The sequence below is a fragment of the Salinispora fenicalii genome (genome assembly GCF_000514815.1).
Lineage (GTDB): Bacteria > Actinomycetota > Actinomycetes > Mycobacteriales > Micromonosporaceae > Micromonospora > Micromonospora fenicalii.
Window position 1 is genome coordinate 53,815 of the sequence record NZ_AZWQ01000010.1, and the last position, 115,343, is coordinate 169,157.

The 115,343-nt window shown below is 69.8% G+C and carries 103 protein-coding genes, 1 tRNA gene and 1 pseudogene (2 of these 105 only partly in view); 64 read left to right on the forward strand and 41 right to left on the reverse strand.

Translation table 11 applies throughout. The features are described 5' to 3' along the window. Positions 1–272, forward strand: partial view of an NADH-quinone oxidoreductase subunit N gene (locus B116_RS0103380; protein WP_026321528.1) — the final stretch only. Its footprint begins 1,129 nt before the window's first position; the window shows 272 of its 1,401 coding nt (coding positions 1,130–1,401); the start codon falls outside the window, past its left edge; it ends in the stop codon at positions 270–272. Positions 273–313: 41 nt separating this feature from the next. Here B116_RS0103380 and B116_RS0103385 read toward each other — a convergent pair whose 3' ends face one another. The 5 genes from B116_RS0103385 to B116_RS0103405 form a co-directional block, all read right to left on the reverse strand. Continuing rightward, positions 314–1,078, reverse strand: a complete 765-nt coding sequence (locus tag B116_RS0103385; RefSeq protein WP_027659210.1) for an enoyl-CoA hydratase-related protein — start codon at positions 1,076–1,078, stop codon at positions 314–316. A 17-nt stretch (positions 1,079–1,095) separates the two neighbouring features. Beyond that, positions 1,096–2,487, reverse strand: coding sequence for a ferredoxin reductase domain-containing protein (locus B116_RS0103390; protein ID WP_027659211.1), 1,392 nt, complete (start codon positions 2,485–2,487; stop codon positions 1,096–1,098). Then, positions 2,484–4,130 carry an amino acid adenylation domain-containing protein gene (locus B116_RS0103395; RefSeq protein WP_027659212.1) on the reverse strand — a complete coding sequence of 549 codons (1,647 nt, stop codon included), beginning with the start codon at positions 4,128–4,130 and terminating at the stop codon, positions 2,484–2,486. Before B116_RS0103395 ends, B116_RS0103390 begins: the two co-directional genes overlap by 4 nt. Before the next feature lie 256 nt (positions 4,131–4,386). Next, positions 4,387–5,040 carry a 4'-phosphopantetheinyl transferase family protein gene (locus B116_RS0103400; RefSeq protein ID WP_018721271.1) on the reverse strand — a complete coding sequence of 218 codons (654 nt, stop codon included), beginning with the start codon at positions 5,038–5,040 and terminating at the stop codon, positions 4,387–4,389. Positions 5,041–5,463: 423 nt separating this feature from the next. Continuing rightward, positions 5,464–7,155 carry a dolichyl-phosphate-mannose--protein mannosyltransferase gene (locus B116_RS0103405; RefSeq protein WP_027659213.1) on the reverse strand — a complete coding sequence of 564 codons (1,692 nt, stop codon included), beginning with the start codon at positions 7,153–7,155 and terminating at the stop codon, positions 5,464–5,466. Positions 7,156–7,240: 85 nt separating this feature from the next. Between B116_RS0103405 and rsmI the strand changes: the two genes are divergently transcribed. From rsmI to B116_RS0103445, 8 genes are all read left to right on the forward strand, one after another. Next, positions 7,241–8,089 (forward strand): 16S rRNA (cytidine(1402)-2'-O)-methyltransferase, encoded by an 849-nt coding sequence (rsmI, locus tag B116_RS0103410; protein ID WP_027659214.1) that lies wholly within the window; start codon positions 7,241–7,243, stop codon positions 8,087–8,089. Between the two features lie 81 nt (positions 8,090–8,170). Next, the gene (gene metG / locus B116_RS0103415) at positions 8,171–9,973 is read left to right on the forward strand and encodes a methionine--tRNA ligase (RefSeq protein ID WP_018721268.1); all 1,803 of its coding nucleotides are present in this window, start codon (positions 8,171–8,173) and stop codon (positions 9,971–9,973) included. A 32-nt stretch (positions 9,974–10,005) separates the two neighbouring features. Continuing rightward, positions 10,006–10,986 carry a TatD family hydrolase gene (locus B116_RS0103420; protein WP_027659215.1) on the forward strand — a complete coding sequence of 327 codons (981 nt, stop codon included), beginning with the start codon at positions 10,006–10,008 and terminating at the stop codon, positions 10,984–10,986. A 78-nt stretch (positions 10,987–11,064) separates the two neighbouring features. After that, positions 11,065–11,937, forward strand: coding sequence for a 16S rRNA (adenine(1518)-N(6)/adenine(1519)-N(6))-dimethyltransferase RsmA (gene rsmA, locus B116_RS0103425; RefSeq protein ID WP_018721266.1), 873 nt, complete (start codon positions 11,065–11,067; stop codon positions 11,935–11,937). A gap of 96 nt (positions 11,938–12,033) precedes the next feature. Further along, positions 12,034–12,981 carry a 4-(cytidine 5'-diphospho)-2-C-methyl-D-erythritol kinase gene (locus B116_RS0103430; RefSeq protein ID WP_027659216.1) on the forward strand — a complete coding sequence of 316 codons (948 nt, stop codon included), beginning with the start codon at positions 12,034–12,036 and terminating at the stop codon, positions 12,979–12,981. A 99-nt stretch (positions 12,982–13,080) separates the two neighbouring features. Next, positions 13,081–14,877, forward strand: coding sequence for an ABC-F family ATP-binding cassette domain-containing protein (locus tag B116_RS0103435; RefSeq protein WP_018721264.1), 1,797 nt, complete (start codon positions 13,081–13,083; stop codon positions 14,875–14,877). Positions 14,878–14,980: 103 nt separating this feature from the next. Then, entirely contained in the window at positions 14,981–15,436 is a 456-nt protein-coding gene (locus tag B116_RS0103440; RefSeq protein WP_018721263.1) for a DUF4383 domain-containing protein, read from the forward strand. A 146-nt stretch (positions 15,437–15,582) separates the two neighbouring features. Beyond that, positions 15,583–16,059, forward strand: coding sequence for a DUF4383 domain-containing protein (locus B116_RS0103445; RefSeq protein WP_027659217.1), 477 nt, complete (start codon positions 15,583–15,585; stop codon positions 16,057–16,059). Between the two features lies 1 nt (position 16,060). Here B116_RS0103445 and B116_RS0103450 read toward each other — a convergent pair whose 3' ends face one another. Then, entirely contained in the window at positions 16,061–16,744 is a 684-nt protein-coding gene (locus B116_RS0103450) for a TetR/AcrR family transcriptional regulator (RefSeq protein ID WP_026321526.1), read from the reverse strand. Positions 16,745–17,093: 349 nt separating this feature from the next. Between B116_RS0103450 and B116_RS0103455 the strand changes: the two genes are divergently transcribed. From B116_RS0103455 to B116_RS0103490, 8 genes are all read left to right on the forward strand, one after another. Then, positions 17,094–17,165, forward strand: a tRNA-Gln gene (locus B116_RS0103455). A gap of 100 nt (positions 17,166–17,265) precedes the next feature. Further along, positions 17,266–18,804: a bifunctional UDP-N-acetylglucosamine diphosphorylase/glucosamine-1-phosphate N-acetyltransferase GlmU gene (gene glmU, locus B116_RS0103460; protein WP_026321525.1), complete on the forward strand. Its 1,539-nt coding sequence runs from the start codon at positions 17,266–17,268 to the stop codon at positions 18,802–18,804. 52 nt (positions 18,805–18,856) lie between these two features. After that, positions 18,857–19,837 carry a ribose-phosphate diphosphokinase gene (locus tag B116_RS0103465; protein ID WP_018721259.1) on the forward strand — a complete coding sequence of 327 codons (981 nt, stop codon included), beginning with the start codon at positions 18,857–18,859 and terminating at the stop codon, positions 19,835–19,837. 317 nt (positions 19,838–20,154) lie between these two features. After that, positions 20,155–20,856, forward strand: coding sequence for a 50S ribosomal protein L25/general stress protein Ctc (locus B116_RS0103470; protein ID WP_018721258.1), 702 nt, complete (start codon positions 20,155–20,157; stop codon positions 20,854–20,856). A 93-nt stretch (positions 20,857–20,949) separates the two neighbouring features. Beyond that, complete coding sequence (pth, locus tag B116_RS0103475; protein ID WP_018721257.1) at positions 20,950–21,540, forward strand: aminoacyl-tRNA hydrolase; 591 nt, start codon at positions 20,950–20,952, stop codon at positions 21,538–21,540. A 63-nt stretch (positions 21,541–21,603) separates the two neighbouring features. After that, positions 21,604–22,425 carry an inositol monophosphatase family protein gene (locus B116_RS0103480; protein WP_027659218.1) on the forward strand — a complete coding sequence of 274 codons (822 nt, stop codon included), beginning with the start codon at positions 21,604–21,606 and terminating at the stop codon, positions 22,423–22,425. A gap of 69 nt (positions 22,426–22,494) precedes the next feature. Next, complete coding sequence (gene cysD / locus B116_RS0103485; protein WP_018721255.1) at positions 22,495–23,406, forward strand: sulfate adenylyltransferase subunit CysD; 912 nt, start codon at positions 22,495–22,497, stop codon at positions 23,404–23,406. After that, entirely contained in the window at positions 23,406–24,713 is a 1,308-nt protein-coding gene (locus tag B116_RS0103490; protein WP_027659219.1) for a sulfate adenylyltransferase subunit 1, read from the forward strand. Before cysD ends, B116_RS0103490 begins: the two co-directional genes overlap by 1 nt. Positions 24,714–24,776: 63 nt before the next feature. Here B116_RS0103490 and galE read toward each other — a convergent pair whose 3' ends face one another. Continuing rightward, positions 24,777–25,760, reverse strand: coding sequence for a UDP-glucose 4-epimerase GalE (galE, locus tag B116_RS0103495; RefSeq protein ID WP_018721253.1), 984 nt, complete (start codon positions 25,758–25,760; stop codon positions 24,777–24,779). Positions 25,761–25,930: 170 nt separating this feature from the next. On the opposite strand from galE, the gene B116_RS24660 reads away from it, so the two are divergent. The 5 genes from B116_RS24660 to B116_RS0103520 all read left to right on the forward strand — a co-directional run bounded on the left by B116_RS24660 (position 25,931) and on the right by B116_RS0103520 (position 30,218). Beyond that, positions 25,931–26,887 (forward strand): hemolysin family protein, encoded by a 957-nt coding sequence (locus B116_RS24660; protein ID WP_050565586.1) that lies wholly within the window; start codon positions 25,931–25,933, stop codon positions 26,885–26,887. Between the two features lie 90 nt (positions 26,888–26,977). Continuing rightward, positions 26,978–28,003: a tryptophan--tRNA ligase gene (gene trpS / locus B116_RS0103505; protein WP_027659220.1), complete on the forward strand. Its 1,026-nt coding sequence runs from the start codon at positions 26,978–26,980 to the stop codon at positions 28,001–28,003. 30 nt (positions 28,004–28,033) lie between these two features. Further along, complete coding sequence (locus tag B116_RS0103510; RefSeq protein WP_018721250.1) at positions 28,034–28,612, forward strand: 2'-5' RNA ligase family protein; 579 nt, start codon at positions 28,034–28,036, stop codon at positions 28,610–28,612. Between the two features lie 162 nt (positions 28,613–28,774). Next, entirely contained in the window at positions 28,775–29,764 is a 990-nt protein-coding gene (locus tag B116_RS0103515) for a YihY/virulence factor BrkB family protein (RefSeq protein WP_027659221.1), read from the forward strand. Between the two features lie 7 nt (positions 29,765–29,771). Continuing rightward, on the forward strand, positions 29,772–30,218 hold the full coding sequence (locus B116_RS0103520; RefSeq protein ID WP_018721248.1) for a hypothetical protein: 447 nt from the start codon (positions 29,772–29,774) through the stop codon (positions 30,216–30,218). A 75-nt stretch (positions 30,219–30,293) separates the two neighbouring features. Here B116_RS0103520 and B116_RS0103525 read toward each other — a convergent pair whose 3' ends face one another. Next, on the reverse strand, positions 30,294–31,925 hold the full coding sequence (locus tag B116_RS0103525; protein WP_027659222.1) for a glycoside hydrolase family 13 protein: 1,632 nt from the start codon (positions 31,923–31,925) through the stop codon (positions 30,294–30,296). Positions 31,926–32,097: 172 nt separating this feature from the next. Then, positions 32,098–33,165: a LacI family DNA-binding transcriptional regulator gene (locus tag B116_RS0103530; protein ID WP_033667267.1), complete on the reverse strand. Its 1,068-nt coding sequence runs from the start codon at positions 33,163–33,165 to the stop codon at positions 32,098–32,100. Positions 33,166–33,510: 345 nt separating this feature from the next. On the opposite strand from B116_RS0103530, the gene B116_RS0103535 reads away from it, so the two are divergent. From B116_RS0103535 to B116_RS0103585, 11 genes are all read left to right on the forward strand, one after another. After that, positions 33,511–34,812, forward strand: a complete 1,302-nt coding sequence (locus tag B116_RS0103535; RefSeq protein WP_018721245.1) for an extracellular solute-binding protein — start codon at positions 33,511–33,513, stop codon at positions 34,810–34,812. Between the two features lie 111 nt (positions 34,813–34,923). Further along, positions 34,924–35,937, forward strand: coding sequence for a carbohydrate ABC transporter permease (locus B116_RS0103540; RefSeq protein ID WP_027659224.1), 1,014 nt, complete (start codon positions 34,924–34,926; stop codon positions 35,935–35,937). Beyond that, positions 35,937–36,869 (forward strand): sugar ABC transporter permease, encoded by a 933-nt coding sequence (locus tag B116_RS0103545; protein ID WP_018721243.1) that lies wholly within the window; start codon positions 35,937–35,939, stop codon positions 36,867–36,869. Before B116_RS0103540 ends, B116_RS0103545 begins: the two co-directional genes overlap by 1 nt. A 60-nt stretch (positions 36,870–36,929) precedes the next feature. Next, the gene (locus B116_RS0103550; protein WP_018721242.1) at positions 36,930–37,271 is read left to right on the forward strand and encodes a hypothetical protein; all 342 of its coding nucleotides are present in this window, start codon (positions 36,930–36,932) and stop codon (positions 37,269–37,271) included. Positions 37,272–37,544: 273 nt separating this feature from the next. Then, positions 37,545–38,606: a BMP family lipoprotein gene (locus tag B116_RS0103555; RefSeq protein ID WP_027659225.1), complete on the forward strand. Its 1,062-nt coding sequence runs from the start codon at positions 37,545–37,547 to the stop codon at positions 38,604–38,606. A 132-nt stretch (positions 38,607–38,738) separates the two neighbouring features. Then, positions 38,739–40,394, forward strand: coding sequence for an ABC transporter ATP-binding protein (locus tag B116_RS0103560; protein ID WP_027659226.1), 1,656 nt, complete (start codon positions 38,739–38,741; stop codon positions 40,392–40,394). After that, positions 40,391–41,704 (forward strand): ABC transporter permease, encoded by a 1,314-nt coding sequence (locus B116_RS0103565; RefSeq protein ID WP_027659227.1) that lies wholly within the window; start codon positions 40,391–40,393, stop codon positions 41,702–41,704. The genes B116_RS0103560 and B116_RS0103565 overlap by 4 nt, the downstream gene beginning before the upstream one ends. A gap of 5 nt (positions 41,705–41,709) precedes the next feature. Further along, a complete protein-coding gene (locus B116_RS0103570) occupies positions 41,710–42,990 on the forward strand; it encodes an ABC transporter permease (protein WP_018721238.1) in 1,281 nt (426 codons plus the stop codon). Beyond that, entirely contained in the window at positions 42,990–43,706 is a 717-nt protein-coding gene (locus B116_RS0103575; RefSeq protein WP_018721237.1) for a cytidine deaminase, read from the forward strand. The genes B116_RS0103570 and B116_RS0103575 overlap by 1 nt, the downstream gene beginning before the upstream one ends. A 91-nt stretch (positions 43,707–43,797) precedes the next feature. Continuing rightward, the gene (locus B116_RS0103580) at positions 43,798–45,078 is read left to right on the forward strand and encodes a thymidine phosphorylase (RefSeq protein WP_027659228.1); all 1,281 of its coding nucleotides are present in this window, start codon (positions 43,798–43,800) and stop codon (positions 45,076–45,078) included. A gap of 118 nt (positions 45,079–45,196) precedes the next feature. Beyond that, positions 45,197–45,850, forward strand: coding sequence for a DUF4272 domain-containing protein (locus B116_RS0103585; protein ID WP_018721235.1), 654 nt, complete (start codon positions 45,197–45,199; stop codon positions 45,848–45,850). On the opposite strand, the gene B116_RS0103590 is transcribed toward B116_RS0103585, so the two are convergent. Then, entirely contained in the window at positions 45,847–46,734 is an 888-nt protein-coding gene (locus tag B116_RS0103590; protein WP_027659229.1) for a putative RNA methyltransferase, read from the reverse strand. The genes B116_RS0103585 and B116_RS0103590 overlap by 4 nt on opposite strands. A 171-nt stretch (positions 46,735–46,905) precedes the next feature. Between B116_RS0103590 and B116_RS0103595 the strand changes: the two genes are divergently transcribed. From B116_RS0103595 to B116_RS0103615, 5 genes are all read left to right on the forward strand, one after another. Next, positions 46,906–48,000, forward strand: coding sequence for an adenosine deaminase (locus B116_RS0103595; RefSeq protein WP_018721232.1), 1,095 nt, complete (start codon positions 46,906–46,908; stop codon positions 47,998–48,000). Between the two features lie 592 nt (positions 48,001–48,592). Next, positions 48,593–52,126, forward strand: a complete 3,534-nt coding sequence (locus tag B116_RS0103600) for a nitrate- and nitrite sensing domain-containing protein (protein WP_027659230.1) — start codon at positions 48,593–48,595, stop codon at positions 52,124–52,126. Next, entirely contained in the window at positions 52,123–52,527 is a 405-nt protein-coding gene (locus tag B116_RS0103605; RefSeq protein ID WP_011904728.1) for a roadblock/LC7 domain-containing protein, read from the forward strand. Before B116_RS0103600 ends, B116_RS0103605 begins: the two co-directional genes overlap by 4 nt. A 95-nt stretch (positions 52,528–52,622) precedes the next feature. Further along, complete coding sequence (locus B116_RS0103610; protein ID WP_026321520.1) at positions 52,623–53,000, forward strand: DUF742 domain-containing protein; 378 nt, start codon at positions 52,623–52,625, stop codon at positions 52,998–53,000. A 1-nt stretch (position 53,001) separates the two neighbouring features. Then, positions 53,002–53,592: a GTP-binding protein gene (locus B116_RS0103615; RefSeq protein ID WP_026321519.1), complete on the forward strand. Its 591-nt coding sequence runs from the start codon at positions 53,002–53,004 to the stop codon at positions 53,590–53,592. A gap of 201 nt (positions 53,593–53,793) precedes the next feature. Here the strand turns inward: B116_RS0103615 and B116_RS0103620 are convergent, their stop codons facing one another. The 9 genes from B116_RS0103620 to deoC all read right to left on the reverse strand — a co-directional run bounded on the left by B116_RS0103620 (position 53,794) and on the right by deoC (position 65,530). Continuing rightward, on the reverse strand, positions 53,794–56,046 hold the full coding sequence (locus B116_RS0103620) for a transposase (protein ID WP_188115987.1): 2,253 nt from the start codon (positions 56,044–56,046) through the stop codon (positions 53,794–53,796). A 66-nt stretch (positions 56,047–56,112) separates the two neighbouring features. Continuing rightward, positions 56,113–57,036, reverse strand: a complete 924-nt coding sequence (locus tag B116_RS0103625) for a hypothetical protein (protein ID WP_018721227.1) — start codon at positions 57,034–57,036, stop codon at positions 56,113–56,115. Positions 57,037–57,209: 173 nt separating this feature from the next. Then, positions 57,210–59,045, reverse strand: coding sequence for a thiol reductant ABC exporter subunit CydC (gene cydC / locus B116_RS0103630; protein WP_027659231.1), 1,836 nt, complete (start codon positions 59,043–59,045; stop codon positions 57,210–57,212). After that, a complete protein-coding gene (cydD, locus tag B116_RS0103635; RefSeq protein WP_027659232.1) occupies positions 59,045–60,718 on the reverse strand; it encodes a thiol reductant ABC exporter subunit CydD in 1,674 nt (557 codons plus the stop codon). Before cydD ends, cydC begins: the two co-directional genes overlap by 1 nt. Before the next feature lie 97 nt (positions 60,719–60,815). After that, the gene (locus B116_RS0103640; protein ID WP_027659233.1) at positions 60,816–61,721 is read right to left on the reverse strand and encodes a M56 family metallopeptidase; all 906 of its coding nucleotides are present in this window, start codon (positions 61,719–61,721) and stop codon (positions 60,816–60,818) included. A 10-nt stretch (positions 61,722–61,731) separates the two neighbouring features. Next, positions 61,732–62,220 (reverse strand): BlaI/MecI/CopY family transcriptional regulator, encoded by a 489-nt coding sequence (locus tag B116_RS0103645; RefSeq protein WP_027659234.1) that lies wholly within the window; start codon positions 62,218–62,220, stop codon positions 61,732–61,734. A gap of 31 nt (positions 62,221–62,251) precedes the next feature. After that, positions 62,252–63,091, reverse strand: a complete 840-nt coding sequence (locus tag B116_RS0103650) for an aldehyde dehydrogenase family protein (RefSeq protein WP_027659235.1) — start codon at positions 63,089–63,091, stop codon at positions 62,252–62,254. Beyond that, a complete protein-coding gene (locus B116_RS0103655; RefSeq protein ID WP_018721221.1) occupies positions 63,084–64,514 on the reverse strand; it encodes an aldehyde dehydrogenase family protein in 1,431 nt (476 codons plus the stop codon). The genes B116_RS0103650 and B116_RS0103655 overlap by 8 nt, the downstream gene beginning before the upstream one ends. A 5-nt stretch (positions 64,515–64,519) precedes the next feature. Then, a complete protein-coding gene (gene deoC, locus B116_RS0103660; RefSeq protein ID WP_018721220.1) occupies positions 64,520–65,530 on the reverse strand; it encodes a deoxyribose-phosphate aldolase in 1,011 nt (336 codons plus the stop codon). Between the two features lie 122 nt (positions 65,531–65,652). Between deoC and upp the strand changes: the two genes are divergently transcribed. Next, positions 65,653–66,285, forward strand: a complete 633-nt coding sequence (gene upp / locus B116_RS0103670) for a uracil phosphoribosyltransferase (RefSeq protein WP_027659236.1) — start codon at positions 65,653–65,655, stop codon at positions 66,283–66,285. Positions 66,286–66,362: 77 nt separating this feature from the next. Here the strand turns inward: upp and B116_RS0103675 are convergent, their stop codons facing one another. After that, a complete protein-coding gene (locus B116_RS0103675) occupies positions 66,363–68,054 on the reverse strand; it encodes a phospho-sugar mutase (protein WP_027659237.1) in 1,692 nt (563 codons plus the stop codon). A 47-nt stretch (positions 68,055–68,101) separates the two neighbouring features. After that, a complete protein-coding gene (locus B116_RS0103680) occupies positions 68,102–70,105 on the reverse strand; it encodes a serine/threonine-protein kinase (protein WP_027659238.1) in 2,004 nt (667 codons plus the stop codon). Positions 70,106–70,309: 204 nt separating this feature from the next. Here B116_RS0103680 and B116_RS0103685 point away from each other — a divergent pair, with 204 nt between their 5' ends. From B116_RS0103685 to B116_RS0103700, 4 genes are all read left to right on the forward strand, one after another. After that, on the forward strand, positions 70,310–71,893 hold the full coding sequence (locus tag B116_RS0103685; RefSeq protein ID WP_018721216.1) for an acyl-CoA mutase large subunit family protein: 1,584 nt from the start codon (positions 70,310–70,312) through the stop codon (positions 71,891–71,893). Between the two features lie 627 nt (positions 71,894–72,520). Further along, positions 72,521–73,780 carry an amidohydrolase gene (locus B116_RS0103690; protein WP_018721215.1) on the forward strand — a complete coding sequence of 420 codons (1,260 nt, stop codon included), beginning with the start codon at positions 72,521–72,523 and terminating at the stop codon, positions 73,778–73,780. 150 nt (positions 73,781–73,930) lie between these two features. Beyond that, positions 73,931–74,560, forward strand: coding sequence for an MBL fold metallo-hydrolase (locus tag B116_RS0103695; RefSeq protein WP_018721214.1), 630 nt, complete (start codon positions 73,931–73,933; stop codon positions 74,558–74,560). A 5-nt stretch (positions 74,561–74,565) separates the two neighbouring features. Then, a complete protein-coding gene (locus B116_RS0103700; RefSeq protein WP_027659239.1) occupies positions 74,566–75,495 on the forward strand; it encodes a hypothetical protein in 930 nt (309 codons plus the stop codon). Positions 75,496–75,585: 90 nt separating this feature from the next. On the opposite strand, the gene B116_RS0103705 is transcribed toward B116_RS0103700, so the two are convergent. Beyond that, positions 75,586–76,041: a gamma-glutamylcyclotransferase gene (locus B116_RS0103705; protein WP_026321517.1), complete on the reverse strand. Its 456-nt coding sequence runs from the start codon at positions 76,039–76,041 to the stop codon at positions 75,586–75,588. 106 nt (positions 76,042–76,147) lie between these two features. Here B116_RS0103705 and B116_RS0103710 point away from each other — a divergent pair, with 106 nt between their 5' ends. The 7 genes from B116_RS0103710 to thrS all read left to right on the forward strand — a co-directional run bounded on the left by B116_RS0103710 (position 76,148) and on the right by thrS (position 83,070). Continuing rightward, the gene (locus B116_RS0103710) at positions 76,148–77,551 is read left to right on the forward strand and encodes an NAD(P)H-quinone dehydrogenase (RefSeq protein WP_018721211.1); all 1,404 of its coding nucleotides are present in this window, start codon (positions 76,148–76,150) and stop codon (positions 77,549–77,551) included. A 400-nt stretch (positions 77,552–77,951) separates the two neighbouring features. Then, positions 77,952–78,563, forward strand: a complete 612-nt coding sequence (locus B116_RS24665; RefSeq protein ID WP_033667271.1) for a hypothetical protein — start codon at positions 77,952–77,954, stop codon at positions 78,561–78,563. A 475-nt stretch (positions 78,564–79,038) separates the two neighbouring features. After that, positions 79,039–79,536, forward strand: coding sequence for a GNAT family N-acetyltransferase (locus B116_RS0103720; protein WP_027659241.1), 498 nt, complete (start codon positions 79,039–79,041; stop codon positions 79,534–79,536). A gap of 262 nt (positions 79,537–79,798) precedes the next feature. Continuing rightward, a complete protein-coding gene (locus B116_RS0103725; protein WP_027659242.1) occupies positions 79,799–81,007 on the forward strand; it encodes a helix-turn-helix domain-containing protein in 1,209 nt (402 codons plus the stop codon). A gap of 147 nt (positions 81,008–81,154) precedes the next feature. Continuing rightward, positions 81,155–81,385 (forward strand): hypothetical protein, encoded by a 231-nt coding sequence (locus B116_RS28085; RefSeq protein WP_027659243.1) that lies wholly within the window; start codon positions 81,155–81,157, stop codon positions 81,383–81,385. Then, positions 81,385–81,615, forward strand: coding sequence for a hypothetical protein (locus tag B116_RS28090; protein ID WP_027659244.1), 231 nt, complete (start codon positions 81,385–81,387; stop codon positions 81,613–81,615). The genes B116_RS28085 and B116_RS28090 overlap by 1 nt, the downstream gene beginning before the upstream one ends. A gap of 237 nt (positions 81,616–81,852) precedes the next feature. Then, positions 81,853–83,070, forward strand: a complete 1,218-nt coding sequence (gene thrS, locus B116_RS0103740) for a threonine--tRNA ligase (protein ID WP_018721208.1) — start codon at positions 81,853–81,855, stop codon at positions 83,068–83,070. Positions 83,071–83,199: 129 nt separating this feature from the next. Here the strand turns inward: thrS and B116_RS0103745 are convergent, their stop codons facing one another. The 3 genes from B116_RS0103745 to B116_RS0103755 all read right to left on the reverse strand — a co-directional run bounded on the left by B116_RS0103745 (position 83,200) and on the right by B116_RS0103755 (position 87,500). Next, complete coding sequence (locus B116_RS0103745; RefSeq protein ID WP_027659245.1) at positions 83,200–85,218, reverse strand: ABC transporter ATP-binding protein; 2,019 nt, start codon at positions 85,216–85,218, stop codon at positions 83,200–83,202. Continuing rightward, on the reverse strand, positions 85,215–86,948 hold the full coding sequence (locus tag B116_RS0103750; protein WP_018721206.1) for an ABC transporter ATP-binding protein: 1,734 nt from the start codon (positions 86,946–86,948) through the stop codon (positions 85,215–85,217). Before B116_RS0103750 ends, B116_RS0103745 begins: the two co-directional genes overlap by 4 nt. Positions 86,949–87,053: 105 nt before the next feature. After that, positions 87,054–87,500 carry a DoxX family protein gene (locus tag B116_RS0103755; RefSeq protein ID WP_027659246.1) on the reverse strand — a complete coding sequence of 149 codons (447 nt, stop codon included), beginning with the start codon at positions 87,498–87,500 and terminating at the stop codon, positions 87,054–87,056. An 82-nt stretch (positions 87,501–87,582) separates the two neighbouring features. Here B116_RS0103755 and B116_RS0103760 point away from each other — a divergent pair, with 82 nt between their 5' ends. After that, the gene (locus B116_RS0103760; RefSeq protein ID WP_027659247.1) at positions 87,583–88,152 is read left to right on the forward strand and encodes a TetR/AcrR family transcriptional regulator; all 570 of its coding nucleotides are present in this window, start codon (positions 87,583–87,585) and stop codon (positions 88,150–88,152) included. On the opposite strand, the gene B116_RS0103765 is transcribed toward B116_RS0103760, so the two are convergent. Continuing rightward, positions 88,121–88,681 carry a MarR family winged helix-turn-helix transcriptional regulator gene (locus B116_RS0103765; RefSeq protein ID WP_027659248.1) on the reverse strand — a complete coding sequence of 187 codons (561 nt, stop codon included), beginning with the start codon at positions 88,679–88,681 and terminating at the stop codon, positions 88,121–88,123. The genes B116_RS0103760 and B116_RS0103765 overlap by 32 nt on opposite strands. A 52-nt stretch (positions 88,682–88,733) precedes the next feature. Between B116_RS0103765 and B116_RS0103770 the strand changes: the two genes are divergently transcribed. Further along, positions 88,734–90,359 (forward strand): DHA2 family efflux MFS transporter permease subunit, encoded by a 1,626-nt coding sequence (locus B116_RS0103770; RefSeq protein ID WP_027659249.1) that lies wholly within the window; start codon positions 88,734–88,736, stop codon positions 90,357–90,359. A gap of 31 nt (positions 90,360–90,390) precedes the next feature. Here the strand turns inward: B116_RS0103770 and B116_RS0103775 are convergent, their stop codons facing one another. The 6 genes from B116_RS0103775 to B116_RS0103800 all read right to left on the reverse strand — a co-directional run bounded on the left by B116_RS0103775 (position 90,391) and on the right by B116_RS0103800 (position 96,608). Continuing rightward, positions 90,391–91,830 (reverse strand): GuaB1 family IMP dehydrogenase-related protein, encoded by a 1,440-nt coding sequence (locus B116_RS0103775; RefSeq protein WP_018721201.1) that lies wholly within the window; start codon positions 91,828–91,830, stop codon positions 90,391–90,393. A 144-nt stretch (positions 91,831–91,974) separates the two neighbouring features. Further along, positions 91,975–93,726 carry an acetyl/propionyl/methylcrotonyl-CoA carboxylase subunit alpha gene (locus tag B116_RS0103780; RefSeq protein ID WP_027659250.1) on the reverse strand — a complete coding sequence of 584 codons (1,752 nt, stop codon included), beginning with the start codon at positions 93,724–93,726 and terminating at the stop codon, positions 91,975–91,977. A gap of 212 nt (positions 93,727–93,938) precedes the next feature. Further along, positions 93,939–94,592: an O-methyltransferase gene (locus tag B116_RS0103785; protein WP_025618035.1), complete on the reverse strand. Its 654-nt coding sequence runs from the start codon at positions 94,590–94,592 to the stop codon at positions 93,939–93,941. Positions 94,593–94,672: 80 nt separating this feature from the next. Then, on the reverse strand, positions 94,673–95,311 hold the full coding sequence (locus B116_RS0103790; RefSeq protein ID WP_050591828.1) for a Maf family protein: 639 nt from the start codon (positions 95,309–95,311) through the stop codon (positions 94,673–94,675). A 97-nt stretch (positions 95,312–95,408) separates the two neighbouring features. Next, entirely contained in the window at positions 95,409–96,179 is a 771-nt protein-coding gene (locus B116_RS25885) for a superantigen-like protein SSL4 (RefSeq protein ID WP_155255714.1), read from the reverse strand. A 216-nt stretch (positions 96,180–96,395) separates the two neighbouring features. Then, complete coding sequence (locus tag B116_RS0103800) at positions 96,396–96,608, reverse strand: acyl-CoA carboxylase subunit epsilon (protein WP_027659252.1); 213 nt, start codon at positions 96,606–96,608, stop codon at positions 96,396–96,398. A gap of 90 nt (positions 96,609–96,698) precedes the next feature. Between B116_RS0103800 and B116_RS0103805 the strand changes: the two genes are divergently transcribed. The 4 genes from B116_RS0103805 to B116_RS0103820 all read left to right on the forward strand — a co-directional run bounded on the left by B116_RS0103805 (position 96,699) and on the right by B116_RS0103820 (position 100,883). Next, positions 96,699–98,552, forward strand: a complete 1,854-nt coding sequence (locus B116_RS0103805; protein WP_027659253.1) for a serine/threonine-protein kinase — start codon at positions 96,699–96,701, stop codon at positions 98,550–98,552. A gap of 75 nt (positions 98,553–98,627) precedes the next feature. Continuing rightward, positions 98,628–99,371, forward strand: coding sequence for a M50 family metallopeptidase (locus B116_RS0103810; RefSeq protein ID WP_027659254.1), 744 nt, complete (start codon positions 98,628–98,630; stop codon positions 99,369–99,371). A 140-nt stretch (positions 99,372–99,511) separates the two neighbouring features. Beyond that, positions 99,512–100,012, forward strand: coding sequence for a sigma-70 family RNA polymerase sigma factor (locus tag B116_RS0103815; RefSeq protein WP_027659255.1), 501 nt, complete (start codon positions 99,512–99,514; stop codon positions 100,010–100,012). Next, the gene (locus tag B116_RS0103820) at positions 100,005–100,883 is read left to right on the forward strand and encodes a hypothetical protein (RefSeq protein WP_027659256.1); all 879 of its coding nucleotides are present in this window, start codon (positions 100,005–100,007) and stop codon (positions 100,881–100,883) included. The genes B116_RS0103815 and B116_RS0103820 overlap by 8 nt, the downstream gene beginning before the upstream one ends. Positions 100,884–100,935: 52 nt before the next feature. Here the strand turns inward: B116_RS0103820 and B116_RS0103825 are convergent, their stop codons facing one another. Beyond that, a complete protein-coding gene (locus B116_RS0103825) occupies positions 100,936–102,519 on the reverse strand; it encodes an acyl-CoA carboxylase subunit beta (protein WP_018721191.1) in 1,584 nt (527 codons plus the stop codon). 85 nt (positions 102,520–102,604) lie between these two features. On the opposite strand from B116_RS0103825, the gene B116_RS0103830 reads away from it, so the two are divergent. After that, positions 102,605–103,480 (forward strand): biotin--[acetyl-CoA-carboxylase] ligase, encoded by an 876-nt coding sequence (locus B116_RS0103830; RefSeq protein ID WP_018721190.1) that lies wholly within the window; start codon positions 102,605–102,607, stop codon positions 103,478–103,480. A 67-nt stretch (positions 103,481–103,547) separates the two neighbouring features. Then, positions 103,548–104,174 carry a PH domain-containing protein gene (locus B116_RS0103835; RefSeq protein ID WP_188115988.1) on the forward strand — a complete coding sequence of 209 codons (627 nt, stop codon included), beginning with the start codon at positions 103,548–103,550 and terminating at the stop codon, positions 104,172–104,174. 48 nt (positions 104,175–104,222) lie between these two features. On the opposite strand, the gene B116_RS0103840 is transcribed toward B116_RS0103835, so the two are convergent. From B116_RS0103840 to B116_RS28900, 3 genes and pseudogenes are all read right to left on the reverse strand, one after another. Continuing rightward, positions 104,223–104,915: a GtrA family protein gene (locus tag B116_RS0103840; RefSeq protein WP_018721188.1), complete on the reverse strand. Its 693-nt coding sequence runs from the start codon at positions 104,913–104,915 to the stop codon at positions 104,223–104,225. A gap of 64 nt (positions 104,916–104,979) precedes the next feature. Then, entirely contained in the window at positions 104,980–105,555 is a 576-nt protein-coding gene (locus B116_RS0103845; protein WP_026321512.1) for a GtrA family protein, read from the reverse strand. Between the two features lie 142 nt (positions 105,556–105,697). Beyond that, positions 105,698–105,782: pseudogene (locus B116_RS28900) on the reverse strand (GtrA family protein); the annotation flags it as partial. 135 nt (positions 105,783–105,917) lie between these two features. On the opposite strand from B116_RS28900, the gene B116_RS0103850 reads away from it, so the two are divergent. The 3 genes from B116_RS0103850 (at position 105,918) to B116_RS0103860 (ending at position 109,814) form a co-directional block, all read left to right on the forward strand. Further along, the gene (locus B116_RS0103850) at positions 105,918–107,759 is read left to right on the forward strand and encodes a phosphoenolpyruvate carboxykinase (GTP) (protein WP_018721186.1); all 1,842 of its coding nucleotides are present in this window, start codon (positions 105,918–105,920) and stop codon (positions 107,757–107,759) included. 89 nt (positions 107,760–107,848) lie between these two features. Beyond that, entirely contained in the window at positions 107,849–109,012 is a 1,164-nt protein-coding gene (locus B116_RS0103855; protein ID WP_027659258.1) for a geranylgeranyl reductase family protein, read from the forward strand. A gap of 31 nt (positions 109,013–109,043) precedes the next feature. Beyond that, complete coding sequence (locus B116_RS0103860; RefSeq protein ID WP_026321511.1) at positions 109,044–109,814, forward strand: isoprenyl transferase; 771 nt, start codon at positions 109,044–109,046, stop codon at positions 109,812–109,814. 109 nt (positions 109,815–109,923) lie between these two features. Here B116_RS0103860 and otsB read toward each other — a convergent pair whose 3' ends face one another. From otsB to B116_RS0103875, 3 genes are all read right to left on the reverse strand, one after another. Next, on the reverse strand, positions 109,924–110,748 hold the full coding sequence (gene otsB, locus B116_RS0103865; protein ID WP_027659259.1) for a trehalose-phosphatase: 825 nt from the start codon (positions 110,746–110,748) through the stop codon (positions 109,924–109,926). A 100-nt stretch (positions 110,749–110,848) separates the two neighbouring features. Beyond that, on the reverse strand, positions 110,849–111,202 hold the full coding sequence (locus B116_RS0103870) for a hypothetical protein (RefSeq protein ID WP_027659260.1): 354 nt from the start codon (positions 111,200–111,202) through the stop codon (positions 110,849–110,851). A 159-nt stretch (positions 111,203–111,361) separates the two neighbouring features. Continuing rightward, on the reverse strand, positions 111,362–111,805 hold the full coding sequence (locus B116_RS0103875) for a helix-turn-helix domain-containing protein (RefSeq protein ID WP_027659261.1): 444 nt from the start codon (positions 111,803–111,805) through the stop codon (positions 111,362–111,364). A gap of 266 nt (positions 111,806–112,071) precedes the next feature. Here B116_RS0103875 and B116_RS0103880 point away from each other — a divergent pair, with 266 nt between their 5' ends. Together B116_RS0103880 and B116_RS0103885 are read left to right on the forward strand one after the other, a co-directional pair. Beyond that, positions 112,072–112,416, forward strand: a complete 345-nt coding sequence (locus tag B116_RS0103880; protein WP_018721180.1) for a hypothetical protein — start codon at positions 112,072–112,074, stop codon at positions 112,414–112,416. Positions 112,417–112,447: 31 nt separating this feature from the next. Further along, positions 112,448–112,852 (forward strand): hypothetical protein, encoded by a 405-nt coding sequence (locus tag B116_RS0103885; protein WP_027659262.1) that lies wholly within the window; start codon positions 112,448–112,450, stop codon positions 112,850–112,852. 28 nt (positions 112,853–112,880) lie between these two features. Here B116_RS0103885 and B116_RS0103890 read toward each other — a convergent pair whose 3' ends face one another. Together B116_RS0103890 and B116_RS0103895 are read right to left on the reverse strand one after the other, a co-directional pair. Next, the gene (locus B116_RS0103890) at positions 112,881–113,729 is read right to left on the reverse strand and encodes an AraC family transcriptional regulator (RefSeq protein WP_027659263.1); all 849 of its coding nucleotides are present in this window, start codon (positions 113,727–113,729) and stop codon (positions 112,881–112,883) included. A gap of 67 nt (positions 113,730–113,796) precedes the next feature. Continuing rightward, a complete protein-coding gene (locus B116_RS0103895; RefSeq protein ID WP_033667274.1) occupies positions 113,797–114,699 on the reverse strand; it encodes an alpha/beta hydrolase in 903 nt (300 codons plus the stop codon). A 514-nt stretch (positions 114,700–115,213) separates the two neighbouring features. Here B116_RS0103895 and B116_RS0103900 point away from each other — a divergent pair. Further along, a protein-coding gene (locus B116_RS0103900; protein ID WP_018721176.1) for an aggregation-promoting factor C-terminal-like domain-containing protein crosses the window boundary here: on the forward strand, positions 115,214–115,343 show its 5' end (the start). It continues 551 nt past the right edge of the window; 130 of the gene's 681 nt are visible here — the first part of the coding sequence; it begins with the start codon at positions 115,214–115,216; its stop codon lies beyond the right edge, outside the window.

Below are 115,343 nucleotides of genomic sequence, written 5' to 3' on the forward strand. Positions count from 1 at the left end.
CCCCGCCGACGGCGGTCTTCGTCGGGAAGCTGACCACCGCGAGCGCCGCCTGGGACGGCGGATACGCGTGGCTGGCGGTCGTCGTCTTCATCAACTCCGCGCTCAGCCTCTTTTACTACCTGCGGTGGCTGGTTTTGCTCTATCAGCCCTGGGCGGTCGCCCCGCCCGACCGTCCAGGGCGATGGAGTGCGACGGTGGCTGTCGTGGCAGCCGTGCTTAGCCTCGTCGTTGGGGTCGCCGCCGGCCTGGTGTGGCGGGCCGCCGGCGGGTAGCGAGCCGGGGCACGAGGTCACCGACGCGGTCCACCGGGCACCTACCGACCGGTGAACTGTGGCGCACGCTTGTCGAGGAAGGCCCGCATCCCCTCCTGTTGGTCCGCGGTGCCGAACAGGGAGTGGAAGCTGCGTCGCTCAAACAGAACCCCCTCCCGCAGGCCGGTCTCCAACGCGCGGTCGATCGCCTCGCAGGCGGCCGTGGTGGCTGCCTTGCCGAATCCAGCCACCGTCCGGGCCACCGCCGCCGCCTCCGTCAGCAGCCGATCGGCCGGAACGACCCGGGAGACCAGGCCGCTGCGCTCGGCCTCCTCGGCATCCATGAGCCGGCCGGTCAGAATCAGGTCCATGGCCTTGGCCTTGCCCACGAGCCGGGTCAGCCGCTGGGTGCCACCGATGCCGGGGATCACCCCGAGTTTGATCTCTGGTTGCCCGAAGCGAGCGGTGTCGGCGGCGACGACGATGTCGCACATCATGGCCAGTTCACAACCGCCGCCGAGGGCGTAGCCCGCGACCGCCGCCACGGTGGGTGTACGAAGTGCGGTGAACGCCTCCCAGCCGGCGAAGAAGTCCTCGACCACCATCTCCGCGGCCGACTTCGCCGCCATCTCCCGGATGTCCGCACCCGCCGCGAAGAACTGGTCGGTGCCGGTGAGGACGAAGCATCCGACGCCCGGGTCGCCGTCCAGGGGCTGCAGTGTGGCCAGCAGCTCGGTCAGCAGTTCGGTGTTGAGCGCGTTGCGGGCGGCGGGCCGGTTCAGTCGTACGGTGACGACCCGGTCGGTCTGCTCCACGATGAGATTCACAGTTTTCTCCTTGTCGCTCAGGAGTCCCAGATGGCGCCGTAGGCGGGGATGCCTCGTTGCTCCAGCCCGTGGACGACCTGCCAGGTCAGCTTCTTGTTGGAGATGCAGATGACGGCCTCGGCGCCGTGTTCGCGGTAGGCGTGGTAGGCCAGGGCCACCATGTCGGGTTTACCGTCGGTGGCGGTGTCCCAGATCGTGGCGCTCGGCCGGGCGGCGAGAATCTCGTCGATCAACGCATCGCCGTAGGTGGTCCGGGGACTACGGACCGCCCAGACCAGGTGCGACGGGACCTCATCCGCCAGCAGGTGGGGCAGCACCGGACCGATCCCGCTGCCGGTGGCGACGTAGACCACCTTGGTGAAAAGAGTCTCGATGTTGGCCACCCCGGCGGTGGTGATGCCCTTGACCCATAGGTGGGACGGGGGGTTGTCAACGAGAGCGCCGGTCCAGTCGCCCGCGCGGGAGATGGTGATGCGGAAGTGTCGATGCCCCGGTGCGGGAACATTGGCGAAGGAGTGCCACTCCAGCAGCGGGCTACGACTGACCGCGGTGGAGGAGCCGGGAAAGGGGACCCGGCGTCGCTCGAGCTGGACCAGCGCGACGTGGGTGGACGGTCGTTCGACGGCGACGGGCACCTTGCGCAGCCGGAGCCACGGCAGGGCGACGCTGAACGTCATCAGGGCGAGGGCCCAGATGCTCGCCTCGGTCAGCAGCGCGGTAGCGAGCGGTCGGGCAGCCGAGTCTGCGGCGATCTGCAGGACCGTCAGCACCCAGAACAGCGTCAGCGCCAACCACCCGCCGAAGCGGTGGACCCGCTCGAACAGGTCGTGGTGCCGGGCGCGTACCGGTGGCAGGGCGGTGCCACAGACGGTGAGGAGCAGCGCAACCAGTAGGTAGGTTACGACCAGGGTCGCGGGCAGGCCCGAGCCGGACCGGATGGCCTCGCCGGTGGCGGTTGCGGTGAAGGCGAGGAACCACAGTGTCCCGGCGAGCGCGCCGCCGACGTGTAGCCCACCGAAGTGGTAGACCTTGCCAAGGGTCCGCCGGATGCGCAGGGGCCAACTCGTGCGGGCCCGGGTGGCCAGCCAGAAGAACAGATTGATGACGTACTGCTGTCGGATGACGATGGCGAGGGTGAAGTTTGCCAAGGTCAGCCCGGCGAGCTGGGAGGTCGGTAGCTCGGCGGTGGACCATCCGCCGGCGCCGATCCCGTACCCGGCAAGGCCGAGATTTACGACGAGCACCACCGCGATCAGTCGGTGGTAGTGCATCAACGCTGGGTGCGTGAAGATGCGCTGCGGTAGCGGAAGACGCGGCGGCAGCTTGACGTTGCGGGCGGAGTGCGCCGCATCCGTAGCAGCTGCGATGGCCAGTGGCGCAGGCGGTGGCTTCAGCGGGGTCGTGGTCATCGCGTCGCCTCTCGCTCGTGGTCGGCGACGAGCCGGCGGAGGGCGGTTTTGTCGATCTTTCCTCGGCTGGTCATGGGAAGTTCCGGCAGGGTGTGCACTGTCTCGGGCACGCAGTAGTACGGCAGCGCCTCGGAGACGGCCATCCGGGCGAGCCCCGGATCCACCTGGGTGGGTGCCACGAATGCGACGAGGGTGCGATCGTCCAGCTTGATGGTCGCCGCTCGGGTGCAGCCCGGTACCGCCTCCAGGATCGCCGACACCGAGTCCAGCTCTACCCGAAAGCCGCGGACCTTCACTTGGTCATCGGTTCGTCCTAAGTGTTCCAACTGGCCGTCGGGGGTCCAACGCCCTAGATCCCGAGTGCGGAACATTCGGCGCCCACCGCCGAGGAACGGGTCGAGGGCGTACCGTTCGGCGGTGAGCTGGGGGTTTCCGAGGTATCCCGCCGAGACGCAGTCACCTCCGGCCCACATCTCGCCGACCGCGCCGATCGGGCAGGGCTGAAGGTCGGGGTCGAGCACGTACACGGTGTTGTTGGGTGTTGGCCGGCCAATGGTGAGTTGTTCGGTAGCCGGGTGGTGTCGGCTCATCGTGTTGACGATTGTGGTTTCGGTCGGCCCGCAGGAGTTGTAGAAGGAGCAGACTGTGGACCAGGTGTCCGCGAGGGAGCGGGGGCAGGGCTCACCCGCGACCGCCACGACCTTGACCCGGTGACACTGGTGTGGGTCGATGCGACTGAGCACCGTGGGGGTCGCGATGATGACGTCCACGCGGGACATCGTCTCGGCGATGTCGCGGCCCCGAATGACGAGCGTGGCACCGTGGCCCAGCGCCCCCAGGATTTCCCAGGCGGCCATGTCAAAGGCGATGTTGAGGATCTGGCCGACCCGCCATCCCGGCTGGATACCGAGATTGCCGGGGGAGGTCAGCAGGATGTTGCAGATGTTGCGGTGGGTCACGACCACCCCGTTGGGCCGGCCGGTGCTGCCAGAGGTGAACAGCACGTAGCAGGGGTCGTCGGGCTGAAGCGGCGTCGTCGGGGTGAAACGACGGACGGTTCGTTCGGCGGGCTCCGTCGCCAGGCCGTCCAGGGCGATCACCACGTGGCCGTCGGGAGTCGGAATACGGTCGACGGTGGCGGCGAGTGTCAGGACTACCCGGGTCTCGGCGGTCTGGACGACATGCTGCAGCTGGGCCGCGGGCACGGAGTCGATGTGCTGCGGTACGTAGGCTGCGCCGGACTTCAAGGCGGCGATCAGGCCGACGACCATGGGGATCGACCTGCGGACGAAGAGCGCGACCCGGTCACCGGGACGGACGCCGGCGGCAGCGAGCCGGGCTGCCAACTGATCGGCTTGCCGGTCCAGCTCACGATAGGTGATGGTCTCGTCCCCGTGTTCGACGGCGACGGCGTCTGGAGTGACGGTGGCCCAGTACTCAAAGGCGTGGTGGATGTGGGAGTACGCGACGGATTCGGTGGGTCCGTAACCGAAGCGTACGAATAGCTCGCGGTCGCGGGGCGACAATGTTGCCAGTGGTTCTGACAGTGGGCTGGGGCGGGGCGGGGCCGGCACGTTCGGATGGCTGGTGGCTCGGGTCGAAGTGGCTGTCTTTCCGGTTGGGGTAGTCGAGGTGCGCTGCATGGGTCCTACTTCCTGGCTCGGGTTCCAGACCGATGGCGACAGCGCAGGTCGCCGTTTCCAGAGAAGCGGACCGACTATGAATCAGTCAGCATCATGCCATTTACGTAAGTAAATGGTAATATCTTTCGATATGTCTGGGTCTGGGACTGGCTCAGGAGTGACCCCCGGCTCCGGGGGCTCGGGCTGGTCCTCCGACGGAGCTGCTCCTCCGACGGCAGGGTGGTGCCGCGCCGACCGGCGCCAGTGAGCCCGGTTGCTACGCCCGAAGCAGTACCGCCGCGGTGCGGACCAGGTCGCCGTCGACGGCGAACCGGCCGGACACCGTGGCCGGGGCGTGCACTGAAGTGGCGGCTACCCGCGCGGGGGCGATTCGGGCGGTGAATCGACCCGCCTCCGGATCCAGCGTCACGGTCGCGTCATGGAAGTCCAGCCAGGTGCCGACGACCGGGTGCCAGATCTTGTAGATCGTCTCCTTCGCGCTGAACACCACGGTCGGCCAGGAGACGCCGCTGGGCAACCGCGGAAACTGCGCCTCCTCTTCCGGCAGGCAGATCGCCTGGACCACCCCCGGGCTCAGCGGCCGGTGCTGCTCGGCATCGAGGCCGACCGACCGGATCTCGTCGGCACGGGCCGCGGCGGCGGCGCAGTAGCCGCGGGTGTGGGTGATCGCCCCGACCACCCCGGGCGGCCAGACCGGCGCTCGGTTCGCGGCGGTGGGGACGGCGACCGGCGACCGGCCGAGCGCGGAGATGGCGCGGCGTGCGCAGACGCGACCAGCGGTGAAGTCACGACGGCGGCTGTCCACTACTCGATCGCCGAGGCCCGCTTGCTCCTCCGGCAACAGCACGCCCTCCCAATCGGGCGGCTCCGCGACCACGACCGCGACGGCGGCGGGCAGCAGGTCACGCATCGACTACTCCGATGAGGTGTTGCCGGCGGAAGGTCCGCGTGGCATGGTCCAGAGTCTGCGTGACAGCCATGGCTGCCCAAGGTAGCGCACTCGCGGTGATGCTGCTGGACCCCGAACCCCGGGCGGAAGCCCGCCTTAAGCCCGGGCGCGTCTGCTACCGGCTTATCCGCCTTGACCACAACGACCGCTCGGCGTGGCGATCGTCGTAAATCTGACCCAACCCGGCCAGTTGTGCCGTCGCTGCAACCTGGTTAAGCTTTTGCTGCGCGCTCCAATCGCCCGCTTCCCCCGTGGCAGGCGATCGGAGCGCGCTTTTCGTGGCAGGGCCCGCACGTCTCACGTGCGGGCCCTTTCCGCTATTACGGGTGCCGGAGACGGGACTGGTCAGATCCAAACGAGCCGGTCACGTCCAACCGGAGCCAGTCAGATCCATCGGCTGTCCAGCCACATTCGGTTGGACCAGCTGTCGTATGGCAGCGGCTCGCCGACGAAGATCGGATAAAAATAGGCGAAGTTGAGCGCCACTAGCAATACGTACCCCCCGGCGATGACGGCGCCGACGAGTCGTCGATCTCCGTCCCCCGTTGGTGCGGTCTCCGGCGTGCGCTCCGGAGCAGTCGCCGCCGGCGCACCGATGATCGCACCCAGCACGTAGGTCACGGCGAGTACCAGGAACGGCAGCGCCGGAGCGGTGTAGAAGGCGAACATGGTGCGCCCGCTGTCCGCCGCGTACCAGAACCAGGGCAGCAGCCCGGCCGCCACGCAGAGCAGGATCGCGCCGGCCCGCCAGTCGCGTCGCGCGAGCCCCAGCCAGGCGAGCGCGGCCAGGGCGGGTAGGAACGACCACCAGAGCAGTGGCGTGCCCAACAGCAGCACCTCAGTGGCGCAGTTCGCCGCGGCGCAGGGTCCCTCGCCCGACCAGTAGAACGCGACCGGCCGCGCCAGGAGGAGCCACTGCCAGGGCCAGGACTGGTACGTGTGCGCGTCGTCGAGCTGCGCGTGGAAGCCGTACGCGGCCTTGTGGTACTCGATGAGGTTCTGTAGCGCCCCGATGACGGGGGTGTCGCTCAGCGGTGCGTTCGGCCACCGCTGTGCGTCGGGCACCCGGTAGTACCCCTCGTCGCCCAGCAGCCAGCCGGACCAGGTGGCGAGGTAGGCGACCACCATCAGCAGCCCGGCCAGCGCCAGCCAGGGCGTCTCGTCGAGCAGAGTGCGCCGCCACGGCCGGCGTACCCCGGCGGAGCGGCGGACGCCGACTTCCCAGAAGACCACCAGGAGCACGAATACCGGGAGGAAGTACAGCGCACTCCACTTCACCGCGCAGGCGCAGCCGAACAGCACCCCGGCGGCCAGCCGCCACCACGGCCACTGCCGCCAGCCACCGACTGGTCGGTCAGTGCCGGACGGGTGGCCTGGGTTCGGCCCGGTGGTAAGCGTCTCCGCCCAGCGGCGGCGCCGGGCGTCGCGGTCGAGAACCAGTGCGCCGAACGTCGCCAATACGAAGAAGAGCAGGAAGATGTCGAGCAGCGCGGTGCGGGACAGCACCAGGTGGAAGCCGTCCAGGGCCAGCAGAAGCCCAGCGGCGCAGCCCAGCACGGTGGAGCCGAAGAGTCGGCGCGCGATCCGGATCAGCAGCAGCACCGAGAGGGTGCCGATCAGAGCCGCGGAGAATCGCCAGCCCACCTCGGGAGCGGTGGTGATCAGGTGGCCGGCGGCGGAGACCCCTTGTTCGGTGTCGCTGTACCCGAAAGCCCACTCGCCGAACCCGATGAGCCACTTGCCCAGGGGTGGGTGAACCACGTACGACGGGCCGTCGTCCTGGTAGTTCCACTCGACGCCCCGGTCGACCAGTCCCCAGCCGTCGCGGGCGTAGTAGACCTCGTCGAAGATCTTGCCTGGTGGGTTCCCGAGGTTGACGAAGCGCAGGACCGCCGCGATCGCAACGATCACCGTGGTCGCTAACCAGGACCATCGGTCGAGCCGGCTGTCAACGGTGGCTAGCCGGCGACGGACGACGTCGGGAAGGCCGTTGCCGGGGGGCCGGCCCCGGTCCGTCTGCTCGGGCTGTTCCGGCCCGGCCTGGCCGGCGGGGTGCGCTGTTGACGCCTGGGTCACCCCGTGATCGTAGGCTGCGAAGGTGGGCCTGCGTGCCCACCGCCCCAAGGAAGATTCATTGTCGTCGATGAAGGAGCGTCCTTTCGTGGATGCGAAGTCCGATGTCGGACGCCTGGTCCTGCTCGGCGCGCCGCTCGGAAACCCGGCCGACGCCTCTGCCCGGCTCCGCGAGGTGCTCGCCACGGCCGACCTGGTGGCAGCCGAGGACACCCGGCGCCTGACCCGGTTGGCCCGGGAGCTAGAGGTGACCGTTTCCGGGCGGATCGTCTCATATTTTGAAGGGAATGAGGAGCGCCGTACGCCGGAACTCGTCGAGGCGCTCCGCGCCGGCTTCGCCGTCGCCCTGATCACCGACGGCGGCATGCCCAGCGTCTCTGACCCGGGCTACCGGCTGGTCCGGGCGACGGTGGACGCCGGGATACCAGTCACCGCCGCCCCCGGCCCCAGCGCGGTCACCACCGCCCTCACCCTCTCCGGGCTGGCCAGCGACCGGTTCTGCTTCGAGGGCTTCCTGCCCCGCAGTCCGGGTTCGCGCCGCGCCCGGCTGACCGCGCTCGCCACCGAGGAACGCACCCTGGTCTTCTTCGAGGCGCCGCACCGGGTCGCGGCGGCCCTCGCCGACCTGGCCGCTGCGTTCGGTGCCCACCGGCCGGCGGCGCTCTGCCGGGAGCTGACGAAGACCTACGAACAGGTGCTCCGGCGTCCGCTCGGTGAGTTGGCGAGCTGGGCCGCCGAGGAGCCGGCGCGTGGCGAGATCACGCTGGTGGTGGCGGGTGCCTCGGGTCCGGCCCGGCAACGGCCGGACGACGAGACGTTGCGGGCGGCGGTCGCCGCCCGGGAAGCGGCTGGCCGTTCCCGTCGGGACGCGGTGACCGAGGTCGCCGCCGAGTACGGGCTACGCCGACGTGAGGTCTACGACATCGTCCACCGGTGAGGTGGGCCCGAGAAAGAGAAGTGACCAGGGCGGCCCCATTGGTTCGCGGTCCCGCGGCCGGGGTCACTAGGCTAGTTGGTCATGAGTCACGTTCTCGCGGCGGTTGCCTGGCCTTACGCCAACGGCCCGCGCCACATCGGCCACGTCTCCGGCTTCGGCGTTCCCTCCGACGTCTTTGCCCGGTACATGCGGATGGCCGGCCACGACGTACTCATGGTCTCCGGCACTGACGAACACGGCACGCCGATCCAGGTGCAGGCCGACGCGGAGGGGGTCACCCCCCGTGAGTTGGCCGACCGATACAACCGGGTGATCGTGACGGATCTGCACGGGCTCGGGCTCTCCTACGACCTGTTCACCCGCACCACCACCGGTAACCACTACGCCGTGGTGCAGGAGCTGTTCGAGGGGATGTACCGCAACGGCTACATCGTGCCGAAGAGCACCATGGGTGCCATCTCGCCGTCCACCGGTCGGACTCTGCCCGATCGCTACATTGAGGGCACCTGCCCGATCTGCGGCTACGAGAACGCCCGCGGCGACCAGTGCGACAGCTGCGGCAACCAGCTCGACCCGATCGACCTGCGAAACCCGAAGTCGAAGATCAACGGGGAGACGCCGAAGTTCGTCGAGACCGAACACTTCTTCCTCGACCTACCGGCGCTCGCCGACGTCCTGGGGCAGTGGTTGGACACGCGGGAAGGCTGGCGGCCGAACGTGCTGCGCTTCTCCAAGAACCTGTTGGACGACCTCCAGCCCCGGGCGATCACCCGGGACCTGGAGTGGGGCGTGCCGGTCCCGCTCGACGGCTGGCGGGAGCGCGGCGACAAGCGCATCTACGTGTGGTTCGACGCGGTGATCGGCTACCTCTCCGCCTCGATCGAGTGGGCCCGCCGCTCCGGTGACCCACAGGCATGGCGTCGGTGGTGGTCGGCGGATGGGCCGGGCAAGGACGCCCCGAGCCACTACTTCATGGGCAAGGACAACATCGTCTTCCACTCGGTGATCTGGCCGGCGCTGCTCGCCGGCTACTCCGGCGAAGGCTCCCACGACGGGAAGCCGGGCGAGCTGGGTCGGCTGAACCTGCCCACCGAGGTGGTCTCCAGCGAGTTCCTGACCATGGAGGGGCGGAAGTTCTCCTCGTCCCGGCGCGTGGTCATCTACGTCCGCGACTTCCTGGAGCGCTACGACGCCGACGCCTTGCGCTACTTCATCGCGGTGGCCGGGCCGGAGAGCAACGACACCGACTTCACCTGGGCTGAGTTCCTCCGGCGCAACAACGATGAGCTGGTCGCCGGCTGGGGCAACCTGGTCAACCGCTCCATCTCGATGGCCGCGAAGAACTTCGGCGCGATCCCGCCGGTCGACCCGGCCGGGCTCACCGAAGCCGACGAGGCGCTGCTCGCGGTGGCCCGGGCCGGCTTCGACACGGTCGGCGAGCTGATTGGCCGGCACCGGCAGAAGCAGGCGATCGGCGAGGCGATGAAGGTGGTGGCCGAGGCCAACCGCTACCTCTCCGAGCAGGCGCCGTGGAAACTCAAGGGCGAGGCGGACCGGCCGCGGATGGGCACCGTCCTGCACGTCGCCCTCCAGGTGGTCAGCGACGCGAACACGTTGCTCACCCCCTTCCTGCCGCACGCCGCGCAGAAGATCCACCAGCTACTCGGTGGCACCGGGGTGCACGCGCCGATGCCGGTGATCGAGGAGGTGGAGGACCTCGACGGTGGGCCGGCCTACCCGGTGCTGACCGGCGACTACACGGTCGGTGCCCGGTGGGAGTCGGTGCCGTTGGAGGTGGGGCGGGCGCTTGACCCGCCGAAGCCGGTGTTCCGCAAACTCGACCCGTCGATCGTGGACGAGGAGCTGGCCCGCCTGGCGGGCTGAGGTACACCCAGCGGGGGCGTACCCGGTGTGTGATGCTTGCGCCGATGACCGAGCAGACCGAATCCCGTAAGCAGCGTGCGGCCCGGCGGGCCGGAGAGTTCCCGCCGGCGCCCGCGCCGCTGCCCCGACCGGTGCCAGACAGCCACACCCACCTCGACATCACGATCAGCGAGGCCGGGGTCCCGCCGCGCCGTACGTCGACCGCGCAGGCCGTCGGCGTGGGCGCGGCCGGCGGCCCGGCCGCCGGCCCGACCCACACCGCCGGCGGCCCCCGCGCCGTCGGTGACCCGATCCAGGCCGTGGTCGAGGCGGCTGCGGAGGTTGGGGTGGACCGGTTGGTGCAGGTGGGGGTTGACGTCGACTCGTCCCGGTGGGGGGCGGAGATGGCCCAGCGCTACCCGGCGGTCGTCGCCACCGTCGCGCTGCACCCCAATGAGGCGCCCCGGTTGGCGGAACTGGACGAGGCACTGCGCGTCGTCGAGTCGCTGGCCGGCCAGGACCGGGTACGGGGCGTCGGCGAGACCGGGATGGACTTCTTCCGCACCGGTGAGCAGGGGCGTGCCGCGCAGGAGGTGAGCTTCCGGGCCCACATCGACATCGCCAAGCGGTACGGCCGGACCCTGGTGGTGCACGACCGCGACGCGCATGACGACGTGTTGCGGATCCTGGACGACGAGGGCGCTCCGGAGACGGTGGTGATGCACTGTTTCTCCGGTGACGCCGAGTTCGCCCGCGCCTGCGTGCGCCGCGGCTACCTGCTCAGCTTCGCCGGCACCGTCACCTTCAGCAGCGCCACGGCGCTGCGGGAGGCCGCCGCGGTGACCCCGCTGGATCACCTCCTGGTGGAGACGGACGCGCCGTATCTCACCCCGGTGCCGCACCGGGGCCGGCCCAACGCGTCGTACCTGATCCCGCTCACCGTCCGCTCGCTCGCCGCCACCACCGGCAGCGACCTGGACGAGCTCTGCGCGGCCCTCTCCCGTACCGGTGAGCGGGCCTTCGGCCCCTGGTGACGGCGGGGCTGGCGAGATTGGGCCGGAGGTGGCGGGCCCCTGCCCGGGGCACCCCGGCGTCCACCTACGCTAGCGGGCGTGACCGGTCTCCTCGGCCCGGCGGAGATCCGGGACCTCGCCACCCGCCTCGGCGTCGCTCCCACGAAGCGGCTCGGCCAGAACTTTGTCCATGACCCCAACACGGTGCGGCGGATCGTCACCACCGCCGGCCTGACCGACCAGGACGTGGTGCTGGAGGTCGGGCCGGGCCTCGGCTCGCTCACCCTCGCGCTGCTGCCGGCCGCCGCGCACGTGCACGCCGTCGAGATCGACCCGGTCCTCGCCGCCGCCCTGCCGGAGACCGCCGCCCGGCACGCCGGTGCCGCCGCCGACCGGCTCTCCGTGCACCGCGCCGACGCGCTCCGGGTCACTGCTGGGCAGCTCGCCGATCCCGCGCCGACCGCGTTGGTCGCCAACCTGCCCTACAACGTCGCCGTACCGGTGGTGTTGCACCTGCTCGCCGAGTTGCCGACGCTGCGGCACGGCCTGGTCATGGTGCAGAAGGAGGTCGCCGATCGGCTCGTCGCCGGCCCCGGTTCCCGGGTGTACGGCGTGCCGTCGGTCAAACTCGCCTGGTACGCCCACGTCCACGCTGCCGGGAAGGTGCCGCCGAACGTGTTCTGGCCGGTGCCGAACGTCGACTCCGGGTTGGTCGCCTTCACCCGTCGTGAACCGCCGGGCGTGGGTGGTTCCCGGGAGCGGGTCTTCGCGGTGGTGGATGCCGCGTTCGCCCAGCGTCGCAAGACCCTTCGGGCGGCGCTGGCCGGGTGGGCCGGTGGTGCGGACCGGGCGGCCGCGGTGCTCTCCGCCGCCGGAGTGGATCCCGGCGCCCGTGGGGAGGCGCTCCCGGTCGAGCAGTTCGCCGCGATCGCCGCGTCGGCCCCGGCCGCCTCCGACCGGGCAGTAGGCTGACGCCGTGCTCGCCGAGGAAGTACGAGAAACCACGCCGCTGCCCCCGCCCGTCGCACCCGGGACGGGGAGCCAGGATTCGGTCTGGGACACCATCCCGTGACCGAGGCATGGCGGCCGGAGGATGACGAACCGCGAGGTGTCAGCGGGCCGGTCCGGGTACGAGTCCCCGCCAAGATCAATCTGCATCTGGGGGTGGGGCCGCTACGCCGGGACGGCTACCACGAGCTCAACACCGTCTACCACGCGATCTCCATTTACGACGAGTTGACCGCCCGTCGAGGCGACACCCTGACCCTGACGATGGAGGGTGAGGGGACCGGCGAGTTGGCCCTGGACGAGTCAAATCTGGTCGTCCGGGCCGCCCGGGCCCTCGCCAGCTCCGCTGGCGTGGCGCCGCACGCTCGGCTGCACCTGCGTAAGCAGATCCCACTGGCCGGTGGGCTCGCCGGGGGCAGTGCCGACGCCGCCGCCGCGCTGGTCGCCTGCGATGCCCTCTGGGGGACCGGGCTCTCCCGCGACGAACTGGCGGAGATCGCCGCCAGCCTCGGTTCCGACGTGCCGTTCCTGATTCACGGGGGCACCGCGCTCGGCACCGGCCGGGGCGAGGCGGTCAGCCCAGTACTGGCCCGACCGACCGTCTGGCACTGGGTCGTCGCGGTCGCCGACGGCGGCCTCTCCACGCCGGTCGCGTACCAGGAACTCGATCGGCTCCGCGAGGCCGGGGCCGCCGGCCCCCCGCTCGGCAGCGCCGACACCCTCCTCGCCGCTCTACGGCAGCCCGACCCCCGAGTGCTCGCCGCGGCCCTCGGCAACGATCTCCAGGACGCCGCGCTCGCCCTGCGGCCGTCCCTGGCCGCCACCCTGAAGGCGGGCGAGGCGGCGGGGGCGCTCGCCGGCATCGTCTCCGGCTCCGGGCCGACCTGTGTCTTCCTCGCCGCCGGAGCGGCCGACGCGGAGCGGATCGCCACCGAGTTGGACGCCCTCGACGTGTGCCGACAGGCGCGCACCGCGCACGGCCCGGTCGCTGGGGCCCGGATCGGCTGACCGTCCCCGGCGCCGGCCGCCGGGTGCCCGCGTACCCTTGCCTCGGGCGTCCTTGGCTGCCGATCCGGTGCCGGGCGCCCTGACCATGGAAGGGGTGTAGTGGCCAACATCGTCAACCTGGACCGGGTGTCCAAGGGCTACGGCGCTGCCGGGCCGCTGCTCACCGATGTCTCGCTCGGTCTCGACGACGCCGACCGGATCGGTGTGGTGGGGCTCAACGGCGCCGGCAAATCCACCCTGCTGCGCCTGCTTACTCGGCAGGAGGAGCCGGATGACGGCCGGGTGACCCACCGTCGCGACCTACGCGTCGCGGGGTTGCCGCAGGCCCTGCAGCTCGCCCCCGATGCGACCGTCCGAGACGTGGTCCTCGGCACCGCATGGCTGGCCGAGGGGATGGGTGCCGAGCACGAGTGGGCCGGCGACGCTGGAGTCCGGAAGGTCCTCGACGGCCTCGGGATGCCGTACCTCGGCCTCGACGCTCCGGTCGGCCCGATGTCCGGCGGCGAGCGTCGGCGGGTCGCCCTGGCCGCGCTGCTGGTCCGCGACGCCGACCTGCTGATCCTCGACGAACCCACCAACCACCTTGATGTCGGTGGCATCGACTGGCTGGCCCGGCACCTACTCACCCGCCGGGGTGCGCTGGTCGTGGTCACCCACGACCGGTGGTTCCTCGACGCCGTCTGCACCACCACCTGGGAGGTCGCCGACCAGACCGTCCGGGCGTACGAGGGCGGCTTCGCCGCCTGGACCCTCGCCCGTGTCGAACGGGAGCGGGTCGCCGCCGCCACCGAGGCGCGTCGCCAGAACCTGCTCCGCAAGGAGATCGCCTGGCTGCGCCGCGGCCCGCCGGCCCGCACATCCAAGCCGAAGTTCCGCATCGACGCGGCGAACGCGCTGATCGCCGACGTTCCGCCGCCGCGGGACAGCATGTCGCTGCAGCGGCTCGCCACCGCCCGGCTCGGCAAGCAGGTGTACGACCTGGAGCACGTCCGGTTGGACGCGGGGCCGAAGGAGATCCTGCGCGACCTCACCTGGCAGGTCGGTCCCGGGGACCGGATCGCCGTCCTCGGCCGCAACGGCGCCGGCAAGACCACGCTGCTGCGGATGCTCGCCGGCGTCACCCGCCCGGACCGCGGCCGGTTCGTGGCCGGTTCCACCGTGCGCCCCGCGTTCCTCTCCCAGGAACTCGCCGAGCTCCCCGGCCAGCTGCGCGTTCTCGAGGCGGTCGAGGAGGTCGCCCGCCGGGTCCGGCTGGGTGACCGAGAGATCTCCGCCGCCCAGCTCGCCGAGGTCTTCGGTTTCGACGACCGCCGGCTCTGGACCCCGGTGGCTGATCTCTCTGGTGGAGAGCGGCGGCGGCTGCAGCTGCTGCGACTGCTCGCCGGTGAGCCGAATGTGCTCCTGCTGGATGAGCCCACCAACGACCTGGACACCGACACTCTCGCCGCGCTCGAGGATCTGCTCGACTCCTGGCCTGGCGTGATCATCGTGGCTAGCCACGACCGGTACCTGGTGGAACGAGTCGCCGACACCGTGTACGGCATGTTCGGTGACGGCGAGTTGGTGCATCTGCCCGGCGGGGTTGACGAGTACCTGGTTCGGGCCACCGACGGCGGCCGTCCGGCACCGGCGACCGGTGGTGGGCCGGCGCCCGCGAAGGCGAGCGGGATGTCTGCCGCCCAGGTCCGCCAGGCCCGCAAGGAGCTGGCCCGGCTCGAGCGGCAGGTCGGTCGGCTGGAGCAGCGGGAGGCGGAGCTGCTCGACCAGCTGGCCGCGAACGCGACCGACTACGCGCGGGTCGCTGAGCTGGATAGCCAGCTCAAGGAGGTCCGGGGTGAGCGGGAACAGATCGAACAGGCCTGGCTGACGCTCGCCGACGAGATTCCGAGCGACTGACCGTCGCTGCGCCGCGGCACGCCGGGACCGTGTGCGGCGTCACACCGGCCAGTACGCGACAATCGGCGCCGACCCTCACCGTAACGTCGTTGGAGACTCAGCCATGGCCCACACCCCCGTGAACCACCCCGCGCGGCCGATCTACCGGGCGATCGGCGGGCTGACCGGCCTGTACCTGGTCGCCTTCGGCGTGCTCGGCCTCGCCGCGACCGTCGGCGACGAGCTCTTGGCCCAGAGCGACACCGCGGTGCTCGGTCAGGGCACGAACCTTGGTTTCTCGTTGCTCAGCGTGCTGCTCGGTGGCGCCGTGCTGGCCGGTACGGCGATCGGCCGCAACGTCGATGTGTTGATCAATCAGGGGCTGGGGTACGTGGGTATCGTGCTCAGCCTCGCTGGCCTCGCCTTCCTCCGGACCGAGGCGAATATCTTCAACTTCAGCATCGCCACCATCCTCGTGCTGATGGTGGTCGGCCTGGTCCTGCTCATGGTCGGGATGTACGGCAAGGTCGGCACCGACGCGGAGCAGGAGGCCTGGCAGCAGGCGCGGCTGGTGCTCTGACCGTCGTCTCCGGAACGGAGCCCGCCACGCCCAACGAGGTGCGGCGGGCTCCGTGGCGCTTGCGCCTACCGGTCGATTCGCCGTACGCGCGGCTCCGGCCCGGGTGACAATGACCCCTGGCTGTCGTCGATCGGTCGGAGGGCGTCATGGCGCACATCCCGCTGAACCATCCGGCGCGGCCGATCTACCGGGTCCTTGCCGGGCTGATCGGTCTCTACATCCTGGTCTTCGGTGTTTGGGGCACCGCGCAGACGCTGGGCGACCCGCTCTTCGACCGGGACGGAGAATGGGTGCTTGGCCTCCGCACCAACCTCGCCTTCGCGCTGGCCTCGGTGGTCTTCGGCGCTTTCCTCCTGGTGGGGGCGTCCCGGCGGGGCAATCTCGGCCACTACATGAACCTGATCGCCGGGGCCGTCTTCTTGGTGACCAGCGTCCTGATGATGTCGGTGCTGCAGACCTCGGCCAACTTTCTCAGCTTCTCGATGTCGACCGTGATCGTGTCGATGCTCTTCGGCCTGATCCTGCTCGGCACCGGCCTCTACGACAAGGTCGGGCCGGTGGAGCCCGCCGAGACGGAGCAGGACGGCTCCGGTGGTCCGGTCGCCGACCCCAACCGGTCCTGACTCAGCGTCCGCGGAGGGTGATCAGGCCCGGCTTCGCCTCAAGGTGGGACAGGCCGTTCCAGGCCAGGTTCACCAGGTGCGCCGCCACCGTCTCCTTGCGGGGCCGGCGTACCTCCAGCCACCAGCGGCCGGTCAGCGCCACCATTCCCACCAGGGCCTGGGCGTAGAGTTCGGCGAGCTTCGGGTCGTACCCGCGGCTGGAGAACTCGGCGCCGAGGATGTGCTCCACCTGGTGCGCGACATCATTCATGACGCTGCTGAAGTTGCCCGTCGACGACATCAGGGGTGACTCCCGGACCAACACCCGGAACCCGCTGGTCTCCTCCTCGATGTACGTGAGCAGGGTCAGCGCGGCCTGTTCGAGTAGTTCCTGTGGGTGGCCGGCGGTCAGGGCGGTGGTGATCCGGTCGAGCAGGCTGCGGACCTCCCGGTCCACCACCACCGCGTACAGCCCCTCCTTGCCGCCGAAGTGCTCGTACACCACCGGTTTGGAGACCTTCGCCCGAGCCGCCACCTCCTCGATCGAGGTGGCGTCGAAGCCGCGTTCGGCGAAGAGCTGGCGTGCGGTCGCGATGAGTTGTTCGCGTCGCTGCGCCGCAGACATGCGTACCCGTGGGGTCTTTCTGGCTGCTGCGGCTCCCCGTCGCCGACCGGGGGTGTGGTCGCTGCCCAGGCCATCCATCATGTCGTCACCTCATCGGCGCTCGGTGCCGTCCAGTCGTGGGGTCGAGCCGGTCACCGGCCATTCCTGTTCTGGGGCCTGGCCGGTCACCGGCCATCCTGCCAGGTCGGCTCAGGCGCTCCGCCCCGGCGACGCTCAGACGGCCGGGACCAGCGCCGCTGCCGCTGCGCACCGCACCGCCGCGCGGCCCGCACTGACCCCACCACCCGGTTGGCCCGCAAGTGGGGGCGACTATCGTGGTTTTCGGTAATCCGACATGCGGTCGGGCGCCGTCCGGGCGGATCGCAGGTATGATCACCGAGCTGTTCCGGATCGTAGGTCTGCCCGACTGCGCCTTCGGACGACATGGCGATGGGGTGTGGGGTAACGGCAACCCGCAGGCCTTTGGAGCCTTGAGCTCCTGGTTCGAATCCAGGCACCCCAGCTCATGCCACCGGGCAGCATTGTGAAGGCCCCGCCGATGCCGCGTTGATGTCTGGTTAGCATGACCGCGAGACTGTCGCCGCACCGACGGGAGCCCTTCCGTGTCCCAGCAGCCCCTTCCTCGTACAGTCGTCGTGCTCGCCGCTGGTGCGGGTAAGCGGATGAAGTCCGGGCTGCCCAAGGTGCTGCACCCACTGCTTGGCCGTACGCTCGTCGGCCACGTGCTCAGCGCTGCCGAGCCGCTCGCCGCCGACCGCACCGTGGTGGTGGTCGGCCACGGGGCGGACCAGGTCCGGACCCACCTGGCGGAGATCGCCCCGCAGGCCCTCCCGGTGCTCCAGGCCGAACAGCTCGGCACCGGGCACGCGGTGCGGGTCGCGTTGGCCGCCGTCCCGGAATCCACTGGCACCGTGGTGGTGACATATGGGGACGCACCGCTGCTCCGGCCGGAGACCCTCGGCGGGTTGGTCGCAGCGCACGAGCGGTCGGGTGCCGCCGCGACGGTGCTGGCCGCGGAGGTGCCCGACCCGACCGGGCTCGGCCGGATCGTGCGGGATGCCGACGGTCAGCTCCAGCAGATCGTGGAGCAGCGCGACACGACCCCCGACCAGCGGGAGATTCGGGAGATCAACGCCGGTATCTACGCGTTCGACGCGGACCTGCTGCGGGACGCGCTCGGCAAGCTGTCGACCGACAACGCCCAGGGCGAGGAGTACCTGACCGACGTCTTCGGCCTGCTGCGGTCGGCGGGCGAGCCGGTGGCGGTGCACGTAGCGCCGGACCACATCGAGACGCTGGGCTGCAACGACCGGGTGGAGTTGGCCGGGCTGCGGCGACTGCTGCGCAACCGGGTCAACGAGGCCTGGATGCGCAGCGGGGTCAGCCTGCTCGACCCGGAGACCACCTGGATCGACGTGACCGTGGCGCTGGAGCGGGACGCGGTGGTCGATCAGAACACGCAGCTCCGGGGCGCCACCGTGATCGGTGCCGGTGCGCAGGTCGGCCCGGACGTCACGTTGGTGGACACCCTGGTCGGGCCCGGCGCCACCGTGGTACGCAGCCACGCGGTCGGAGCGGAGATCGGCCCGGCGGCCAGCGTCGGCCCGTACGCGTATCTGCGGCCGGCAGCGCGGCTGGCGGAGAAGTCGAAGGTGGGCACCTTCGTCGAGGTGAAGAACTCCGAGGTCGGCGTGGGGTCGAAGGTCCCGCACCTGACCTACGTCGGGGACGCCACGATCGGCGAGCAGAGCAATATCGGCGCGGCGACCGTGTTCGTGAACTACGACGGGGTACGCAAGCACCGTACGGTCATCGGCGACCACGCTCGTACCGGTGCGGACAACATGTTCGTGGCGCCGGTCGAGGTCGGCGACGGGGCGTACACGGCGGCCGGTTCCGTGATTGACCAGGACGTGCCCGCCGGGGCGATGGCGGTGGCCCGGTCGCGGCAGCGCAACATCGAAGGCTGGGTGGTCAAGCGACGGGCCGGCACCGCCGCCGCGGAGGCAGCCAAGCGCGTCGGGCGGGCCGGTGTAGCGGGAGTGTCTTCCGGGGCGACGGCAAGTGAAGGTGAGGCAATGCACGCGGGGGCCGAGCCGGCGGGTGGGGCACACGGCACCGGGGATACTGCAACCGACTAGCCCCGGCCCACCACCGCGCCGGGCACCACCAACCAACAGGAGCAGACGGGCCATGGGCAGCATCGTCGCCGAAAACCGCAAGAGCCTGATGCTCTTCTCCGGGCGTGGCTTTCCGGAGTTAGCCAAGGAGATCGGCGAGGTGCTCGGGGTCGCCCCGACACCGGCCGACGCCTACGATTTCGCCAACGGTGAGATTTTCGTCCGCTACAAGGACTCGGTGCGTGGTTCGGACGCCTTCGTGGTGCAGTCCGTTACGCACGGGGTCAACACCTGGGTCATGGAGACCCTGATCATGATCGACGCGTTGAAGCGTGGGTCGGCCAAGCGGATCACCGTGGTCCTGCCCTTCTACCCGTACTCGCGGCAGGACAAGAAGCACCGCGGCCGGGAGCCGATCTCGGGCCGGCTGATCGCGGACCTGTTGAAGACCGCCGGCGCGAACCGGATCCTCACTGTGGATCTGCACACCGCCCAGATCCAGGGCTTCTTCGACGGCCCGGTGGACCACCTCTTCGCGATGGACGTGCTCGCCGAGGAGGTGGAGCGTCGGTACGCCGGACGCCCGATGACGGTGGTCGCCCCGGATTCGGGTCGGGTTCGGGTCGCCGAGCGGTGGACCGACCGGTTGGGTGGTTGCCCGCTGGCGTTCATTCACAAGACTCGGGATCCGTCCAAGCCGAACCAGGTGGTGGCGAACCGGGTGGTTGGTGAGGTCGAGGGTCGGGTCTGCCTGATCGTTGACGACATGATCGACACGGGTGGCACGATCACCAAGGCTGCGGAGATCCTTAAGGAGCTGGGTGCGGCCGAGATCATCGTCGCTTCTACCCACGCGCTCTTCTCGGATCCGGCGACCGAGCGGCTGAAGAACAGCCCGATCAGCGAGGTACTGGTGACGAACACGTTGCCGCTGCCGCCGGAGAAGCAGCTCGACAAGGTCACCGTCTTGTCGATCGCACCGCTGCTGGCCCGGGCGATCCGTGAGGTCTTCGACGACGGCTCGGTGACCACCCTCTTCGGTGGCCTGAGCTGAGTTGCGCGGTCGAAGCCCGGTTCGGGGTGGTTACCACCGGCGGACCGGGCTTCTCCGTCAGCATCGGCGCGCTGTTGGGACGCTTCGGCAGGAGCGGTGTGAAACCGGGGTGCCGCCGGAGTGGGCGGATCGCCTTCGGGTAGACTAGTGCGGTTGCCACGGCGAGGGTGCCCTGCGGGCCGCTGACCAGGACCGCATGGAGGCGCCGTCATCGACGCGGCGCTCCTAGGCGGTCGGTCATGACGCAGGAGCCCCAGCGAGCCCCTCGCCCGGCACCGAGACGACCATCGCCGCAGCGAAGCATCAGGAGTTTCCCCGTGTCCGAGGTAAAGATCAGCGCCGAGCCCCGTACCGAGTTTGGCAAGGGTGGTGCCCGTCGTACCCGCCGGGCCGGCAAGGTGCCTGCCGTGCTGTACGGCCATGGCGAGAAGCCCAAGCACATCGCGCTGCCGGCCCGTGAGTTCGCTGCGGCGATCCGGCGCGGTGGCGCCAACCAGCTCTTCACGATCGACATCAGCGACGGCACGCAGGTGCTGGCCCTGCCGAAGGCGATCCAGCGGGATCCGATCAAGGACACCTTTGAGCACGTGGACCTGCTGCTGGTCCGCCGTGGCGAGCAGGTCACCGTTGAGGTTCCGGTGCAGCTGGTCGGGGAGGCCGCGAAGGGCACGCTGATCGTGCACGACCACGACAGCGTCTCGGTGACCGCTGACGCCACCAACGTGCCGGACCACCTCGACGCCACCATTGAGGGCCTGGCCGCGGGTACGCAGGTGGCCGCCGCCGACGTGGAACTGCCGGCCGGAGTCGAGTTGGCCACCGACCCGGAGCTGCCGGTCGCCGCGGTGACCGCCGCCCCGACCGAAGAGCAGCTTGAGGCCACGCTGCCGGAGGTGGAGGAGGCCGCTGCCGAGGCCGAGGCCGAGGTCGGCGAGGTCACCGAGGGCTCGGAGGGCGCCGAGGCCGCAGCTCCGGCCGCCGAGCAGGAGACGGGTGCCGAGGCGAAGGCCGAGGCCTGATCGTTCGCTGCGTAGGTGCCAGGCGTCCCCGTTCGTCGGGGGCGCCTTTGGCGTATTAGTGGGTGGCACGGGTGCGAGCGGAAGGGGCAGACGGTGGCGGAGGAGACAGGGCCGTGGCTGGTAGTCGGTCTGGGTAACCCCGGTCGGCAGTACGCCGGGAACCGGCACAACGTCGGCTTCCTCGTGGCCGACCTGCTGGGCGGGCGGCTGGGGGCCCGCTTCAGTCGACACAAGCGGGCGATGGCGGAGGTCGCCGAGGGGCGGTTGGGTCTCGGCGGCCCGCGGCTGGTGCTGGTGAAGCCACTGACATATATGAACCTCTCCGGCGCGGCGGCGGCCGGTCTGGCGCAGTTCTACAAGGTGCCACCGACACGGGTGGTGGCTGTCCATGACGAGCTGGATATCCCCTATGGCCAAGTTCGAGTGAAGTGCGGTGGCGGCGAGGGCGGCCACAACGGTCTGCGATCGATGACGAAGTCCCTGGGGACGAAGGAGTACGCCCGGGTGCGGTTCGGGGTCGGCCGGCCGCCGGCGCGGCGGGACCCGGCGGACTTCGTACTGTCGGATTTCGGTACCGTCGAGCGCAAGGAGCTGGATTTCCTGGTGGACCGGGCGGCAGACGTCGTGGAGTCGGTTGTCCAACGTGGGGTGGAACCGACCCAGAACCTCTATCACGGTGTCTGACGGCCGGTTCGGCGATGGTCTCCGCTCCGTTAGGCGGGTGGCGCGGCGACGGGAGTGCGGGATATGAGTAGTCCTCCGATGATCGATGGGGCGTTCGCCCGTTGGTTGGCGGTCCGGGCCGGGCAGGCGCTGGTCAACCTGCGTGACGAGGTGGGCTTCGATGACCCGGGTGCCTTGAAGGCCGCGGGGGATAAGGTCTCGCACGACCTGCTCCGCACTGAACTGGCGACCTGGCGTCCGCAGGATGCGGTCCTGTCGGAGGAGGACGAGGGTTCCCGGCTGGCCTGGGCGGCGGAGGCGGGCGCGTCGACGGCGCGCCGACTGACCAGCGACCGGGTGTGGATCATCGACCCATTGGATGGGACCCGGGAGTTCGCCGAGGCGGGCCGCGTGGACTGGGCGGTGCACGTGGCGCTCTGGGCGCGGAACGCCCCGACGCCGCACGGACTGGTGGCGGGCGCAGTCGGGTTGCCGGCCCAGGATCGGGTACTGGGAACGGATTACCCGCCCGGGTATCCGCCGGCGGCGACCACTGCGGGCGAGCCGACGATCCGGTTGGCCGCCAGTCGCAGTCGCCCCCCGGTCTTCCTCACCGACCTGGCCGCGGAGGTGGGTGCCGAGCTGGTGCCGATGGGTTCGGCCGGTGCGAAGATCGCGGCGGTGATCACCGGTGAGGTGGACGCGTACATCCATGCGGGTGGGCAGTACGAGTGGGATTCGGCAGCCCCGGTGGCGGTGGCGACCGCCGCGGGGCTACATGCTTCCCGAATCGACGGCTCTGCGCTGAAATACAACGAAGCCAACCCGCGCCTGCCAGACCTGTTGATCTGTCGCAAGGATCTCGCCAGCCGGCTGCTTGCGGCATTGCAGCGCCATTGCGGGTAGCCTGAGCGCTACTTCTGGCAAAGCCGACCGGAAAGGTCTGGAAATGAGTGCGGGAATCGAGTCGGTGTCATGACCACGACGGCCGCATACCAGGTGTCCCACCTTGATGCGCTGGAGGCGGAGAGCATCTTCGTGCTGCGCGAGGTGGTCGCGGAGATGGAACGACCGGTGCTGCTCTTCTCCGGCGGCAAGGACTCCATTGTCATGCTGTGGCTGGCGCAGAAGGCGTTCGCCCCGGCTAACATTCCCTTCCCGGTGATGCACGTCGACACTGGGCACAACTTCCCCGAGGTGCTGGAGTACCGGGATCGGCGGGTCGCCGAGCTGGGCCTGCAGCTGGTGGTGGCGAGCGTGCCGGAGGCCCTGGCCAGCGGGCTGGTACGGGAGAGCGCGGACGGCATGCGCAACCGGATCCAGACTCCGGTGCTCCTGGCCGCCGTCGAGCAGCACCGCTTCGACGCGCTCTTCGGCGGCGCCCGTCGGGACGAGGAGAAGGCTCGCGCCAAGGAGCGGGTGTTCAGCTTCCGGGACGAGTTCGGCCAGTGGGATCCGAAGAACCAGCGTCCGGAACTCTGGTCGCTCTACAACGGCCGGCACCAGCCGGGTGAGTCAATCCGGGCGTTCCCACTCTCCAACTGGACCGAGCTGGATGTCTGGCACTACATCGCTCGCGAACGGATCGAGGCTCCCTCGATCTACTACGCGCACGAGCGCGAGGTGATCGAGCGCGACGGGATGCTGTACGCGGTGAACGAGTTTCTCCGCCCCCGCGCCGGTGAGGAGCGGTTCAAGGCCCGGGTCCGCTATCGGACGGTGGGTGACGCCTCCTGCACGGCGGCGGTCCGCTCGGACGCCGACACGGTGGCGAAGGTCATCGAGGAGGTGGCAGCCACCCGGATCACCGAGCGGGGCGCGACCCGCGGTGACGACCGGGTCAGCGAGGCCGCGATGGAGGACCGCAAGCGGGAGGGCTACTTCTGATGACCACCGAGACGAACGCCGAGGTCGGTGCCGATGCGGCGTCCGCCCGCCCGATGGACCTGCTGCGGTTCGCCACCGCCGGCAGCGTGGATGACGGCAAGTCAACCCTGATCGGCCGCCTGCTCTATGACACCCGGTCCCTCTTCTCTGATCAACTCGCCGCGGTGGAGGCGGTCAGCGCGGCCCGGGGCGACGAGTACACCAATCTTGCGCTGCTCACCGACGGACTGCGGGCCGAGCGGGAGCAGGGCATCACGATCGACGTGGCGTACCGCTACTTCGCCACCCCCCGACGGAAGTTCATCATTGCCGACACCCCGGGGCACATTCAGTACACCCGGAATATGGTCACCGGTGCGTCCACAGCCGACCTTGCGCTGATCCTGGTTGATGCTCGTAAGGGTCTGGTGGAGCAGTCCCGTCGGCACGCCTTCCTCTGCTCCCTGCTACGGGTGCCGCACCTGGTCCTCTGCGTCAACAAGATGGACCTGGTGGACTGGTCACGCGAGGTCTACGAGAAGATCGCCGACGAGTTCACCGCATTCGCGGCGAAGCTCGACGCACCCGACCTGACGGTGGTGCCGGTCTCCGCGCTCCACGGCGACAACATCGTCTCCCGGTCGGAGAAGATGCCCTGGTACGAGGGGCCGTCCCTGCTGCACCACCTGGAGCGGGTGCACATCGCCAGCGATCGCAACCTGGTCGACGTGCGCTTCCCGGTGCAGTACGTGATCCGCCCGCAGTCCACCACTGTCACCGACTACCGCGGCTACGCGGGCCAAGTCGCCTCCGGCGTACTCAAGCCCGACGACGAGGTGATGGTGCTGCCGAGCGGTTTCACCAGCCGGATCGCCGCGGTAGAGACCGCCGACGGGCCGGTCCCGGAGGCGTTTCCGCCGATGTCGGTGACCGTACGGCTGACTGACGAGATCGACATTTCCCGGGGCGACATGATCTGTCGACCGAACAATGCCCCGGCCATCGCCCAGGACATCGAGGCGATGGTCTGCTGGATGGACGAGACCCGACCGTTGCAGCTTGGTGGCAGGTACGTGATCAAGCACACCACCCGGTCAGGGCGGGCCATCGTCCGTGGGCTGCACTACCGGTTGGACATCAACTCGCTGCACCGGGATGAGTCGGCGGGGGAGTTGAAGCTCAACGAGATCGGTCGGGTCCGCTTCCGGACGATGGTTCCACTGCTCGTTGACGAGTACCGCCGGAACCGCACCACTGGTGGCTTCGTCGTCATCGATGAGACGACGAACCGGACGGTTGGTGCCGGCATGATCGTCGAGGCGGGCTGACCCACCCGTTCGGAGTGCCCCGGGGCCGCCGCTGATCGAGGTTGGCCGCCGGTGCCGTGCTGGCTACCCCTGTTCCGGCAGGTGGTGGCGGTAGAAGGTCCAGGCGTCGCTGACGATCTCGTGCAGGGTGGGCTTGGCGGGTGTCCAGCCCAACTCGGTGCGGGCCAGGTCGGCGGCGGCGACCAACTCAGCGGGGTCGCCGACGCGGCGTGGGGCGACCACCACCGGGACCGGGCGGCCGGTGACCTCGCGGACCACCTCGACGACCTGACGGTTGGTGAACCCGCTGCCGTTGCCGAGGTTGTAGATCCGGTGCTGTCCGGCGACCGCGGCGTCAAGCGCGAGGAGGTGTGCCTGGGCGAGGTCGGTGACGTGGATGTAGTCGCGGACGCAGGTGCCGTCAACTGTCGGGTAGTCGTCGCCGAAGAGCTGCATCTTTTCCCGGCGGCCGGCGGCCACGTCGAATGCGATGGGAATGAGGTGCGTCTCCGGGTCGTGCCGTTCCCCGAGGGGCACCGGGGCGCTCAGGTGAGCGCCGGCGACGTTGAAGTAACGCAGCGAGACGGCAGCCAACCCGCTTCCGGCCGCCGCCGAGGTGAGCGCCATGTCGACGGTGAGCTTGGTGGCCCCGTACGTGTTGGTGGGGGCGGTGATCGCCGCCTCCGAGATGGGCAGCTCGACCGGATTGCCGTACACGGCGGCGGTGGAGGAGAAGACGACCTTCGGCACCCCGGCGACGCGTACGGCGTCGAGCAGGGCGAGTGAGCCGACGACGTTGGTGTGCCAGTACAACTCTGGCTTGACCATTGACTCACCAGCGGCGATCAGGGCGGCGAAGTGCAGCACCCCGTCGAAGCCCGCCTGTGGGGTTACCACCTGTGCCACGTCGTCCAGGGGAGCGACGACGTGGGTGGCGTCGGGTGCCACCGCGATGCGGTGCCCGGTCCGTAGGTCGTCCAGGACGACCACCTCGTGTCCGGCGTCGAGCAGCATCCGAGTCACCACGCTGCCGATGTACCCGGCGCCCCCGGTGACGAGCAGTTTCACATCGATCTCCTCCTGCTGGGCCGCCCCGCCAGCGACCTTCGGTGGTCACCCTACGGCAGTTCGCTGTGCCGGCGCTGCGAACCAACCGGCGGGGCGGGCCGCCGGCCGCGGCGAGGAAGAACTGGCTCAGTGCTGTCCTGTCACTGCGATGGGTGTCTACCATCCATCTCATGCGGGAAGCGGGTCGTCCCGGGCTCCGGCGCCGTGCGCGGGGGCGGCCCCGCCGCGAACCCGGCCCGTTGGCCTGGGCGGTCGCCCGGGTCGTGGTCCGCACCGCTACCGCCACCACCCGCCTGGTGACCGGTCTGCTCGGCACCAGCCCGGTGGCCGGCCGGGAACGGATCAGCGAGGACGAGTTGCGCGACCTGGTCGCGGCGGCGACCGTGCTGGATCCGGTGGAACGGCGGATCATTGACGAGGTCCTTGTGGCTGGGGCGAGCCTGGTACGCGAGGTGATGATGCCGCGTACCGAGGTGGTATTTCTCTCCACCGCGTTGACCACCGCCCAAGCGGAACACCTGGTCCGGGTCGAGCCGCACACCCGCTACCCGGTGGTTGACGGGACCCACGACGACGTGGTCGGCTTCGTGCACCTACACGACGTGCTGCTTCGTCCGGACGAAGATCCGCTGGTCACGGTCGGCGAGCTGGCCCGGGAGGTCAAGCGTCTGCCCGGCAGTAAGCGGGTGCTCTCGGCCCTGACCGAGATGCGCCGGGAGGGGCATCATCTGGCGGTGGTCATCGATGAGTACGGGGGGACCGCCGGCATCGTCACCTGTGAGGACCTGATTGAGGAGCTGGTCGGCGAACTGCACGACGAGTACGACACGCCGCCGGAGCCGACCAACGCCGGCCTACCCACCACCGTTGACGGTCGGCTGAACCTGGCCGACTTCGCCGAGCGAACCGGGGTGAATCTGCCGACCGGACCGTACGAGACGGTTGGTGGCTATGTCATGGCCGCGCTGGGCCGGCTGCCGGTGGCCGGCGACGAGGTATCGGTGACCGTGGCGCCGGTGGAGCCGGTGGACCAGACACCCGGAGGTTGGCGGTTGCGGGTGCTGGCGCTGGAGGGGCGTCGGGTGGCCCGGGTGACGGTAGCCGCAGCTCGGCCAGCCGAGTCGTGACGGGAGACGGGGCTTCCCACCCAGCTCGGCCGCGATTGACCCGCCGGCCCGTCCTGACGGATGCCCCGGGTTGCTGACAGAATTGCCAGCATGTCCAACGTACCCGTTCGACCGCGCGTATTCTCTGGCATTCAGCCGACCGCCGACTCGTTCCATCTCGGCAACTACCTGGGCGCGGTTCGACACTGGGTGGCGTTGCAGGAGACGCACGACGCCACCTACTGCGTGGTCGATCTGCACGCGATCACCGCTGGGCACGACCCCCGGACGTTGGCGCAGCGGTCCCGGGTGGCCGCTGCGCAGCTTCTCGCGGTGGGGCTGGACCCGGAGCGCTGCACCCTCTTCGTGCAGTCCCAGGTGCCCGAGCACGCGCAGTTGGCCTGGGTGTTGGGGTGTATCACCGGGTTCGGCGAGGCGGGCCGGATGACCCAGTTCAAGGACAAGTCGCAGAAGCAGGGCAACGAGCGGGCCAGCGTCGGCCTGTTCACGTACCCGGTCCTCCAAGCGGCCGACATCCTCCTCTACCAGGCGAATGCGGTGCCGGTCGGCGAGGACCAGCGCCAGCACCTGGAGCTCAGCCGCGATCTGGCGCAGCGGTTCAACACGCGGTTCGGGTCAACCTTCACGGTTCCCACGGCGCACATCGTCAAGGACACGGCGAAGATCACGGACTTGCAGGACCCGACGGCGAAGATGTCGAAGTCGTCCTCCTCGCCAGCGGGTATCGTCCTGTTCCTGGAGGATGCGGCCCGGTCAGTCAAGAAGATCCGTTCGGCCGTCACCGATACCGGCCGCGAGATCGTTTTTGATGTCGAGCAGAAGCCGGGCGTCTCCAACCTGCTGACGATCTACTCGGCGCTCTCCGGCCGGAGCATTGACGATCTGGTCGGGGCCTACGCAGGCAAGGGCTACGGTGATCTGAAGAAGGACCTTGGAGAGGTGGTACGCGAGTTCGTGACGCCGATCCAGGAACGCACCCGCGGCTACCTGGACGACCCGGCCCAGCTCGACAAGCTGCTCGCCGCCGGCGCGCAGAAGGCGCGGGCGGTGGCGGCACCGACCCTACAGGCGGTGTACGAGCGGGTGGGCTTCTTCCCGCCGGTGCGTGGCGAGTAGCCAGCGACGCGACGTGTGCGGGTGAGTGGAATGGAACCGGTGGCCAACGGGATGACACGAGGCGTGGACCTGCGGGACGGGCCGTCGGCGGCCGGCGGCACAATCCAGATCGGCATTGCGGTGGACATCCCCGAGCCCTGGGGGAGTGTGCTGACCGAGCGGCGGATGGCGGCGGGGGACCAGCAGGCCGTCCCGGCGCACGTGACGCTGCTCGGGCCGACCGAGATTCCGGGCGCTGCCCTGCCGGCTGTCGAACGGCACCTGACCGCGGTCGCCGCCGCGCACCTTCCGTTCACCCTGCACCTGCGCGGGACCGGGACGTTCCGACCGGTCACCCAGGTGGTCTTCGTAACGGTGGCGACGGGGATCAGCGAGTGCGAGCTGCTCGCCGCGGCGATCCGGGCCGCCCCAGAGCTACACCGGGAAACCCGCTTTCCGTATCACCCACACGTCACGGTGGCGCAGGATGTCTCACCCGAGGCGCTGGACCAGGCGTACGAGGACCTGGCCGACTTTTCGGCGATGTTTGGGGTGGAGGCGTTCACCCTCTTCTCCCACAGTGGCCAGACGCGGTGGCAGCCCCGGCGGGACTTTCGGCTCGGCGGCTGAACCGGTGCCCCGCCCCGGCGGCCTAGCCCGTACCCGCCTCGGCGGCGTAGCCCGTACCCTGCCCCGGCGGCGCAACCCGTACCCCGCCCCTGGGGCCGCGGCGGTCCAGGCTTACCGCGGGGGATGCCGGCGCGCCGGCGACAGCTCGGCGAGGATGGCAGGGTGAACGTGTTCCGCCGTATCCAGGCGGGTGTCCACGGGCGGATCACCACCGCGCGGCGCCGCTATCCGGCCTTCGACCACGGGTTGCGGGCGGCCCTGCTCTACAACCGTCGGCTCGGCAGCCGGCTCGCCGCTGCGATCGCGTATTACGGCTTCTTTGCGGTCTTCGCGCTGGCCCTCGTCGCCTACTCCGTCTTCGGGGCGATCCTGGAGGGCAACACCGAGGTCAATGCCGCCGCGGCGGGGTTCCTCCGGGAGAACTTGCCCTTCCTCGACCCGGTGCAGGTCGCCGAGAGTAGCGGGACCGTCGGCGTGGTCGGTCTGACCATCCTGGTCTTCACCGGGGTCGGCTGGGTGGAGGCGATCCGTTCCTCCCAGCGATTCCTGTACGGCCTCGACCAACAACCTGGCAACTTTGTCGTTCGCCGGCTGGTCGATCTGGGCGTGCTGCTGGTGGTGTTCGTGCTGCTCGGCGTCTCGGTGGCGGCGGTGGACACGTTGGAGTCGTTGCTGCGGTGGTTGCTGGGCAGCGCCGGCTCGGCCGGGCTCACCGCGATCAGTGCGGTGCTCAGTATCTTCGTGAACGTGGTGCTGGCGACCCTACTGTTGGTGGCGGTGCCCCGGCTGCGGCCAAGCCGGGTCCGCCTGCGCCCGGCGGTGCTGCTGGTGGCGGTGGGTATCACCCTGCTTAACACCATCGGGCGGTACTACGTGGTGCGGACCGAGCGGAACCCGGCGTACACGGTGGTGGCGGGCGCGGTGGGGCTGCTGCTCTACCTCTACCTGCTCAACCAACTCGTGCTCTTCGGCGCGGCGTTGGTGGCTACCGACACCCGGGGACAGGTGGTGGACCTCGCGGCGGAGCCGGTAGCGGCTGATCAGGAGGGGGACCTCCCGCCTCCCGGGCAGACGAGTGCGAACAAGCCGACGGCACCCGAACCAGGGACGGAGCGTCGAACCGGGGATCCACCCGCGGCCGGGGAACGATGATTGGCGGGTGGGCGCTCTCGTGACACTCGACCTGCCGGACGACTCACCGATGCTCGACCTGCCGTGGATCATCACCTTCGGGCCGCTCGGCGACGTCGACGAGTGGGAGCCGGTGGTCTGCGGCCCGTACGAGCGGGCGCCTGCGCTGGCGCTGGCCGAGGTGATGGTGGCGGAGGAGGCGCTGATGGCGGTGGTCGAGCCGCTGCTGCCGGCGGTGTCGGCTGACCAGATCCGCGATGAGATCACCGCGGCCCAGTCCGCCGCCGAGGAGGAGGCGGCGGCACAGACGGACAGCGCCGAGCTCTACGGCAACTTCGAGGACACCTTTGACGAGGAGCTGGAGGCGGCGGCGGAGCGGGACCAGGGTGTCCAGCCGGCGATGCCGCCGAGCGAGGCCGCGATCCGGGCAGGCTTCGCCCGGATCGCGGCGAAGTTGCCCGGCCTCGAGCGTTGACCGCGCCGGTCGGCTGCCCAGCCGCCCGGCGGCCCGGGGCACGCCGAACGACCAGGTTGACTGGGGCTTACCCGCTCAGCACCGTTCGAACCAGGCAGCCGCGTCGACCGGAATCAGGTAGCCCGAGCCCTCTCGGGTGAGCGCTGTGCTGGCGACGAGCAGCTCGCCGTACTCGGTGCTGACGAGGGGTGCGTCGCCGATGTTCACCACACAGGTGAGTGTCGTGCCGCCGGCGGCACGGGTAAAGGCGAGGATGCCGGGCCGGGTCTCCTCCCAGACGATCTGGGCCGCGGCGGTGGAGAGCGCCGGGTGCGTTCGGCGGATTCGTAGCGCGGTGCGATATAGCTCGAGTGTGGAGTCGGGGACACCGGTCTGGGCAGCCACCGACAGTTCCCGCCAGGTGTCCGGGGCGGGCAGCCAACTCGGCGTGCTGCCGGCGGGGCTGAAGCCGTACGGGGCGAGCTTGCCGCTCCACGGGATCGGCACCCGGCAGCCGTCCCGGCTCTGGCCGGTCCGCAGGTACTGCGGGTCCTGCCGCAGGTCGTCGGGGAGATCGAGGACCTCGGGTAGACCCAGCTCCTCACCTTGGTAGACGTAGGCGCAGCCGGGCAGCGCGAGCATCAGCAGGGCTGCGGCGCGGGCGCGGCGCAGCCCTGCTGGCCCATCCCCGTACCGGGTGACGTGTCGCTGCTTGTCATGGTTGGACAGCACCCAGGTGGTGGGCGCGTTGATGACCGCTGACTCGGCGAGCGCGCTGTCGATGACCTTGCGGAAGGAGTCGGCCGACCAGTGGGCGTCGAGGAAGTCGAAGCTGAACGCCTGGTGTAGCTCGTCTGGGCTGATGTAGCGGGCGAGTCGTTGGGGAGTCTCTGCCCACGCCTCGGCCACCGCCATCCGGCCGCCGGGGTAGCTGTCCAGGATGGGCCGCCAGGCGCGGTAGATGTCGTGCACCTCGTCCTGGTCGAAGTAGGGCAGTCGGCTCTTGCCGAGCAGTTCGACCTGTCGTTGGCCGGTCTGCTGGCCGAAGCCGACGTCCGGCAGGCCCTCCGCCTTGATCATTCCGTGGGCCACGTCGATCCGGAAGCCGTCGACACCGCGGTCCAGCCAGAACCGGAGCACGTCCTCGAACTCGGCGCGGACCTCGGGGTTGCGCCAGTTCAGGTCCGGCTGCGCCGAGTCGAACAGGTGCAGGTACCACTGCCCGTCAGGCAGTCGGGTCCAGGCCGGTCCACCGAAGATGCTCTCCCAGTCGTTCGGCGGCAGCTCGCCCGCCGCTCCGCGCCCCGCGGCGAAGTGATAGCGGGCCCGCTCGAGGGAGCCGGGGGCCGCCGCGAGGGCGGCCTGGAACCAGGGGTGGGCGTTCGACGTGTGATTGGGCACCAGGTCGACGATGATCCGTAGGCCGATTGCGTGCGCCGCAACGATCACGTCGTCGAACTCGGTGAGGGTGCCGAACATCGGGTCGATGTCGCGGTAGTCAGCGACATCGTAGCCGCCGTCGATCATGGGTGAGGGGTAGAAGGGGGTCAACCAGAGCGCGTCCACCCCGAGGTCCCGTAGGTACGGCAGGCGTTCCCGCAGGCCCGCCAGGTCGCCGATCCCGTCGCCATTCGCGTCGGCGAAGCTGCGGAGGTAGACCTGATAGATGGCGGCGGAGCGCCACCAGCCATCGTCGGAGGTCGGCGGGCTGGGGTTGTGGACGGTCATGAGGGGTTCCCCGATCTCGCGCGGTACGGCAGTCTCCGGCGCGGGCAGGGGTGGTGGCGCCGGTTGCTGTGCAGAATGCCGGCAAGGGCTTGCAAGAGTCAAGCAGACCTTGCGCAAGGTTGCCTCGGTGCTCGCTTCCCGGTCGGCACCCGACGGGGCGGACGGCGGGTATTCAGACCGAGACCGCCAAGGGGGACGGGGAGGGTCCACCGGGTTCGACGTCGGGCGTCCGGGCAACCGCGGTCGAGCCGCGTACCACCAGCTCTGGCCGGAACAGGTACTCCGAGTGTGGGGCGGCATGCCCGTTGATCTCGTCCACCAGGGCCCGGACGGCGGCAACCGCCATCGCCGCGACCGGTTGACGCACGGTGGTCAGGGGTGGGTCGGTGAAGGCCATCAGCGGGGAGTCGTCGTATCCGACGACGGAGATGTCGCGGGGCACGGTGAGCCCGCGCTGCCGGGCGGCGCGGATTGCGCCCAGCGCCATCGGGTCGGAGCCGCAGACCAAACCGGTGACACCGCGGTCCAGCAAGCGGGCAGCGGCGGCCTCGCCCCCCTCGACGCCGAAGAGGGAGAGCTCGGTCAGCTCGGTGAGCTCGGCCTCGGAGACATCGGTGCGGCGCCGCATGGCGGCCTTGTAGCCGGCGACCTTGCGCTGTACCGGGACGAACCGGTTCGGTCCGGTGATCAGGCCGATCCGTCGGTGCCCCAGTGCGACCAGATGGGTGACGGCCAACTCGGCGGCCTCCCGGTCGTCACAGGAGATGAAGGGCGCCGGGAGGTTCGGGGCATAGCCGTTGACCATGACAACCGGCAGTGGGCGGGCGATCAGTGCACGGTACCGCTCGTGGTCGGCGGCGGTGTCAGCGTGCAGGCCGGAGACGAAAACGATGCCGGAGACCTGCCGGTCGAGCAGCATCTCGACGTATTCGTCTTCCCGGATTCCGCCGGGGGTCTGGGTGCAGAGCACAGGGGTGAAGCCGGTCGGCGCCAGCGCCGACTCGATGATCTGCGCGAAGGCGGGAAAGATCGGGTTGTCGAGCTCCGGGACGACCAGGCCCACCAGCCCGGCGCAGCGTTTGCGCAGCCGGGCCGGGCGTTCGTAGCCGAGCACATCGAGGGCGGTCAGGACGGCCTGTCGGGTCTCGGGCGCCACTCCGGGCCGGTCGTTGAGCACCCGCGAGACGGTGGCCTCACTGACCTCTGCCTGCTGGGCGATGTCGGACAGTCGAGCGCGCATGGCGGCACTGTAGCTCACCGGATGGTTCTTTCGCTGCCAGGCAAGTTCTTGCAGCTCTGGTTCCGGGGCCTGCTGGGCTGGAGCCGGAGACGACGATTGGTTCGTGGCGGCCCCAGAGTCGACTGCATCGAGCAGCATCAACGCAGCGGGCGGGCTGGGGTTGCAGCGGATGGGGGTGACGGTCGATCGCCGTCCGGGCCTGCCTTTTGTCGCAGAAGCCCGACATGAGGCGGGTCTAGATGACAAGATGACCCCGGTTATTGCAAGACGGTTCGCAAAGGGTTTCTAACTTAGAAAACTCTTGCTAGTGTCCCGCCGACACCGGCAGGCAATCTAGGAGCGAACATGCGTCGCACAGCCAAGGGAGTCGCCGTACTCGCCTCCGCCGCCCTTGCTCTGACCCTCGTCGCCTGTGGCGAGGACGAGCAGAGCGCGGGGGAAGGGTCAACGACCGACCCCGCAGCCATGAAGGCTGAACTGACCTGGTGGGACACCTCGGACCCGAAGAACGAGGGTCCGGTTTTCCAGGAGCTGATCGCCAAGTTCAACCAGACCTATCCGAACGTGAAGATCAACTATCAGTCGGTCCCGTTCGGTGAGGCGCAGAACCAGTTCAAGACGGCAGCGCAGGCCGAGGCCGGTGCGCCGGACATCCTGCGGGCGGAGGTGGCGTGGGTTCCGGAGTTCGCCTCGCTGGGCTACCTCTACGCGCTGGACGGCTCCGAACTGCTCGCCGACGCGTCGGACTTCCTGGCTACCCCGCTCGCCTCGAACAAGTACGACGGCAAGACCTATGGCGTCCCACAGGTGACCGACACGCTGTCGCTCATGTACAACAAGAAGCTGTTGGCCGAGGCGGGTGTCGCCGCCGCGCCGACGACCTGGGCCGAGCTGAAGACCGCCGCCCAGGCCGTCAAGGAGAAGACCGGCGCGGACGGCCTCTACCTCAATCCGGCGGGCTACTTCCTGCTGCCGTTCCTCTACGGCGAGGGCGGGGACCTGGTAGATGTCCCGGCCAAGAAGATCGTCGTCGGCTCAGACCAGAACGTGGCCGGGCTGAAGATCGCCAAGGATCTGATCGACAGCGGCGCGGCCGTCCAGCCGCCCGCGACGGACTCCTACGGAACCATGATGACCCTCTTCAAGGAAGAGAAGGTCGCCATGATCATTAATGGCCCCTGGGAGGTCAACAACGTTTCGCAGGCGCCGACCTTCGGCGGCGTGGAGAACCTCGGCATCGCTCCGGTCCCCGGCGGCTCGGCCCGGGCCGGCGGTCCGGTCGGTGGGCACAACTACACCGTCTGGTCCGGCATGCCGGAGGAGAAGGTCGAGGCCGCCGTCGCCTTCGTGGCCTTCATGAGCTCCACCGAATCACAGGCCTTCCTCGCCGAGAAGCTCGGGCTGCTGCCGACGCGCAAGTCGGCCTACGACCTCGACGCGGTGCGGAGCAATGCGATCGTGGCCGCGTACCAGCCGGCCGTCGAGGCCGCGGTCGGCCGCCCCTGGATCCCCGAGGCCGGCCAGTTCTTCGAACCGCTGGACCAGATGGCCACCGAGGTCCTGATCCAGAACCGGGACCCGAAGGACGCGCTCGACGAGGTCGCGAAGAGGTACCAGGCGGAGGTCGTCACCGCGTACGGGTTCTGATCCACCCGCCGGCGGGCAGGGGCCGGCGACCACTCGTCCCTCGGTATCCGGCCGGGCCGGCGACCCCTCCGGTCGCCGGCCAGCCGGCTCACCTACTGGAGCTCAGCTGATATGCGCACCGTGACCGCCGCGCCAGCGTCCGCACCGCCCGACCGTCGCTTCGCCCGCCCGTCTCGGCTTCGTCGTAGCTGGGACCGGAACTGGTACGCCTGGGCGATGGTCCTGCCGGTGGTGATCGTCCTGGCAGTCCTGATCTTCTATCCCCTCGGCCGGGGAATTTGGCTCTCCTTCACCAACCTCAACGAGGCCAACCAGGTGGCGGAGATCTGCACCAAGTCGATCACCGGCGGTGAGGTCTGCGAGGAGAACCCCAACCGGTGGGAGTATGCGGGTCTGGACAACTACGTCCGGGTCCTCACCGGTGAGGTCGGCCGGTTCTGGGAGTGGACCGGGATCACCCTGATCTGGACCTTCGTCGGCGTCGCCTTCCACTTTGGTCTCGGACTTGGTCTCGCCATCCTGCTCAATCGCCCGATGCGCGGCCGTGGCCTCTACCGGGTGCTGCTGGTGCTGCCGTGGGCGGTGCCGGCCTTCGTCAGCGCCTTCGCCTGGAAGTTCATCTTCAACGAGCGCTTCGGCCTGGCGAACTCGCTGCTCACCACGCTCGGGGCCGACCCGTTCCCGTGGTTCTCCGAACGGTGGACCTCACTGTTCACCGCGATCGTCACCAACGTCTGGCTCGGTGTGCCGTTCATGATGGTGGCGCTGCTCGGCGGGCTGCAGACCATTCCCGGTGAGCTCTACGAGGCGGCGGAGATCGATGGTGCGTCGCCATGGCAACGGTTCCGTACCGTCACGATGCCGGGCCTGCGCCCGACCAGCATGACCGTGATCCTGCTCGGCACCATCTGGACGTTCAACCTCTTCCCAGTCATCTTCCTGGTGACGGAGGGAGAGCCGGCCGGAGAGACCGAGATCCTGGTGACCGGCGCGTACCGGGCCGCCTTCGAGGGCATTCGCAACTACTCGCTCGCCTCCACGTACGGCGTGTTGATTCTCTCCATTCTCTTGGTCTTCTCCGTGTTCTACCGGCGGGCACTGCGTAAGCAAGGCGAGGTGTGGTGATGAGTCAATCGACCAGCTCCGGGACGGCCGCGGCAACGGTGGCCCCGATCGAGGCCGGGTCCACACCGGCCGCCCCGGCCGAGAGCGCGCGGCGTGCTGGTCGCAGTCGGCGTAGCCCAGCGACGTCGCTGCTGTTGCACGGGACCCTGATCGTCGCGTCGTTGATCGCGATCGGTCCGATCGTCTGGGTGCTGCTCTCCTCGTTCAAGCCCGGGTACGCGGTGCAGAGCAGCAACCTGACCCTGGTCCAGGATCCGACCCTGACCAACTACCGCTACGTGCTCTTCGACACCAGCTTTCTGCGGTGGCTGCTGAACTCGGTGATTGTGGCTGCCGGCACGATGGGGATCGGCATCTTCCTCTCGGCGACCACCGGTTACGCCGTCTCCCGGTTCAACTTCCCGGGCCGGCGCCCGTTGATGATGGTCTTCCTGGTCACCCAGATGTTTCCGGTGGCCATCCTGATCGTGCCGATTTACACGATCATGGCGCGGCTCGGGCTGATCAACACGTTGCCGTCGCTGGTGATCGCCTACCTGACCATCGCGGTTCCGTTCTGCGCCTGGATGCTCAAGGGCTACTTCGACTCCATCCCCACCTCGCTGGACGAGGCGGCGGCGCTGGATGGCTGCGGCCCGTTCGCCACCTTCTGGCGGGTGGTGCTGCCACTGGCCCGCCCGGCCGTCGCGGTCACCGCCTTCTACACCTTCCTCACCGCCTGGGGGGAGGTCGCGTACGCCTCGGCCTTCATCCAGACCGACAACCAGTTCACCCTGGCGTACGGGCTTCGGCAGTTCGTGCCGCAGTACAACCCGCAGTGGGAGTACCTGACGGCGGCGGCGGTGCTGGTGACGGTCCCGGCCGGGCTGGTCTTCCTGATCGCCCAACGGCACCTGGTCTCGGGCCTCACCGCGGGTGGTACGAAGGGCTGACGCGCCGATCGACCGAGCCCCTCTACTACGACCCGTCGTTGGTGCGGGAGGATAGGCCGTGTGGAAGCTCTACGACTCATCCTCCGCTACATCCACCTGATCGGGTTCGCGCTGTTGCTCGGTGGTGCGACGGTGCAGTACCTCAAGGGCAGGTTCCGGATCAACTCGGCCATGCTCTGGGGTGCGGGGCTCGCGTTGCTGACCGGAATCGGCCTCTCCGCGCCCTTGCGGGACGGGGGTGAGCCGGACCCCGCGAAGCTCGTCACCAAGCTGGCGCTCGCGCTGTTCATCTTCGTCATGGTCTTCTTCTCGCGGAAGCGGGAAGCGGTCAACCGTGGACATTTCCTCGCGATCATCGGGCTGACCCTGGTCAACGCTGCGGTAGCGGTCTTCTGGCGGTAACGTCCGACGGGGGAACCTCCCCTGCGGAGGGGAATTCGTCCCACCCCGCGCTCTTTTGACTGGCATGTCGAGAGACCGAAGTACCCAAGGATCACGTCGGGGTAACAGGCACTCAACAGTCACGCATGATTGTGGCCGGGGTAGGTGCCTGGGCGTACGCTCGGCGTCCGGAACGTGGGACACCGGCGGCACAGTGCAGGCCGGTTCACAAGGGCTGCCACCGCGGATGCGCGGTGCGCAATGGAAGGAGACGTCTTGCGCTCGGTGCGTGGGATGCGGATCGCCTCGGTCTTCGCGGTGGGTGGCCTCGTGCTGGCCGCCACCGCCTGCGGTGAGGCGCCCGAGGAAGACAACGCCGGTAGCGGCGGCGAGAAGTTCAGTGCCTGCATGGTGACCGACGTCGGCGGGATCGACGACAAGTCCTTCAACACCTCGGCCTGGAAGGGCCTGGAGGCGGCCAAGGACGAAAACAAGGACATCGACATCAAGTACGTCGCGTCGAAGGCCGAGGCGGACTACGAGCCGAACCTGACGCAGTACGTCAACCAGGACTGCGACTTCATCCTCGCCGTCGGTGGACTGATGGGGGACGCCACTTCCAGGATCGCGGCGGCGAACCCGGACCAGCAGTTCGGCATCGTGGACACGAAGTTGCCGGAGAGCAACGTCTACCCGATGCAGTTCGACACCGCCCAGGCCGGCTTCCTCGCCGGCTACCTGGCCGCCGGCCTCAGCGAGACCGGCAAGGTGGGCACCTACGGCGGTCTGAAGATCCCGCCGGTGACCATCTTCATGGACGGCTACGCCGACGGGGTGGACCGCTACAACGAGGCCAAGGGCAAGAACGTCCAGGTCCTGGGCTGGGACAAGGAAAGCCAGAACGGCTCGTTCGCCAATGACTTCGTCAAGCAGGACGAGGGCAAGAAGGTCAGCGACGCACTGGTCGCCCAGGGTGCGGACATCATCATGCCGGTCGCCGGGGGCGCCGGTCTCGGCACCACCGCGGCGGCCCAGGCCTCCGGTGGCAAGTACAACACCATCTGGGTCGACGTCGACGGCTGCGAGAGCACCTCGAACTGCCCGGCGATCATCACCACGGTGGTGAAGAACATCCCCGGTGCCGTTCAGGAGGCCGTGCTCAAGGCCGCCGCCGGGGAGAAGCTGGAGGCGGACCCGGGCTTCACCGGCACGCTGGCCAACGAGGGCGTCTCGCTCGCGCCGTACCACGAGTTCGACAGCAAGATCCCGGCTGAGCTGAAGGCCGAGGTCGACAAGCTGAAGGCGGACATCGCGGCCGGCCTGATCAAGGTTGAGTCGGAGTCCCAGCCGCAGTGAGCTGATGCCGGCTCGCCGTGGAGAGGCGCTTAGCCAAGCTGCTCGGCGAGCGGCACCGCACGACGATCCGGCCGCCCTGGTGCCACGGGACCTCCCGCTGGTGCCGGGGCGGCCGATCGGCTCCACCGACGGGTGCCGTTGCCGGCGTGCCGGCAACTCCCCGCACCATCGCTTCGTACCCGGGAGGTTGCGCTGAGACTCGAACTGCGCGGCATCACCAAACGCTTCGGTGACCTGGTCGCCAACGACCACATCGATCTCACGGTGGAGCCGGGGGAGATCCACGCCCTGCTCGGGGAGAACGGCGCGGGCAAGTCGACCCTGATGAATGTGCTGTACGGGCTCTACCAGCCCGACGAGGGCGAGATCCTGGTGGACGGGAAGCCGCTGCAGCTGCGCGGCCCGGCGGACGCCATCGCGGCCGGGATCGGGATGGTGCACCAGCACTTCATGCTGGTACCGGTCCTGACCGTGGCCGAGAACATCATGCTCGGGTCCGAGCAGGTCCGGGGCGGCATGCTCGGCTTCCTCGACCGCCGACGGGCCCGGCGCGAGGTCACGGAGGTTTCCGCCCGTTACAACCTCCAGGTTGACCCGGACGCGGTCATCGAGGACCTGCCGGTCGGCATCCAGCAGCGGGTAGAGATCGTCAAGGCGCTGACCCGCGACGTTGACCTGCTCATCCTCGACGAGCCGACCGCGGTGCTCACGCCGCAGGAGACCGAGGAACTGCTCACCGTCATGCGGGAGCTCAAGGCCGCTGGCAGGTCGATCGTCTTCATCACCCACAAGCTCGGCGAGGTGAAGGCCATCGCTGACCGGGTCACCGTGATCCGGCGCGGCCGGACCGTCGGCACCGCCACGCCGGAGGCGAGCCGGGACGAACTGGCCGCCCTGATGGTTGGCCGCTCCGTCCGGCTCACCGTGGACAAGCAGCCCGCGACGCCCGGCGAGCCGGTACTCGAGCTCTCCGGGCTGGCCGTCGACGACGACCGGCAGGTACGTGCGGTGGACGGCGTTGACCTGACCGTGCACGCGGGTGAGGTACTCGGCGTCGCCGGCGTGCAGGGCAACGGCCAGACCGAGCTGGTCGAGGCGGTCATGGGGCTGCGCCCGGCGCTCGCCGGCTCGGTGCAGCTGGGCGGGGAGCGGATCGACGACTGGTCAACCAAGGAGGTCCTCCGCGCGGGCGTTGGCTACGTGCCCGAGGATCGCAGCGTCGACGGGTTGGTCAAGGAACTCAGCATCGCGGAGAACCTGGTGCTGGACCTGTACGACCAACCGCCGTTCGGCAAGGGGCTCGCGCTCCGACCGGATGCGATCAAAGAGTCGGCGCGGGAGCGGATCGCCCAGTTCGACGTCCGTACCCCGTCGGCGGAGGCGCCGGTGGGCACGCTCTCCGGCGGCAACCAACAGAAGGTGATCGTCGCCCGGGAACTGTCCCGGCCGCTGAAACTCCTCATCGCCGCCCAGCCGACCCGCGGCGTCGATGTCGGCTCCATCGAGTTCATCCACAGTCGGGTCATTCACGAGCGGGATGCCGGGACTGCGGTCCTCCTGGTCTCCAGCGAGCTCGACGAGGTGATCGGCCTGGCCGACCGGATCGCGGTGATGTACCGCGGCCGGATCATCGGCATCGTCGGCCCGGACACCCCCCGCGAGGAGATCGGCCTGCTGATGGCGGGCTGCACTCCGGACCCGGCGGAAGCCGGGGCGGACGGAGCGACGGCGGGTACCGACGGCGGGGCGGACGCCCCATCGGGCCCCGGTAGCGAGGACGAGGCATGACCAACGCAGAGTCCGGCTCCCCGGACAAGGAACCGGCGACCGCGGACCAGGCGGCCAGGATGGCGCTCGACAACACCGAGCGCGCCGAGCCGACGAGTCAGCAGCCACCGGAGCGCCCCGCGCTCGGGCGGCTCTTCGTGGAGAATCTCTGGGCCGCCAACACCTTCACGGTGACGCTGCTGTCGTTGCTCCTGGCGATGGTCGTCGGCGGGATCCTGATGATCGTCTCCGATCCGGACGTGCTGGGCACCTACAGCTACTTCACCGCCCGCCCGGGCGACGCCCTCAACGCCAGCTGGACGTTGGTCAGCGAGGCGTACGCGAACCTGTTCAAGGGTGCGGTCCTCGACCCCGACGCGGTCGGCCTCACCGCGGCGCTGAGCCCGATCTCGGAGACGCTGACCTACACCGCCCCGCTGGTCTTCACCGGGCTCTCCGTGGCCCTCGCCTTCCGTGGTGGCCTGTTCAACATCGGTGCCCAGGGGCAGGCCACGATGGGCGTCATCGCGGCCGGGCTGGCCGGGTTCCTGCTGCCGCTGCCGGCCGGGCTGCACCTGCTCGTCGCGGTCTTCGCCGGTGCGGTCGGCGGTGCCCTGTGGGGCTTCATTCCGGGGATTCTCAAGGCCCGCACCGGCGCCCACGAGGTGATCAACACGATCATGCTCAACTACGTCGCGGCGTATTTCCTGGTCTGGCTGATCGTGCAGAACGGGGTTCAGGACCCGAACCGTACGGATGCCATCAGCCGGCCGGTGGACGCCTCCGCGCAGCTCCCGCGGCTGTTCGGGGACAACCTGCGGGCGCATACCGGAATCATCCTCGCCGTGCTGGTGACCTGGGCGGTCGCCTGGCTGCTGAATCGGTCGACCCTCGGCTTCGAGCTGCGGGCCGTGGGGAGCAACCCGGCGGCCTCGCGTACCGCCGGCATCAGCGTCACCCGGACCTATGTGTTGGTCATGGTCTTCGCCGGTGCCCTGGCCGGCCTCGGTGGCTCGCAGATGGTGCTCGGCACCACCGCCGCCGCGTTGACCCCGCTGGTCGTGGCCCAGGTCGGGTTCGACGGAATTCTGGTGGCGCTCCTCGGCCGGGTGAAGCCGTGGGGCGTGTTGCTCGCCGCACTGCTCTTCGGCGCACTGCAGGCCGGCGGTAACCGGATGCAGTCGTACTCGGGGGTCTCGCTGGAACTGGTTACCGTGCTCCAGGCGCTGATCGTCATCTTCATCGCCGCACCGGCTCTGGTGAAGGCGATCTTCCAGCTTCGAGCCGCCCGGGCCGCCCGGCCGCAGACGAGCCTCGCGAAGGGCTGGTGACGCGCATGTCCACCATGGCTGTTGACGACGTCGCGGTCGCCCCGGTCAACGCGGGGTTCTGGACCCGGAACCGGAAGGCCGGCCTGGTGCTGACCGCGCTCGGCCTGCTGGCGGTGTCGCTCTTCACCACGCTCGCCGCCAGTGAGCCGGCCCGGTTCACCCTCAGCGAGGACGCCAGCGGCGCCGCGTTGAAGATCAACGGTACGGTCGGCGCGGCCCTCTTCGGGGCGGTTGCCCTCGCCGCCGGCGTGGCGATCCTCGCCGGGCTGCCGACGCGTTGGTTCACCCTCGTGCTCGGTGCCGGCCTGGTCGGCTTCGTGGTGAGCTTCCTCTGCTGGCAGGTCTCCACCGCGCCGACCGGGCAGAACTTCATGCCCCTGGTCAACATCGTCCGGGGTACCTTCATCTTGGCCCTTCCGTTGATCTTCGGGGCGCTGGCCGGCGTGCTCTGCGAACGCTCCGGCGTGGTCAACGTGGCTATCGAGGGGCAGTTGCTGATGGGTGCCTTCAGCGGCGCCCTCTTCGGCAGCCTCAGCGGTAACCTCTGGGTGGGCCTGGTGGCCGCGGCGATCGGCGGTACCTTCATCTCGCTGCTGCTGGCGGTCTTCGCCATCCGCTACCTGGTGGACCAGGTGGTCATGGGGATCGTGCTGAACCTGCTCGCGGTGGGGATCACCGGCTTCCTCTACGAGCGGCTGATGCAGCCCGACCCGGCGAAGTACAACAGCGCCCCACGGTTCAGCGACTGGGAGATCCCGCTGCTGTCGGAGATTCCGGTGCTCGGGCCGGCGCTGTTCGCCGGCAACATCTTCCTTTACCTGGGTCTCCTCCTGGTCCTGGTGATTCACATCGGGCTGTTCCGCACCCGGTGGGGCCTGCGCACTCGTTCGGTCGGTGAGCACCCGACCGCCGCCGACACCCTCGGCGTCCGGGTGCTGCGGCTGCGCTACCGCAATGTGCTGCTGGCGGGGGCGGTCGCCGGCATCGGTGGTGCGTCGTACACGCTCGCCCTCTTCTCGTTCACCAAGAATATGATCGGCGGCAAGGGCTTCATCGCTCTGGCGGCGCTGATCTTTGGCCGGTGGAGCCCGACCGGCGCGCTGCTGGCGGCGCTCTTCTTCGGCTTCGCTGACCAGCTCGCCACCTACCTGAGCGCGATCAACAGCACCATCCCGAGTCAGTTCCTGGCGATGCTGCCGTACCTGGCGACGATCCTGGCGGTAGCGGGGCTGGTGGGTCGGGTCCGGGCGCCGGCCGCCGATGGAAAGCCGTACATCAAGGGTTGATGGGACGCCAGATGGAGATCGACTGGGAGCGGCTGCGCGCCGCGGCGACCGAGGTGATGCGGCACGCGTACGTGCCGTACTCGAAGTTTCCGGTAGGGGCGGCCGCCCTGGTTGACGATGGTCGCGTCGTGGTCGGCTGCAACGTGGAGAACGCGTCGTACGGCATGGTGCTCTGCGCCGAGTGCGGCGTGATCTCCGCACTGCACGCCACCGGTGGCGGGCGGATCACCGCGCTCTCCTGCGTTGACGCCACCGGGGAGCCGCTGATGCCGTGCGGGCGGTGCCGGCAGCTGCTCTGGGAGCACGGTGGCCCGGAGTGCCTGATCGAGGCGAAGGGCGGCGCGCTGCGGATGGCCGAGCTGCTGCCGCACGCCTTCGACGCGGCGGATCTGGAGGCGGTGACCGGGGAGGACCCGGTTCCGGTGGTGCCGGAGCGGCTGGCTGCCTGGCGGGGACGCGGGACGGTCTTCGTGCACCCGGACCTGTCGGCGGGGCAGCAGGTGTGGACGGCGTACTGGGAACGCTCGGCGGGGGAGGCCGGAGACGGCGAGACCGGCGTTCTGGAGGAGGGGCCGAGCTGGGACGATCCAGCGGAGGCGATCACCTGGGGGCTGGCCCGGGTGCCCCGGGTCGTGGTGGTGGACGCGGCCGGCACGATCTTCTGGGCGGGTGAAGGCGAGCCGCCGTTGGAGATCCCGATCCGGTGGCCGGGCTGAGCGTACGGGCCGAGGGCCGACCAACGGCGGGACACAGCGGAGCGTGCGGGTGCGCAGCCCGGGCCGAGAACGTGGGGGAAAGGGTAGTCTCATGGCGGAATTTGCAACGGTTGATGTCATTCGGGCCAAGCGGGACGGCGCGGTCCTCTCCGACGCACAGGTTGACTGGGTGGTGGACGCCTACACCCGGGGCCAGGTAGCGGACGAGCAGATGGCCGCGCTCGCGATGGCGATCCTGCTGAACGGGATGACCGCGCCGGAGATCGCCCGATGGACCGCGGCGATGATCGCCAGCGGAGAGCGGCTGGACCTGTCGGCGGTTGATCGGCCGACGGTCGACAAGCACTCAACCGGCGGTGTCGGAGACAAGATCACCCTGCCGTTGACTCCGTTGGTGGCGGCCTGTGGTGCGGCGGTGCCGCAGCTCAGCGGTCGGGGCCTCGGGCACACCGGCGGCACGCTGGACAAGCTGGAATCCATTCCGGGCTGGCGGGCATCGCTTCGCAACGAGGAGTTCATCGCCCAGCTGCGCGGCGTCGGCGCGGCAATCTGCGCGGCCGGTGCCGGTCTCGCGCCGGCCGACCGCAAGCTGTACGCGTTGCGGGACGTGACCGGCACGGTGGAGGCCATCCCGCTGATCGCCAGCTCGATCATGAGCAAGAAGATCGCCGAGGGTACTGGCGCTCTGGTGCTCGATGTCAAGGTCGGTTCAGGTGCGTTCATGAAGTCGGTCGACCAGGCCCGGCAACTGGCCCGTACCATGGTCGAGTTGGGCGGCGCGCACGGCGTCCGCACGGTCGCCCTGCTGACCGACATGTCCACCCCGTTGGGGCTGGCCATCGGCAACGCGGTCGAGGTGACCGAATCCGTGGAGGTACTGGCGGGCGGCGGACCGGCCGACGTGGTCGAGCTGACCCTGGCCCTGGCCCGCGAGATGCTGGACGCGGCCGGGCTACCGGACGCTGACCCGGCGGCGGCGTTGCGCGACGGCCGGGCGATGGATGCCTGGCGGGCGATGCTCCGGGCCCAGGGCGGGGACCCGGATGCCCCGCTGCCCACCGCGCCGGAGGTCGAGGTGGTCCGCGCTGACGAAAGCGGTGTGGTGGCCCAGATCGACGCGTACGGAATGGGGGTGGCCGCCTGGCGGCTCGGTGCCGGACGGGCCCGCAAGGAGGACGCGGTGTCTGCGCCGGCGGGGGTGCTGCTGCACAAGCGCCCCGGTGATCCGGTCCGGGCTGGTGATCCCCTCTTTGAGCTGCGGGCCGAGCACGCCGACCGGATCCCGGCGGCCCGGAAGGAGGCGGTGCAGGCGGTACGGATCGCAGCGTCCGCACCGGAACAACAGCCGCTGGTGCTGGAACGAATCAGCTGACCGTCCGTTCCGTTCCCTTCGGCGGAGGGATATTCTGCCTGGCCAGGAGGACGTTCCGGCCAGCCAGTCCGAACAGACGAGGATAACCGTCGTGGCGGTACCTGCCCCAAACCCCCGAATGGTGCGTGCGGCCAGCCTGGAGGAGTTGTCTCGGCTGGGTCTGCCATTGCCGCCGGCGCACTTTCCCCTGGTGTGGGAGCCGGGCGATGAGATCGAGTTGCGCCCGACCGGCGAGATCGAGACGCGGGTCGCGGTGCTGCACCTCATCCTGGCCCGCTGTTTCGGCATGCCGCCGCAGGCGGCCATGAGCTGGCTGCTCGCCTCGCATCTGGTGGAGACGGTCACCCCGCCGGAGTGGCAGTTCGTTACCGGCGGCAAGGGTGATCACCGCTCGTTCGTGCTGCACTACGACGCGTTGTACGCCCTGGCCTGGGTGCTCGGCCTAACCCGGCAGTTGGACCCGACGCTGCCGGTGGATGAGCGGCTGGTGGAGCGGATGCCGAACATTCTGGCCGGTGAGACGATGTGGCGCTGGCGGTCGCGGACCCTCACCGCCCCCCGGGATCCGGCGGACGCGGCGGCCCTGCTTGACCTGCACTACTGCCTGGACTGGGCTTATCTCGAGGTGGAGCACGCCCACCGAACCCTGCCCGGCCTGGTGGACGCCAATGCGATCGGGCAGCGTCGGTGGGCTTTGGAGTGGGCAGTGGTCCTCCGGGGCCCCTACCATGACGAGCCCCCCGGTTGGGAAGAGGTGGATCTCTCCACCTAGCGGCGGCGGTGGACGCCGAGCCGGACGGCCACGGTCACCTCGACCGGGTCGGGCAGGGCAGCGATCTGTTCGGCGAGCCCGGCTGGATCGGTATGCCAGGCGCTGGGTCCCATCCCGACCAGGGCGGCGATCTCCGGGCGGGTCAACGTCAACCGGCTTCGGTGTTCGGTCTCCGACTCGGTGGCGAAGTGCTCTCCGAGGCGCCCGGCCACCCGGTCGGGCTTCGCCGGATCTACCCGGAGCAGGCCGAGTGCGCCGACCAACTCGGTGAGGTGGTCGGCGGCCGGCGTGACGACCAGCAGCGCGCCGGCCGGATCGAGTACCCGGTGAAACTCCGCTCCGTTGCGCGGGGCGAAGACGTTCAACAACACGGCGACTGACGCGTCGGGCAGCGGTAGCTGCTGCCAGGTGTCGGCCAGCGCCGCCCCGGCTCGGCTGTGTGCGCGGGCCGCGCGACGTAGCGCCGGCTTCGACACGTCCAGGGTCAGGCCGACGGCGTCCGGCAGCGCCGCCAGCACCGCGGCGAGGTGCCAGCCGGTGCCGCCACCGGGCTCAACCACCAGGGGGTACGCCGCGGTGGTCGCCCCGGGCTGGGGATGCGCGGCGCGGTAGCGGGTGGCGGCGACCGCGGCTGCTTCGGCCAGCGCCCGGGAAATCAGGTCGTAGTGACCGGCGGCGAGGAATTCGGCGCGGGCGGCGACCATCTCGCTGCTGTCCCCGACGTGTGGTGCCCGGCCGGCCAGGAGGTTCACATAGCCCTGCCGGGCCACATCGAAGCTGTGTCGGCGCGGGCAGGCCAGCGTTTGGGCGGTGCCAGCGGTCGCCTCGGCCAGCGGTAGGGCGCAGATTGGGCAGCACAGCCGGTGGCGGATGCGGGGATCCATGTCGGGCTCCGGGCCGGTCGGTGGCGGGCCGGGCGGTCACCCGGTGGACCGGCATCCTACCGACCCGGCTGCCGTGTCGATCACTGCCGCGCCCGGCTGACGGGCGTGAGCCGGGCAACGCGCCGCCGGGTCTGACGCTGCGCAGGCGCCGGGGCCGACTAGGGTCTGACCATGGTCGCCACTATCCGGTACGAGGACATCGTCCAGGCCCCCAAGGCGTTGCTGCACGATCACCTAGACGGTGGCCTGCGACCAGCGACGGTCGTCGAGCTGGCCGCTGAGGCGGGGCACGAGTTGCCGACGACCGACCCGGAGGCGTTGGGCCACTGGTTCGTTGACGCGGCCAGCTCCGGCTCGTTGGAGCGGTATCTGGAGACTTTCGCGCACACCGTTCAGGTCATGCAGACCGCCTCGGCGCTGCGGCGGGTGGCCCGGGAGTGCGCGCTGGACCTGGCGGCCGATGGTGTCGTCTACGCGGAGGTTCGGTTCGCGCCGGAGCTGCACCTGGAGCGGGGCCTAAGCCTGGACGAGGTGGTCGCGGCGGTGATCGCCGGTTTCGCCGAGGGCAGCGACCTCGCCGCGGCGCAGGGTACGCCGATTCGGGTCGGCACGCTGCTGACCGCCATGCGGCACGCCGCCCGCTCACAGGAGATCGCCGAACTGGCCGTGCGGCATCGGGACATCGGTGTCGTGGGCTTCGACATCGCCGGGGCCGAGGCCGGCTTCCCGCCCACCCGGCACCTGGATGCCTTCGAGTACCTGCAGCGGGAGAACTTCCACTTCACGATCCACGCTGGTGAGGCGTTCGGGCTGCCGTCGATCTGGCAGGCCATTCAGTGGTGCGGAGCGGATCGGCTCGGCCACGGGGTGCGGATTGTGGATGACATCACGCCTGGGCCGGAGCCGGTGCTTGGTCGGCTGGCCGCCTACGTGCGCGATAAGCGGATTCCGTTGGAGCTGTGTCCCTCGTCGAACGTGCAGACCGGAGCGGCCCCCTCGATCGCCGACCATCCGATCGGGCTGCTGCGGGATCTGCGGTTCCGGGTCACGGTCAACACCGACAACCGGCTGATGAGCGGCACCTCCATGTCGCGGGAGATGGCTTTGTTGGTGGACGCGTTTGGGTACGGCTGGCGGGAACTGCAGTGGCTGACGATTAATGCCATGAAGAGCGCCTTCATCCCGTTCGACCAGCGGCTACAGATTATCGATGAGGTGATCAAGCCGGCGTACGGGCGGTTGTTGACCAGTACCGGGCAGTCGTAGGGCGGAGCCCCGGGTGCCGGTGAAGTCGGCCGCTGGGATTGCGTTCATCGCTGGGAACGCTCGCAAGGTCACTGGCAAATCATCCCTTCGATGCCGAAAAGTGGCGAACTGGCTGTCGGAATTGACCGACTAGCTGTACCTGAATCGTCGCTGACCGCGTATAATGGCGCGCCTGGCTCGCCACGGGGCTGGCTGGAGCGCTGTATCTCCTCTGCCCCGTCGGCGTGCCAGGGGGCGGCGCTCCCGAACGACCTGCCCTTTTGGGGGCGACGGTAGCGGGTTCCCAGAATTCGGGCGGCAGCCGTTGGCGCCGAGCCGGAAGCCTGGATCATCCGGCTATGTACGACTTTTGCTGGCCGGAGTGGCGGTTAGCAGGGAGACGCGGAGGGGGCGCTCCATTGCGTTGGGTAACTCAGGTCAGACTGAATGCGATCGAATCGCCAAAACATCTCGCTGTGGTGGTGGTCAAGGCCAGCCTGGGCTTTCTCTTTCCGGGGTGGCGTGGTGGAATCTCGGATGGCCCGATCCAATGGGTCGGTCACCGGGTGTTGCCCGAGGGCAACGCAAAGGCTGCAATCGCGAGGGCGGTGACGTGAGCAAACGACCGAAGACGGCAGGCTCGCCCCTGTCGCGTCTGCGCCGGCCTGCTGGTCGGCTCCGCGACCTGCCGATCTGGTCCAAGCTCGGTCTCATCTTGATCGTGCCGACCGTCGCAACAGCCATCGTGGGTACCAGTGGCATCGTTGACCACCTGCGGACGCTCAACAACGCCGATCGGTCCGGCGACCTCGCCAGCCTGGTCGCCTACTCAGGGGACCTGGTCAGCCAGCTGCAGGACGAGCGGACGGAAGCGATCCGGCTACTCGGCGAGGATCGGCGGGCGCAGCGGGAGGAACGCAGCGCGGCCTACGAGGAGGTGTCCGCCCGCGTCGACCAGGCGAAGGAACCGTACGCCAAGAGTCGGGGTGAGGTTGAGGACCTGCCCACCACGCTGGAGAACCAGCTCCGCTTCATCGACCAGACCCTCGCCGACCTGCCCGGAACGCGAAGCCAGGTGCACAACGGTCGGCTCAGCACCACCCAGGCGCAACAGCAGTACGACGCCCTGCTCGCCGATCTGATCAACCTGCGGGACTCGGCCACCCAGCTGGCCGGCGACGCCGAGCTGAGCGACCGGATGCGGGCCGCGACCGCCCTGACCCGGAACAAGGAGTACCTGTCCCAGCAACGGGATGTGGTGCACATTGCCCTCAGCCGGCAGCTCACCCCCGAGCTACGGAACACCTACATCTCCACCTGGACCGGCCAGCGACAGTGGCTGGAGACTTTCGCCGCCGTCGCCGACCGTGCTGACCAGGAGCTGTACGACCAAACGGTGGCCGGTCCCGACGCCCGCGAGGCGGACTCCTACAACAGCAACCTGCGGGGCCTCTCCGACGCCAGGAACCTGGCGAGCGTCGGCTTCACGCCCGACCAGTGGGACAACGCGATGGTCGCGTACGCCGCCCTGGTCCGGGAGGTGGAGGCGAAGATCGACAGAGATGCCGTCCAGCTCGCTGACGAGCTCCGGTCGGCCGTGCAGCTGCGGGTGTTCCTGGAGACCGGGCTGCTGCTCAGCATGCTGCTGCTCGCCATCCTCTTCGCCTACCTGGTCGCCCGCTCGATGGCGCGGTCACTGCGCGACCTGCGGCAGGGCGCATTTACGCTCGCCGAGCACGGGCTGCCGCAAGCCGTCGCCCGACTGCGGGAGACACAGGCCGCCGGCGGCCAGCAAACTCCGGTGCAGCTCGCCAACCGGATCGCCGAGCCGCTGCCGGTGCGCAGCAAGGACGAGTTCGGTCAGGTGACCGAGGCATTCAACGCGGTCCACCTGGAGGCGGTGCGTACCGCGGCGGAGCAGGCCGCCCTGCGGGCTTCCGTGGCGACCATGTTCGTCAACCTCGCCCGTCGGTCGCAGATCCTGGTCGACCGACTCATCGGCCAACTCGACCGACTGGAACAGGGCGAAGAGGACCCGGACCGACTGGCCGAGTTGTTCCAGCTCGACCACCTCGCCACCCGGATGCGCCGCAACGACGAGAACCTGCTGGTCCTCGCCGCCGCGGACTCCAGCCGCGTGCAGCGGGAACCGGCCGCCCTGATCGACGTGCTTCGCGCCGCCCAGTCCGAGGTAGAGCACTACACACGGATCGAGTTCGGCGTCATTGATCGCGACATCGAGGTCGCGGCCGCCGCCGTCAACGACCTGGTACACCTCGTCGCCGAGCTGTTCGACAACGCGACGGCGTTCTCGCCGCCCGAGTCGCAGGTCGTCGTGGAGGCCCGCCGGGTCGGCGACTCTGCCTCCCTCTACGTGGAGGATCGCGGCATCGGCATCAGCCCGGAACAGCTGCGGGAACTGAACGAGAAGCTTGCCACCCCGCCACAGGTGGACGTGGCGGTTTCTCGGATGATGGGGCTGGTCGTGGTTGCCCGGCTGGCGTCCCGGCACGGGGTCAAGGTGGAGCTGCGCTCCGGCGTCGATCGGGGAGCCGTCGCGGAGGTAAGCCTTCCGGCTGGCGTATTGGTGCCCAGGGCGCTCGCCGCCGGGCCGCAGCTGCCCCCCGGCCTGCCACCAGCGGTGAACACCAGCACGACGGCATCTTTCGGGGCGTTGTCCGCGTCGGCTGGTTCGCACTCCGGCCCTCGCCCGGGTGAGTCGGGTAACCAGGTAGCGCTCGGTGGCCGGCCGTTCGACCCGGCCCACAGCAACGGTGCGGGAACCCCCTCGAGTTCGCCGCGGGCGATGCCGACGTGGTCCGATCTCACCGGTGCGGACAGCGCCATCACCGGTTTCACCGGTGCGAAGAGCGCCACCGCCGGCGGTGAACCGCACGCCCCGTTCCCCACCAACGGGCAGCCGAGCGACGCGTTGCCGCAACGGCGTCCCTCGGGTGGGTCGGATGTCACCGGTCAGCAGCCGGGGATTCCGCGACAGCTGCCGAGCAGCCCAGAGGCACAGCCGTACGCCGAACCGCCGAGTCCCTACCCCGGGTGGTTGGTGTCTGGCCCGCCGGCCGCGGGTATGCCGACCTCCGCGTCGCCGGTGTCCGCTTCCCCGACCTCCGGGCAACCGATCTCCCCCGCACCGACCTCCGCCGTACCGGCCTCCGGCCAGCCGTACTCGGCGCCGTTGCCGCAGCGTCCGGCTACCACGGCCCCGACCAGCGCCGCGCCACCGGCCTGGCCACCAGTGCCCAGCGCGGCCGGAGACACCGCCGCTGCCTCGGCCTCCGAACGGGTCCCCACACCCCCCGATCTGACTACCGAGCTGCCCCGGGTACCAGGTCCGGCCGGCCCTCCTCCGGCCGCGCACCCCGCTGCGCCGGCCTCGGCCGGCCCAACTGCTCCGGTGTCAGGCCCCCAGCCGGCCGCGGCTCCGCCGATGTCAACCGCACCGCCGACCGCGTCGGCCCAGAATCAGCAGCCGGCGGCCGACGCGACGATGGAACTGCCGATCTTCCGAGAGTTGGAGTCGGCCTGGTTCCGCACCCGCCGACCCGGCGCAGAGGAGACAGCCAAGGGCGCCGACGCTGTCGGGGGCGGCGGTGCCATGGGGTCGGGTGGTGCCACGACCCAGCAGTTCGCCAGGATAGATGCGGACAGGCAGCAGCAGACACCACCCGCAACGACAGGTAACACATCAATGGCAGAAACCCCGACGACCGGTGGTACGTCGCATCAGAACGGCACAGCGAACGGGAGCACACCCCCCACGGGCGGCTTCGCCCAGCGGCGGGGAAGAGCTGGTGAGGGCTGGAGTACCGCCGCCGACGATGGTTGGCGGGCCGCTACCGCGGCCAGCGACGTACAGGTGGCGGCGACTACCTCCACTGGCCTGCCGAAGCGCACGCCGATGGCACAGCTGGTACCGGGCGCGGTGGAGAAACCGTCGGCATCGGTTCAGCGGCGCACGCCCGAGTCGGTCCGAGGGTTGCTTTCCGCGTATCACCGTGGGGTCCAGCGTGGGCGCAAGAATCCGTCGGACAGCAACCGGACCAGCCCGGAAGGAAGTCCGGGTGGGCAGTCCTCGCAATCTGGCTCAGGCCCAATGGCCGGGAGCGGGCAGAAGGAGCAAGAAGGATGACTACTACGCAGGATCTCGGCTGGCTTCTCGCCAACTTCGCCGACCGGGTGCCGGGAGTCGCGCATGCGGTCGCCGTGTCGGCGGACGGCCTACTCCTCGCGGCCTCACGGGACCTTCCGCGGGATCGGGCCGACCAGTTGGCTGCCATCGCATCCGGTCTGGTCAGCCTTACCCAGGGCGCAGCCCGCTGCTTCGAGGGCGGTGCGGTGCTCCAGACCGTGGTAGAGATGGACAACGGTTTCCTCTTCCTGATGTCGATCTCGGATGGCTCGTCGTTCGCCGTGCTCGCCGCCCGTAATTCTGACGTGGGGCAGGTTGGTTACGAGATGGCCCTCCTGGTTGACCGGGTGGGTGATGCACTGACCCCGCAGCCGCGTGCGGCTGCAGGCATGCCGGGCTGATGTTTCGCTGACCGGGTGGTCGGCGGGGCAAGGACAACAACGAGGGGGTCGACCCGCGCCGGCCGGCCCCGGGTGCGAAGGAGGTGAACGGCGACATGACTGATCATGACGAACCGACCGGCGCGTTGGTCCGTCCGTACGCCGTGACCCGGGGTCGCACCCGTCCCCGACTCGACATCGCGATGGAAGCGCTTATCGAGACGACGGTGCGCGGGCGGGCCGTTGCCACCGGCAACGGCGGACACGGCCGTGAGCACCAGTACATCGCCGCGCTCTGTGATGGACGTGTGCAGTCGTTAGCCGAGATCGCGGCACGGATGCAGCTTCCGCTCGGGGTGGCCCGGGTGCTCATCGCCGACATGGCGACAGATGGCCTGGTCGCGGTCCATGAGCCGACCATCCTGGACGACTCGGACGACGTGGTGGGCACTGAACTGCTGGAAAGGGTGCTGAGTGGACTTCGCAGGCTCTGACGTGGCGCGTCCGCCGACCGCGAGCGGCCGCGTGACATCGGCGAAGATTGTCATTGCCGGTGGATTCGGCGTCGGTAAGACGACGCTGGTCGGCTCGGTCTCGGAGATCACGCCGCTGACAACGGAGGCGATCATGACCTCCGCGAGCGTGGGTGTTGACGACAATCGGCAGGTGCCGGGGAAGTCGACGACCACGGTGGCCATGGACTTTGGCCGGATCTCGATCGACCGAGACCTGATTCTGTACCTGTTCGGTACGCCCGGTCAGACTCGGTTCTGGTTCATGTGGGACGAACTGGTCCGTGGCGCTATCGGTGCGGTTGTTTTGGTCGACACCCGTCGGCTCGCTGACTGCTTCGCGGCGATCGACTTCTTTGAGCACCGGCGGCTGCCCTACCTGGTGGCCATCAACTGCTTCGATGGGATGCAGTACCACAACCCGCAGGAGGTTCGGGACGCGCTGGCAATCCCCAGCGAGGTGCCGGTGGTGGCCTGCGATGCCCGCAATCGAGAGTCCACGAAACACGTGCTGATCTCGCTTGTCGAGTATGTGCTCACCATGCGTCGGTCCCGGGCTGTCGCCCGGGCTTGATTGACGTGCGGGTATCCGGCGACGACGAGGTCGTCGTCGGATGGATACCTTAGCCGTTCCACGCCGCGGGCCAGGAGTAGCTGACCCGCGCCCGCATTCGCCCACGGTCTGCTTGGAGGAGAAAGTCGAAGAGCCCCCCGGCCAGCTGCCGGGGGCTCTGTGCGATTTAGCTGGCGTTGATTGCGGCCTAGGCCCTGGGAGTCAGGACTGGTATCCGGCCGACCGGAACTCGTACTTTCGTTCCTCGTCGCGGTCACCGGTGTCCCGGGTGAAGTCCCAGCCGCCAGCGGCTTCGCGCCCCGGGCGACCGCCGACCGCGAACCCCCCAATCTCTTGACCGCGACGCCAGCCGCGGAAGTAGCCGGTGGTGTTCTCCGCGAGGCTGGCCGGATCTCGAACGATCCGCAGTGGCCGGTCGTCCCGCTTCGGCGAACCGGGGACCAGGTTGGCCTGCGGCACCCGAATGGGAAGGCCCGCTGCCGTCTCGGAGCCAGCCTTCGGTTTCGCCGCCTGCATCGCCGCCTGCTCCGCGGCCTGCTCCGCGGCCTGCCAACCGGTGTCGTTCAGCGACGACCAGTCCACCTCGTCGTCTTCGCTCTGACCGACGAACCAGGCCGACTTCGCCTGGGCGAAGATGAGCAGATCCCCGTCCCCGTCGTCCGCGACCGGTGGAGGGCGGTGCTCCACCGGCGGCAATTGCTGCCCGGTGGCGCGCTCGGTGGGCTGGTGGCTGTGGGGCCCATCCCGGTCAACGACGCGGAGCGGTGGCGTCTCGAGCTGCGGCTCAGCCCCATCGCGCAGCGCGCGATCGGCCAGCGGTGGCGGCTCGACCAGGCGCAGCACCGGCGGTTCCTGGGGCATATCGTCGGCCAACCACGGCGGCGGCACTCGATTCTCCGCACCTGGATCGGTCGGGGCGTCCACCCCCTGCCCGCCATACGAGTCGGCCATGGAGCTACGCACGGAACCGTCCGCCGGGTCCGGGGTGTTCATCAGCGGCCAGTTCGCCCGCGAGCCCGGGGGAGCGGGATCCCGGCTGGGGCGCGGGGTGGGCACCGGCACGCTGGCGTCGGTCACGCTGAACCCGCCACTCGGTGTCGGCGGTTCGGCCTTCGCGTTGGGTCGTGGCGCGTTGATGGTGCGCTGCCGCTCAGCGCGCGCATTCTGGATCGCCGCGGTGGTCAACGTCGCCCGGAACGGCTCGCCCGCCTCCGCCGGTGAGCTCGAGCCGCGCTGCGACGGCGGCGCGGGGGTGCTGCCGGGCGACGAGATGGGGCGGTTCGTCGGACCGTCAACGGGGCTTGGCGTTGCCTCCGGCAGAGCCGGTGCCGCAGAGACCGGCGGACCGGCCACGGCCGCGGGTGCGATCGGCTCCGGGGCCACCGGCGGGGGTGCGACCGGCATCGGTGCTACCGGTGGGGGGCCGAGCGGACGCGGGGAAGGCGGGGCGGCCTGGCCCGGCATCGCCTCTGGCGGGGACCGACGGGCACCAGCCGGCCGGGTGGGCAGGGCGGCGCCGGCGGAGGCCGGGTCGTCGATCGGCGTACCGCGTCGGGCGGCGGTCCGGCGGGCCGGAGCCGGAGTGCCCGCCCGGTCATGGAGCACACCGACCAGTGCCTCACAGCCGACGTCGCAGGCCCGGACCGCGGCGACGGCCTGCCGGACGGTCGTGGACACCGCTGAGGTGAGGGACCGGCTGACCGCGGCGCGGCGCGGGGTTTCGGCGACCGCGACCCGGAGGGCGGTGATCGCGGCCTCGATCATCTCGGGCGCGGCGACGCCCGCGGCGGTGAGGTCCGCGACGACTCGGTCGGCCGGCTCGTCCGGCCCGGCGCTAGCCAGCATCCCGGGCTCGGGCAGGGCGTCCAGCACCGCCAGCGCAACCGGCTCGGCCGGGTCAGGGTAGGCCTGTAGGGCCGCCGGGAAGAGTTCCCGCAGCACTTCCCGCAGCGCGACCGCGGCCGAATGCCGGCCATTGGCGAGCGCGGCGTGCGCGGCAAGGACCGGCTTGTAGCCGGCCAAATCCCGTGGTGCGGGGAGCGCGACGGCGGAGAGCGCCCCGGCTTGCAGGGCGCGGGCGAGGCCGATGGCCCGTCGCTGCACCGGCGGTGCCTGCGCCTCCTCAAGCGAGTCGTCGTCGGCGAACCGCTCGGCGAAGTCATCCACCGAGTCGTCGTCGGCGACCGCCAGCGGACGACCAGCGGTGCTGACGAGGGAGGTGACGGTGTGGTCGTCGTTGTCGGCGGCGATCGCCGCGCCGCTCGGACCGCCCGATCGCTCCACGAGCAGGGTAACCAACTGGGCGTAGCCGGCGGGGTCGTCGCCGATCTCGCAGACGTGTAGCAGACGACCAGCGTCGTCGACTACAGCGGATGTCAGCGTCGAACCGACCGAAGCTGGCCGCTCAGCCGGATCCGCCGAGGCCAGACCGCAGTACACGCGCACGAGCGCCACGGAGTCGTCCTCCTCCCGGGACACAGGTCGTCTTCTCTGCCAGAGAATGATGCTCCCTGGTACGGGTCAGTCGCGCCAGTCCACAACGGCAGAGATCTTGCCGACAATGGTGCGCCAACCCAGGCTTGCGGTTTGTGCCCCGATCTTCTTGAGTCGGCGCCGGCCGCGAAAGCCGCCAATCCCCCCGTTGGCAGCCGCCCGCAACGCCTCGTCCAGGTCGTCGAGGCTGGAGCCAGCGGAGAGCATCTCCAGCACGGCGGGCATCCGCAGCGCGTACGAGAGGTCACGGGCGACCTCGCCCGCCTCAATGAGTAGCGTCGAGTCCCACGCGTCGTGCCCGCCGCGGAGGTTCTCCACGACCAGGTCGAGCTCGTACACGTCCTCGTCGAGCGGCGTGACGTCGGCCGGCTCCACCCGCTCGGACAGCTCGCCCCAGCTGTCTAGCTGGGACAGATCATTGGGAGCGCCGGAGCGCACGAAGCTGACCAGGGACTCGGTCGTCTTGAAGAGCAGCAGCCGACCCTTGTGACTGAGGAAGATCGGCACCTCTTCATCGCCCGCGTCGTCCGTGGAGTCGGTCGAGGCAGCCTCTGCCTCGTCCCCCGAGTCCCCGCGGGCGTCGCGCTCCTCCTTGTCGCTCTCCGCGAACTCCTGGGCGACCTCCTCGTCGAGGATGACGACCTCATCGTCGTCCTCTTCGGTCACGACCTGGCGCCGGGCGAGGAAGGGGTCGTCCTGGTCGCGCTCTTCGACGTCGGTCGGGGTCAGCTCCCGAGCTGGGCGGTAGGCCCGCAGCGTGTAGCCGGTGCCGGCGGGTAGCGCGATTTCCACCGGGTCGATCCGCAGCTCCGCCCAGAGCGCGCGGGCGGACTCAGCCGACGCGGCGGCGGTGCCGGAGGCAGCCGAGTCGTCGAGTTCAGGCTCGTCGGAATCGGGTCGTTGAGGCGACTGGCGGGCCACGCTGACCTCCGTGTGCTTCGGATTGCCCACCCGCCAGGTCGACCCAGCGGGTGACTACGCGCACATACCCTAGTGGGCGGCACCGGACTGTGGTGTCGGTACCCCGGCGGCGATCGGGAATTACGGACGTGCGAGCGGACCGCGACCTGCCGGCGGGCGATGGCCGGATCGCGTGTCAACCCTGAACTGCTGGCCCGGCCCGATCAAGGCAGCGGTCCGAGAGCGAGATAGCCGCGCTCGGCCGCCTCCTGGAGCTGCCACTGATCCCGGTACCAGCCGGGCGTGGCGACCAGGTCGGCGTGCCGGCCGCGCTGGACCACCCGGCCAGACTCGAGCACCAGGATCTCGTCAACCGCGTCGAGGCCACGCAGCCGGTGACTGATCAGCAGGACGGAGCGGTGGGTCGGCGTGGCGGCCAGCACAGAAGCCAGTACGTCGTCCGCGGCCACCGGGTCGAGCCCTTCGGTCGGTTCGTCGAGCACCAGCACCGCCGGCTCGGCGAGGAGCGCCCGAGCTAGCGCGAGCCGCTGCCGCTGGCCGCCGGAGAGCTGCCCGCCCTCTTCGCCCACCACTGTGTCCCAGCCGTCGGGCTGCTCCCGTACCCAACCGGCCAGCCCAGCGGTGACCGTAGCCGCGACAAGGTCCTCCTCGGTCGCGTCGGGGCGACCGAGTAACAGGTTCTCCCGGACCGTGGCGTGGAAGACGTACGCCTCGGCGAGTAGGCCCCCGACGTAGCGGGGAAGGAGCTCCGCCGGGTAGGCGGAGAGCTCCTGTCCGTCCAGGATGATCCGTCCGGCGCTCGGCCGTACGCTGCCGATGAGGGCGGCGGCGAGGGTGCTCTTGCCGGCGCCGCTCGGCCCCACCACGGCGACCCGCCGGCCGGGGGGCAGGTCCAGGCGGAGCCGGTCGAGGGCGGGCGGCCCCTCGCTGCGGTAGCGGACGGTGACATCGTTGAATCGGATCTCCGCGGCGGTGGGGGCGGGGCTTACCGCGGGTGTGGCTGCGGTTGCTGTCGGCGTCTCCCGGAGCAGCGCGGCGACTCGGCTGAGGCCAGCGCGGAGGCCGGTCCACTGCCGGGCGGCGCCGACGAGGGCGAGCGCGACCTCGACGGCGACCAAGGTGCCGACGGCGAGGACGCCGACCAGCACCCCGTTGACGCCATCGGCCAGGGCCACCAGCAGCACCGCCCCGGCGGTCAGCCCGGCCACCAGGACACCCAGCGCGTCCACCGCGAAGCCGGCCGCGGCCAGCCGCCGTTCGATCTGGGCCAGCCGTTGGATCCGGTCGGTTGCCGCGCCCCGGGCCCGATCGGTGGCCCCGAAGGCGGCGAGGTCGGCAGCGCCGTGAGTGAGATCAACTGCGTCGGTGGCCAGGGCACCGCGTAGCGGCGCCAGCTCGGCGGCGGCACGTCGGGTCAGCGCAGTGGCCAGCGCCGGCAGCGCGACCCCCGCGAGTAGCAGCCCAACCGCGAGCGCTCCGGCGGCGGCCGGTGAGACGAACGTGGTCGCGGCGACGGCCACCACACCCACTAGCCCCGCCGCCGTGGCCGGAACGAGGACCCGTAACAGCAGGTCCTGGACGGCTTCGACGTCGGAGACCAGCCGGCTCAGGGCGTCTCCGGAGTGCTGCCTGGCGCTGTCCCGCCGGGACGCCAGGGCGGCGAAGACCCGGGTACGGACATCGGTGACCAGCCGCAGCACCGCGTCGTGCCCGGCCAGGCGTTCGGTGTAGCGGAGCACGCCGCGCCCGATGGCGAGCGCACGGACGGCGACGATCGCCACCGTCAGCCGGTCCAGCGGTGGGCGGCCGGCGGCGCTCATCAGCAGCCACGTCGCGGTGGACATCAGGGCCAGCGCGGCGAACTCGGTGGCGGCGGCGAGCAGGCCCGCGCCGACTAGCCGGTTCAGGTAGGGGCGGGCCAGCCGCAGGACCACCCGCTCCGGCGCGTCGGCACGCCCGGTGGATAGCGGCGTCCCATCGCCGTCGGTGCCGTGGGCCGGGGGAGTGCCCGGGTAGCTGGTCGGGTCGGAGACACTCATCAGGCCGTCCTCCCGGCGGGGGTCGGGGTGAGCTCGGTCACCCGCCCGTCGGCGACCCGCAGCACGCGGTCCGCGTCGGCGAGCAGCGCGGGGCGATGGGCCACCAGCAGCGCCGTGCGGCCGGCCACCAACGTGCGAGTGGCCTTGAGGACGGCTGACTCGCTCCCCGCGTCCAGGCGGGCGGTCGGCTCGTCGAGCAGCACTATCGGTGCGTCCCGGAGGAAGGCTCGGGCAAGCGCGACCCGTTGCCGTTGACCGCTGGAGAGGCCGTGCCCCCGCTCACCGAGGCGGGTGGCCAGCCCGTCGGGGAGCGCGGCGAGGACATCGGTCAGCGCCGCGTCGCGCACGGCGCCAGCCAGCGCGGCGTCGGGTGTGTCCGGGGAGCCGAGACGGATGTTGTCCGCCAGTGAGGCGGCGAAGAGGTGGGCCCGCTGCGGAACCCAGGCGAGGTGGCGACGCCAGGCGTCCAGGTCGGCCTGGGCTAGGTCGACGCCGTCCACGGTGACCCGGCCGGAGGTGGGCGGAACAAATCCGAGCAGCAGGTTCAGCAGGGTGCTCTTGCCGGCGCCGCTTGGCCCGACCACCGCGATCCGTTCGCCGGGCTGGATCGTCAGCGTGACATCGCGCAGCGCCGTGGTCCGGTCGTAGGCGACGGTGACACCCTCGAACCGGATCACGCCCCGGCCGTTCGGCTCGGCTGGGCCCGTCCCGGTGCCGGCCTCGGGTGCCGCGGCGGAGAGGGTGAGCGCCTCGTCCAGCGCGGTGAGCCCCTCCATGCTGGCGTGGAAGCGACTGCCGGCAGTCCGCAGCGGCAGGTACGCCTCGGGGGTGAGTAGCAGCACCAGCAGCGCGGTCTGCAGGGTCAGCCCGCCGCCGAGCAGCCGGACCCCGACCGGCACCGCGACCAGCGCGACGGAGAGGGTGGCGACCAACTCCAGCACCAGTGCGGAGAGGAACGCGATGCGCAGCGTCCGCATGGTCGCCACCCGGTGCCCGTCGGCCATCCGGCGGACCACCTCGGTCTGGGCCCGGGCCCGGCCGAACGTCCGCAGCGTCGGGAGCCCGGCGATCATGTCCAGGAAGTGCCCACCGAGCAGCGCCAGCCGCCGCCACTGACGTTCCGTCGCCGCCTGCGCCTGCCAGCCGAGCAGCGCGCCGAAGATCGGGATGAGGGGGAGGGTGACCGCGATGATGAGGGCGGAACTCCAGTCGGCGACGAAGATCCGGGCGAGTACGGCGATCGGCACGGTGACGCTGAGGACGAGCTGCGGCAGGTACCCGGTGAAGTAGGCGTCCAGCGCGTCCAGCCCGCGCCCGGCCAGCGTCGCCAGCTGCCCGGCCCGCTGTCCGGCGACCCAGGTCGGGCCGTGCCGACCGACCGCGGCGAGTAGCTCGGCCCGCAGCGCTGCCTTGACGGTCGCGGCGACCCGGGCCGACACCGTTCCCTGCGCCCACACCAGCAGCGACCGGGCGCTGATCGCGGCGACGAAACCGGCCAACGCGGGTCGGTTGAGCCGCCCGTCGAACGCGGTGGCGAGCAGTGCGGCGAGCGCGGTCGCCTGCGCCAGCACCAGGCCCGCGGCGAGTACGCCGAGGAGCGCGAGCACGGCGAGGTCGCGCCGGGCCGCGGGGACCCGTCGCAGCAGACGTGGATCGAAGGGACGACGGTTCACCGCTGTCCCGGTGCCCTACCGTCGGTCCGTCCCCGGAACTCCCACCAGCACATTTCGCACAGCCTAGTCGGGCCGGACTCCGGTGGTGCCGCTGCCATCAGCTCAGGAACAGCGAGACCGGTAGGGCGACCAGCGTGGTCGTCACCGCCAGCGCGGCGGCGCCGACCAGCCGGGGTGGTCGTCCCGACTCCAGTAGCCGGTGGACCCGCAGTTCGAGGTCGCGGTCACCGATGCCCAGGGTGCCGGCCGGGGTGATCCGGTCACCAGCGGCGGCGAACCGGCGCAGCGCGCCCGCCAGGGGTGCCTCGGCGTGCCGCTCGCGGGCCTTGTCATCGGCGCGCATCTCGACCAGCAGGGCGACTCGCTCGTGTGCGTCCCGTACCCAGCGGAGCCAGGGCAGCACCCGACGGAGCGCGGTGAATGGCAACAGGACGAGATCGTGCCGTTCCTGGGCGTGGGCCCGCTCGTGGGTGAGCACGGCCGCCAGCTCGGCCTGGTCCAGCAGGTCGAGGGTGCCGGCACTGACCACGACCCGAGGCCGTACCCCGGGCAGGCAGTACGCGGCCGCGCTCGGATGGTCGAGCACCAGTGCACCGGGCACCGTTGGATCCTGCCGGGCGACCAGCGTGAGCAGATCCCGGTGGCGGCGCTGGGCCCGGACGGCGCTGTGCAGGCTGCGGAGGGTGGTGGTGAACAGCACCACGCCGATTCCGCAGCCGAGACCGATGAGCCCGAGCTGGAGCGGGGTAACCCCGGCCGGCCACGCGCCGCGCCGCAGCTCCTCGGCGAGGGCCCAGAGGGCGCTGCCGGTCGGCAGGTCATACGCGGCCAGGCCGAGGGCCATCGGGAGACCCATCGCCGCCAGGCCAGCCGCCAGGCCGACCGCCTGCCAGCAGACAATGGCCACCCGCGGGCTGCGCCAGGTCCAGGTTGAACGGGCTAGTACCTGCGCGGTGAGCCAGCAGGCCAGCACCGTGAGCCCGAAGTGCAGCGCGTACGTCATGCTTGCCGCCCTAGTGCTCCGGCGCCTTGGCCGCCGGTGTGGCCGGGACCGTCGGTGTGACGGGGGGCGCCGATGTGATGGGGTCCGCCGGTGTGGCGGGGGGCGCCGGTGTGGCGGGGCTGGCCGGGGCGCTGGGCTCGCCCGCCGCGCTCAGTGCGGCGCGCAGCACCTCCGCCTCGGTCCCGGTCACCGACCGGGCGAAGCGCACCAGGGCGGCGTCTCGACTACCGCCGAGATCCAGCGCGTCGAGCATGAGTTTGGCGATGTGCGCCTCTCGGCTTGCGGCGGCCCGGTACCGCCAGGCCCGCCCCTCGCGTTCCCGCCGCACCATGCCCTTGCCGGCGAGCCGGTCCAGCACGGTCAGCACGGTGGTGTAGGCCAGCTCGCGCCCGGCGAGGGCGTCGACGACCTCCCGCACCATGAGCCCGTCTGATCTGCCGGGGAGTAGGTCCCACAGCACATCCATCACTGCGCGTTCGAGCTCGCCGAGCCGGGTCACCCGGTAATCCTACCCCGCGTAGTAGTGGCCGTTAGCCGCCCTTGGGGTGCCAGACCGTCTTCGTCTCCAGCAGTGCGGTCATCCGGGCCAGGCCGGGATTGGCATACCAGTCGTAGTTGGCCGGGACGGGACGCAGTACCCGCTTGAGGTTCTCCGCCGCCTTGACCTCCAGGCTCGTCGCCAGCTCGGCGTCGGCCACGCCCGCCAGATCGAGGGCGTTGACATCCCGGTGGCCCGCCAGCGACGGGACCGTCTCCTGGAGGCGACCGGTCAGGATGTTGACCACCCCGGCGGGCAGGTCAGCGGTGGCCAGCACCTCGGCCAGGGTCACCGCGGCGAGGGGATCGGTGGGCGAGGCCGCCACGACCACCGTGTTTCCGCTCACGATCGCCGGGGCGATGACACTGACCAGGCCGAGCAGCGCCGGTGCCGCGGGGGCCACCACGGCTACCACCCCGGTTGGCTCCGGCGTTGACAGGTTGAAGTACGGGCCAGCGACCGGGTTCACGCCGCCCCGCACCTGGGGCAGCTTGTCCGACCAGCCGGCGTACCAGACCCAACGGTCGGTCGCGGCGTCCACCTCGTCGCCGGGGATGCCCAGGGCCACGAACTGCTCGCGCCGGCCCTCCAGCATCTCGGCGGCGCGGTAGAGGATCTGACCCCGGTTGTACGCGGTCGCACCGGCCCAACCCGAACCGGCGGCCCGGGCCGCCAAGACCGCGTCCCGTGCGTCCTTGCGCGAGGCGAGCGCCACGTTGGCCGTGCTGTTCTCACCTGACTGCACGAGATACGACCGTCCCGACTCGCTGCGCGGGAACTTCCCGCCGATGTAGAGCTTGTATGTCTTTCGTACCGTGACCCGCTCAGACATTCAGGTACGCCTCCAGCCCGTGCCGGCCGCCCTCGCGACCGTAGCCCGACTCCTGGTAACCGCCGAACGGCGAGGTGGGGTCGAATTTGTTGAAGGTGTTGGCCCAGACCACGCCGGCGCGGAGCCGGTCGGCCAGCCAGAGCATCCGGGAGCCCTTCTCCGTCCACACGCCGGCCGAGAGCCCGTACGGGGTGTTGTTGGCCTTCTCGACGGCCTCCGCGGGGGTGCGGAAGGTCAGCACGGACAGCACTGGGCCGAAGATCTCCTCGCGGGCGATTCGATGGGCCTGGGTGACACCGGTGAAGATCGTGGGCGCGAACCAGAAGCCACGGTCGGGAAGCTCACACGGGGGCGACCAGCGCTGGGCCCCCTCGGCCGTGCCGGCGTCGGCGAGCTCCCTGATCCGGGCCAGCTGCGCCGCCGAGTTGATCGCCCCGATGTCGGTGTTCTTGTCCAGCGGGTCACCGACGCGCAGCTGGGCCATCCGCCGTTTCAGCGATGCCAGCACCTGGTCGGCGACTGACTCCTGCAGCAGCAGGCGGGAGCCGGCGCAGCAGACATGCCCCTGGTTGAAGAAGATGCCGTTGACGATGCCCTCAACCGCCTGGTCCACCGGGGCGTCGTCGAAGACGATGTTGGCGGCCTTACCGCCCAGCTCCAGGGTGAGCTTCGTGTCGGTGCCGGCTACGGCGCGGGCGATGGCCTTGCCCACCTCGGTGGAGCCGGTGAAGGCGACCTTGTCCACGTCGTGGTGCTCGACCAGTGCCCGGCCGGTATCACCCGCGCCGGTGACGATGTTCACCACTCCGGCGGGGAGGTCGGCCTGCTGGCAGATCTCGGCGAAGAGCAACGCGGTGAGCGAGGTCGTCTCCGCGGGTTTGAGCACCACGGTGTTGCCAGTGGCCAGCGCCGGGGCGATCTTCCACGCCAGCATGAGCAGGGGGAAGTTCCACGGGATGATCTGCGCGGCCACCCCGAGCGGCCGGGGGCCGGGCCCGAACCCCGCGTGGTCGAGCTTGTCCGCCCAGCCGGCGTAGTAGAAGAAGTGGGCGGCGACCAGCGGAAGGTCAACGTCCCGGGACTCCTTGATCGGTTTGCCGTTGTCCAGCGACTCCAGCACCGCCAACTCGCGGGAACGCTCCTGAATGAGGCGCGCGATCCGGAACAGGTACTTGGCCCGGTCCCGGCCCGGCATCGGGCCCCAGACGCGGTCGTACGCAGTTCGTGCGGCGCGGACGGCGCGGTCAACATCGCCGACGCCGCCTGCGGCCACTTCGGCGAGGACCTCCTCCGAGGCGGGGTTGATCGAGGTGAAGCTATCGCCGTCGGTCGGGTCAACGAACTCGCCGCCGACGAAGAGCCCGTACGCGGGCTGGAGCCGTACCACCGAGCGTGACTCGGGGGCGGGGGCGTATTCGAACATCGCGCTCAGTCCCGGGTGAAGTAGTCGGGACCGGCGTATTCGCCGGTCGTCAGCTTGGTGCGCTGCATCAGCAGGTCGTTGAGGAGGCTGGAGGCACCGAACCGGAACCAGTCCGGGTCCAGCCAGTCCGCGCCGACCGTCTCGTTGACCAGCACGAGGTATTTGATGGCGTCTTTGGTGGTCTTGATGCCGCCGGCCGGCTTCACGCCGACCTGCCGTCCGGTCGCGGCACGGAAGTCCCGGACTGCTTCCAGCATCACCAGCGTCACCGGCGGGGTAGCCGCCGCCGGGACCTTACCGGTGGAGGTCTTGATGAAGTCCGCGCCGGCCAGCATGGCGAGCCAGGACGCGCGCCGGACGTTGTCGTAGGTGGAGAGCTCCCCGGTTTCCAGGATCACCTTGAGGTGGGCCGGGCCGCAGGCCTCCCGGATGGCCACGATCTCGTCGTAGACCTCCTGGTATCGGCCGGTCAGGAAGGCGCTCCGGTTGATCACCATGTCGATCTCGTCGGCGCCGGCTGCGACCGCGGCTCGGGTGTCAGCGAGCTTGATCTCCAGCGGGGCCTGGCCGGAGGGGAAGGCGGTCGCCACGCTGGCCAGGTGTACCAGGCCGGTTCCGGCTGGTGCTGCTTGCGCGTCGGCCGGTCCTGCCCCGCCGGCGGGCTGACGGAGCACCTCGGCCACGTACGGGACCATCGACGGGTAGACGCAGACGGCGCCGACGTGCGGGCAGGACGGGTCGGCGGGGTCGGGGCGCAGGGCCTTGGCGGCGAGGGCCCGTACCTTGCCGGGGGTGTCGGCCCCCTCGAGGGTGGTCAGGTCGACCATCCGGATGGCTAGGTCGATCGCCCAGGCCTTCGCCGTGGCCTTGATTGAACGTGTGCCGAGCTGCGCCGCCCGCTGCTCGGCGCCGACCTGGTCCACGCCGGGCAGGCCGTGGAGGAACGCCCGGAGGGCGGTCTCGGATCGTCCCAGCTCGGTTAGGTCCGACCGGGCCGACATCGCTGTCGCCGTCATGCCCTGGAGTCTACGCCGGAGCTCCAGGCTGTGATCTTGGCCATGGTGCTGGTGCGGGCCAGCGCCGCCGGTCCGGTCACACCGAGGGTGCCCAGGGCCGTGGGCGGGTAGGTTGAGCGACCGTGGATGTACACGTCATTGACCACCCGCTCGCCCAGGCGCGGCTGACCGCGATGCGCGACGCGCGGACCGACTCGGCCTCGTTCCGCGCCGCGTTGCACGAACTCACCACCATGCTGGTGTACGAGGCGGCCCGATCCTTCCCCGTCGAGCGCTATCCGGTGCAAACCCCGGTCACCGGCACCCAGGGCACCCGGCTCGCCAATCCGCCGCTGCTGGTGCCGGTGCTGCGGGCCGGCCTTGGCATGGCTGACGCGGCGCTGGGCCTGTTGCCGGAGTCGTCGATGGGCTTCGTCGGCCTGGCCCGGGACGAGGAGACCTTCGAGCCCCGCGCGTACATGGAGTCGCTCCCGCCCGACCTCACCGGGCTGCCGGTGCTGGTGCTCGACCCGATGCTCGCCACCGGTGGCTCGTTGGAGCACTGTTGCCGGCTTCTCGCCGATCGGGGATGTGCCGACATCACTGTGCTCTGCGTGCTCGCCGCGCCGGTCGGAATTGACCGGCTGGAGCGCTCCGGCCTGCCCCTGCGCCTGGTTACGGCCGCGGTCGATGAGGGACTCAACGAGCGTCGGTTCATCGTTCCTGGCCTGGGTGACGCCGGTGACCGGCAGTTCGGCGGTATGCCCCGCTTCTGACCGACGGGTCCACGGTCGGTGTTGGGCGGCGGTCGGTTGTTGGGCGGGGCCCCACGCCCTCGGGACCGGACCCCGCCCTACACCCCCAAGCTGGCGGCGACTTCGGACCGTAAGTCGGCCACGGCAGTGGCGGCACGGCCGCGGGCCGCGGTGATGTCGCCCGCCACGACTGGCTGCACCACCTCCAGGTACGCCTTGAGCTTCGGTTCGGTGCCGGACGGTCGAATCACCACCCGGGCGGTGGCGCTGCGCAGGATCACCACATCGGCCGTCGGGAGCAGGTCCTGGGACTCGATGAGCGGCTCCCCGAGCAGCATGCTCGGGGTCGTGGCGCGGATCCGGGCCATCGCGTCTGTGATCACCTGTAGGTCGTCCACCCGTACCGAGAGCTGGTCGGTGTGGTGCACGCCGAACTCGGCCGCCAACTCGTCCAGCCGGTCGGCGAGGCTACGCCCCTCCGCCTTGAGCCCAGCGGCGAGTTCGGCGATGGTCAGCGCTGCGGTGATGCCGTCCTTGTCCCGAACATGGTCGGGGGCGACACAGTAGCCCAGCGCCTCCTCGTAGCCGAAGACCAACGGGGTGGACCCCCCGCCAGCCCGGACGATCCACTTGAACCCGGTCAGGGTCTCGTCATACGGCAGGTCGCGGGCGGTGCACATCGCGCGCAGTAGCGCCGACGACACGATGGTGGTGGCGTAGAGGCCGGTTCGGCCACGGCGCATCAGGTGGTCGGCGAGGAGTGCCCCCACCTCGTCACCGCGGAGCATCCGCCACCCCGGAGCGGCTCTGTCCGCCGCGGGGTTGGCCGGCTCCCGGATCACCACCGCGCAGCGGTCGGCATCCGGATCGTTGGCGATCGCGAGGTCCGCACCGGTCGTGTCGGCCAGGGCGGTGAGCCTGTCAACGGCCCCGGGCTCCTCCGGGTTGGGGAAGGCGACCGTGGGGAACTTCGGGTCCGGCTCAGCCTGGTCCGGCACGAGCCGCGGGGTGGGGAAACCGGCGTCGGTGAACGCCGCCGTGAGCACCGCCGCGCCGACTCCGTGTAGCGGCGTGTACGCCACCTTCAGATCGCGCGGTCCGCCCGGTGCGATCACCGCGACGGCCTGCTCCACGTACGAGGCCACCAGGGTGTCGTCGAGGACTTGCCCGGGTGGGCCCAGTGGTACGGCTGCCAGCGGCCCGACCGCGCGGATCGCGGACTCGATCTCGGCGTCCGCTGGCGGCACGATCTGCGCCCCCGCGCCCAGTTCACCACCGAGTTGGGCCCCCAGGTAGACCTTGTAGCCGTTGTCCTGCGGCGGGTTGTGGCTGGCCGTCACCATCACTCCGGCGACCGCCTCGTGCTGGCGCACCGCATGGGCCAGCACCGGCGTCGGCAGCGGGCGGGGGAGCAGCAGCGCCGGGCGGCCAGCGCCGGTGGCGACCTGTGCGGTCCGTTCCGCGAAGGCGCGGGAACCGGTTCGGGCGTCGTACCCGATCACCAGTGGACCGGTACCGCCTTGGGCGGTCAGCCAGGCGACCAGCCCGGCGGCGGCCTGCGTGACCACCGCGAGATTCATTCCGTTCGGGCCGGCACGCAACGGGCCGCGTAGGCCCGCGGTGCCGAAGGTCAGCGGGCCGGCGAAGCGGTCGGCCAGCTCCGGGGCGCTGCCCGGAAGTCGGTCGAGCACCGCCTGTAGCTCGGCGCGGCTGGCTGGGTCCGGATCGTCGTCGAGCCAACGTTGGGCCTGCTCGCGAAGGTCATTGAGGTGGTGGTGATCCGCCGACATGCCTCTTGATAGCACGTCGGCGGATCACCGCGTCGGCTCGCCCAGGCTCAGCCGGCCGCAGTCAGCTGGAAAGACTTGACCATCTCGTCGAAGATCGGTCGACTCTCCTCAAACCGGGCGTCGGTGGTGGTTAGGTAGAACGAGTACGACTGGCCCTCGTGGGCGACACCACGCCAGATGCCGTGCCGCATCTCCGGACCCTCACCACAGGTGTATTCGAACTCGGCCGCTGGCTTGCCGGCCAGCTCCGTCTCGACGTCTAGGGCGATCTGACGGTACGGCTTCGCACAGGAGGTGGAGCGGGTCTGCAACCCGTCCTCGGCGACCGCTGCCCAGCGGGCTGAGGTGTTGGTCCACTTCTCGGTGATGACTCGGACCCGGCGGCCCTGGTCCTCCGGGTCAACGTAATCGGTGTACAGCCCGCCGACCTTCTCTTCCCAACCCTTTGGCACCAGAACCCGCGCCCCCCGCGCCGAGTGCTCCATCAGCTCGGGGAGCTCGACGGCGGGAGTAGCCGATGTCGGGGCCGCCTGTGGTGCGACTGGTTGCTCCGAGTCGCCTCCGCCGGCGAGGGAGACGACGCCGATCAGGAGCACCACGGCCAGCCCACCCGCGACGGCGAGTTGAACCTTGCCCGGCCAGCCCTTCACCCGGCGAACGAGTTGGTCACCGGTGGCCCGCGCCCGCCCGGCGAGACCGCCGGACGGTGTCGCCGACTGCGGTGTGCCGGTCCACGGCTGACCGGTGCCCGGAACCGACCACTGGGCCCCGCCCGCGGTGGGAGCGGCCGGGCCCGGGTAGCCGCCGATGTGCTGGGTGGCATCCCCGCCGTAGGCGCGGCTCGGCGCCGGCATCGCCCCGGTCGGTGTGTTCAGCGGGCCGGCGAGTGCCGTGGCGCTGGTGTCCTCCAGCGCAGCGGGGGTGGCCCGGGACTCCACCGCGGGACGCTCACCCCGGCGCAGCGCGGCCAGTCGGTCGGTGAGCGACTCACCGGCCGCGAGCATCGCTCGCCCGCCGATCGTGCCGCTCGGCTGGGCGGGCTTGGCCGGCTGGGCCGGCTTGGCCGGCTGGGCTGGCTGGGCGGGCTGGGCCGGCTGCGGGATCGCGGCTGGCCGCTGCTGGACCGGCACCACCGAGTACGGGTCGGTCACCGAGTTCACCGCCACCGCATTGCTGGTCAGCGGGCCGGCGAGCAGTTCGCGGAGCATGGCCCGGGCCGTGTGCACCGGCAGCCGGCGGTCCGGGTTCTTCTCCAGCAGCCCCATCAGCACCGGCACCAGCGGGCCACTGCGCTGCGGCGGGGCGGGCGGGTCTTCGACGACCGAGTGCATCGTCTCGATCGGATCGCCCTTGTCGAAGGGCGGGCGTCCTTCGACGGCCGTGTAGAGGGTCACCCCGAGGGAGAACAGGTCGCTGGGCGGCCCGAAGTCCTGGCCCATCGCCCGTTCGGGGGAGATGAAGTGGGGGGAGCCGAGCACCATGCCGGGCGTGGTGAGCTGCACGTCGGTAGGCATCCGGGCCACCCCGAAGTCGGTCAGCACGCAGCGGCCGTCCGAACAGATCAGCACATTGGCGGGCTTGACATCGCGATGCAGTACGCCGATCGCGTGCGCCACTTCCAGCGCGCCGAGCAGCGAGACGCCGATCTTGGCTACCACCCGCTGGGCTAACGGTCCGTCTTCGATCACCATGTCCGCGAGGCTGCGGGAGTCGAGTAGCTCCATCACGATCCATGGCCGGCCACTCTCGGTGACCACATCGTAAACCTGGACGACGGCGGGGTGTTGGATCGCTGCTGCGGCACGGGCCTCGCGCAGGGTGCGTTCGTACATGGCGTCGCGGTCTGAGGGGGCCAGCCCTTGGGGTAGGACGACCTCCTTGACGGCCACGTCTCGGCGCAGGAGCGTGTCTGCAGCACGCCAGACCGTGCCCATGCCGCCGTTGCCCACTGCTGAGCGCAATGAGTAGCGCCCGCCGATGATGGTGTTGGGTGTTGCGCGGTCGCTGGGAGGACTGACAGGTCCGCCGCTCCACGTCGGGATCTGAGTCACTGAAGAGCCACCGGGGGAATTCGAGGGGGGCTGGGACACAACCCCCCTATCTTGCTGGGTCGGATGCCAGTTGCGAAAGCCGACGCGGCGGACATTTGGCAAAGACGACGATGCGTGTCCGTCCCGGTACGCCGGGTTGGCTAGGTGGGGGCGTGTGCTCAATCCCTCGTCCGACGCCGGAGCAGGTCGTCTTACCATCCGGTAATGAGCGAACGGCGGTCAAGCGAGTCTGGTTTCCCGATCCAGGGCGTCTACACGGGGGCCGACCTCCCGGAGGACCTGGACTCCCGGCTGGGCAGCCCGGGGGAGTACCCGTACACCCGCGGGGTCTACCCCACCATGTACACGGCGCGTCCCTGGACGATGCGCCAGTATGCCGGCTTCGGTACCGCTGCGGAGTCCAACGCGCGCTACCACCAGCTGCTTCGGGCGGGCACGATGGGGCTCTCCGTCGCCTTCGACCTGCCCACCCAGATGGGGTACGACTCGGACGAGCCGATCGCGCACGGTGAGGTCGGCAAGGTCGGCGTCGCCATTGACTCCATCGAGGACATGCGGCTGCTCTTCGACGGCATCCCGCTGGACAAGGTCTCCACGTCGATGACGATCAACGCGCCGGGTTCGGTGCTGCTTCTGCTCTACCAGTTGGTCGCCGAGGAGAACGGGGTGGCCGGGGCGGCGTTGAATGGCACGATCCAGAACGACATCCTCAAGGAGTACATCGCCCGCGGGACGTACATCTTCCCGCCGAAGCCCTCGCTGCGCCTGGTCGCGGACACCTTCGCCTACTGTCGCAGCGAGGTGCCGAAGTGGAACACCATCTCCATCTCCGGCTATCACATGGCCGAGGCGGGCGCGACACCCACTCAGGAGATCGCCTTCACCCTGGCCAACGGCGTCGAGTATGTGCGCGCGGCGATCGCCGCTGGGCTCGCGGTGGACGACTTCGCGCCCCGGCTGTCATTCTTCTTCGTCGCCCGTACGACGCTGTTGGAAGAGGTGGCGAAGTTCCGTGCCGCCCGACGAATCTGGGCGCGGCTGATGCGAGACGAGTTCGGGGCGAAGAATCCGAAGTCGATGATGCTTCGCTTCCACACCCAGACCGCCGGCGTGCAGCTCACCGCCCAACAACCGGAAGTGAACCTGGTCCGGGTGGCGGTGCAGGGGCTCGGTGCCGTACTCGGTGGAACGCAGTCGCTGCACACCAACAGCTTCGACGAGGCGATCGCACTGCCGACGGAGAAGGCCGCCCGGCTCGCGCTGCGGACGCAGCAGGTGCTCGCCTACGAGACGGACCTCACCGACACTGTTGACCCGTTCGCCGGCTCGTACGTGGTGGAGGCCATGACGGCCGAGATCGAAGCCGCGGCGGAGGGGTTGATGCAGCGGGTCTTCGAGCACGGTTCGGCGGTCGAGGCGATCGAAGTCGGGTTCCAGAAGCGGGAGATCGAGCAGTCGGCGTACCAGATCGCGCAGCAGATCGACTCCGGTGAGCGGGTCGTGGTGGGTCTCAACCGGTTCGCGGTGGACGAGGAGGAGCCGTACGAGCCGCTGCGGGTTGACCCGGCGATCGAGGTCGCGCAGGCCGAACGGCTGGCGAAGTTGCGGGCCGAGCGGGACTCCGGGGCGGTCGAGCGGGCCCAGGCGCAGCTGCGGGCCGCCGCCGAGGGGAGCGGTAACGTGCTCTACCCGATGAAGGAGGCGCTGCGGGCTCGTGCCACGGTTGGCGAGGTCTGCGGCACGCTGCGTGAGGTCTGGGGGACGTACCGCCCCGCTGACCGATTCTGATCGCGCCCCGGCGTCCGGGCGTTCCTGCGTCCGGGCGTTCCCGCGTCCGGGCGTTCCCGCGTCCGGGTGTTCTCGCGTCCGGGTGTTCCCGCGTCCGGGTGTTCTCGCGTCCGGGCATCCGGGCGTCCCCTCGGTGCGGCCGTTGCCGCTAGTGCCCGCTGCCGGCTAGTGCCTGCTGCCCGTTCGCGGGCTAGTGGTGGTTCCGGCGCGTAGCGGGCGGCAACCGCGGGTACCCCGTTTGAGTGAAGGCGACGCACACTGTGTGTGGTCGGTTACCGGGTGAACGTGTGAACGTCTGCGGGCCCGGTCGTGAGTGTGGTTGCTAATTATCGGAGTGTCCGTTGACGGAACGGACTAATGCCACAATTCGGATGACGGGTCTCGAGTGTCGGAGAAAATTCCTAACTTGTGAACCGATTACGCGTTGTAGGAGGTGTGGGGCAGATGGCAGCGAGCAACCGCGATCTACCTGCTGTCCCGCCGATGAACGAGCGCCCCGAGCAGGGCGTACGTGACGCAGAGCGGCCCGATCGCTACCAGAACGAGGTTGCGCAGCGTCACCGTCGGAGGTCTAGGCTGTCGGCGGTTCCGGAAGATTCATCCATTTCTAGTGATCGAGAATTCGACGTGACGAGTGCGTTGACGCTGCCGAGTAATGGCCAGCTGGCGTCGTCCTGGACGGAGGCGCCCGCCGGCTCCCAGCCCCTACCCCTCGACCTGGACCAGTTCCTTGCGCTCCGGGTGTCGGGCCTGATCGCCACCCGGAGGCGGATCCACTCGCATCCGGAGCTCTCCGGCGAGGAGTTCGAGACGGCCGCTCTGATCGCTCGGGAGCTGACCCGGGCCGGGTTGCGACCCCGGCTCCTCCCCAAGGGCAACGGGGTCATCTGCGACATCGACGGCCGCCCAGACGGCCCAGTGATTGCGTTTCGGGCCGACATCGACGCGCTGCCGTTGACCGACAGCAAGGACGTGCCCTTCCGCTCCACCGTTGACGGGGTCTGTCACGCCTGCGGTCATGACGTGCACACCGCGGTCATGCTCGGCGTGGGAATGCTCCTCGCCCGCCTCGCCGAAGCGGGTGAACTGCCCGGCCGGGTACGCCTGATCTTCCAGCCGGCCGAGGAGATCCTGCCCTGTGGGTCGCTCGAGGTGATCGAAGCCGGCGGTCTGGACGAGGTGGTGCAGATATTCGCGCTGCACTGCGACCCGAACCTGCCGGTCGGCGAGGTTGGCCTTCGGGTCGGTCCGATCACCGCTGCCGCCGACAACGTCAGCGTTCGGTTGACCGGTCCCGGCGGGCACACTGCCCGCCCGCACCTCACCGTCGATCTGGTTGACGCCCTCGGCCGGTTGATCACCGAGGTGCCGGCCCTGGTCGCCCGGCGAGTGCCGGCCAACAGCGGGCTACTGCTGGTGTTCGGCCACGCCTCGGCCGGCACCCGTTACAACGTCATCCCGTCGGAGGCCTGCGCCTCCGGGACGCTGCGCGTGATGGATCGGGACACCTGGGCGATGGCCCCCAAGGTCGTCGCCCAGGTGGTCCAGGACGTGATCGCCCCCACCGGCGCCACCGTGGACCTGGACTATCAGCGCGGCCGACCACCGGTCAGCAATGACTCCCAGGCCATCCAGGTCCTCGCCGCCGCGACCACCGCCGCGCTCGGGCCGGGCGGCATCGCGGAAACCCCGCAGAGCATGGGGGGTGAGGACTTCTCCTGGTATCTGGAGTACGTCCCCGGTGCCCTGGCCCGACTCGGTGTCGGCCGCTCGGGCCCGAACGTTGACCTCCACCGCGCGTCGTTCGACCCGGACGAGCGGGCCATCCCGGTCGGCGTTCGGCTCATCGTGCAGACCGCGCTCCAGGCGCTTGCGGCGGCGAGCTGACCGCGGGCGGAGCGATCCGGGACATTCAGCTGCTCCCGGCCCGGGGGTAACCCGGACGGCAGGGACGATCGGTCAGTCGGGACGCGATGCGGCGTCCCTTCCGGCAGACTGCGCTGAGGAGGTCACGATTCGATTCTCGAGGAGTCACGAATGCGGCTGACCAAGTACACGCACTCCTGCATCCGGGTGGAGGACGAAGGTGGGGTGCTGGTCGTTGACCCCGGCGTCTACAGCGAGCGCGTCGCGCTGGACGGGGTGGACGCGGTGCTGATCACCCATGAGCACCCGGACCACGTGGACGTGGCAGCCCTGACCGAGCAGCACGACCGGGGGCCGTTCGTCCTGTACGGTCCACCGTCGCTAGCGGCCGTGCTGGAAGGGCTGCCCGCCGCGTTCGTCCCGGTCGAGTCGGGCGCAAGGTTCACCGCCGCCGGCGTTCCGGTCCGCGTCTACGGTGGCCGACATGCCGTGATCCACGCCGACCTTCCGGTGGTGGAGAACCTGGCGTACCTGATCGACGACGTTGTCTACCATCCCGGTGATTCCTTCGTCGTGCCGCAGGACGTGCCGGTCGACACGCTGTTCCTGCCGATCCACGCGCCCTGGGCGAAGTTCGCCGAGTCGCTGGACTTCCTCCGCGCCGTCGCGCCCCGCCGGGCGTACGCGCTGCACGACGGGTTGCTCAACGACCGTGGCCTGGACGTGCTAAACAACAACTTCACCCGCCTCTCCGACGTGGACTACCGACGGCTCGTACCGGGCACTCTGGTGGATGCCTGAGCCGGATGTCCGGTCCGTCCCGGGAGCTGCTGCGGCGGCTCTACCGCACGCCGCCCGACCGGTTCGTGGCCGCCCGGGACGAGGCGGTGGCCGAGGCGCGGCGGGCTGGTGACGCCCCTGCCGCGCGGGAGATCGCCCGGCTTCGCCGCCCCACGGTCGCGGCGTGGCTGGTTAACCTGCTCGCGGTGGAGCGGCCGGAGCTCGTCGCCGACCTGGGCCAGCTCGCGGAGTCACTCCGGTCGGCCCAGCGCGAGCTGCGTGGTGCGCGACTGCGGGAGCTCTCCACCCAACGGCGGGCGGTGGTCGCCGCGCTGCTCGCGGAGGTCCGCAACCTGGCGACCGGGGTGCCCGGTGCCCCGCCGCTCGGCAAGCTCCCGCTCGGTGCGGTGGAGTCGACCCTCAACGCCGCGCTCTCCGACGCCGGGGTCGCCGAGCAGGTGCGCTCCGGCCAGCTGCTCCGGGCCGCCAGCTACGCCGGCTTCGGCGAGGTGCCGCGACCGCAGCTGCGCCTGGTCACCGCCGACGAGCCGGCGCCGCCGTCCCCGGCACCGGGTGGCGACCGGTCAGCACCCCGCGCCCGGCAGGCGGAGCGGGCCGCCCGCGCTGAGCGGGAACGGCGCCGCCGGGCGTTGGATACGGAGTTGACGAAGGCACGTACTGATCAGGAACGGGCGGAGGCGGAGCTGGCCGGTGCCGCGGAAGCCGAGCAGGGCGGGCTGGACGACCTCGCCGCGATCGAGACCGAACTCGCCGAGTTGGAGCGGCAACGAGCCGTTGCCGAAGAGGAACTGAGCCGGGCGAAGTTGACGCGGCGGGCGGCCGAACGGGCGGTCACCGTCGCGCGGCGCCGGACCGGTGAAGTTGAGGCCGCGGTCGAGGCGTTCGCCGAGGAGGAGGTCGACCCCGACGGGGTCGGCGGACACCCGAATGTGTGATTGACGACGCACGGTGGGGGCGGCTCGTTGGCCCATCGGAGGCGATAGCAGACTGGGGCCGTGCGACATGCTCCGACAGACTGCCGGCCGTCAGGCCGACGCGGTGCCGGTGGGGCGGGAGCGCAGTCCCGTGACGTAGTCGTCCGGTGCGCCCGCCTTCTCGGCGGCGTTGGCGATCTCCGAGAGATACCACGAGGTCGGCAGGCCCCCCTCGTAACCGTCGAAGACGTAGATCCATGCCGTCACATCGCCAGCCAGGGCCGACACTCGCAGGTGGAGTTTCCGGTAGGTGCCGGAGGTTACGCCCTCGATCTCGTCGAGCTGCGCCGCGTCGTACGAGTGGATGTCGTAGAGCGCCACGAAGACGCGATCCCCGGGAGACTCCACCACGGTGCTGACCGCACCCTCCCAGCCGATCACGCCTTCACCGGCGAACGTGAGCCGCCAGCCTTCGAGCCAGCCGGTGCCCACCAGCGGCGAATGCGGACAGTAGGCGCGCATCCGGGCAGGGTCGAGGTTTGAGCCGTAGGCGGCGTAATGACGCACAACGATGACGATAGCCCGGCCGACGGGTGGGGGAGAATACGACGGTGCGTGTCGGATGCGTTCGGGAGAAGAAAGTCACTGTGAGCATGGACGGGGAGTGAGCGTTGTGAGCCGGATCGTGATCATCGGCGGGGGGCCGGCCGGTTACGAGGCGGCGCTGGTCGCCGCCCAGCTGGACGCCGATGTCACCGTGGTGGAGGCAGACGGCGCCGGCGGTGCCTGCGTACTGTCCGACTGTGTGCCGTCGAAGACGTTCATCGCCAGCTCACAGCTGGTGACCGGGTATCGGGAGACGGAGGAGTTCGGGGTTCACTCGGACGGGCTGGCGGCGGTCACCGTCGACGCCCCGGCGGTGCACGCACGGGTCAAGCGGCTTGCGCTCGCGCAGTCCGCCGACATTCACGCCAAGTTGGTCAAGGCCGGGGTGACGTTCGTGGCCGGCAGCGCCCGGCTCGGCGAGGACACGCTCGGTCACAACCACCGGGTGATCGTCACACCGGCGGACGGTGGCGCGGAGTACCGGATCGATGCCAGCACCGTCCTGATCTCCACCGGCGCGACCCCGCGCCAACTCCCCACCGCGGTCCCGGATGGCGAGCGGATCCTCACCTGGCGGCAGGTGTACGACCTCCCCGAGTTGCCCCGGCACCTGGTCGTGGTCGGCTCGGGCGTCACCGGTGCCGAGTTCGCCAGTGCCTATCTGGCGATGGGGATCGAGGTCACCCTCGTCTCCAGTCGGGACCGGGTGATGCCGCACGAGGACGCCGACGCGGCGATGGCGATCGAGCGGGTGTTCCGCAGCCGGGGGATGAGCATCCTGAACAACTCCCGGGCCGACGCCGTCCGCCGGACTGCCGACGGCGTCGAGGTCGAGCTCTCCGACGGGCGCCGGGTGTACGGTTCACACGCGCTGATCGCGGTGGGCTCCATTCCCAACACCGCCGACCTGGGGCTGGCCGAGTACGGCGTCGGGCTGGCCCGGGGTGGGTACGTCGCGGTCGACCGGGTGTCCCGGACCAACGTGCCCGGGATCTACGCGGCCGGGGACTGCACCGGGATGCTGCCGTTGGCCAGTGTGGCCGCGATGCAGGGCCGGATCGCGATGTGGCACGCGCTCGGCGAGGCGGTTCGTCCGCTGCGGCTGCGTACGGTCGCGGCGAACGTCTTCACCGACCCGGAGTTGGCCACGGTCGGTGTCTCCCAGGACGAGGTGGACGCGGGGAAGGTCCCGGCCCGGCAGGTCATGCTGCCGCTCGCCGGCAATGCCCGGGCGAAGATGGACGAGGTCCCCGATGGCTTCGTCAAACTCTTCTGCCGGCCCGCCAGCGGGCAGGTGATCGGTGGCGTGGTGGTCGCCCCGAAGGCCAGCGAGCTGATCCTGCCGATCACGATGGCGGTGGAGAATCATCTGACGGTCAACGAGCTGGCTCAGACCATCACCATCTACCCCTCGCTCTCCGGCTCCGTCACCGAGGCCGCCCGGCAGTTGATGCTGCACGAGCCGGAGTGACCAGGTCCGCATCCAGGGCGTGGTTTGCCCCCTCTTGCTATCTGGTGCTTACGCGGTTCTTTGTCACGGCTTCCAGATCGAGGACCCGCCCAAGTACTACACCCTGCGTTCTCCGTGCGGGCAGCACCAGCGACAGTCCACCGCACGCCGTCCAGCAGGCACTACAGCAACCACGCGCTCAAGTGGGCGGCACGGCCCAAAGGACGACGACCAGGACGGAGGGCCGTCTGAAGCAATCTGCGACGCGACATGCGAAACGCTCTCTTGCGCCACCAACGCGGACGTGACCTGGGCGTGCATCGCGGAGTTTCGGGTGCTGCCGTCACATCGCCCCTATCGCTATGCGGAGCGGCCCGTCCGGGGAGGTACGCCACCGCGGCGGCTATGCGATGATCAGCTGGTGCTGAAATCGGCAGTTCGGCTGTGGGTCGCCGCGCTCACGCCTGCCCTCGCCCTCACCGCCTGTGCCAGCGGTCCCAGCGTGGTGGTGGCCGATCCGACACTCTCCACCTACCAACTGGTCCACGATCTGTGCGCCAAACTCGACCCCACGCACCTGACAGAACTCGGAAGCGGCGAACCGGCAGTACGGAACTGGCCGGACAGGCCAGATTCTCCCTCGAAGAAGTGCTCACTCAGCGCGGTCACCCGGGGGGCCCGTGCCTCCATGTACACAGTCCAGGTCACCACGGGCTTACTCGAATCGGCCGATCAGGGGCCGGATGAGCCGTGGGCCTGGCCGGGGCCTGATGCAAGGGGTGTCTGGCGAGACGTTCCAGAGTTGGAGGGATCGGCGCGAGTATGGCTCACGCCAATCGACGATCTAACTGATCCACCGCCACCCTTCACCGGACCGACACAGGCCAGGACCACCGATCTACGCGCCTACCACGACAACGTGTTCATTTGGTTGCGGATCATGTTTATTGCGGAACACGTGCCGGACGACTCGACCACCGAGGCCGTCGCGGTGGCATATGCGCATCAGACTCTGGCCCTCATGCGCTCCTAACTAGGCCCTACCGCGGTGGGGCGCTCATCATTCAGCTGCCACCTCGGAGGGTTTGTCGAGAGGTGACGAATGAAAGATCGACAATCTACTATTCCGTGATAGGGGAGTGGGCCGCGCCAGTTAATCGGAGAAAGGGAAGGGTCTGCGTCGGGTGGATTACTCCGACGCAGGCCATACTCTTTAGGATTGCCTGCCAAGCTATTTTGAGGTTGATCGCGGCTGCACCGCAAATCCATATTGCAATGGTCCTCACTATGGGGCGCCCGTAGTCCTGGCGGAAAATCAACGGATACGGCCGACCTGCGGAGACGCAGGGGTTGATGATCATCACAGTGATGCTCTCCACTACGTTCACGGCGGATTTGTCCGGTGAACGTAGTGGAGGGCGCCGCCGATCCTGTCGCGTGCCGATGCCGGCATCGCCTGGGCGGTTAATGTGTTGCGTCGGTCGAAAGGGGCGGCAAGGATCGTCGACATGCCGCAGGTGGAGATCGAGATTCGGCCCTACACCAACGACGACTGGGATGCGATCGCGCGCATTCACGACGCCGCGCGACGTGACGAGTTACGCGGATCCGCCGGGGTCGAGGCTTTCCTGACCCTTGCGCAGACCGCCGAGCAAGAAGGGCTTTTCGACGGGCATCTATGGGTGGCGGAGGTCGGTGGCAGCGTAGCCGGCTTCGTCGCACTCGACGACGACGAAGTAACCTGGCTGTACGTCGACCCGCAACGCTACCGGCAGGGCATCGGCAGGGCGCTGCTGGGCCACGCGGTCGCCGCCGCCGGGCCCCGGGTCGAGGTCACCGTGCTCGACGGTAACCCGGCTGCCGAGGCGCTCTACGCCAGCGAGGGGTTCACCGTCACGCAGACCCGGACCGGCCCGCTGGTCGGCAACGAGGCGTTCACCGCCACCGGTCACATCATGCACCTCGACAAGTCCGACGGGAGTCGCCCCTTGGTCCTGGGCACTTGAGCCTTGGATCGTGATGGTCCGGGGGGATCAGGGTTCCTGACAGGTGGTGAACAAGCACTACCCCGCTGAGTTCAAGGCCGACGCGGTCGCGTTGTATCGGTCTCGGCCCGGGGGCGACGATCGCGCAGATCGTTGACGTGAGTTCTGATGTTCTTGAGAAGCGATTACGCGACAGGTCGTTTACACGACCCTGCCAGTCGACTAGGCATTCCACTGAGGGGTATCGTTGTGGTACATCGTGTACCCAGCACGGAGGTGCCCTGTGGTTGACCAGCAGATCATTCCCGGGGAGCGGGTTGAACGGCTTCGTCGGGCAGCGGGGCTGTCCCGCGAACGCCTCGCTGGTCTCGCGGGTCTCAGCGCGACCACCGTGAAATTCATCGAAAACGGCCGGCGATCGCTGACCTTGCGGGCGGCGCAGCAACTTGCTCCGCACCTTGGCGTCCGTGACCTCGGCGATCTGTTTGGTCCTCAGGTTTCCATATCCCTGGATGGCCGGCCCAGCCATCCCGCCGTTGACGACGTCCGTCGGGCGCTTACCGCTTGGCAGGTCACTATTACTGGTGAGCCCGAGTCCACTGACTACCTGCGTGGCGCGATTGACGCTGCCTGGCAGACGTGGCACACCAGCCGCCACCAGCGTACCGAGGCCGGTCAGTTGCTACCGGGGCTACTGGAGGCGACTCAACGCGCCACCCGGTTGCACCGGGGAGCGGATCGACGTGTCTCCCTGGCGCTGCTCGCCCAGGCCTACCACCTCGCCCAGGCGTACCTGGCCTGGCATGGTGACCGCGAGCTGTGCTGGCTCGCGGTTGACCGTGGTATGACCGCGGCCCTGGATGCCGACGACCTGCTGGCAGTTGGGCAGTCCATTTGGTATGCGGCACACCTGCTCCGCGCCACCGGTCGTGGAGACGATGCTGTGGAGCGGTTGGGTGAGGCACGTGCGCTGATCGAACCGCATGTGGCGGACGGCGGTGTCGAGTGGGCGGAAATGCTTGCCGATCTGCATCTTTGCACCGCACTAACGAAGGCACGAATGGGCGATCAGGGGGCCTGGTCTGACTGGGACACCGCCCGTCAGGTCGTGGAACGGGCACTACCCAGTGGGTTCGTCGGGCTGCGCACTCGGGTGTCTCGTCCGCTGGTTGACGTCTACGCGGTGATGTGCGCCGTGGACCTGGGCGACCCGGACGAAGCCCGGCGTCGTGCCCACACCCTCGACCCGGCATCGATTCCGTCGACCGAACGCCGCGGGCGGCACTATGTGGAGTTGGCCAGATCAGCTGACCTGGAAGGAGCGCGTGAGGCGACGCTGCATCTGTTGACCAGGGCTGAGGCCACCAGCCCAGAGACTGTGCGGTACTCGCCGGCGGCACAGGACATGCTGGGGCGGCTGGCACGAGAAGCGCCGGCCTCGGTGCGGGCGGAAGCAATGGATTTTGCCCAACGCATAGGTGTGGTCAACTAGGTACCTCCTGTCACCGGGTACGTGATGTACCCCTCCGGGCGACTCGGCGCGGCTTACCGTCCTGCCCGGTGGCGGCAGGAGAGTCGTACTGCATAGGGCCGTGACGTTCACGCCTGCCTGCCACGTCCACCGACGAGGGAGGCGACCGTGACCAAGATCCGCAACGCCTGGCGACGGCTCATTGGCCAGCCGGCACCGGCAGCGCCTGGCATGCGCCGCCGAGAGCGTTGCTACCCGGGTTTGGATGCTCTCGGTCCCGCTACCCGTTTTGCGGCGCGGGCGGGCGCCTACTCCCCGATCTGTGACCAGTCGACCGTGATTTTCGATTCGCGCCCGTTGATGACTCCGTTGGCCCGTCAACGGGCCTGCTCCCGGTGATGGCCACGGTCGGCCGGCGGCCAGTGGCGAACGGCCTGTCGGCGGTGCAGTTGCGTAACCGGATGATCCTGTCCGCTCGGCGGATCATCGTCGAGCACTGGCCACGCGTTGATCAGTGTCCGGTCTGCGGTTGTGGGTGGCCGTGTAGGCCGACCAGTACCGCCTACGACTACCTGACCTCGGTCGGTCAGGGCTGTTGGGTGCCTTCTGCTCGTTCGGCTCGACGGTGAGGACGGCGGTGGGTCATCGCGACCGGAGGTGGGTGGGTCAAATTCGGGTGCGGGTTCGACGCCGCTGGTCGTAGCCTCACCCCATGCATGCTGCGGTAAGGAACACGACGCCGGGGAACCCCGGCGTGCCGCACTGACTTTCTCCGTCAACGAGGCCCCGGGGCGAACGCCCCGGGGCCTCGTTCGCGTTCCGGGTACCGATCGCTCCGACGGCCGTACCCGAATCAGGAGCGCGACATGATCGACCACCGTAGGCTCGGCCGGGACCTGGGCCTGTTCACCTCCGACCCGCTCGCCGGTGCGGGGCTGCCGCTCTGGCTGCCGGCCGGGGCGGCGGCCCGGCACGCCGTCGAGGAGTATCTCCGCGACCTTGAACGCCAGGCCGGCTACCAGCACGTCGTCACCCCGCCACTCGGTCGGCGGGAACTCTTCGAACGCTCCGGGCATCTCGACCACTTCGCCGAGGAGATGTTCCCACCGATGCGGCTGTCGGCCGACGACGAACTCGTGCTCCGCCCGTCGCTCTGCCCACACCACGCGTTGGTCTACCGGTGCCGGGGACGATCCTGGCGGGACCTGCCACTGCGGATCGCCGAGATGGGCGGCATGTACCGGGCCGAGCGCTCCGGGGTGCTGGGCGGGCTGGCCCGGGTGCGGGCGATCTCGCTCAACGACGCCCACAACTTCTGCGCCCTGGAGCAGGTCGGGGCGGAGGTAGCGGAGATCCTTCGGCTGATCCGCGCGGCACACGCCGCCCTCGGCGTACGACCGGCGGGTTTTCGCCTGTCGCTGCGGGGTCCGGGTCAGCGCTACGTCGGTGAAGAGGACGACTGGGCGCGGGCCGAGGAGTTGCTCCGCGCCGCGCTCGACGGGGTGGAGTACACCGAGGACCTCGGTGCAGCGGCCTTCTACGGACCGAAAATCGACATTCAGGTGGAGGACGCCGCCGGTCGGGAGTGGACGCTCTCCACCGTCCAGCTCGACTTCGACAAGCCGGAGCGGTTCGATCTGTCGTACGTCGACTCCGGTGGTGCCCGGCGCCGGCCGGTGCTGGTGCACCGCAGTCTCGTCGGGAGCATGGAGCGGCTGTTCAGCTACCTGATCGAGGTGCACGAGGGGGCTTTCCCCGTCTGGTACGCGCCAGTTCAGCTGGTGGTCCTGCCGGTCGCCGCCGCGCAGGACGGCGCGGCTGACGAGGTCGTCGCCGCAGCGCGGGCGGCCGGACTGCGGGCCGAGGTGGACCGAAGCGGGTCGCTGGGCGGGCGTATCCGCGACGCGGCGCAGGCCCGGATTCCGTACGTCGCGGTGGTCGGCCCGCGGGAGGCCGCGGCCGGACACGTGTCGCTGCGGCTGCGGGATGGCCAGCACCTGGCTCCGCTGCCGGCCGCCGATGCCCTCGCCCTGGTTGCCCGGGTCGTCGCGACCCGCTCGCCGGAACTCCTTCCGCCGGGCTGAGCGGCCGGCCGATGATCGCCGGTAACCCGGGGTGACCCGGTTGCCGGCGGGATTCGGCCTTGGCGACCCGACGGAATCCTGGAGTTGCTGGGCCGTCCGCGGCCCCGACCCGGCGCCCCGACCCGGCGGCTACGGAGCCGGGACCGGCTCGGACTCGGTCGGCCGGCCCTGCGTGAACTGGGATCGGTGCAGGCCGGCGTACGGGCCGTCGGCCGCGAGCAGTTCGTCGTGGCTGCCCTGTTCGACGATGCGCCCGTCCACCATCATCAGGATCAGGTCGGCGTCGCGGATGGTGGAGAGGCGATGTGCGATCACGAAGCTGGTGCGGTCGGATCGCAGTGCCGCCATCGCCCGTTGGAGCAGCACCTCGGTCCGGGTGTCCACGGAGCTGGTGGCCTCGTCGAGGATCAGCAGCGACGGCTCGGCGAGGAAGGCGCGGGCGATGGTGATGAGCTGCCGCTCGCCAGCGCTGATGTTGCTCCCCTCCTCGTCGATCACGGTGTCGTAGCCATCGGGCAGGCTGCGCACGAATCGGTCCACGAAGGTCGCCCGGGCCGCCGCCAGGATCTCCTCCTCGGTGGCGTCGGGTCGGCCGTAGGCGATGTTCTCTCGGATGGTGCCGGTGAACAGCCAGGTGTCCTGGAGCACCATGCCGACCCGGCCGCGCAGGTCGTCCCGGCGCAGCCCGGTGATGTCCACTCCGTCGAGGGTGATCCGACCGGCGTTCAGCTCGTAGAAGCGCAGCACCAGGTTGACCAGCGTGGTCTTGCCGGCCCCGGTCGGGCCGACGATCGCCACCGTCTGGCCGGGTTCGGCGGTCAGCGACAGGTCCTCGATCAACGGCTTGTCCGGGGCGTACCGGAAGGAGACGTGCTCGAACGCGACCCGTCCGCGGGGTGCGGTAAGTCGGGCCGGGACGGCCGGTTCCGGAGTCTGCTCCTCGGCGTCGAGCACCGCGAAGACCCGCTCGGCGGAGGCGACCCCGGACTGGAGCAGGTTCATCATCGCGGCGAGTTGGGTGAGCGGCTGGGTGAACTGGCGGGAGTACTGGATGAAGGCCTGCACGTCGCCGAGGGTCATCGTGCCCGATGCGACCCGGAGCCCGCCGACCACGGCGATCGCCACGTAGCTCAGGTTCCCGATGAACATCATCGCCGGCATGATGATTCCGGAGATGAACTGCGCCCCGAAGCTGGCCTGGAACAGCTCCTCGTTCTTGGCCGCGAAGGAGGTTTGCACGGCCCGCTGCCGGCCGAAAGCCTTGACCAACTCGTGGCCGGTGAAGGCCTCCTCGATCTGGCCGTTGAGCTCAGCGGTGTGCGTCCACTGGGCGACGAACCTCGGCTGGGACCGCTTCGCGATCTGCTGGGTGACGAGGACCGACAGGGGCACCGCCACCAGTGCGATCAGGGCCAAGACCGGCGAGATCCAGAACATCATGGCGAGCACCCCGACCACGGTGAGCAGCCCGGTGAGCAGTTGGCTCAAGGTCTGCTGCAGGCTGATCGAGATGTTGTCGATGTCGTTGGTGACCCGGCTGAGCAGCTCGCCCCGGGGCTGTCGGTCGAAGTAGGGCAGGGGCAGCCGGTTCAGCTTGGCCGCCACGTCTTCCCGTAGCCGGTGCACGGTCCGCTGCACCATCCCGGTGAGCAGCCAACCCTGCGCCCAGATGAGCAGGGACGCCGCGACATAGAGGGCGAGCGCCAGCAGCAGCACCCGGGCCAACGCGGCGGAGTCGATTCCGGTGCCGGGAACCACGCCCATCCGGGTGATGATGTCGGCGAAGCTGTCGTTGCCCGCCGCGCGGGCCGCCGCGGCGGCGGCCTCCGTCGTCGTACCGGGTTCGAGCTGTCTGCCCAATACTCCGGCGAAGATCAGGTCGGTGGCGTGGCCGAGCACTCTCGGGCCGATGACGTTCAGGCCGACACCGAGCACCGCCAGGGCGACTACCCCGATCAGTGGGAGGCGGTGCGGGCGTAGCCGGCCGAGGAGGCGCCGAGCCGACGGCCCGAAGGACATCGACCGTTCGGCGGGCATACCGGGCCCCGGCCAGGACGGCCCGCTGCCGCGTTGGCCGCCGGACGGTAGCCGCTGGGGCGTAGGCTCCTCGCCGGGTTGGTTCTTCTTCGGTACGGCTGGAGCGCTCATGCCGTCACCCCCGTGCTCTGCTGTGATGCGACGATCTCCGCGTACGTGGGGCAGGTCGTCAGTAGCTCGGCGTGCTGGCCGACCCCCACGACGCCCCCGTTCTCCAGCACCACGATCCGGTCGGCGTCTGCCACGGTGGCGACCCGCTGCGCCACGACCACCACCGCCGCGTCGGCGGTGACTGGGCGCAGCGCCGCCCGCAGCCGCGCGTCGGTGCCGAGGTCAAGGGCGGAGAAGGAGTCGTCGAAGAGGTAAATCTCTGGTCGGCGGACCAGCGCCCGGGCGATGGCCAGCCGCTGCCGCTGCCCGCCGGAGAGGTTGGTGCCACCCTGCGCTACGGGTGCGTCCAGCCCGTCCGGCATCGCCGCGACGAAGTCGCGTGCCTGCGCCACCTCCAGCGCCGCCCACAGCTCGGCCTCGGTCGCGTCCGGGTTGCCGTGTCGCAGATTGCTGGCGATCGTGCCGGTGAACAGGTAGGGGCGCTGTGGCACCAGCCCGATTCGCTGCCACAGCGCCTCCGGTGCGAGCTCCCGGACATTGACCCCGTCCACCAGCACCGCACCGGAGGTAACGTCGATCAACCGTGAGATCAGGGCGAGCAGGGTGCTCTTGCCGGCGCCGGTGCTGCCGATGATCGCGGTGGTCGTGCCCGGGGTCACCCGGAACGACACGTCCCGCAGCACCGGTTCGGCCGCGCCCGGGTACTGGAACCGCACCGTGCGCAGCTCCACCTCGGCTCGGCCGGGCGGTGCGGTGACCGGCTCCGGTGGGGGCGTGACCGAGGTCTCGGTCGCCAGCACCTCGCCGATGCGCTCGGCGCAAACCGCCGCCCTCGGCACCATCATCAGCATGAACGTGGCCATCATGACCGCCATCAGGATCTGCATCAGGTACTGGAGGAAGGCGGTGAGGGAGCCGACCTCGATGGCGCCGGCGTCCACCCGTCCGGCCCCGAACCAGAGCACCGCGACGCTGGAGACGTTGAGGACCAGCATCACGATCGGGAAGACCAGTGCCGCCAGTCGGCCGGTGTGTAGGGCGGTCGCGGTCAGGTCGGTGTTGGCGGCGGCGAAGCGGCGGGTCTCGTACGGTTCCCGGACGAACGCCCGGACCACGCGGATGCCACTGATCTGCTCGCGGAGAACCCGGTTGACCGCGTCAATGCGGGTCTGCATGAGTCGGAATCCGGGCACCATCCGCCGGATCACCTGGCCCAGGCCGAGGGCCAGGACCGGGACGCTGACCAGCAGCAGCCAGGAGAGTCCGAGGTCCTCACGGAGCGCCATCACCACCCCGCCGACGCTCATGATCGGCGCGGCGACCAGCATCGTGCAGCTCATCAGCACCAGCATCTGCACCTGCTGCACGTCGTTGGTGTTGCGGGTGATCAGTGATGGTGCGCCGAAGTGGGCGACCTCCCGCGCGGAGAAGCTGTTGACGTGGGCGAAGAGCGCCGCGCGGACATCCCGGCCGTACGCCATCGCGGTGCGGGCGCCCAGGTAGACGGCGGCGATCGAGCAGACGATCTGCACCAGGCTGACGACGAGCATCCAGGCCCCGGTGCGCACGATGAAGCCGGTGTCGCCGCGGGCCACCCCAAGGTCGATGATGTCGGCGTTGAGGCTCGGCAGGTAGAGCGAGGCGATGGTGCCGACGAACTGGAGGACGACCACGGCCGCCAGCGGGCGGTGGTAAGGGCGTAGGTAGGTGCGGAGCAGTTGGATCAGCAAGTGGGTTCTCCGGGAGATTCGCCCTGGCTAGCCGGGCGATCAGCGCCCGAGCGGTGCGTTCTGGCGGTGGAGCACGTACACCCGGGCAGGCTAGCTCTCGGATGTTCAGGATCCAAGCGAAATCACGACCGCTGCGGCGACGAACGTTGCCTGCATCGCGGTACGGGCGGGCAGCGGGGTGACTGGGCGGCCGGCCAGGGTGAGCTTCCGCCGTGCTCCCGACACGTTCGCCGGGAACATGGCGAGCATCAGGACGGCCAGCCCGGCGGCGGCCCACCGAGCGGTGGCGGGAGCGAGTAGCGCCGCCGCGCCGAGCAACTCCAGCACTCCGGTGAGGGTAACCAGGAACTGGGGGTGGGGCAGCCGTGGTGGCACCAGCGCGACGAGGCCGGCCCGGCGTCGCGTACTGAAGTGCGCTAGTCCGGTGACCGTGAGCATCAGGGCGAGTCCCACCCGCAGGGCGGGGTGCCAGCCGTCGAGCGCACCCACGCCGGCCAGACCGGCCAGCCGGGCCAATCCGGTGCCGGCCACCAGTGTGATCAGTGGAACCATCGGAACCTCCACGCGAGATCTTGTCGGTGGCAAGATTACTCTCCGTCTAGGTATCTTGTCAACGGCAAGATATGCTTCGGGGATGACCGATGCACGTGGCTACCATCACGGTGATCTTCGGCGGGCTCTGCTCACGGCCGCCGCGGTGGCGATCGAGGAGTCCGGGCCCACCGCCCTGAGCCTGCGCGACCTCGCTCGCCGAGCCGGCGTGTCGCATGCGGCACCCGCCCATCACTTCGGCGACAAGCCGGGGTTGCTCACCGCGCTCGCGGTCGAGGGCTTCGACCTGCTCGCCGAGGCCCTGAAAGCCGGCGACAGCCTGCTCGAGATGGGGGTGGCCTACGTGGATTTCGCCGTCCGGCGTCGGGCGCACTTCGAGGTGATGTACCGCCCTGACCTTTACCGCGCCGATGCGCCGGAGGTGGTGGCGGCCCGAGGACGATCGCGTGCTGTCCTGAACTCGGCGGTGGTCGACCTGCCAGCGGGTCCCGGCGGGGCGGACTCCGCCGCCCGGGACGCGCTCGCCGCCTGGTCCATCGTGCATGGCTTCGCCACGCTCTGGAATGCGGGCGCGTTGCCGGACGAGGCGGGAACGGATCCGCGGGAGGCTGCCCGTACCGTCATTCGTCGACTCTTCGAGCCGCCCTGCTGATCCGGCGTTGGCCCACGGGCGCGGGCTGATCTTCCGGCGCGCTCGCGCCATAGGTCCGCATAACTGCGGCGACCTCGTGCAGGAAGGCGGCGGTCGCGGCTGCCTGTTCCGGGGTGAGCCGGGCGACCGCCTGCTCGATGCCGGTCAGCATCGGCTGCAGCGCCGCCGACACCTCGTCGTACCCCTGATCGGTGACCTGCAGCGCCACCCGGCGGCGATCCTGCGGATGCGGCGTGCGCGCCAGGTGGCCGGCTCGGACCAGCCGATCCACCAGCGCGGTGGCCGAGGCGGACCGGATGCCGAGGCGGTTGCCCAACTCCACCGGGCCGAGCGGGTCCGGGCTGGCGGCGAGGTGGTCGATGGCGGCGGCGTCGGTGACCCCGATCCCGAGCCGGCGGGCCAGCGCCACCCGGGTGTCGCTGGCCGCCCGGATCACCTCACGCAGCGCCCGGGCGGTTCGGCTGGTTGATGGTGCTTCGCTGTACGGCCCGTGACGCGAGCCGGCGGTGGTTGACGCGGCGCTGTCCACAGGACGAAGCTAGCAGCTCAGGTAGCTAGATAAACTAGCGATCGGAGCGGGCATGCCGGAGCAGGGACGCGGCCGCTGGTGGGGACTGCTCGCCATCAGCCTCGGAGTCGCCACGATCATCGTCGACGTGACGATCGTCAACGTCGCCGTCCCGGCGATCATCGCTGACCTCGGCGTCAGCTCCGCCGGGGCGCAGTGGGTCCAGGAGGCGTACACCCTCGTCTTCGCCGCCCTGCTCCTGGTCGTCGGCCGCTTTGCTGACCGGGCCGGCCGGCGGCGCATGTTCGTCGTCGGTGTGCTGGTCTTCGTCGTCGCCAGCCTGCTCGCCGCCACCGCCGGCTCCGGTGCGGAGCTGATCGGGGCGCGGGTGCTTCAAGGGCTCGGCGGCGCGATGATGCTGCCCACCTCACTGTCCCTGCTGAACGCGAACTTCGTCGGGCGAGAGCGGGCGATCGCCTTCGCGGTCTGGGGCTCCACCATCGGCGGGGCCGCCGCCCTCGGTCCGCTGCTCGGCGGCTGGCTCACCACCGAGCTCTCCTGGCGGTGGGCATTCGGCATCAACCTCCCGATCGGGGTGCTGGTGGTCACCGCCACGCTCGCGCTGGTCCCCGAGTCCCGCGACGACCGGGTCGAGCGCGGCATCGACCTGATCGGGGCGTTGCTGTCGGTGCTCGGCATGACCGGCGTCGTCTTCGCCCTCATCGAGGGGCGCACATATGGCTGGTGGGGGTTGGCGAAGCCGATCACCCTCTTTGGCCTGGACTGGCCCGCCGCGATCTCCCCGGTGCCTGTCGTCGGGCTGGCTGGCCTGGCCGCCCTTGTCCTTCTGGTTACCCATCAGGTGCGCCGCAACCGGATCGGCCGGACGGCGCTGATCGACCTGTCGCTGTTTCGGATCGGCTCCTTCCGGACCGGCGTCACCGCCGCCGCGATCGTCAGCCTGGGCGAGTTCGGCCTCCTCTTCGCGCTCCCGCTCTGGTACCAGAACGTCCTCGGCTACAGCGCCTTCCACACCGGCTTGGCGCTGCTGCCCCTCGCCGTCGGGAGCTTCCTCTCCAGCGCACTCGGAGCGCTTCTCGTCAAACGATGGGGTACCACCCGGGTGGTGCAGTCCGGCGTAGCCGCGGAGATCGCTGGCATCGCCGGACTCGGCCTCGTGGTCGCCCCCGACACCCGCTGGTGGGCACCGCTTGGCCTGCTCTTCGTCTACGGTGTCGGCGTCGGTCTGGCCACCGCCCAGCTCACCGGAGTGTCGCTGCGAGAGGTGCCGGTCCGGCGCAGCGGCCAAGGGTCCGGGGTGCAGAGCACCGCGCGGCAGGTCGGATCCGCCCTCGGCATCGCCGTGCTCGGCACGGTCCTCTTCGCCGGACTCAGCGGGCTGCTCGGCGCGCGGCTCGCCGATCGGTCCGAGCTCGATTCCACCCAGCGCGAACAGGTAGTAACCGAGGTCCGGGAGAGCGGCGGAGCGGCGATCGCCGGGCTCGCCGCCGACCCCCGCACCGCGCCGATCGCCGAGGAGGCGAAGGCCGCCTTCGCCGACGCCACCCGGTACGCCGCCTTCACCGCCGCCGGCTTCCTGATTATCGGACTGATCGCCTGCGCCCGACTGCCCCGGGACCGCCCCGGGGTTGCGGACCCGGCGCCGGTGCCGCAGCCGGCGGCCAGCCCGGCCAGCTAGACCACGGAGCCGTCGGCATCGGGTGGTCGAGTCACCAACTCGTCGGCAGCGGCATCCCCTCGGTGTAGCCGGCCGCGCTCTGCACCCCAACCAGCGCCCGCTCGTGGAACTCCGTGAGGTTGTGTGCCCCGGCATAGGTGAAAGCGCTGCGTACCCCGGAAATGATCTCGTCGACGAGGTCCTCCACGCCCGGCCGCTCCGGGTCCAGGTACATCCGCGCCGACGAGATGCCCTCCTCGAAGATCGCCTTCCGGGCGCGGTCGTACGCGGAGTCGTCCGCCGTCCGTGCGCTGACCGCCCGGGCCGAGGCCATGCCGAAGCTCTCCTTGTAGCGGCGGCCGTCGGCGTCGGCGTAGAGGTCGCCCGGGGACTCGTAGGTACCGGCGAACCAAGAACCGATCATGACGTTCGCGGCCCCCGCGGCGAGCGCCAGCGCCACATCGCGGGGGTACCGGACCCCGCCGTCCGCCCACACGTGCCGGCCCAACGCCCGCGCCGCCGCGGCACAGTCCAGGACCGCCGAGAACTGGGGTCGGCCCACCCCGGTCATCATTCTGGTGGTGCACATCGCCCCCGGCCCCACGCCGACCTTCACGATGTCCGCACCCGCCGCAACGAGATCGCGTACGCCGTCGGCGGTGACCACGTTGCCGGCCGCGACCGGAACGGCCGGATCGAGCGCGCGTACCGCCCGGAGGGCGGAGAGCATCCGTTCCTGGTGGCCGTGCGCGGTATCCACGACCAGGGTGTCCACCCCGGCCTCCAGCAGGGCTCGGGCCTTGCCGGTGACGTCGCCGTTGATGCCCACCGCCGCGGCGATGCGCAGCCGGCCCCGGTCGTCGAGCGCCGGACGGTAGAGCGCGGCGCGCAGCGCACCCGATCGGGTGAGTACGCCGACCAGCCGTCCCTGCTCGTCCACCACCGGTGCCAGCCGACGCCGGCCGGCCGAGAGCCGGTCGAAGCCACTCCGCGGGTCGGCGTCCGCCGAGACCGTGTGCAACTCCACCGACATCACGTGCCGTAGCTGCGCGAACCGGTCCACGCCCACCGTGTCCGCCTCGGTCACCACCCCGACCGGCCGGCCGGCCTCGTCCACCACGACCACCGCGCCATGTGACCGCTTCGGCAGCAGGTGGATGGCGTCACCGACCGTATCGGTCGGACCCAGGGTGATCGGGGTGTCGTACACCAGGTGCCGCTGCTTGACCCAGGCGATGACGTCCGCGACCACCTCGATCGGGATGTCCTGCGGGATGACCGCGATGCCGCCCCGCCGGGCCACGGTCTCGGCCATCCGGCGGCCCGCCACCGCGGTCATGTTCGACACCACCAACGGGATGGTGGTGCCGGTGCCGTCACCGGTCGACAGGTCCACGTCGAGCCGGGACGCCACCTCGGAGCGGGCCGGGGCCATGAAGACGTCGTTGTAGGTCAGGTCGTGCGCGGGGACCGCGCCGTGAAGGAACCGCACCTGGTCATCATGACTGGCTGTCCCGGCTCGCGCCTCCCGGGTCGGACAACATCCCGCCGGCTGGCCCGCCTCGGCGCCCGTAGCGCCGAGGCGAGTGCGGCCGGGTCGTCGGTGTCCGTCTTCCGAACCGTGGCAGCTGGCGCCTCAGGCGATGGTGCAGATCGCGCCACCAGCGGTGATGACCGCGCCGATCTCGGCGGCGAGGCTGCTGACCGTGCCCGCCTGATGCGCGTGCAGCGGCTGCTCCATCTTCATCGCCTCCAAGACCACGATCAGGTCACCCTCGGCCACGATGTCTCCCTCCGCGACCGCGATCTTCACGATTGTGCCCTGCATGGGGGAGGCGAGAGTGTCGCCGCCGACCGCGGCCCCGGCCTTCGCCCCGCCGCGCCGACGGGCCGGCTTCTTCGCCGTGGGCGCGGCGGCGGCCGTACCGGCGCCGAAGCCGGCCGGGAGGTTGACTTCCAGCCGCTTGCCGCCCACCTCCACCACCACGGTGTCGCGCTCCGCCGGGCCCTCGGCGGGGTCCGCGGTGGCGGTGAAGGCCGGCACGGTGTTGTCGAATTCGGTCTCGATCCACCGGGTGTGCACCGTGAACGGCTCGGCGGTGAAGGCCTTGTCCCGGACCACCAGCCGGTGGAACGGCAGCGCGGTGGCCATGCCCTCGACCACCATCTCGTCCAGCACGCGACGGGCCCGCTCCAGGGCCTCGGTACGCGTCTCACCGGTCACGATCACCTTGGCCAGGAGCGAGTCGAAGTTGCCGCCGATCACATCGCCGGCGGTGACCCCCGTGTCGACCCGTACTCCCGGACCGGTCGGCAGGCGCAGCGCGGTGATCGTGCCCGGGGCGGGCAGGAAGCTTCGGCCCGGGTCCTCACCGTTGATCCGGAACTCGATGGAGTGCCCGCGGGGCGTCGGGTCCTCGGTGAACCGCAGCTTCTCCCCGTCCGCGATGCGGAACTGCTCCCGGACCAGGTCGACCCCGGCCGTCTCCTCGGTCACCGGATGCTCCACCTGAAGTCGGGTGTTGACCTCCAGGAAGGAGATGGTGCCGTCGGCGCCGACCAGATATTCGACAGTGCCGGCACCGTGGTAGCCGGCTTCCCGACAGATGGCCTTGGCCGAGTCGTGGATCTGCTGTCGCTGCGCGTCGGTGAGGAACGGCGCCGGCGCCTCCTCGACCAGCTTCTGGTGCCGGCGCTGGAGGGAGCAGTCCCGGGTGCCCACCACGATGACGTTGCCGTGCTGGTCGGCGAGGACCTGAGCCTCGACATGCCGGGGCTGGTCCAGGTACCGCTCGACGAAGCACTCACCCCGGCCGAAGGCGGCGACCGCTTCCCGGGTGGCCGACTCGAACAGGTGGGGGATCTCCTCCATCGTCCGGGCGACCTTGAGGCCGCGACCGCCGCCGCCGAAGGCCGCCTTGATGGCGACCGGCAGGCCGTGGTCGGCGGCGAAGGTCAACACCTCGTCGGCGCTGCCGACCGGGTCCGGGGTGCCGGGTACCAGCGGTGCGCCCGCGCGTTGCGCGATGTGTCGGGCGGTCACCTTGTCGCCCAGGTCGCGGATCGCCTGTGGGCTCGGCCCGATCCAGGTCAGCCCGGCGTCGATCACCGCCTGGGCGAAGTCGGCGTTCTCGGAGAGAAAGCCGTAGCCCGGGTGCACCGCGTCAGCACCCGATCGCGCCGCGACATCGATCAGCTTGTCCATGCGTAGGTAGCTGTCGGCGGCGGTGTCGCCGTCGAGCGCGTACGCCTCGTCGGCCAGGGTGGCGTGCAGGGCGTCGCGGTCCGAGTCCGCGTAGACGGCGACGCTGGCCAGGCCGGCGTCGCGGCACGCGCGGATGACGCGGACAGCGATCTCGCCGCGGTTGGCGATGAGTACCTTGCGCACCTTGGGGGCTCCTCCCGGGGAGTTCGTTGACCGGGAGTGTAACGGCCGCGCCGATGCCCCCTAACGAGCGCTAAGTGTGGGATGCCGCACTGCCTGTTCGCCGACTGCCCCGCAGCGCGTCGCGGCGGGTGGGCAGCCATCGGCCCAACGCCCCTGCTGGTCGTGGTGCCCCGGCTCGGGCACCACGACCAGCAGGGAGACGAAACGGACGGTCAGCGCACCCGGGCTAGGGTCAGCCCGTCGGCGATTGGCAGCATCACCGGGTCGACCCGAGGGTCGGCCAGCACCTCGTCGTTGAACGCGGCGATGGCCCGGTCGCTGGCGTCCTGCGGGGCGAGCACTCGGCCGTCGCGGAGGACGTTGTCAACGGCGATCACCCCACCGGGCCGCATCCGGGGCACCAACTCCGCCCAGTAGGCCGAATAGCCGACCTTGTCCGCGTCGATGAAAGCGAAGTCGAGGTGGCGGTCGGCCGGTAGTTCCCGCAGCGTCTCCGCGGCGGGGCCGATCCGTAGCTGCACCCGGTCGGCTACGCCGGCCCGGGTCCAGAAGCGCCGAGCGATCCCGGTGAACTCCTCCGAAACGTCAAAGCAGGTCAGCTGCCCGTCCTCGGTCAGCCCGCGGGCGATCGCCAGCGCGGAGAGGCCGGTGAAGGTGCCGACCTCGACCGCCCGCTGCGTCCCCAGCAGCCGGGTGAGAAAGGTCAGGAATGCGGCCTGCTCCGGCGCCACCTGCATCTGCGCGTCCTCAGGCAGGTGCGTCCGGGTCTCCTCGATCAGGTCGAGCATGACCTCATCCGGCGGGCCACCGTGGGCGACCAGGTACGCGTGCAGCTCCGACGTCAACGGGATGGATTTGGTGGTCAACGTTGCTCCTTCGTACTCACGCCGGCGAGACTCGCCGGTCAGGCTCCAGGGTTCGGCTTCGGGGCAGCCGGGGCGCCTGACTACGGGGCGCTCGGCGTACCCCTGCTCCACAGGTCGGTGATCTGCAGTTCCAGCTCGGCCAGGAGGCGGCGTAGCAGCGGCAGGGAGAGGCCCACCACCGTGCCGGGGTCGCCCTCGATTCGCTCCACGAACGGTCCACCCAACCCATCGATCGTGAACGCACCCGCCACTGCCAGGGGTTCTCCCGTCCTGACGTACGTGGCGATCTCGTCGTCACTCACCGCGGCGAAGTGCACGGTCGTGGAGGCGACGGCCTCCGCCCGCCGGCCGGCCGCCACGTCAACGAGGCAGTGCCCGCTGTGCAGGACTCCACTGCGCCCTCGCATCCGCTCCCACCGGCGGACGGCGTCGGCCGAATCGGCGGGCTTGCCGAAGATCTGGCCGTCGAATTCCAGCACCGAGTCGCACCCGATCACCAGGGTGCGTTGGTCCTTGACAGGGTGCAGCCGGGTCAGGACCGCCTGCGCCTTCAACCGGGCGAGCTCAAGGCAGAGTTCATCCGCGTGATCGTTGACCACGACGGACTCGTCAACGCCGCTGACCAACACCTCCGGCTCGATCCCCGCTGCCTGGAGGGTCTTGCGGCGGGCAGGGCTCGCGGAGGCGAGTACGAGGCGGAGCGGTAGAGATCCAGACACGACGCCGACGTTACCCGCTCATCGCCCGGCACTTGGGAGGCTGCTGCCACGGCCAGTGGGATCACCGCGACGAGACCCGGGCCGGCGGTCAGCGACGTCAATTGGCGCCGGGCGGGATGGTGGGCCCGGTTGGGAAGCCCTTGCCGCCCCCCGGGCGTGAGCCGGCTCCGCCGGTCGGTGCGGTGCCCGCACCACCACCGCCCAGTATTCCACCGAGGAGACGGCGTGGGGGGCCGTCGGCGCTCTGGGACTTGGACGGCGTCGGCGTCGGCCTTGGCTTGGGGGAGACTCCCGGCGCCGTTGGTGACGGGGGTGACTGGGGCTCGGGAACCGACGACGTCGGATCTACCCCGGCGGACTCGTGCGACTGCTCTTGTTGGAGCTTCGCCTGGTGCTTCTCCGACAATTCCAGAACAGGATCGCGGGGGCTGTCGATGGCCTTGGCGGTGACATCTCGCGCGGCGGGGCTTGCGGCGGTGGCGTCGTGGGTCTGCCGTACCTGGTCGATCAGGGCGTCCAATCGCTGGAGGTAGGCGCGCGCCGTCCCGTTGGTCTCCGGGGACCACATCTCGGCGAGGCCGCGACGATAGGTCTGGAGCCGCTCAAGGTGTTCCTGGGCCTCGTCGGAGGTGGCCTGCTGCACTTCCCAATGTGTACGTAGGAAGTGGGTGAGTTCGAGGAGGATGCCAGTTGGGTTCGGGACGGTGGCGGTCGTCGCTGCTTCAGCAGGCGGAAGCTGTGCGGTGTCGTCGTCCGCAGTGGTTGCCTGGAGCTGGTCGGCGAGATCCTGTAGCTGGCGGATGTCGGTCGCAATGCCGTTGAGGCTGGGAAACTGGGCCGCTGGACGACCCTCACCCTCCTCGATCATCATCCCTCCCTTTCTGTCACCGCGCCGTTTCCATGAGTGAGGGTAGCGGGTGTGATGTGGGAGTTGCAGCCTCGGAATGGTGCATTTCGGATGAGTCGACCAGGTGCGTGGCTCATTATGCGGCAATTCGCTCGCGTTGCAGTAGAACGCGATCCACCGCGGGAATCGGTAGCCGGCACCACCGGGCTTCGGGGTGCGGCCGTGGCGTGGGCCGCGTCAGCGGGGCAGGCCGGAGGTGCGCCAGGCGTTCGGGCCGGCGGTGTGGCCGTTGTTGGCGGGACGGGCGCCCCGTGCCCAAGCAGAAACCGGAAGTGGGGCGGGGGCTGCCGCCGGCTTGGACCGAACGACGATCGTGCCCACCAAGGCGGCCAGTTCCTCAGCGGTCGGCGTGCCACGAACGACGCGGAATAGTGGCTCCTCGGCAGACATGGCGTCAGCCTACGCGGGGAGTTTGGATCTTCATTGAGCGGTGGCGTGCCGCCCGAGTGACCGCCGTCGCCGCCGGGTACCGTTTCAGCGATGTCGAACGCACTTCCGGAACTTGTCGCTGGCCGATACCGGCTTTTGTCGCCGCTTGGCCAAGGCGGCATGGGTCGGGTGTGGAAGGCGCAAGACGAGGTGCTGCACCGGACCGTGGCGATCAAAGAACTGGTCCCGCCGCCCAGCCTCACTGACGAGGAGCGCCGCGAGATGCGGGAGCGTTCGCTGCGCGAGGCGCGGGCGATCGCTCGACTCAATCATGTCAACGTCGTTCGCATCTTCGACGTGCTGCGCACTGACGGCGACCCGTGGATCGTGATGGAGTACGTGCCGTCGAAGTCCCTCCAGGACACGCTCGCCGAGCAGGGGCCGGTGTCGCTGGCCCAGGCAGTGCAGATTGGCCTCGGGGTGCTTGGTGCGCTGAGGGCGGCGCACAAGGCGGGTGTGATGCACCGTGACGTCAAGCCCGGCAACGTCCTGCTCGGCGACGACGGGCGGGTGGTGTTGACCGACTTCGGTCTCGCTACCGTTCCGGGTGACCCCAATGTCACCCGCACCGGCATGGTGCTCGGCTCACCCGCGTACATCGCTCCCGAGCGGGCGCGGGATGGCACCGCTGGGCCGGAGGGGGACCTCTGGTCGTTGGGCGCGACCCTGTACGCGGCGGTTGAGGGCAAGTCGCCGTACGCGCGTCCCTCGGCGATTGCCACCCTCGCGGCGCTGGCCACCGAGCCGCCGCCACCACCGAAGAACGCCGGCTCGCTGCGACCGGTACTCAACGGCCTGTTGCGTAAGGATCCGACCGATCGGATCACCGCGGACGTGGCGGAGCGGCTACTGCGCCGAGCCGGCGGCAAGCGTTCGCAGCTCATCCCGCTGCTGTCCGGCGTACGCCGGCCTGGGCCGAACCGTCGCGGGGGGCGGACACCAGCGTTTGTGCCGGCGCCGCGGCCGGCGTCGGAGCTGCCCGAATCCCCGGCGTCGGCCCCACCGGCATCCCCGCCGGCACAACCGGCGGTCGAGCCGCCGGCCGATGCCGCCCCCACCGCGAAAGTGACTGGTACCGGCCCGACCGCGCCGGTCGACCCTCCGGTGGACCGGGTCGCCGCCGACCCGACAGCGAAGCTCGGTGGGCTGTCGGCTGCCCCGGCATCGTCGGTGCCCCCGCCCGGTGGGCCCGCCGCCGGTACGAAGCGTTACGCCACCCGTCGCAACCTGGCGATCGGTGCCGTGGTGGTTCTGCTCCTGCTTGGTCTCGTGGTGGTCTATCCCCAGCTCACCACGGAGGGCGACGAAGTGGATCCGGGTGCCGTCGCGACCGGTGCCGGACCCACCACGGCTCCGGCCAGCTCGGCTCCGAGCGTCACGGCGTCGGTGAGCCCCCCGCCGACCAGCGCCAGCCCGACCCCGAGTGGTACGGCGGGCGCGGCGCTGCCGGCTGGCTGGAAGCTACATGAGGACGCCACGGGATTCGTGGTGCCGGTGCCGCCGGGGTTCAAGTTGAACTATCGCCGGCCATGGGGTCGGGGACCGGAGGACTATCGGGTCCGGTTCTCCGACGGGCAGGGGCGGGCCCTGCTCATTGACCAGACGACAACGCCACTGGACGATGCCGTGGCCGACTGGCGTCGGCAGGAGGCCGCGCGACGTGGTGGCTACCGCGGCTACCAGCACGTCAAGATCGTTTCGGTGGACTACTGGGATGAGGCCGCCGACTGGGAGTGGATCTTCAATGACGACTACGGACGTCGGATCCACGTCCGCAATCGTGGCTTCGTGACCGCCCCCGACAAGGGGTACGCGATCCGCTGGGACTGCCCGGAGAGTGACTGGGCGGCGAACGAGTCGATCTTCGAGATCATCGCCGACGGGTTTGTGCCGGTACGTAGCTGATCTCGTCCCGAGTGGCCGAGGGCGGCCAACTCGGGCCGTGGGCCGGCCGGGGCGAGGGCGGTAGGCTCCCCGCCCATGGTGTCGATCGACGGTCTGACCGGTATCTGGGACACGCTGCGCGGCGCGCAACCGGACCCGCCCCCGCTGCTGGTGCTGCTCACTGGTGTGGGGGCGCTGATCGTGGTCAGCACCGGCCGACCCTGGCGGATCGCCCGCAACGCGGTGACCATCGCCCACGAGGGCGGGCACGCGCTGGCCGCCCTGCTCACCGGCCGTCGCCTACACGGCATCCGGCTGCACTCGGACACCTCCGGGCTCACCCTCTCCGCCGGCCGCCCCACCGGCCCCGGCATGGTGATCACCCTGCTCGCCGGATACCTGGCCCCACCGCTGGTCGGGCTCGCCGGCGCGTGGATCCTCGGTGGAAACCGGATCACCCTGCTGTTGTGGATCACCGTGGTGCTGCTGCTGGCCATGCTGGTCTTGATCCGCAACGTCTTCGGGGTGCTGTCGTTGCTGGTCACCGGGGGGCTCGTACTCGCCGTCTCCTGGTACGCCACACCGCAGGTGCAGGCGGCGTTCGCGTACACCGGGGTGTGGTTCCTGCTGCTCGGCGGGGTCCGCCCGGTGGTCGAGCTGCAACGGTTGCGTGCCCGCGGCCGGATGCCCGGCTCCGACGCCGACCAACTCGCCGGCATCACCCCCTTCCCCGCGTTCTTCTGGGTCACGGTGTTTGCCCTGGTCAACCTGGCTGTGCTGGGCTTCGGCGCGGTTCTGATGGGCGGCCCGATCCTGACCGGTTACGGGCTGACCGGCTGAGCCGGACTGCCCGGGAAGCCGGCCGTCGGCTGCTCCGGTGCCGTGACGTGGTCCAGCCGGGGCGGAAAAGCTGGTCGCTGCCGGCAACCCGGAGCCGGCACTGGTGCGTGTCCCCTGCGACCGCCACAGGAGGTAACCAGGTGCCGGATGTCGAGGGGTTCGACGAGTTCTATCGGGGGAGCCGGCAGCGGCTGCTCGGCTTCGTGTACGTGCTCACGGGTGATCTCACCGAGGCCCAGGATGCGGTGCAGGAGGCGTATATCCGGGCCTGGCAGCGCTGGTCAACGGTGAGCCGGTACGACGACCCGGAGGCGTGGGTGCGGGTGGTGGCGAGCCGGGTCGCGGTCAGTCGATGGCGCAGCCTGCGCAGCCGTGCTCGGGCGTACCTGCGGCACGGCGCCACCGAGAGCGTCCCTGCGCCAAGCACCGACACGGTGGCGGTGGTCGCCGCGCTGCGCCGGCTGCCGGAGGAGCAGCGCGTCGCGATCGCGCTCTACTACCTGGTGGGAATGCCCGTCGTCGACGTCGCCCGGGAGACCAACGCCCCGGTCGGCACCGTCAAGGCCCGGCTGTCTCGCGGCCGGGTCGCCCTCGCCGGGCTACTCGCCGTCGTCGATCTGGAGGAGGCCGTCGATGCGTGACGAGATGAGCGTCGTCGAGCCCATGCACCGTGCTCTCTGCGACGTCCGTTGGCCGGAGGCGGCGGAGATCCGTGCTCGGGCCCGCCGTCGCAGCCGGCGTACCGCCCTGCTGGCGGGGGTCACCCTGGTGGGGACCCTGGCGGTGGTCACCGTCGCGGTGGTCACCCGTCCCTCGGGCTACCAACCGGCCATTCCGCCACCGGTGCCGGCCGCGGTGGGCAGCCCCCCGGCGTCGCCCGCCGGGCAGGTTGCGGCGGTGCGCTCCGACCTCCCGCCCGAGCTCTTCGTCCAACAGTCGGACCTGGTGGTGCGCACGGAGCTCCACCTCGACGAGGCGGTCGCGGGCGGCACCGTCACGCTGGGATTCGGGCGCGACCGATGCGATCTGGGCCCGGAGACGGAGGCCTGGACGAGCCGGTCGCAGACGTTGCTGCGGTGGTCGGCCGGGGGCCCCAACCGGCTCGGTGACATCCTGGTCGTGCAGGATCTGTACCGGTTTCGCGACGATGGCGCGGCACGCTCCTTCGCCGAGATTCGAGAGACGATCGTAACTTGCCCCCAGCAGGAGGTCTGGACGGCCGACTACGAAGGCCGTGCGATCAACATGACGGCGGTGCACCGCTGGGACACCCCGCGGGTGGACTTCGCCGGTGACGAGTCGTTCCTGCTACGACACTCGTCTTCCCTGCTCCCCAACCCCGTACTGGGCGAGCTGCAGACCGTGGCGAACTCACCGGACCTGCGGGTCGTGCTGCGCGTGGGTGACCTGGTGACGGTGCTCTTCGTCAGCATGGCCGGCGAGGCGGAACTGGTCCGCCTCGCCGACGTGGCGNCCCGCCGTATGTGCATCGCCGCCAGCCCGTCCTGCTGAGCCACGTGGCGCGAGCGGCCCAGCGGCACCGGAAACGCTGACGGCTTCCCACCTACAGCGGGATGTTGCCGTGCTTCTTCGGGGGAAGGGTTTCGCGCTTGGTACGCAGTACCCGTAGCGCGCGGACGATCTGCGCCCGGGTCTCGTGCGGTGGGATGACGGAGTCGATGTACCCGCGTTCGGCGGCGATGTACGGGTTGGCGAGGGTGTCTTCGTACTCAGTGATCAGCTCGGCCCGCCGGGCGGCCGGGTCGGCGGCGCCGGCCAGCTCCTGTCGATGCAGGATGTTGACCGCCCCCTGCGCCCCCATCACCGCGATCTGGGCGGTCGGCCAGGCGAAGTTCAGGTCCGCGCCGAGGTGCTTGGAGCCCATGACGTCGTACGCGCCGCCGTATGCCTTGCGGGTGATGACGGTGACCTTTCCGACAGTGGCCTCGGCGTACGCGTAGATGAGCTTCGCGCCCCGGCGGATGATGCCCTCCCACTCCTGGCTGGTGCCGGGGAGGAAGCCGGGTACGTCCACGAAGGTGAGTACCGGAATGTTGAACGCGTCGCAGGTGCGGACGAAGCGCGCGGCCTTCTCCGACGCGGCGATGTCCAGCGTGCCGGCGAAGTGCATGGGCTGGTTCGCGACCACGCCGACCGGGCGGCCCTCGACTCGGCCATAGCCGACGATCAGGTTCTGCGCGTACAGCGGCTGCACCTCAAGGAACTCGCCCTCGTCGAGGACGTGCTCGATGACCCGGTGCATGTCGTATGGCTGGTTCGCCGAGTCCGGGATCAGGGTGTCCAGCTCCCGGTCCTCGTCGCTGATCTCGAGGTCAACGTCGATCGGGTACGTGACCGGCTCGTCCAGATTGTTCGACGGCAGGTACGACAGCAGCGCCTTGACGTACTCGATCGCGTCCTCTTCGTCGGTGGCGAGGTAGTGCGCGTTGCCGCTGCGCGAGTTGTGCGTACGGGCGCCACCCAGCTCCTCCATGGCGACGTCTTCACCGGTGACGGTCTTGATCACGTCCGGGCCGGTGATGAACATGTGTGAGGTCTGGTCGACCATCACGGTGAAGTCGGTGACCGCCGGTGAGTAGACGGCGCCGCCCGCGCACGGGCCGAGAATGAGCGAGATCTGTGGGATGACGCCGCTGGCCCGTACGTTGCGGAAGAAGATCTCGCCATAGAGGCCGAGCGAGGCGACGCCCTCCTGAATTCGGGCACCGCCGGAGTCGTTGATCCCGATGACCGGGCATCCGATCTTCATGGCCAGGTCCATCACCTTGACGATCTTCTCGCCGAAGACCTCGCCGAGGGAGCCGCCGAAGACCGTGAAGTCCTGCGCGAAGACGCAGACCTGGCGGCCGTCGATGGTCCCGTAGCCGGTGATGACGCCGTCGCCGTAGGGGCGGGTCTTCGCCAGTCCGAAGTTGGTGGACCGGTGTCGGGCCAGCTCGTCCAGTTCGACGAAGGAGCCCGGGTCGAGGAGTAGCTCGATCCGCTCCCGCGCGGTCTTCTTGCCCCGTGCGTGCTGCTTGTCCACGGCGCGCGCCGATCCGGCGTGTACCGCCTCGTCGATCCGACGCTCCAGATCCGCCAGCTTGCCCGCGGTGCTGTGGATGTTGGTCCCGGTCTCGGTAGTCACCAAGGGAATATAACGATGGTTCAGCTGGGCGCCGCTGTGCAGTACGCCTCACCACCTGTCATCGGGAGGGCCGTAGGCTGGCGGGATGCTGGGTTCCCCGTACACCGATCTGGATCGCCCGCCGCTGTCGGTGGTGCGGCTGCGTCGCGCGTTGGTCGCGCCGCACGGTCCGTGGGCCCGGCTGGAGCTTCTCGCCGAGACCGGTTCGACCAACGCAGACGTGGCCGAGTACGCCCGCTCCGGGGAGCCCGAGGGCTTGGTGCTGGTCGCGGAGCGGCAGCGCGCGGGGCGGGGCCGGCGGGGCCGCGACTGGCATTCGCCGGCTCGGGCGGGCATCGCGACCAGCGTCCTGCTTCGGCCGGGGGATGCGGTGGCCGAGCGGGGCTGGGCGCCGGTGCCACCGTCGGCGTACGGGTGGCTGCCGCTGTTGGCCGGGGTGGCGCTGGTGGAGGCGGTGACCCGACTGGCCGAGTTGGAGGCCACCCTGAAGTGGCCGAACGATCTGCTCGTCGGTGGGGCGAAGTGCGGTGGGATTCTGGCCGAGGGGGTGCCGGCGGCGGGTGTGACGGCGCCCCCCGCGATCGTCCTCGGCATCGGTGTGAACGTGACTCTTCGTGCTGACGAGTTGCCGGTGAATCCGTCCGGCCTGCCGGCGACCTCGCTGCAGTTGGCCGGTGCCGCGGCGACCGACCGGGATCCGTTGCTACGGGCGCTGCTTCGGTCGTTGGGCGACTGGTATGGGCGTTGGCGGGCTGCTGGCGGTAGTGCGGTGGCGAGTGGCCTGCGTGCGGCGTACCTGGCCGCCTGCGCCACCGTGGACCGTCCGGTTCGGGTGCTGTTGCCGGACGGTGGCGAGCTGACCGGCACGGCGACCGGCGTTGACTCCGACGGCCAGCTGGTGGTGGTCACCCCAGAAGTCACTCGGCACCTCTCCGCCGGCGACGTTCTGCACCTGCGTTGAACGGTTACTGCTGACCCGGCGGGGCCGAGTCCGGGCAGCGGCTGTCGTCGTCCGGCCCGCGCGGCTGATGTCGTGGGGCGGGGTGAGCGGTTACGGTCTGCGCGTCCGATCTGCGCTGGAGGTACCCGTGGCGTTTCCCGAGAACGTGCTCACCGAGGACGAGCACGTTGTGCTGCACCTGCATCCGCACTGGAAGACCCTGGCCCGGCCGGTCGGGGTAGCGGTTTTCGCCGTGGCAGTGGTGGTGGCAGCCCTGATGCTGGCCCCCGACGGTGCTGGCCGAGTGGTGGTGTTGGTGGTGCTCGGTGGGTCGGCACTGGTGGGGGTGCTGTGGTTCGCGCTCTGGCCGGTGCTGGTCTGGCAGGCGACCCACTACCTGTTCACCACCGAGCGGGTGCTCATCCAGCGGGGTGCGCTCTCTCTGGGCCGCCGGGACATTCCGCTTACCCGGATCACCGACCATGCGATGCAGCAACGCTTCAGCGAGCGGCTGTTCGGCTGCGGCACTCTGACCATCGACTCTGTCGGGGAGCGTGGGCGGTTGGTGTTGTGTGATGTGCCGCAGGTGGGGCGGGTGCAGACCACCCTCTACGAGCTGGTGGAGGCGCAGCATGACCGGCAGCCCTCCGGCGACGCCGAACTGCCGGAGTCGCTGGCCGAGGCCCAGGACGACCGGCTGCGGGAACCGGGCTGAGCGGGTCTTGTCGCGGGCCGGGCCGCATCGGCTCCGGAGCCGATGCGGTCAGGAGCGGCGGGAGCGGCGAGAGCTGGCCTGGAGCTCCGCGGCGAGCTCGGCTGCCAGCTCCCGGTCCAGGTCGAGGCGGGCGTCCAGCGGAATGGTCAGGCCTTGGATCGGTGTGCGGTGCGGGTGGGTGCCCGGTGGCGGGGCGGTTTCCTCCAGCTCGGAGACCGATTCCGCCAGCTCGGCGACCGGGTCCATCTCGGCCATCGTGTCCCACTCGTCGCGGGGGATGCTGTGCCAGTTGTTCGTGGCCGGCGCTGGCGCAGGCTGGAAGACGAACGTCCGGTAGGACCAGAACCGAAACAACGTCGCCAGCAGGATACCCATCGTCTTGGCGAGGTTGAGGGCGAGCAGGCTGGTCACGCCGAGGCCGTACTTGGCCGCGGCCAGCACGCCCAGTTCGATGAGGAGCCCTGCACCGTTAAATAGGAAGAACAGGGCATACTCGCGCCGAACCGCCGTCTTCGGACGATCCCGGTAAGTCCAGTGACGGTTCATTAGGTACGACGTGATCGTCGCCGTGATGGTGGCGACAACCGTCGCCTTCAGCGCGCCGCCCTGGAAAACGGTGAGTGCGAGGGCGTTGAACACCGCGTAATTGATGACGGTGTTGACGCCCCCGACGATGCCGAATTTGAGCGCCTCGTGGATGAACTTCTGCCAGCGCTCGGGCAGGAGACGGACAAGACGCATGCGGAACACCTTAGGCGAGTGGGCTGGGCCGGGGCCGCCCCGGCCTGGCGAGATGGGCGGCAGGTCACGCCCGGTATCGGTCGTGCTTCGCTTCCGGTACGGCAGGAGTTCCCGCTGGTACGAAGACGAACCGTCGATAGGACCAGAACCGGAAGAGGGTCGCCAGCCCGGTACCGACGAGATAGCTGGCGATGTTGTCCGCCAACGGGGTCTGGAAGACCTCCGGCCAGATCTGGCCCAGGCCGTACCGGCTGATCGCCAGGACCGCCACGGTGATGCCGAGGCCCACCGTGTTGAAGATGAAGAAGAGCGCGTACTCGCGGGCGGGGTTGGCGCCCCGGCGGTGTCGCCACGTCCAGAACCGGTTGCCGAGGAAGGCGAAGGTTGCCGCCACCACCGTGGAGATGGTCTTCGCAGTCACCTGCTCGATGTCCTGCACCGAGGTCAGGAAGTTGAAGAGGGCGAAGTCGACGAGGAAGGCGACGCCGCCCACAGTGGCGAACTTGCTCAACTCGTGGACGAGGTGACCGAACCGGTCCAGCAGGGCGTGGATCAGACCCGGCCGGGTCCGCCGGGAGCCGGGCTCCCCGGTCATCGTCGCTGCCACCGAGCGAGCGTACCGGGTGCAGGCCCGCGGCACGGGTAGCACCGGGCGGCATGGCTGATCCGGACAGTGATGATGAGCGGAGCGTAACAGCCCTTGAGTGGCGTCCCGAGTGATCCCGCCAAGCGCGGGCCGGGTCACAGCCGGCGTACCGGACGACGACGGGCCAGATGTTTCGTCACTGGATTTGCGTGAAACTGCGCGTGAAAGCGGGTATTAGCTCGCGATGCCGCAGCCGGGCCGTACCTTGTGCAGTTCTTCACAACCAGTCCCACTGACTGGTGGCGCAAGCCGGTTTACGCTGAGGCCAATCCCAGGTTTCACGTAGGCGACGCACCGCGCCGTCAAGCCTCGTGCATCCCATAGACCGGTCAGCGTCGACCACAAGGAGATGTGTCATGGTTGCTCCGGCGACTGTTCGGGGTATCGATCAGGCCCCGACATCCCACCCCAAACTGCTTGCCTGGGTCCGTGAGATCGCGGAACTGACCACCCCGGACCGTGTGGTCTGGGCAGACGGGTCAGAAGAAGAGTGGCGTCGTCTCACCGACGAACTCGTCGAGGCCGGCACCCTGGTCCGACTCAACCCGGAGAAGAAGCCCAACTCGTTCTACGCGCGTACCGATCCGACGGATGTGGCGCGGGTCGAGGAACGCACCTACATCTGCTCGATGGATGAGGCAGACGCCGGCCCGACCAACAACTGGATGGCGCCGGCCGAGATGAAGCGGACGATGACGGAGCTGTACCGCGGCTGCATGCGCGGTCGCACCATGTACGTCATCCCCTTCTGCATGGGCCCGGTAGAGGCCGAGAAGCCGATGTTCGGCATCGAGATCACCGACAGTCCGTACGTGGTCGCCTCAATGCGGATCATGACCCGGATGGGCGCGAAGATCCTGGAGGCGATGGGCGACGACGCGGACTTCGTACACGCGCTGCACTCCATTGGCGCGCCGCTCGCGCCGGGTCAGCAGGACGTGTCCTGGCCGTGTAACGAGACGAAGTACATCTCGCACTTCCCGGAGACCCGGGAGATCTGGTCCTACGGCTCCGGCTACGGCGGCAACTCGCTGCTCGGCAAGAAGTGCTACTCGCTGCGGATCGCCAGTGTGATGGGGCGGGACGAGGGCTGGCTCGCCGAGCACATGTTGATCCTTAAGATCACCTCCCCGGAAGGGAAGGTCTACCACATCGCTGGTGCCTTCCCGTCTGCCTGCGGCAAGACCAACCTCGCCATGCTGGAGCCGACCATCCCGGGCTGGAAGGTCGAGACCATCGGGGACGACATCGCCTGGATGCGATTCGGTCCGGACGGACGCCTCTACGCGGTCAACCCGGAGTACGGCCTCTTCGGGGTCGCCCCCGGTACCGACTGGAAGACCAACGCCAACGCGATGCGGACGTTGGACCGGGGTAACTCCATCTTCACCAACGTGGCTCTCACCGACGACGGCGACATCTGGTGGGAGGGGATGGGCGAGCCCCCGACGCACCTCATCGACTGGAAGGGCAACGACTGGACGCCGGAGAGCGAAAGCCTCTCCTCGCACGCCAACAGCCGGTTCTGCACCCCGATCACCCAGTGCCCGATTCTCGCCGAGGACTACTACGACCCCAACGGCGTACCGATCGACGCGATCCTCTTTGGGGGCCGGCGTCGGGACACCGTTCCGCTGGTCACCGAGGCGCGGGACTGGGTGCACGGCGTCTACCTGGGGGCGACGCTCTCCTCGGAGACCACCGCCGCGGCCTCCGGCGCGGTCGGTGTCGTGCGTCGAGACCCGATGGCGATGCTGCCCTTCATCGGCTACCACGCCGGTGACTACTTCCGGCACTGGATCGAGATGGGCAAGGGCGCCGACGGCGACGAGTCGAAGCTGCCGAGCGTCTACTACGTCAACTGGTTCCGTAAGGACGCCGAGGGTAGCTTCCTCTGGCCGGGCTTCGGCGAGAACTCGCGGGTCTTGAAGTGGATCGTCGAGCGGCTCGAGGGCCGGGCCGACGCCGTGGAGACCCCGATCGGCATGGTCCCCGCCGAGGACGCGCTGGACGTCGAGGGCCTGGACATGACCTCGGAAGACATTCGGATCGCGCTGAAGGTTGACGTCAACGAGTGGCAGGCCGAACTGCCGTTGGTCACCGAGTGGTTTGAGAAGTTCGGGGACAAGCTGCCCGGTGTCCTCTGGGCCGAGTTGGACGCGCTGCGCGCCCGGCTCGACGCAGAACCGCAGAAGTAGCGGAAGTAGCTGGGCCGGCGCCGCGGGCGATGGATGATCCCTGCAACGGCCGCCGAGAGCAGTAGCTCGGCGGCGGAGAGGGGCGCGACATGGCTACCGGGCCGGCCGACGGGGGCGACGAGTTCGACGTTGTGGTGGTGGGGGCGGGGCCGGCGGGTTCGGCCGCCGCCATCGCCGCCCGTCGGACCGGAGCCCGGGTGCTCCTGCTGGATCGGGCCAACTTCCCCCGGGACAAGGCTTGCGGGGACGGGATCGCCGCGCACGCGCTGGATGTCCTGGCCGGGCTGGGGGTAGCCGACCCGGTGGCCGGATACGCCCCGCTGCCCGCGCTTCGCCTGGTCGCCCCGGGCGGCCCGGCGGTGGCGCGGGCGCTGCCCCGCCCGGCGTACACGGTGCCCCGAACCGTCTTCGATGCTCGGCTGGTTGCGGCGGCGGTCGCGGCCGGCGCCCAGCTGCGCCGGCACGTGGTACGTCGGGTTGACGTGCGGGCGGACCGGGTCGTGCTCGACGGGCGGATTGTCGGGCGGGCCGTGGTGGGTGCCGATGGTGCGGGTTCGGTGGTGCGCCGGGCGCTGGGGCACGCCCCGAATCCGGACCGCCACCTGGCCTTGGCGATCCGGGGCTACGCGCCCGCGCGGTCCGGCCCAACAGAGCAGCTCATCGTCACGTCAGCCGCCCGTTGGCCGGCGTACGCCTGGTCCTTCCCGATCGGCGACGGACGGGCGAACGTCGGGTACGGGGAGGTGCTCCGTGGTGAGTCGCTGACCCGGGAACACCTCGTTGCGCGGCTTCCAGCGTTGCTGCCCGAGGTCGATCCAGCGGCGGTCACCGCCCTGCGGGCCCATCACCTGCCGCTCTCCACCCATCGACCGGTGCCGGGGCGCGGCCGGGCGGTGCTGGCGGGCGACGCGCTTTCGTTGATCAACCCGTTCACCGGTGAGGGAATCTTCTACGCGCTGCTCTCCGGAGCACTCGCCGGCACCGCGGCGGGCCGTACCCCGGAGCGGGCCGCTCGGCGCTACACTGCGGCGCTGCGTCGGCGACTCGGTGGTCATCTGCGGCACAGTTCGGTTGCGGCTTGGCTTGCCCGGCGGCGGTCGGTGGTTGATGCGGCGGTGTGGGCGGCCAATCGCGATGAGCAGGTGTACCGGGCGGTGGTGGAGTTGGGCCTCGGTGACGGCCGGTTGGACATTCGGACGTTGGCCATGATCGGGCGTGGGCTGGCCGCCGGGGATCGGCATCCCAAGCCGTGAGGCGCCATCCCGGTCGCTACCCTGGCAGGTGATGACTCTGCGGGACGTTGTCTATTCGGTGTACGAACGCCGGCTCACGGCCAAGCTGGCGGGCAAGCCGGTGCCTCAGCACGTCGGTGTGATGTGCGACGGCAACCGCAGGTGGGCGCGGGAGATGGGGTTCGTTGACCCCAACGACGGCCACCGGGTCGGTGCCGAACGGATCAAGGAACTGCTGCGGTGGTGTGACGCCGCCGGCGTCGGGCATGTGACGCTCTGGCTGCTCTCCACCGACAACCTTACCCGCCCGGCCGCTCAGCTTGATCCGTTGTTGCAGATCATCGAGGACCTGACGAGCGAACTGGCCGAGGAGGGTAACCCCTGGCGGCTGCGGATGGTCGGGGCGCTCGACGTGTTGCCGGCGCAGCACTCGGCGGCGCTCAAGGCAGCGGCGGAGCGGACCCGGGACCGGGTGGGCGGCGCGCAGGTCAACATCGCCGTCGGCTATGGCGGTCGGCGCGAGATCGCCGACGCGGTGCGTTCGCTCCTGCACGAGCACGCGAAGGCCGGCACCAGCATCGAGCAACTGGCTGAGACGTTCGATGTCGAGCACATCACCGAGCACCTCTACACCCGGGGCCTGCCGGACCCTGATCTGATCATTCGGACCAGCGGCGAACAGCGCATGTCCGGCTTCCTGCTCTGGCAGTCCGTCCACTCGGAGTTCTATTTCTGCGAGTTGAACTGGCCGGATTTCCGCCGGGTTGACTTTCTCCGCGCGCTGCGCTCCTACGCCAACCGTCAGCGTCGCTTCGGCATCTGATCGCCCCGGCGACCACCCTTCGCCGGCGGGCCGGGGCAACCGCACCTAGCGGGCGAACTAGCGCGGCGTGAGGTGGGCAACGGCCGCTGGGTGCGCCGGAGCCTCGGAGTCAGGCCAGCCGGCGCGCGGCGGCGGTGAGGAAGTCGCCGAGGTCTGCTGGCGAGTCGATGGTCAGGTCCGCGGCGGCGGCAACCTCTTCGCCGGTCTCCGGGTTGGCGACCGCAACGCAGACGCCGAAGAAGTGCGGGTCGGCGGCGGCACGGGTGCGCAGCGCTGCGAAGGCCTTAATGTCCGATACGTCGTCGCCGAAGTACCAGGCGGCCTCCGCGTCCCGCACCACCTCGTCGATGACCATGCCCTTGTCCCGGTCGACTGGGGGCTTCAGCTCCAGGACCATCCGTCCGGCCTGGACCCGGAGGCCGAGCTGCTCGGCCTGGGCACGACCCCATCGGGTCACCGCCGGGCCGAGCTGCGGGGCGGTCCGCCAGTGCAGCGCCACCGAGAGCCGCTTGTACTCCACCAGGCTGCCCGCGGGCAGTTCGGTACGGGCCGCGTCGGCGAGCTCCGCCATCGTCGGCACCCAGGGCAGCGCCGCCGGTTCGGTGACGGTTTCACCACCAGAGTGGCTGTGCTCCAGCCCGTAGAGGCCGTAGAGGTCGACGCCGGCGAGGTCACCGAGTCGGTCGCGGAGAAAGTCGACCGGGCGTGCGGAGACGATTGCGATCCGACGGACGACGGGAGCAAGCGCCTCGATAGCGGTGAGCACCCTCGGTGCGGGGTGCACCGCCGTCGGGTCGTCCCGGACCGGCGCGAGGGTGCCATCGAAGTCGAAGAATAGGACGGCTCCGGCGGCTCGGGCAGCGGTTGCCTGCCAGGCGAGGTCGGCGGTGAACGGGGTCTTCGGCGGCTGCTTGCCCAGATTCAACGGCGGCACGCGCGACAGCGTACCCCGCTCGGAGCGGCTTAATCGGGGCCGTGAGGTACCCGGCCACCGGGCCTGGTGGCGGGTGGTGGATGGGCTTTGGTGGCGGCGTTCAGCGTTCGGCGGCTTCCCGTCCCCGATGCCCGATCGGCACGACGGTGCCCTCCCGACGGTGACTGAGCAGGTAGCCCTCGACGAAGCCGGAGTTTCGGTCACCGGTGCTGGATTCGATCTCGTTGAGCCGGGCCACCAGGAACTCGGTGAGCGCGCTGATTCGGTTGTTGAGTCGGTCGTTCAGTTCGGCCAGCACGGCCAGGATGACGGCGGTGCCGGTGGCGGTGAGCGCGATGAGGTTGACGAGCAGGGGAAGCTGCCCGCCATTGACCGCCAGGGTCACCGTGTTCCCGGTCACGCACAGTGTCAGGGACACGGCGCCGACCACGACTGCCAACCACTTCAGGGTCATGGACAGACCCCTCCTTCTGTCCCGCAGGGCTGGGTTCGGCTTTCCCGTCCCCCCGCCGACGACGAGCCCAAGCAGTACGAGTACGGACGCTAGCGTGCCGAACCGGGCCCGGGAGCGAAACGAATGAGTCTGACCTGCTGTTCTTTCGCCATCTGAGGATCATCCAACCCGTTTGCCCCGGTTGTGGGCTGTTACGGGGAGAGTCGGACGATACGCGAGGTAACGAATTGTTTCTCGAATGTGGAACTTCTCCGCGTCTGACACTTCGGGGTCAACCAGTCGGCGCAGCAGCGCCTCGACATCGGGATCCATCGGGGGTGGGATCGTTCCGGCTCGGTGTGGGGTGCTTCGCCGGTCCCAGCCCAGGGTGGCGAAGGCGGTTGCCGGGTCCAGTCCGAGTCCCTCACAGAACGCCACGACGCGTTCCGCCTCGGGGTCGCTGGCCCAGTCGCCCCGGACCCATCGGTTGATTGTCTGCCGGGAGACGCCGGTGCGCCGGGAGACCTCAGTGCCGCTCCAGGCTCGGGTGGCTCGGGCCTCATCGAGCGCGCGACGGATGAAGGTGGCGAAGGCGATCTTCCGTGCGTTGGCCGTCTCGGTCACCTGGCGACCGTACGGCCACGGACCCCGCGAACGGTCTTCTGGCGCGCGGTTGTCACGCGAATGTGACGACAGGCTCGGCTTTTCACTGCCTCAGCAAGTGTTCTGACAAGGCCCCTCACCTGGTGCAAACAGGTGGGCGTGGGGCTGGGGGGAATCAGACGAAAAGCTGATACTGTCCCGTTCGCGGGACACTCTACCGTGTGTCCGTGCAGGAGACGATGACTGCTTGCTCCCATGCGTGACATCTCCGGCACGAGGGGGACTTGGTGACCGAACTCGCCACCCGAGCGCAGGCCTTTGGCCTGATCGCCGCCGGGGTAGCCAGTGGTTTGAGCGCGCCCTGGCGCCTCTACCTGGCCCAGGGTTCCCGTTACCTCTCCCTCAGAGTCGGGGACCGCGCGGAGTGGCACGCCTGGCGTACCCACCTCGGTTGTCCGGAACTCAGCGTCCGCGTATACGACGCGGGTGGTGAGATTCGCCGCTCGTCGGTGGCCGAGGTTGTCCTGGACGGGTGCCGGATCAGCGTCGAGTTGGTCGAACAGGTCGGTACAGCCGACCTCGACCAGCTACTCGTCGTAGATCCCACCCCGGTTGAGCCGGAGGAACGATGAGTCCACACAGCCCGCGATCCGGAGTGGTCGGATGAGCCCACTCCTCGCCTTGCTCCTCGTCTGCGTCCTGACCGCCACCAGCTATGCCGCAGGTCGCCTCCATGGTCAGCTCAGCTACCGGATCGGCTACCGGTTCGGCTACCGGCAGGGCTACTTCGACGGTGACCGCGGCGCCTGGAACCGACGTCGGCGCGACGCCCAGGCGGCGATCGCATCCGCGCTCGCCGGCCCGCCGCCGGTGGATCCGGTTCGCACTCGCCTCGCGCCACCGACGGCCCGCTCCGGCACCACCTACACCGGCTCGGCGGCTCCGGTCGGTGGTCGACAGTCGACTGATTCGGTGGCGGCTCCGACCGGTGGTCGACAGTCGATCGGCTCGGCGGCGGCTCCGGCCGGTGGCCAGCCGACCGGCACGCTGGTTCGGCGAAGCGGGTGACCGGGCTTGCGGACGCAGAATACGAAACTCACCGTGTCGGCCGGTCGGCCCACGCGACATCGTCGACAGCGAGGAACGGCGCGATCGCAACGGCAGCAGGCGTCACCCCGGCGAAGGCCACGATGTCCCGATGGAGGTGGGACTGGTCGGCGTAACCGCTGTCTGCCGCCACCACAGCGGTGCTGTGACCTGCGGCGAGGCGGTGGGCTGCATGGTCAAAGCGGACCAGCTGGGCAGCGCGCTTGGGGGTGAGGCCGATCTGCGATCGGAACCGGGACCACAGACGCTGGCGGCTCCATCCGACCTCAGTCGCCAGCCACTCGACCCGCACGCGTCCCCGACTGGCCATCATCTGCCGCCAGCAGTAGACGACTTCCGGGTCAACCACACGGCCGCTGTCGAGACGTCGACCCAACACCACCTCCGCGATCGCGAACCGTTCATCCCACGACGTGGCAGCGCGCAGTTGTTCTTGGATCCGCGCGGCATCGTGCCCCCAGAGGTCATCGAGGGCGACTACCGCTCTGCCCAACTCCGATGCGGTGCCCAGGACCGTGTGCGCGACCACCGGTGACAACCGCACCTGTAGGCACTCGAAGCTTCCGGCTAGCCCCTGCCCCCGAACGCCGTGGGGTGCGAGTCCGGTGACGATTCGTTCTCGCCGTTGCCGACCAGTACCATCGTTGACAACGATTGGTTGGTCACCGAGGCTGATGACCACCACGACCGCAGGGGGCGGGATCGCGTCGACCTCGATGAGGCCGTTCGCGCGGTCGCTGAAACCTGCCATGGTCACCCCCGCCAGCCGGCTCGGCCGTGATGGGACCGCGATGTCCCAGGCAGGTACGCCGGCTGGAAGCGGCTCGGCAGGTCGCACGTCGCCATGGTACGAGCGACATCGGGCGTTGTTCGGAGCGAGGTGGTTCCCTGACAGGGTGGTCCGGTTAGCCGGGGAGAGCCTGATACAGCTGGCCGCGCAGGAAGGCGAGGATCTCGCGGCGTGCGGGTCGGGCGGCGGGAACCAGCCCCGGTGTGCTGAGGAAGGAGTGGGTGGCCCGCGGGTAGCAGGACAGGCTGGCCTCGGTGTCGTCCTCGCGGAGCCGTTCGACGTACCGGCGACCGTGGTCGGCCACCGGATCCAGTGCGGCGATGACGACCAGCGTCGGTGGTAGACCAGCCAGGCTGTCGAACTTCAGCGGAGACACGCTGCGGGGGTCGAGGGCCGAGGGCAAGCTCAGCTTGCGTCCCGCGCGCAATCGCGACAGTGGCAGCGCGGGGTTGTCGGCATTTTCCACCATTGAGGAATAGTCGGTCATGGTCTCGGTCCAGTCCGTAGTCGGATAGTTCAGCACCTGGGCCCCTAGCAGTGGGCCGTCCTTGCGGGCACGCAACGCAACGAGCGCGGCGATCATGCCGCCGGCGCTTTCGCCCATGACCGCGATCGCCGTGGGGTCGATGCCCTGGCCGACGGCTCCGTCGACAAGCCGGAGGAGTGTGTCGTAGCCGTCGTCAACCGGCCGGGGCAGTGGGTGCTCCGGAGCGAGCCGGTACTCCACTGAGACGACCACGGCTGGACAGCGGGCCGCGAGGTGACTGTTGAGCCAGTCGTTCTGCACGGCCGTGCCCGAGATGAAACCTCCTCCGTGGAACGAGACGATCAGTGGTAGCCGCCGGTTGGTGCTCTTCGGGCGGTACGTCCGTAGCATCAGTCGGCGGCCCGGAAGGTTGATGGTGGTCTCCTCGATCCGGGCGCGACGATCCGGCAGCCCGGTGACGATCCGTCCGACCCGTGACGATGCCTTGCGGTTGGCTCTTTCCCGGGCGGCGATCACCTGATCGTCGGTCATAGCCTCCCAGTCAAGGGTGTCGCGCAGGATGCGAGTGCCCAATGGAGCCTTGCCCCTCATGTTGCCCTCCCGGACTCGAGGTGGTGATTGGTTCGTCTTCTGTCGTGCGGACAGGCCGCAAGCGTTGCAAGCGCAATGCTGTGGGGTCTTGGACAAATGTTCCGCTCCTGTGATCGAGCGGATCCGAGTCGGAGCCCGCTCGTCGGCTGTCCCGTCGTGTGGCTCAGATCTGGCCTGCGCGAACAGACTCTGGCCGTGACCCTGAGTGATCGAGGGCCAGCGCTGGGAGTGGCGCAGGTCACAATTGGGGTGGATGGTTTCCCATCTGCCTTACCGTGCGCGATCGTGTCCCCGAGCGCTCACGTATCCGGCGGATCGCCGGTGATCGTTCGCCCGCGTCCCCATTGGTGGAGCTGTCGGGAGACGCGCGTGGTCGGAGCGCTTACGGTGTGACCCCACCCCACCTGGGTGGGGTCTGCACCGTGTCCGTGCCCCCGAAGGAAGGGACCGCCTCGTGAATCGGCTGTGGAGCCGGTTGGGTGCCCGGACGGCCGCGGTGGCGCTGCTCTCTGCAGGCGTCGTCGGTGGTTTCCAACTGGGCAACCGGGATCAGGGCCAGCATGTGCCGGATGTCGCCGGAGTTG

Coding starts and splice junctions, on each gene's coding strand:
- B116_RS0103565 (WP_027659227.1), top strand. CDS start 40,391: ATGACCAACGCAGAGTCCGGCTCCCCGGACAAGGAACCGGCGACCGCG.
- B116_RS0103450 (WP_026321526.1), bottom strand. CDS start 16,744: ATGATGGATGGCCTGGGCAGCGACCACACCCCCGGTCGGCGACGGGGA.
- B116_RS0103395 (WP_027659212.1), bottom strand. CDS start 4,130: ATGCAGCGCACCTCGACTACCCCAACCGGAAAGACAGCCACTTCGACC.
- B116_RS0103685 (WP_018721216.1), top strand. CDS start 70,310: ATGAGCGAACGGCGGTCAAGCGAGTCTGGTTTCCCGATCCAGGGCGTC.
- B116_RS0103420 (WP_027659215.1), top strand. CDS start 10,006: ATGCTTGCGCCGATGACCGAGCAGACCGAATCCCGTAAGCAGCGTGCG.
- cysD (WP_018721255.1), top strand. CDS start 22,495: ATGACCACGACGGCCGCATACCAGGTGTCCCACCTTGATGCGCTGGAG.
- B116_RS0103640 (WP_027659233.1), bottom strand. CDS start 61,721: ATGACGTACGCGCTGCACTTCGGGCTCACGGTGCTGGCCTGCTGGCTC.
- B116_RS0103855 (WP_027659258.1), top strand. CDS start 107,849: ATGGCTACCGGGCCGGCCGACGGGGGCGACGAGTTCGACGTTGTGGTG.
- B116_RS0103545 (WP_018721243.1), top strand. CDS start 35,937: ATGAGTCAATCGACCAGCTCCGGGACGGCCGCGGCAACGGTGGCCCCG.
- B116_RS0103675 (WP_027659237.1), bottom strand. CDS start 68,054: ATGTCGGCGGATCACCACCACCTCAATGACCTTCGCGAGCAGGCCCAA.
- B116_RS0103860 (WP_026321511.1), top strand. CDS start 109,044: ATGACTCTGCGGGACGTTGTCTATTCGGTGTACGAACGCCGGCTCACG.
- B116_RS0103610 (WP_026321520.1), top strand. CDS start 52,623: ATGACTGATCATGACGAACCGACCGGCGCGTTGGTCCGTCCGTACGCC.
- B116_RS0103805 (WP_027659253.1), top strand. CDS start 96,699: ATGTCGAACGCACTTCCGGAACTTGTCGCTGGCCGATACCGGCTTTTG.
- metG (WP_018721268.1), top strand. CDS start 8,171: ATGAGTCACGTTCTCGCGGCGGTTGCCTGGCCTTACGCCAACGGCCCG.
- B116_RS0103595 (WP_018721232.1), top strand. CDS start 46,906: ATGGTCGCCACTATCCGGTACGAGGACATCGTCCAGGCCCCCAAGGCG.
- deoC (WP_018721220.1), bottom strand. CDS start 65,530: ATGACGGCGACAGCGATGTCGGCCCGGTCGGACCTAACCGAGCTGGGA.
- B116_RS0103465 (WP_018721259.1), top strand. CDS start 18,857: ATGGGCAGCATCGTCGCCGAAAACCGCAAGAGCCTGATGCTCTTCTCC.
- B116_RS0103745 (WP_027659245.1), bottom strand. CDS start 85,218: ATGAGCGCTCCAGCCGTACCGAAGAAGAACCAACCCGGCGAGGAGCCT.
- B116_RS0103720 (WP_027659241.1), top strand. CDS start 79,039: ATGCCGCAGGTGGAGATCGAGATTCGGCCCTACACCAACGACGACTGG.
- B116_RS0103700 (WP_027659239.1), top strand. CDS start 74,566: ATGTCCGGTCCGTCCCGGGAGCTGCTGCGGCGGCTCTACCGCACGCCG.
- B116_RS0103760 (WP_027659247.1), top strand. CDS start 87,583: ATGACCGATGCACGTGGCTACCATCACGGTGATCTTCGGCGGGCTCTG.
- B116_RS28090 (WP_027659244.1), top strand. CDS start 81,385: ATGGCCACGGTCGGCCGGCGGCCAGTGGCGAACGGCCTGTCGGCGGTG.
- B116_RS0103835 (WP_188115988.1), top strand. CDS start 103,548: ATGTCGTGGGGCGGGGTGAGCGGTTACGGTCTGCGCGTCCGATCTGCG.
- B116_RS0103525 (WP_027659222.1), bottom strand. CDS start 31,925: ATGACCGTCCACAACCCCAGCCCGCCGACCTCCGACGATGGCTGGTGG.
- B116_RS0103440 (WP_018721263.1), top strand. CDS start 14,981: ATGGCCCACACCCCCGTGAACCACCCCGCGCGGCCGATCTACCGGGCG.
- B116_RS0103570 (WP_018721238.1), top strand. CDS start 41,710: ATGTCCACCATGGCTGTTGACGACGTCGCGGTCGCCCCGGTCAACGCG.
- B116_RS0103580 (WP_027659228.1), top strand. CDS start 43,798: ATGGCGGAATTTGCAACGGTTGATGTCATTCGGGCCAAGCGGGACGGC.
- B116_RS0103535 (WP_018721245.1), top strand. CDS start 33,511: ATGCGTCGCACAGCCAAGGGAGTCGCCGTACTCGCCTCCGCCGCCCTT.
- cydC (WP_027659231.1), bottom strand. CDS start 59,045: ATGAGTGTCTCCGACCCGACCAGCTACCCGGGCACTCCCCCGGCCCAC.
- trpS (WP_027659220.1), top strand. CDS start 26,978: ATGTCCAACGTACCCGTTCGACCGCGCGTATTCTCTGGCATTCAGCCG.
- B116_RS0103510 (WP_018721250.1), top strand. CDS start 28,034: ATGGAACCGGTGGCCAACGGGATGACACGAGGCGTGGACCTGCGGGAC.
- B116_RS0103655 (WP_018721221.1), bottom strand. CDS start 64,514: ATGTTCGAATACGCCCCCGCCCCCGAGTCACGCTCGGTGGTACGGCTC.
- B116_RS24660 (WP_050565586.1), top strand. CDS start 25,931: ATGCGGGAAGCGGGTCGTCCCGGGCTCCGGCGCCGTGCGCGGGGGCGG.
- B116_RS0103840 (WP_018721188.1), bottom strand. CDS start 104,915: ATGCGTCTTGTCCGTCTCCTGCCCGAGCGCTGGCAGAAGTTCATCCAC.
- thrS (WP_018721208.1), top strand. CDS start 81,853: ATGATCGACCACCGTAGGCTCGGCCGGGACCTGGGCCTGTTCACCTCC.
- B116_RS0103695 (WP_018721214.1), top strand. CDS start 73,931: ATGCGGCTGACCAAGTACACGCACTCCTGCATCCGGGTGGAGGACGAA.
- B116_RS0103605 (WP_011904728.1), top strand. CDS start 52,123: ATGACTACTACGCAGGATCTCGGCTGGCTTCTCGCCAACTTCGCCGAC.
- B116_RS0103770 (WP_027659249.1), top strand. CDS start 88,734: ATGCCGGAGCAGGGACGCGGCCGCTGGTGGGGACTGCTCGCCATCAGC.
- B116_RS0103755 (WP_027659246.1), bottom strand. CDS start 87,500: ATGGTTCCACTGATCACACTGGTGGCCGGCACCGGATTGGCCCGGCTG.
- B116_RS0103870 (WP_027659260.1), bottom strand. CDS start 111,202: ATGACCCTGAAGTGGTTGGCAGTCGTGGTCGGCGCCGTGTCCCTGACA.
- B116_RS25885 (WP_155255714.1), bottom strand. CDS start 96,179: ATGATCGAGGAGGGTGAGGGTCGTCCAGCGGCCCAGTTTCCCAGCCTC.
- B116_RS0103555 (WP_027659225.1), top strand. CDS start 37,545: ATGCGGATCGCCTCGGTCTTCGCGGTGGGTGGCCTCGTGCTGGCCGCC.
- B116_RS0103390 (WP_027659211.1), bottom strand. CDS start 2,487: ATGACCACGACCCCGCTGAAGCCACCGCCTGCGCCACTGGCCATCGCA.
- B116_RS0103585 (WP_018721235.1), top strand. CDS start 45,197: ATGGTGCGTGCGGCCAGCCTGGAGGAGTTGTCTCGGCTGGGTCTGCCA.
- B116_RS0103540 (WP_027659224.1), top strand. CDS start 34,924: ATGCGCACCGTGACCGCCGCGCCAGCGTCCGCACCGCCCGACCGTCGC.
- B116_RS0103400 (WP_018721271.1), bottom strand. CDS start 5,040: ATGCGTGACCTGCTGCCCGCCGCCGTCGCGGTCGTGGTCGCGGAGCCG.
- B116_RS0103830 (WP_018721190.1), top strand. CDS start 102,605: ATGCTGGGTTCCCCGTACACCGATCTGGATCGCCCGCCGCTGTCGGTG.
- B116_RS0103885 (WP_027659262.1), top strand. CDS start 112,448: ATGAGCCCACTCCTCGCCTTGCTCCTCGTCTGCGTCCTGACCGCCACC.
- B116_RS0103530 (WP_033667267.1), bottom strand. CDS start 33,165: ATGCGCGCTCGACTGTCCGACATCGCCCAGCAGGCAGAGGTCAGTGAG.
- B116_RS0103480 (WP_027659218.1), top strand. CDS start 21,604: ATGAGTAGTCCTCCGATGATCGATGGGGCGTTCGCCCGTTGGTTGGCG.
- B116_RS0103810 (WP_027659254.1), top strand. CDS start 98,628: ATGGTGTCGATCGACGGTCTGACCGGTATCTGGGACACGCTGCGCGGC.
- B116_RS0103895 (WP_033667274.1), bottom strand. CDS start 114,699: ATGACCGACGATCAGGTGATCGCCGCCCGGGAAAGAGCCAACCGCAAG.
- B116_RS0103590 (WP_027659229.1), bottom strand. CDS start 46,734: ATGGATCCCCGCATCCGCCACCGGCTGTGCTGCCCAATCTGCGCCCTA.
- B116_RS0103800 (WP_027659252.1), bottom strand. CDS start 96,608: ATGTCTGCCGAGGAGCCACTATTCCGCGTCGTTCGTGGCACGCCGACC.
- B116_RS0103445 (WP_027659217.1), top strand. CDS start 15,583: ATGGCGCACATCCCGCTGAACCATCCGGCGCGGCCGATCTACCGGGTC.
- B116_RS0103490 (WP_027659219.1), top strand. CDS start 23,406: ATGACCACCGAGACGAACGCCGAGGTCGGTGCCGATGCGGCGTCCGCC.
- B116_RS0103575 (WP_018721237.1), top strand. CDS start 42,990: ATGGGACGCCAGATGGAGATCGACTGGGAGCGGCTGCGCGCCGCGGCG.
- B116_RS0103650 (WP_027659235.1), bottom strand. CDS start 63,091: ATGTCTGAGCGGGTCACGGTACGAAAGACATACAAGCTCTACATCGGC.
- B116_RS0103850 (WP_018721186.1), top strand. CDS start 105,918: ATGGTTGCTCCGGCGACTGTTCGGGGTATCGATCAGGCCCCGACATCC.